This window comes from Methanolobus profundi, assembly GCF_900114835.1.
GTDB lineage: Archaea > Halobacteriota > Methanosarcinia > Methanosarcinales > Methanosarcinaceae > Methanolobus > Methanolobus profundi.
In genome coordinates this window covers 115,344-230,686 of record NZ_FOUJ01000005.1, presented here as the reverse complement: position 1 = coordinate 230,686, position 115,343 = coordinate 115,344, and the positions used below count along the sequence as shown (strand labels likewise).

The 115,343-nt window shown below is 42.6% G+C and carries 98 protein-coding genes and 1 pseudogene (2 of these 99 cut by a window edge); 41 read left to right on the top strand and 58 right to left on the bottom strand.

The features are described from left to right. The 7 genes from BM008_RS12195 to BM008_RS12165 form a co-directional block, all read right to left on the bottom strand. Positions 1-416: the 5' portion of a DUF365 domain-containing protein gene (locus tag BM008_RS12195; protein WP_177188057.1), read on the bottom strand. 10 nt of this gene lie to the left of the window's left edge; the window shows 416 of its 426 coding nt (coding positions 1-416); it begins with the start codon at positions 414-416; the stop codon falls past the left edge of the window. 298 nt (positions 417-714) lie between these two features. Then, positions 715-1,548, bottom strand: coding sequence for a hypothetical protein (locus BM008_RS12190; RefSeq protein WP_091937396.1), 834 nt, complete (start codon positions 1,546-1,548; stop codon positions 715-717). A 418-nt stretch (positions 1,549-1,966) separates the two neighbouring features. Then, positions 1,967-5,035, bottom strand: coding sequence for a type III restriction-modification system endonuclease (locus BM008_RS12185; RefSeq protein ID WP_091937394.1), 3,069 nt, complete (start codon positions 5,033-5,035; stop codon positions 1,967-1,969). A gap of 11 nt (positions 5,036-5,046) precedes the next feature. After that, positions 5,047-6,987 carry a site-specific DNA-methyltransferase gene (locus BM008_RS12180; RefSeq protein ID WP_091937392.1) on the bottom strand — a complete coding sequence of 647 codons (1,941 nt, stop codon included), beginning with the start codon at positions 6,985-6,987 and terminating at the stop codon, positions 5,047-5,049. 29 nt (positions 6,988-7,016) lie between these two features. Then, complete coding sequence (locus BM008_RS12175; RefSeq protein ID WP_091937390.1) at positions 7,017-7,679, bottom strand: DUF4391 domain-containing protein; 663 nt, start codon at positions 7,677-7,679, stop codon at positions 7,017-7,019. Continuing rightward, the gene (locus BM008_RS12170) at positions 7,676-10,948 is read right to left on the bottom strand and encodes a helicase-related protein (protein ID WP_091937388.1); all 3,273 of its coding nucleotides are present in this window, start codon (positions 10,946-10,948) and stop codon (positions 7,676-7,678) included. Before BM008_RS12170 ends, BM008_RS12175 begins: the two co-directional genes overlap by 4 nt. An 81-nt stretch (positions 10,949-11,029) precedes the next feature. Then, positions 11,030-14,098, bottom strand: a complete 3,069-nt coding sequence (locus tag BM008_RS12165) for an ATP-dependent helicase (protein WP_245748031.1) — start codon at positions 14,096-14,098, stop codon at positions 11,030-11,032. Between the two features lie 404 nt (positions 14,099-14,502). Between BM008_RS12165 and BM008_RS12160 the strand changes: the two genes are divergently transcribed. Beyond that, the gene (locus tag BM008_RS12160; RefSeq protein WP_091937384.1) at positions 14,503-16,521 is read left to right on the top strand and encodes an ATP-binding protein; all 2,019 of its coding nucleotides are present in this window, start codon (positions 14,503-14,505) and stop codon (positions 16,519-16,521) included. A 697-nt stretch (positions 16,522-17,218) separates the two neighbouring features. Continuing rightward, entirely contained in the window at positions 17,219-18,832 is a 1,614-nt protein-coding gene (locus BM008_RS12155; protein WP_091937382.1) for a PAS domain-containing sensor histidine kinase, read from the top strand. Here the strand turns inward: BM008_RS12155 and BM008_RS12150 are convergent, their stop codons facing one another. Genes BM008_RS12150 through BM008_RS12140 form a run of 3 tightly spaced genes read right to left on the bottom strand, consistent with a single transcriptional unit; the run spans position 18,833 to position 21,435 of the window. Beyond that, on the bottom strand, positions 18,833-19,147 hold the full coding sequence (locus BM008_RS12150) for a YbjQ family protein (RefSeq protein WP_091937380.1): 315 nt from the start codon (positions 19,145-19,147) through the stop codon (positions 18,833-18,835). It abuts the gene before it with no gap. Next, entirely contained in the window at positions 19,144-20,904 is a 1,761-nt protein-coding gene (locus tag BM008_RS12145) for a sensor histidine kinase (protein WP_091937378.1), read from the bottom strand. The genes BM008_RS12150 and BM008_RS12145 overlap by 4 nt, the downstream gene beginning before the upstream one ends. A gap of 18 nt (positions 20,905-20,922) precedes the next feature. Beyond that, a complete protein-coding gene (locus tag BM008_RS12140) occupies positions 20,923-21,435 on the bottom strand; it encodes a response regulator (RefSeq protein WP_091937376.1) in 513 nt (170 codons plus the stop codon). Between the two features lie 150 nt (positions 21,436-21,585). On the opposite strand from BM008_RS12140, the gene BM008_RS12135 reads away from it, so the two are divergent. Next, a complete protein-coding gene (locus tag BM008_RS12135; RefSeq protein ID WP_091937374.1) occupies positions 21,586-21,867 on the top strand; it encodes a hypothetical protein in 282 nt (93 codons plus the stop codon). A 13-nt stretch (positions 21,868-21,880) separates the two neighbouring features. Here BM008_RS12135 and BM008_RS12130 read toward each other — a convergent pair whose 3' ends face one another. The 9 genes from BM008_RS12130 to BM008_RS12090 all read right to left on the bottom strand — a co-directional run bounded on the left by BM008_RS12130 (position 21,881) and on the right by BM008_RS12090 (position 30,556). Beyond that, on the bottom strand, positions 21,881-22,504 hold the full coding sequence (locus BM008_RS12130; RefSeq protein WP_091937372.1) for a sensor domain-containing protein: 624 nt from the start codon (positions 22,502-22,504) through the stop codon (positions 21,881-21,883). A gap of 99 nt (positions 22,505-22,603) precedes the next feature. Next, complete coding sequence (locus BM008_RS12125) at positions 22,604-22,843, bottom strand: PLDc N-terminal domain-containing protein (protein ID WP_091937370.1); 240 nt, start codon at positions 22,841-22,843, stop codon at positions 22,604-22,606. A gap of 58 nt (positions 22,844-22,901) precedes the next feature. Beyond that, positions 22,902-24,116 (bottom strand): ABC transporter permease, encoded by a 1,215-nt coding sequence (locus tag BM008_RS12120; protein WP_091937368.1) that lies wholly within the window; start codon positions 24,114-24,116, stop codon positions 22,902-22,904. A 14-nt stretch (positions 24,117-24,130) separates the two neighbouring features. Next, positions 24,131-25,363, bottom strand: coding sequence for a COG1361 S-layer family protein (locus tag BM008_RS12115; protein ID WP_245748030.1), 1,233 nt, complete (start codon positions 25,361-25,363; stop codon positions 24,131-24,133). A 15-nt stretch (positions 25,364-25,378) separates the two neighbouring features. After that, complete coding sequence (locus BM008_RS12110) at positions 25,379-26,083, bottom strand: ABC transporter ATP-binding protein (RefSeq protein WP_091937366.1); 705 nt, start codon at positions 26,081-26,083, stop codon at positions 25,379-25,381. 155 nt (positions 26,084-26,238) lie between these two features. Then, complete coding sequence (locus BM008_RS12105) at positions 26,239-27,453, bottom strand: ABC transporter permease (protein ID WP_091937364.1); 1,215 nt, start codon at positions 27,451-27,453, stop codon at positions 26,239-26,241. 2 nt (positions 27,454-27,455) lie between these two features. Next, entirely contained in the window at positions 27,456-28,670 is a 1,215-nt protein-coding gene (locus tag BM008_RS12100) for an ABC transporter permease (RefSeq protein ID WP_091937361.1), read from the bottom strand. 6 nt (positions 28,671-28,676) lie between these two features. Beyond that, positions 28,677-29,918, bottom strand: coding sequence for a COG1361 S-layer family protein (locus tag BM008_RS12095; protein WP_091937359.1), 1,242 nt, complete (start codon positions 29,916-29,918; stop codon positions 28,677-28,679). Positions 29,919-29,935: 17 nt separating this feature from the next. Beyond that, the gene (locus BM008_RS12090; protein WP_091937357.1) at positions 29,936-30,556 is read right to left on the bottom strand and encodes an ABC transporter ATP-binding protein; all 621 of its coding nucleotides are present in this window, start codon (positions 30,554-30,556) and stop codon (positions 29,936-29,938) included. A 333-nt stretch (positions 30,557-30,889) separates the two neighbouring features. Here BM008_RS12090 and BM008_RS12085 point away from each other — a divergent pair, with 333 nt between their 5' ends. The 7 genes from BM008_RS12085 (at position 30,890) to BM008_RS12055 (ending at position 37,742) form a co-directional block, all read left to right on the top strand. Further along, complete coding sequence (locus BM008_RS12085) at positions 30,890-31,546, top strand: YIP1 family protein (protein ID WP_245748029.1); 657 nt, start codon at positions 30,890-30,892, stop codon at positions 31,544-31,546. 28 nt (positions 31,547-31,574) lie between these two features. Continuing rightward, positions 31,575-32,228, top strand: coding sequence for a YIP1 family protein (locus BM008_RS12080; protein ID WP_218146710.1), 654 nt, complete (start codon positions 31,575-31,577; stop codon positions 32,226-32,228). Positions 32,229-32,232: 4 nt separating this feature from the next. Next, positions 32,233-33,495: a COG1361 S-layer family protein gene (locus tag BM008_RS12075; RefSeq protein ID WP_091937353.1), complete on the top strand. Its 1,263-nt coding sequence runs from the start codon at positions 32,233-32,235 to the stop codon at positions 33,493-33,495. Positions 33,496-33,506: 11 nt separating this feature from the next. Beyond that, the gene (locus BM008_RS12070; RefSeq protein WP_091937351.1) at positions 33,507-34,193 is read left to right on the top strand and encodes an ABC transporter ATP-binding protein; all 687 of its coding nucleotides are present in this window, start codon (positions 33,507-33,509) and stop codon (positions 34,191-34,193) included. Next, entirely contained in the window at positions 34,190-35,377 is a 1,188-nt protein-coding gene (locus BM008_RS12065) for an ABC transporter permease (RefSeq protein WP_245748028.1), read from the top strand. The genes BM008_RS12070 and BM008_RS12065 overlap by 4 nt, the downstream gene beginning before the upstream one ends. A gap of 82 nt (positions 35,378-35,459) precedes the next feature. After that, complete coding sequence (locus BM008_RS12060; protein WP_091937349.1) at positions 35,460-36,566, top strand: hypothetical protein; 1,107 nt, start codon at positions 35,460-35,462, stop codon at positions 36,564-36,566. An 18-nt stretch (positions 36,567-36,584) separates the two neighbouring features. Continuing rightward, positions 36,585-37,742: an ABC transporter permease gene (locus BM008_RS12055; protein ID WP_091937346.1), complete on the top strand. Its 1,158-nt coding sequence runs from the start codon at positions 36,585-36,587 to the stop codon at positions 37,740-37,742. A 20-nt stretch (positions 37,743-37,762) separates the two neighbouring features. Here the strand turns inward: BM008_RS12055 and BM008_RS12050 are convergent, their stop codons facing one another. Both BM008_RS12050 and BM008_RS12045 read right to left on the bottom strand, forming a co-directional pair. After that, entirely contained in the window at positions 37,763-38,179 is a 417-nt protein-coding gene (locus BM008_RS12050; RefSeq protein ID WP_091937344.1) for an inorganic diphosphatase, read from the bottom strand. A 227-nt stretch (positions 38,180-38,406) separates the two neighbouring features. Then, positions 38,407-39,576, bottom strand: a complete 1,170-nt coding sequence (locus BM008_RS12045; protein WP_091937341.1) for an ABC transporter permease — start codon at positions 39,574-39,576, stop codon at positions 38,407-38,409. A 230-nt stretch (positions 39,577-39,806) separates the two neighbouring features. Between BM008_RS12045 and BM008_RS12040 the strand changes: the two genes are divergently transcribed. Next, a complete protein-coding gene (locus BM008_RS12040) occupies positions 39,807-40,994 on the top strand; it encodes a WD40 repeat domain-containing protein (protein WP_091937339.1) in 1,188 nt (395 codons plus the stop codon). Positions 40,995-41,034: 40 nt separating this feature from the next. On the opposite strand, the gene BM008_RS12035 is transcribed toward BM008_RS12040, so the two are convergent. Together BM008_RS12035 and BM008_RS12030 are read right to left on the bottom strand one after the other, a co-directional pair. Then, positions 41,035-41,661 carry a LysE family translocator gene (locus BM008_RS12035; RefSeq protein ID WP_091937337.1) on the bottom strand — a complete coding sequence of 209 codons (627 nt, stop codon included), beginning with the start codon at positions 41,659-41,661 and terminating at the stop codon, positions 41,035-41,037. A gap of 74 nt (positions 41,662-41,735) precedes the next feature. Continuing rightward, a complete protein-coding gene (locus BM008_RS12030; RefSeq protein WP_143072349.1) occupies positions 41,736-44,045 on the bottom strand; it encodes a PGF-pre-PGF domain-containing protein in 2,310 nt (769 codons plus the stop codon). A gap of 312 nt (positions 44,046-44,357) precedes the next feature. Between BM008_RS12030 and larA the strand changes: the two genes are divergently transcribed. Next, positions 44,358-45,650, top strand: a complete 1,293-nt coding sequence (gene larA, locus BM008_RS12025; protein WP_342707580.1) for a nickel-dependent lactate racemase family protein — start codon at positions 44,358-44,360, stop codon at positions 45,648-45,650. A gap of 607 nt (positions 45,651-46,257) precedes the next feature. Here larA and eno read toward each other — a convergent pair. Then, complete coding sequence (gene eno, locus BM008_RS12020; RefSeq protein ID WP_091937331.1) at positions 46,258-47,532, bottom strand: phosphopyruvate hydratase; 1,275 nt, start codon at positions 47,530-47,532, stop codon at positions 46,258-46,260. 155 nt (positions 47,533-47,687) lie between these two features. Here eno and BM008_RS12015 point away from each other — a divergent pair, with 155 nt between their 5' ends. Beyond that, positions 47,688-48,071: an MreA family transcriptional regulator gene (locus tag BM008_RS12015; RefSeq protein WP_091937329.1), complete on the top strand. Its 384-nt coding sequence runs from the start codon at positions 47,688-47,690 to the stop codon at positions 48,069-48,071. 7 nt (positions 48,072-48,078) lie between these two features. Here the strand turns inward: BM008_RS12015 and BM008_RS12010 are convergent, their stop codons facing one another. The 5 genes from BM008_RS12010 to nadC all read right to left on the bottom strand — a co-directional run bounded on the left by BM008_RS12010 (position 48,079) and on the right by nadC (position 52,761). Then, entirely contained in the window at positions 48,079-48,516 is a 438-nt protein-coding gene (locus BM008_RS12010; protein WP_091937327.1) for a PPC domain-containing DNA-binding protein, read from the bottom strand. A gap of 13 nt (positions 48,517-48,529) precedes the next feature. Then, the gene (locus tag BM008_RS12005; RefSeq protein ID WP_091937324.1) at positions 48,530-49,234 is read right to left on the bottom strand and encodes an ABC transporter ATP-binding protein; all 705 of its coding nucleotides are present in this window, start codon (positions 49,232-49,234) and stop codon (positions 48,530-48,532) included. A 119-nt stretch (positions 49,235-49,353) separates the two neighbouring features. Then, positions 49,354-50,460, bottom strand: a complete 1,107-nt coding sequence (locus tag BM008_RS12000; protein WP_091937322.1) for an FtsZ/tubulin family protein — start codon at positions 50,458-50,460, stop codon at positions 49,354-49,356. Positions 50,461-50,536: 76 nt separating this feature from the next. After that, positions 50,537-51,799: a BatD family protein gene (locus BM008_RS11995; protein WP_091937320.1), complete on the bottom strand. Its 1,263-nt coding sequence runs from the start codon at positions 51,797-51,799 to the stop codon at positions 50,537-50,539. Between the two features lie 137 nt (positions 51,800-51,936). Beyond that, positions 51,937-52,761 (bottom strand): carboxylating nicotinate-nucleotide diphosphorylase, encoded by an 825-nt coding sequence (gene nadC, locus BM008_RS11990; RefSeq protein ID WP_091937444.1) that lies wholly within the window; start codon positions 52,759-52,761, stop codon positions 51,937-51,939. A 130-nt stretch (positions 52,762-52,891) separates the two neighbouring features. Between nadC and BM008_RS11985 the strand changes: the two genes are divergently transcribed. The 3 genes from BM008_RS11985 (at position 52,892) to BM008_RS11975 (ending at position 55,573) form a co-directional block, all read left to right on the top strand. Continuing rightward, positions 52,892-53,707: an aspartate dehydrogenase gene (locus BM008_RS11985; RefSeq protein ID WP_091937318.1), complete on the top strand. Its 816-nt coding sequence runs from the start codon at positions 52,892-52,894 to the stop codon at positions 53,705-53,707. A 77-nt stretch (positions 53,708-53,784) separates the two neighbouring features. After that, the gene (gene nadA / locus BM008_RS11980; protein ID WP_091937316.1) at positions 53,785-54,702 is read left to right on the top strand and encodes a quinolinate synthase NadA; all 918 of its coding nucleotides are present in this window, start codon (positions 53,785-53,787) and stop codon (positions 54,700-54,702) included. Between the two features lie 7 nt (positions 54,703-54,709). Then, positions 54,710-55,573: a geranylgeranylglycerol-phosphate geranylgeranyltransferase gene (locus BM008_RS11975; RefSeq protein WP_091937314.1), complete on the top strand. Its 864-nt coding sequence runs from the start codon at positions 54,710-54,712 to the stop codon at positions 55,571-55,573. Between the two features lies 1 nt (position 55,574). Here the strand turns inward: BM008_RS11975 and BM008_RS11970 are convergent, their stop codons facing one another. Together BM008_RS11970 and BM008_RS11965 are read right to left on the bottom strand one after the other, a co-directional pair. Further along, positions 55,575-56,789: a methionine adenosyltransferase gene (locus BM008_RS11970; RefSeq protein ID WP_091937312.1), complete on the bottom strand. Its 1,215-nt coding sequence runs from the start codon at positions 56,787-56,789 to the stop codon at positions 55,575-55,577. Between the two features lie 79 nt (positions 56,790-56,868). Next, positions 56,869-57,573 carry an RNA ligase partner protein gene (locus tag BM008_RS11965; protein WP_091937310.1) on the bottom strand — a complete coding sequence of 235 codons (705 nt, stop codon included), beginning with the start codon at positions 57,571-57,573 and terminating at the stop codon, positions 56,869-56,871. A 274-nt stretch (positions 57,574-57,847) separates the two neighbouring features. Between BM008_RS11965 and BM008_RS11960 the strand changes: the two genes are divergently transcribed. Continuing rightward, positions 57,848-60,844 carry a response regulator gene (locus BM008_RS11960; protein ID WP_091937308.1) on the top strand — a complete coding sequence of 999 codons (2,997 nt, stop codon included), beginning with the start codon at positions 57,848-57,850 and terminating at the stop codon, positions 60,842-60,844. Positions 60,845-61,355: 511 nt separating this feature from the next. Then, positions 61,356-63,500, top strand: a complete 2,145-nt coding sequence (locus BM008_RS11955; RefSeq protein ID WP_091937306.1) for a methyl-accepting chemotaxis protein — start codon at positions 61,356-61,358, stop codon at positions 63,498-63,500. Between the two features lie 57 nt (positions 63,501-63,557). On the opposite strand, the gene BM008_RS11950 is transcribed toward BM008_RS11955, so the two are convergent. Then, on the bottom strand, positions 63,558-65,798 hold the full coding sequence (locus BM008_RS11950) for a CDC48 family AAA ATPase (RefSeq protein WP_091937304.1): 2,241 nt from the start codon (positions 65,796-65,798) through the stop codon (positions 63,558-63,560). Positions 65,799-66,078: 280 nt separating this feature from the next. Here BM008_RS11950 and BM008_RS11945 point away from each other — a divergent pair, with 280 nt between their 5' ends. Then, positions 66,079-66,348, top strand: a complete 270-nt coding sequence (locus BM008_RS11945) for a hypothetical protein (protein WP_091937302.1) — start codon at positions 66,079-66,081, stop codon at positions 66,346-66,348. 120 nt (positions 66,349-66,468) lie between these two features. Here the strand turns inward: BM008_RS11945 and BM008_RS11940 are convergent. Next, positions 66,469-66,603, bottom strand: a pseudogene (locus BM008_RS11940) ((5-formylfuran-3-yl)methyl phosphate synthase); the annotation flags it as partial. 256 nt (positions 66,604-66,859) lie between these two features. Between BM008_RS11940 and BM008_RS11935 the strand changes: the two are divergent. Then, on the top strand, positions 66,860-67,342 hold the full coding sequence (locus BM008_RS11935) for a hypothetical protein (protein ID WP_091937299.1): 483 nt from the start codon (positions 66,860-66,862) through the stop codon (positions 67,340-67,342). 250 nt (positions 67,343-67,592) lie between these two features. Here BM008_RS11935 and BM008_RS11930 read toward each other — a convergent pair whose 3' ends face one another. Continuing rightward, the gene (locus BM008_RS11930; protein ID WP_091937298.1) at positions 67,593-68,291 is read right to left on the bottom strand and encodes a (5-formylfuran-3-yl)methyl phosphate synthase; all 699 of its coding nucleotides are present in this window, start codon (positions 68,289-68,291) and stop codon (positions 67,593-67,595) included. Positions 68,292-68,337: 46 nt separating this feature from the next. On the opposite strand from BM008_RS11930, the gene BM008_RS11925 reads away from it, so the two are divergent. Beyond that, a complete protein-coding gene (locus BM008_RS11925; protein WP_177188055.1) occupies positions 68,338-69,048 on the top strand; it encodes a HisA/HisF-related TIM barrel protein in 711 nt (236 codons plus the stop codon). Positions 69,049-69,104: 56 nt separating this feature from the next. After that, positions 69,105-69,341: a hypothetical protein gene (locus BM008_RS11920; protein ID WP_091937294.1), complete on the top strand. Its 237-nt coding sequence runs from the start codon at positions 69,105-69,107 to the stop codon at positions 69,339-69,341. Positions 69,342-69,359: 18 nt separating this feature from the next. Here BM008_RS11920 and BM008_RS11915 read toward each other — a convergent pair whose 3' ends face one another. The 3 genes from BM008_RS11915 to BM008_RS15250 form a co-directional block, all read right to left on the bottom strand. Continuing rightward, positions 69,360-71,240 (bottom strand): PAS domain S-box protein, encoded by a 1,881-nt coding sequence (locus BM008_RS11915; RefSeq protein ID WP_091937292.1) that lies wholly within the window; start codon positions 71,238-71,240, stop codon positions 69,360-69,362. Positions 71,241-71,385: 145 nt separating this feature from the next. Further along, the gene (gene tmk, locus BM008_RS11910) at positions 71,386-71,988 is read right to left on the bottom strand and encodes a dTMP kinase (RefSeq protein WP_091937290.1); all 603 of its coding nucleotides are present in this window, start codon (positions 71,986-71,988) and stop codon (positions 71,386-71,388) included. Positions 71,989-72,056: 68 nt separating this feature from the next. Beyond that, positions 72,057-72,185 (bottom strand): hypothetical protein, encoded by a 129-nt coding sequence (locus BM008_RS15250; RefSeq protein ID WP_281246279.1) that lies wholly within the window; start codon positions 72,183-72,185, stop codon positions 72,057-72,059. A gap of 142 nt (positions 72,186-72,327) precedes the next feature. On the opposite strand from BM008_RS15250, the gene BM008_RS11905 reads away from it, so the two are divergent. Together BM008_RS11905 and polX are read left to right on the top strand one after the other, a co-directional pair. Beyond that, positions 72,328-72,990: a DUF166 domain-containing protein gene (locus BM008_RS11905; protein WP_091937288.1), complete on the top strand. Its 663-nt coding sequence runs from the start codon at positions 72,328-72,330 to the stop codon at positions 72,988-72,990. A 51-nt stretch (positions 72,991-73,041) separates the two neighbouring features. Beyond that, positions 73,042-74,769: a DNA polymerase/3'-5' exonuclease PolX gene (polX, locus tag BM008_RS11900; protein WP_091937285.1), complete on the top strand. Its 1,728-nt coding sequence runs from the start codon at positions 73,042-73,044 to the stop codon at positions 74,767-74,769. Positions 74,770-75,216: 447 nt separating this feature from the next. Here polX and BM008_RS11895 read toward each other — a convergent pair whose 3' ends face one another. Both BM008_RS11895 and trxA read right to left on the bottom strand, forming a co-directional pair. After that, entirely contained in the window at positions 75,217-76,653 is a 1,437-nt protein-coding gene (locus tag BM008_RS11895) for a methanogenesis marker 14 protein (RefSeq protein WP_091937283.1), read from the bottom strand. 9 nt (positions 76,654-76,662) lie between these two features. Beyond that, on the bottom strand, positions 76,663-77,055 hold the full coding sequence (gene trxA, locus BM008_RS11890; RefSeq protein ID WP_091937281.1) for a thioredoxin: 393 nt from the start codon (positions 77,053-77,055) through the stop codon (positions 76,663-76,665). Between the two features lie 196 nt (positions 77,056-77,251). On the opposite strand from trxA, the gene BM008_RS11885 reads away from it, so the two are divergent. The 5 genes from BM008_RS11885 (at position 77,252) to BM008_RS11865 (ending at position 82,170) form a co-directional block, all read left to right on the top strand. Further along, positions 77,252-78,274 carry a restriction endonuclease gene (locus BM008_RS11885; protein ID WP_091937279.1) on the top strand — a complete coding sequence of 341 codons (1,023 nt, stop codon included), beginning with the start codon at positions 77,252-77,254 and terminating at the stop codon, positions 78,272-78,274. A 75-nt stretch (positions 78,275-78,349) separates the two neighbouring features. Beyond that, a complete protein-coding gene (locus tag BM008_RS11880; RefSeq protein ID WP_091937277.1) occupies positions 78,350-78,559 on the top strand; it encodes a heavy-metal-associated domain-containing protein in 210 nt (69 codons plus the stop codon). A 44-nt stretch (positions 78,560-78,603) separates the two neighbouring features. After that, positions 78,604-81,369 (top strand): heavy metal translocating P-type ATPase, encoded by a 2,766-nt coding sequence (locus tag BM008_RS11875; protein ID WP_091937275.1) that lies wholly within the window; start codon positions 78,604-78,606, stop codon positions 81,367-81,369. A gap of 13 nt (positions 81,370-81,382) precedes the next feature. Continuing rightward, on the top strand, positions 81,383-81,613 hold the full coding sequence (locus tag BM008_RS11870) for a hypothetical protein (protein WP_091937272.1): 231 nt from the start codon (positions 81,383-81,385) through the stop codon (positions 81,611-81,613). 17 nt (positions 81,614-81,630) lie between these two features. Then, positions 81,631-82,170 carry a GNAT family N-acetyltransferase gene (locus BM008_RS11865; protein WP_091937270.1) on the top strand — a complete coding sequence of 180 codons (540 nt, stop codon included), beginning with the start codon at positions 81,631-81,633 and terminating at the stop codon, positions 82,168-82,170. Positions 82,171-82,191: 21 nt separating this feature from the next. Here the strand turns inward: BM008_RS11865 and BM008_RS11860 are convergent, their stop codons facing one another. Together BM008_RS11860 and BM008_RS11855 are read right to left on the bottom strand one after the other, a co-directional pair. Then, complete coding sequence (locus BM008_RS11860) at positions 82,192-83,175, bottom strand: radical SAM protein (protein ID WP_091937267.1); 984 nt, start codon at positions 83,173-83,175, stop codon at positions 82,192-82,194. A 67-nt stretch (positions 83,176-83,242) separates the two neighbouring features. Beyond that, complete coding sequence (locus BM008_RS11855) at positions 83,243-84,097, bottom strand: 4Fe-4S binding protein (RefSeq protein ID WP_091937265.1); 855 nt, start codon at positions 84,095-84,097, stop codon at positions 83,243-83,245. A 252-nt stretch (positions 84,098-84,349) separates the two neighbouring features. On the opposite strand from BM008_RS11855, the gene BM008_RS11850 reads away from it, so the two are divergent. The 11 genes from BM008_RS11850 to BM008_RS11800 all read left to right on the top strand — a co-directional run bounded on the left by BM008_RS11850 (position 84,350) and on the right by BM008_RS11800 (position 95,705). After that, on the top strand, positions 84,350-85,510 hold the full coding sequence (locus tag BM008_RS11850; RefSeq protein ID WP_091937263.1) for a Coenzyme F420 hydrogenase/dehydrogenase, beta subunit C-terminal domain: 1,161 nt from the start codon (positions 84,350-84,352) through the stop codon (positions 85,508-85,510). Positions 85,511-85,637: 127 nt separating this feature from the next. Further along, positions 85,638-86,081, top strand: a complete 444-nt coding sequence (locus tag BM008_RS11845; RefSeq protein ID WP_091937261.1) for a MarR family transcriptional regulator — start codon at positions 85,638-85,640, stop codon at positions 86,079-86,081. Positions 86,082-86,114: 33 nt separating this feature from the next. Beyond that, entirely contained in the window at positions 86,115-87,476 is a 1,362-nt protein-coding gene (locus BM008_RS11840) for an MATE family efflux transporter (RefSeq protein ID WP_091937259.1), read from the top strand. A gap of 73 nt (positions 87,477-87,549) precedes the next feature. Beyond that, positions 87,550-87,864 carry a Rieske (2Fe-2S) protein gene (locus BM008_RS11835; RefSeq protein ID WP_091937257.1) on the top strand — a complete coding sequence of 105 codons (315 nt, stop codon included), beginning with the start codon at positions 87,550-87,552 and terminating at the stop codon, positions 87,862-87,864. A gap of 25 nt (positions 87,865-87,889) precedes the next feature. Next, positions 87,890-88,195 (top strand): Rieske (2Fe-2S) protein, encoded by a 306-nt coding sequence (locus BM008_RS11830; protein ID WP_091937255.1) that lies wholly within the window; start codon positions 87,890-87,892, stop codon positions 88,193-88,195. 44 nt (positions 88,196-88,239) lie between these two features. Continuing rightward, on the top strand, positions 88,240-88,545 hold the full coding sequence (locus BM008_RS11825) for a Rieske (2Fe-2S) protein (RefSeq protein ID WP_091937442.1): 306 nt from the start codon (positions 88,240-88,242) through the stop codon (positions 88,543-88,545). Then, complete coding sequence (locus BM008_RS11820; RefSeq protein ID WP_091937253.1) at positions 88,542-88,790, top strand: glutaredoxin family protein; 249 nt, start codon at positions 88,542-88,544, stop codon at positions 88,788-88,790. The genes BM008_RS11825 and BM008_RS11820 overlap by 4 nt, the downstream gene beginning before the upstream one ends. A 6-nt stretch (positions 88,791-88,796) precedes the next feature. Next, complete coding sequence (locus BM008_RS11815) at positions 88,797-89,138, top strand: ferredoxin-thioredoxin reductase catalytic domain-containing protein (RefSeq protein WP_091937251.1); 342 nt, start codon at positions 88,797-88,799, stop codon at positions 89,136-89,138. Positions 89,139-89,149: 11 nt separating this feature from the next. Continuing rightward, positions 89,150-89,731 (top strand): nitroreductase family protein, encoded by a 582-nt coding sequence (locus BM008_RS11810; protein WP_091937249.1) that lies wholly within the window; start codon positions 89,150-89,152, stop codon positions 89,729-89,731. Positions 89,732-89,968: 237 nt separating this feature from the next. Continuing rightward, positions 89,969-94,939: an APC family permease gene (locus BM008_RS11805; RefSeq protein ID WP_091937247.1), complete on the top strand. Its 4,971-nt coding sequence runs from the start codon at positions 89,969-89,971 to the stop codon at positions 94,937-94,939. A 37-nt stretch (positions 94,940-94,976) separates the two neighbouring features. Next, positions 94,977-95,705, top strand: coding sequence for a hypothetical protein (locus tag BM008_RS11800; RefSeq protein WP_091937245.1), 729 nt, complete (start codon positions 94,977-94,979; stop codon positions 95,703-95,705). A gap of 129 nt (positions 95,706-95,834) precedes the next feature. Here the strand turns inward: BM008_RS11800 and BM008_RS11795 are convergent, their stop codons facing one another. From BM008_RS11795 to BM008_RS11735, 12 genes are all read right to left on the bottom strand, one after another. Then, on the bottom strand, positions 95,835-97,250 hold the full coding sequence (locus tag BM008_RS11795) for a nitrogenase component 1 (protein WP_091937243.1): 1,416 nt from the start codon (positions 97,248-97,250) through the stop codon (positions 95,835-95,837). After that, positions 97,247-98,743: a nitrogenase iron-molybdenum cofactor biosynthesis protein NifE gene (gene nifE, locus BM008_RS11790; protein ID WP_091937241.1), complete on the bottom strand. Its 1,497-nt coding sequence runs from the start codon at positions 98,741-98,743 to the stop codon at positions 97,247-97,249. Before nifE ends, BM008_RS11795 begins: the two co-directional genes overlap by 4 nt. A gap of 68 nt (positions 98,744-98,811) precedes the next feature. Beyond that, complete coding sequence (gene nifK, locus BM008_RS11785) at positions 98,812-100,182, bottom strand: nitrogenase molybdenum-iron protein subunit beta (RefSeq protein ID WP_091937239.1); 1,371 nt, start codon at positions 100,180-100,182, stop codon at positions 98,812-98,814. Positions 100,183-100,196: 14 nt separating this feature from the next. Next, positions 100,197-101,780 carry a nitrogenase molybdenum-iron protein alpha chain gene (gene nifD, locus BM008_RS11780; protein ID WP_091937237.1) on the bottom strand — a complete coding sequence of 528 codons (1,584 nt, stop codon included), beginning with the start codon at positions 101,778-101,780 and terminating at the stop codon, positions 100,197-100,199. Next, positions 101,777-102,154 carry a P-II family nitrogen regulator gene (locus BM008_RS11775; RefSeq protein WP_091937235.1) on the bottom strand — a complete coding sequence of 126 codons (378 nt, stop codon included), beginning with the start codon at positions 102,152-102,154 and terminating at the stop codon, positions 101,777-101,779. Before BM008_RS11775 ends, nifD begins: the two co-directional genes overlap by 4 nt. Before the next feature lie 19 nt (positions 102,155-102,173). After that, positions 102,174-102,491, bottom strand: a complete 318-nt coding sequence (locus tag BM008_RS11770; protein ID WP_091937233.1) for a P-II family nitrogen regulator — start codon at positions 102,489-102,491, stop codon at positions 102,174-102,176. Between the two features lie 23 nt (positions 102,492-102,514). Next, complete coding sequence (gene nifH, locus BM008_RS11765; protein ID WP_091937231.1) at positions 102,515-103,336, bottom strand: nitrogenase iron protein; 822 nt, start codon at positions 103,334-103,336, stop codon at positions 102,515-102,517. A gap of 1,041 nt (positions 103,337-104,377) precedes the next feature. Next, a complete protein-coding gene (locus BM008_RS11755; RefSeq protein ID WP_091937226.1) occupies positions 104,378-105,856 on the bottom strand; it encodes a sensor histidine kinase in 1,479 nt (492 codons plus the stop codon). 346 nt (positions 105,857-106,202) lie between these two features. Next, positions 106,203-106,541, bottom strand: a complete 339-nt coding sequence (locus BM008_RS11750; protein ID WP_091937224.1) for a P-II family nitrogen regulator — start codon at positions 106,539-106,541, stop codon at positions 106,203-106,205. A gap of 5 nt (positions 106,542-106,546) precedes the next feature. After that, the gene (locus BM008_RS11745) at positions 106,547-107,959 is read right to left on the bottom strand and encodes an ammonium transporter (protein ID WP_091937440.1); all 1,413 of its coding nucleotides are present in this window, start codon (positions 107,957-107,959) and stop codon (positions 106,547-106,549) included. A gap of 475 nt (positions 107,960-108,434) precedes the next feature. Next, entirely contained in the window at positions 108,435-109,409 is a 975-nt protein-coding gene (locus BM008_RS11740; protein ID WP_091937222.1) for a DUF128 domain-containing protein, read from the bottom strand. 84 nt (positions 109,410-109,493) lie between these two features. After that, the gene (locus BM008_RS11735; RefSeq protein WP_245748026.1) at positions 109,494-111,143 is read right to left on the bottom strand and encodes an ABC1 kinase family protein; all 1,650 of its coding nucleotides are present in this window, start codon (positions 111,141-111,143) and stop codon (positions 109,494-109,496) included. Positions 111,144-111,373: 230 nt separating this feature from the next. On the opposite strand from BM008_RS11735, the gene BM008_RS11730 reads away from it, so the two are divergent. Beyond that, complete coding sequence (locus tag BM008_RS11730; RefSeq protein ID WP_091937218.1) at positions 111,374-111,643, top strand: DUF3303 domain-containing protein; 270 nt, start codon at positions 111,374-111,376, stop codon at positions 111,641-111,643. Between the two features lie 28 nt (positions 111,644-111,671). Here the strand turns inward: BM008_RS11730 and BM008_RS11725 are convergent, their stop codons facing one another. The 5 genes from BM008_RS11725 to BM008_RS11705 all read right to left on the bottom strand — a co-directional run. After that, positions 111,672-112,145, bottom strand: a complete 474-nt coding sequence (locus BM008_RS11725) for a hypothetical protein (RefSeq protein WP_091937216.1) — start codon at positions 112,143-112,145, stop codon at positions 111,672-111,674. A 156-nt stretch (positions 112,146-112,301) separates the two neighbouring features. Further along, on the bottom strand, positions 112,302-112,643 hold the full coding sequence (locus BM008_RS11720; protein ID WP_091937214.1) for a phasin family protein: 342 nt from the start codon (positions 112,641-112,643) through the stop codon (positions 112,302-112,304). Between the two features lie 147 nt (positions 112,644-112,790). Continuing rightward, positions 112,791-114,512, bottom strand: coding sequence for an ABC transporter ATP-binding protein (locus BM008_RS15245; protein ID WP_091937211.1), 1,722 nt, complete (start codon positions 114,510-114,512; stop codon positions 112,791-112,793). Between the two features lie 62 nt (positions 114,513-114,574). After that, entirely contained in the window at positions 114,575-115,318 is a 744-nt protein-coding gene (locus BM008_RS11710) for a phosphoglycerol geranylgeranyltransferase (RefSeq protein ID WP_091937209.1), read from the bottom strand. Positions 115,319-115,326: 8 nt separating this feature from the next. Then, positions 115,327-115,343, bottom strand: the final stretch of a protein-coding gene (locus BM008_RS11705; RefSeq protein ID WP_091937207.1) for a 50S ribosomal protein L40e. The gene runs 130 nt beyond the window's last position; 17 of the gene's 147 nt are visible here — the last part of the coding sequence; its start codon lies off the right edge, out of view — the gene reads right to left on this strand; it ends in the stop codon at positions 115,327-115,329.

Genomic DNA, 115,343 nt, shown 5'->3' with positions numbered 1-115,343 from the left:
AGTTCTTTTTTTCTTTCATCAGTTAAATAGAGACCAGCCATTGTAATTGGTTTTAATAATTTCACTGGAGTTTCATACTTCATTAAATTACTTAACTCCAAAACCAATGCTTTCTTTTCTTCTCTGCCTTCTGCATAGGCTTTTAAGTCTTCTTCAGTAACCATTGTCCTCTCTGGATAGGAATTCAATATAGAATCTAGGTCCAAATACTGACTTTTTTTAATGATGGCTTCTCCAATAATCGACTTTATTCCCCCTGATTCATAGATATATAGCTTCATCCCTTCCTGAATTATAGTATTTGTTTTTTTAGGCTGACGCGAAGTATATTTTACAAAAACATCCTTTTTATTTGAGAACATAAAATCAATCACATTTTTGTGAAGTGGAAAGACAACACCTATTATTGAGTCCATAAATACACCCTTATGAAAGTAATTATTGTTTGAAGCTATACTCAATTCAGCATCATTTAGAGATTTTGCTTCTACAAAATATGACAAATACATACATTCGATGTTATATTATTAGATTGTTGGCTTTGAATCGGTCGATGATTCAAGCATACAATAATTTGAAATGTATTGCACGATAGTGATGATAATTTCCTGCTTCGTCTTATTGATGTTTATTTTGATAGGTATTCTACATAGCAAAAATAATTTTCAGGATTGATTTTGTGATTAATCTCATCGAAGAATTTTCTAGCACATTCTATTTTTGTCTTCTTCTGGTGCTTTCGTAGTCTGTGAATAAACCTTTAGTGACATTAACACCATTCAGAACATCTTCAATTTCACAAATTACAAATTGACCTATTATTTTAGATTTATAAACATTTTTTAAAGAATGCAATGCAACCTTATTAGCATCTTCTTGATAAGCGATGACTTTCATTTCTAAGTTATTTAAAGAACAAATCTTCATAAGTGCTAGGTAATTACTTTTGTCATCTAAATAAGGTTTCCAGGAGTTTATATCTTCCTCTATTCTTTTTAATTCTATTATTAAAGATTTTCGTGGTATGATTATATCAAAATCATTAATTACCAAAAATCTAGAAAGATTATTACGTGTCCATGTCTGAAAGGTGTCATTTACTGATCTATTGACTTTTTTATAAATAGTGCCAACATTTTCAATCAGTTCAGGATGAATGCTTGCAAAGTATTCTTTCAAACCTAAATCATTTACTTTTGTAAATCTAACTAAATCATCAGAGACTGAAAATGATCCTTCATTATTGTTATCATAAAGAAGAACAGCAATTGGATAATTTAGCATGCCTGAAAGCATTCTAATTGTTGTTACCGTTTGTTCAGTTTTAACTATTTCTTTTTCAATATCATTCCACACATCAAGTGATGCTTGGATTGTTAAAAAATATCCATAAATTCGTCTCTGATTAGCTATAAATCTCAGGGATACATCAGCATCTGGTGTGATTTCAAGTGTTTTAGAAAAAGAACTATCACCAGAAATCAATACATCTTCATTAAATGATAAATTATCACGAAGCCAATCTTTTGTATTTGTATGTTCCTTCATAAAAGTACCTTATCCTGAACTTTTTGCTTTTTCTAACCTGTTTTAACTGATTGGCACACAGACTAATATACATTACTAATTTCTTCTATTAAAAGATTAGTTTCATTAAATATTGTATTATTAATTTTTGTTCTATCATGTAAAGAGAAGAATTTTGTTCCTTGATGGTGCATGTAGCAACAAAATCATTACAAAAATATTGGGTTAATATATATTTTTGCAGAATTTAACGATAAATTTACCCAAATGTATCCCTCTTTGATACCATTTTATAAAAAGTAGGGGAAGAGAAAGCATTTTAGCTCATCTCTTTCACATTAGGGTTTTTAAATTTTTAATAGTATTGTCAATATCTTTCTGTTCTTTAATGCGGGTTATGGTAATTTTGCCTGTTGAAAAAACTTCTGATGAAATCTTATTATCTCACAATTTCCATAAGCTTCCCATAACTGTCTACAACATCATATTTCACATTTTCAGGATTGATTTTGTGATTAATCTCATCGAAGAATTTTCTAGCGCATTCTATTTTTATCTTCTCAATTTCCCTTAATTGCATTGAACTCATTGAACCTTTTGTTTCAGCTACAAAATAAATATGCTTCACAGTTCCTTCTTTAAATGCAATTGCCCAATCTGGATTGTAATTGCCAACTGGAGTGGGAATCGAGAATCCTTTCGGAAGCTTTGCATATACAACCACTTCTGAACTGGTATCTAACTCTGTGACAAAGTTACGTTCTGTTTTTGAGTCAGTTATAACATAATCATAGATATGTCGTTTAAGCGGGTCTCCTGCCTTACTGAAATCCTGTTTGCTTTGACTATCTGTAAAGATATCTATGTCATGTGTTTCAGCAATTGTATCGTAACTTAAGTGTTCAATTATAACCGTTGCCTTCTGTTCATTTATCAAACGGATTGCTTGAGAAATGAAACTTTCAGGATTGGTCTTAAACTGTTCAAAAATAGAATCCTCAATACTGCTCAGAATATCGGTTACCGTTCTTCTTGTTAATTGGACACTTTCCGCGATTTTTCCAATCAAATCATATTTTACTGCTGAGTGAATTGATTTCGCACCGTATTCAGCATTAGATGTTTCAAGAATCTCAAAGCCATCTCCTGATTTAATTTTTTCATATTCAATTTCAGCAACCTGGATACCACGCTGCACTGTGTATTCAAGAGGAGTTACATGTAGTTCTTTGTTCAGAGCTTCTACACATTTATCAATCAGTTCTGAACTGTCAAATTTCACACTATAGACTGCTTTCCGATTAATTCTATTCCAGAGTCCCTTGAATTCCTGTTTTTCAAAGTTATCATTTAATGGATTTGTCTTAGCTCCCCGATCATTTTCAATCTCCAATACTTTAACATCACTATAAACACTGTCTATCAATTGAAAAATCTGATTATTGTATGGTTCTAGATCCTCGGGCAGTGGTGCAAGTGTTTCATTTTTGACGGCTTCATGATACTCTTGGGTAATGTGGTCATTATCATCTGAATAGTCATTTTTTAGGAGATATTTGTATATCTGCCGTGCCATTTGTGGAGTAACCTCTACATTTTCACCATCTACCGATAAGACTTTTCCGGTGAAATAAGCTTCATTTGCAATACGAGGTCTTTCCGAAAGGGATTCGCTGATATCACTTTGCAAAGCAGCTACAAAATCCTTATAGCTTTCACTGGCGACAACCGTCAGGACATTTGTTTGGTGAACGGTTGAAGGATTATCCTGTCTTTCACCAAGATGATTAACAGCAATGCGAAGTCCACGTCCAACTTCCTGTCTACGTGAAATAGTATTATCACTATGTTTCAATGTACAGATAACAAAAACATTAGGATTATCCCATCCCTCGCGAAGTGCAGAGTGAGAGAATATAAAGCGTGTGGGTTCTTTTAAAGAAAGTAGACGTTCTTTATCTTTCAGAATAAGATCGTATGCATCGACATCATCTGCTTCGGTTGATGTCTTTTTAGTGACAGGATCGACCATCCTTTTGCTCTTTTTGTCGATGGAAAAATATCCATTATGAGTAAGGGCAACAGAGATACTTTCCAGGTACTTTTTATAATCATCTTTGATAGATGAATCCTTTATTAATTCATTTAAAGCATCCAAATACTCTTCTTCAAAGATCCGGGCATATTCCCCACCTTCTTCTCCTTCATCAGTATAAACACGATATTTAGCAACTTCATCTATGAAAAAGAGGGTCAATACTTTAATTCCCTGGTGGAAAAGAACCTGCTCTTTTTCTAAATGTGCTTTGATGGCTTCTCTTATCTGAATACGTCTCAGGACAATTTCATTTACATCTCCTGTAGCTTCTCCAGCCTGTAGCTGAATACCATTTTTGAATTCAACCGTATCGGTTACAGCGTTGATATCGGAAATTACAAAACCTTTATACTGATCGAGTTCATTGGATTTATCGTAAAGATTATCACCTTTTCCAAGTCTGAGAATTTTCCTTTTTATTCTCTTGTCCTGCTTAATCTCCAGTTCTATTCTGGCAATTGGAGCCTGCCTGGATACTTCAATGGACTCCAGATAAAGATAGGCATTGGTACCTGATAGTCCTTTAACGGAAATACCTCTTACAGCTATTTTTTTGACAAGCTTTTGATTATATGCATCCAGCGCATCCAGTCTGTGAACTTTATTGTGTTGTGTTTTATGTGTTGCTGAATATCTCAGAACAAAAAGAGGATTAAACTCTTTAAGAGAATCAAGCGTCTTTTTACCTTCCATTTTTTGAGGTTCATCAAGAATCAGTATAGGACGATTGGCTTTAATCACATCAATTGGACGGCGACTCTGAAAATCATCAAGTTCTTCATATATACGGCGATTATCTTTTCCCCTAGCATTGAATGCCTGAACATTGATTACCATTACGTTGATACCTGCATCGGATGAAAAGCTCTCCAGATTATGAAGTTGTTTGGAGTTGTATATAAAGAATTTAGCTTTTTTGTTGTATATCTCCTGAAAGTGTTCGGCAGTAATCTCGAATGATTTGTAAACACCTTCGCGGATGGCAATACTGGGAACTACAACTATAAATTTATTCCATCCAAATCGCTTGTTCATATCAAAAATGGTTTTTATATAACAATAAGTTTTGCCGGTTCCGGTTTCCATCTCCACATCCAGATTAAGTGATGAAACATTTGTCTTAACAAGACTACTGGATTGTGGAAGATTCTGAAGGCGCTGAACCTCCTGTATGTTTTCAAGGAGCTGCTGCTCGTTGAGTGAAAGGTCGCTGTTCTTAAAACCCGAAATTTCATCTACCCATCCCTTGTGCAAAAAAGTTTCCTGATAAAGTTTACCATCTTTAGCTTTTTCAACGCCCGGGTCGATACGATAACCGATTCCTGCAGTATTGGGTTGCCCTTTAAAACAATTCACCACCGCATCTACAGCACGTGTTTGATAAGCCTGATTTTTGAACTTTAGTTTCATCTGTACCCTCCTTAGATTGTTTTCACGTCCGTGTGAGGACTCATGAGTTTGAAGATTTGTTCCACATTGATTTTTACACTGTCATCTGTAAATCCTGAGTCACAGAAAACCACGCGCAATGGTTCCCTTTTAGCCAGTTCTTTACATAAATCTTCAGAAATCCCTCCATCTTTGACAAAACAGGCAGCAAGAGCATTTCCATCTACAAAATAAACTTCTTTGTCAAGGATTTTTTCCTTTGAAATTGGAAGTGTAAGGTCTACACCCCAGTCCAGCAATACCTGGAAAAGCAGATCTTCAGAAGTACGGTCCTTTTTGATGTTGTCGGTATTTTTGAAAAGCAAGGTCTGTTTTGTATCATCAGGTGTGTAATAGACATCCTCCATATTGCTACTGTCAACTTTAAGGACGCGGAAACCTATATCTAGATTTACAGTGTTTTCAGGATTCTCTTCTTTGATTTTCTTTCCAGCAAGTCTGATACGTTCCTTACTGATTTCAGCAATGTTTTCATAACCTGCCTTAAATGCTTCTGATTTTTCATCGCACCCTTCAGGCAATTGCACCATAATGAATTTGCGATTTCCTTTATCCTCTGCATTAAGTTGCATTACTGAATGGGCAGTAGTAGAAGAACCAGCAAAGAAATCTAGAATTAAATCATCTTTTTTTGTTGCATGCTCCAAGCAGTATTTGATTAAACCTGTTGGTTTTGGTGTGTCAAAATAACGCTTTCCAAACAGTTCTTTTAGCTCCAAAGACCCTGCTTCATTTGCAAAATCCTTCCCATCCCATACTGTTTTAGGTTTAATTCTTTTTTCACCATTAATACCTTCAGCATAATCTATTTGAAAAACATCATAACGCCCTTCTTTTCCAACCCGATGTGATACAAGTTCATTAATTCGTTCTTGAGATGTTTCCTTTCCCCAGCGCCACCGCCCTTCTTCGCCATCAGAAAGAAATGGAAAAACTTCAATGCTATATTCATTGTTTTTCTGTAATGATACTTCAAGAGTTGCTGGATTTACGTAAAATGGGTAATACATATTTGGCCTATCAATTCTTCTTGCACTATCCCCACGTTTTCTTAAACCCTGTAAGCGATATTTGCGGCCTAAATTATCTACTTCCGGATAATCTTTTAAGTATTTATCAGGTAAAGGTACTCCTAGAGAAGTGAAGTCAAGTTTTTCATATGCAACCAAATAATTATGAGCTGTTGCATAATATTTGTCGTCGCTCCTACCTTTAAGGTTACTAACAACTGTAATGAGCCCAATTTTATTTTCTGCACCAAATATTTCATCGCATATTTTTGTGAGGTTATTTACTTCACCATCATCAATACTAATAAAAAGCACTCCATCGTCTTTAAGCAGGTTTCTTGCTAGTTTGACACGTGAATACATCATACTTAGCCAGTCGGAGTGAAAACGGCCGTTCGAATCTGTGTTAGCGACAAGTCGGTTACCTTCTTCGTCTTTTTGACCCGAATCTAGCAGATACTCTTCGGTGGACTCAGCAAAGTTGTCGGAGTAGATAAAATCCTTGCCTGTGTTATAAGGAGGATCGATATAAATCATCTTCACGTTACCAAGACATGTTTCCTGAAGCAGTTTGAGGACATCTAGATTGTCACCTTCAATAAACAGGTTCTCTGTTGTATCAAAATCCACGCTTTCTTCACGACACGGACGAAGAGTCTTGGAAATTGGAGCATTGGCAGTAAGCAGTGCCTCTCTTTTACCTGGCCAATTAAGTTGATAGCGTTCCTGTGGACCATCCACTATGTGTGTTGAAATTTCCTGTCTTAAAAGGTCAAAATCAATCGATTTTTTCATATCACCATTTTCATCCTTTGATTCGGTAACACAGTTGGGAAACATTGCCTCAAGTTTTGCAACATTTTCTTCAGCAAAGTTGGGGCTGTGCATTTTTAATTCATCCATTATAAGACTCCTTCATCCATCAACATTAATTAACACTTTAAATCTTCAATTTCCTGTTTTAACTCATTAAGAGATCTGTTTAGCTCAACCCTGCGATTGAATTGTTTTTCTTTTTTTATAAGGGAATCTATTCTTGCCGCTTCACGTTCTTTGACATTTAATGTATCCATTCTCTTCACCAGTTCTTCCAGAGTTTCACTTTTCCTGAAAGGAAGAGAGATAATGTCTTTGAGAATAGCCTGGTAGAGTGCACCCATGTTCAAAACAACAGGCAGTGCTGTTTTTTCAGAATTATCGTCCATCCATTCTGTTTCAAAGTAACTACTGACAACCCACTTATTACTATCAGCTTCACTGGGCCGTTTATAACCTGCCATATACTTGCTTTTTTCCCTGTAGTTAAGATGAAAAATAATATGTGAAGGGATAGCTTTGTCAATTGTCCTCAAAACATCTTCAGATATAATTCCTGTTCTGAGAATAATCGTAAAAATCTGTATTTCATTAACTCCGGTGCTGGCTGAAAGATTAATCGTTGAAGGAGACAGTTTATAGGTCCATGTAATCTTTTCCACTTCTTTGACAAACATATCCTTTACTCTGGAAGTCGGACTGGCATGCTCATAGATTTTGCTCTTAGGAAGTACACTTCCAAATTTCGCCTGTTCAGGAAAAGCATAAAGAACGTTCATGCCTGATTCTCCTGTATCACAAGGAAAGAGATCAGCTCAAAATCATCCAGTCCTTTGATATTATCCACCAGAGCTGTAGTATTGATGCTTGAAAAAAGACTGTCTATATCCTTATCCTCTTTAACTTCGATCATCGATCTGATAGCCAGTCCCAACAGATCAGAATAGTGTGACATTTCCCGTCCATCATTGGTATCGGAATTAAAACGTTTACAAACATCATAGACAGGACTATCAAGTCCTTTGCAGTTGCTTCTCACTAGATCGAGAAGTTGTTTAACCTCCGTATGATTGGTAATAACTTCTCCATCATCGCCAATATAGACAAGATAATATGGATGCAGCCTATTATGTTGATTAACATTTACATCCGAATTGTGATTACGAAGGGTGAAAATAGCACCAGGTAAAAGTCCTGCCTCCTTATTGGAGGGTACCACAGCATGCAAACCATTGGGTAAATTCCCTATGTCTCTATTTTCTTTAATATAATTCAGCAGATCCATCCGGAAATCATTCAATCCAAGGTCAGTTATATTGACTCCTGTTTTGAGGTCTTCCATTTCTATAACTTCATCCTGAAGCCTGCGAAGTTGTTCTTTTCTGTATGATACATCATTAGCCCGAGCAGAAAGAACATTATCGTCTCCGGTTCCAGTAAGGTCCACTATATGCATACGATTTTCCACTCGCTCTTTCAGGTTGATATATTCATCCAGTGAAATATCTGGCCAGTAGTTGACAAGCTGAATATGTTCATTAGAAGAACCAATCCTGTCGATACGTCCAAAACGCTGAATAATACGAACAGGGTTCCAGTGTATATCATAATTGATGAGATAATCACAGTCCTGGAGGTTCTGTCCCTCCGATATACAATCCGTTCCAATTAAAACGTCAATTTCATCCGGCTCATTTGGAAGTATAAGTGATTTTTCTTTAGATATTGGAGAAAATATTGTGAGCACCGATTGAAAATCATATCCTTTTTTCAGTGTTGTCTTTGGAGTATCACTTCCGGTTACTTTACCTGTGTGGAAACCCATGTTAAGAAGTTCCTCAGACAGACATGAATAAAGATAATCAGCTGTATCTGCAAACGCAGTAAAAATAAGAACTTTTTTATTTCCCGGATTTACAGGATTCTTTATTTTGTTCAGGATATGGTTTTTGATATGTTGAAGTTTTGAGTCATCCTCTTGAGTGATTTTTCTCATTTCAGCAAGAAGTTGCGATATAATAGTAAGGTCTGCTTTCAGATCGTGTTCCCATGATTGCAAATCCATATCTGCCAGGTTTATCTGAACTTTTCCTTTCGTCATAAATTCATCAAGTCCAGTCAGATCATCGTCTTCGGCTTCAAGTTCTCCCAGACAATCGCTTAAATCACGAATAGAAAGACTAGATCCTACACGTTTGAATTCTACTATTTTAGCAAGCATGTTTCTATTGTTTTCTTCCAAGGATCCTAGTGTCAATCTGAAAGCTTCAACCGAGCTTTCAAGACGTTTAAGAAGATTTGTCGTCATTAAGGACTGAAGGCTTTTTTCACGATCTGCTTGCCTAAGTTTACCTTTACCTCCTTCTACAGAAGTATCATACATCTCTTCATATTTTTTTAACCTGCTTGGAAGAATATAGTTTACAGGAGCATAAACAGATAGCTTAAGTAAGGATAGCTGATCATAAATTTCATTAAAACTCATCACATCGGAACGCTCAGTTAAAGGACTACGGAATGACAAAGGTTTGAGCCTTTGTGGAAACTTTCCAATATCACTAGTGTCATAAAATGTCTCAATATGCTTTCTTGAGCGAGCAATGGTTACACTATCAAGTAATTCAAAAAAATCAAAATCAAGGGAATCCAGTATAGTTTTTGCCGTTCTCTTTTCAGGAGGTAATTTTGACCATTGATTGAAAGCAGTCTGTGCGTTTTTAAATATTTCTTCGATAGTTTTAGTGGATTTAAGTTTTTCACTTAAATTTTCAGATTCACCTTCATAGGCAAGAGCTAATTGGTTACGAAGGTCAGTGAATCTGTTATTTACGGGAGTAGCAGAGAGCATCAAAACTTTTGTTTTAACCCCATCACGAATAACTAAATTCATCAATCTTTGGTATCTGGTCTCTTTATCTTTATAAGCATCATTGTTGCGGAAATTATGGGATTCGTCGATGACTACTAGATCATAGTTCCCCCAGTTGATCTTTTTCAAATCCATTCCAGATGACTCGCCTGATTTACGTGAAAGATCAGTGTGAAATAGCAGATCATAATTCAAGCGATCTTTAATCAGTATATTTGTTTTATAATTGTTTCTATATGTTTGCCAATTATCTTCCAACTTTTTAGGAGAAAGTACCAGTACTGAACGATTACGGAGTTCATAATATTTTATGACTGCTAGTGCAGTAAATGTCTTACCAAGACCAACACTGTCAGCAAGAATACATCCATTAAATTTCTCCAAGCGGTTAATAATTCCTGTGGCTGCATCTTTCTGGAAATTGAAAAGTTTATTCCATACAACACTATTCTTGTATCCAGTTAAATCATTGGGAAGCACGTCTTCGCTTATGTCTTCAAGAAATTCATTAAAAATGTTATAGAGCATTAGGAAATAGATTTTTTCGGGAGAATTTTCTTTGTATACAGATTCAATGTGAGCACATATATTATCTGTAACATTCTGTAACTTTGATTCATCATCCCATATCTGGTTGAAAAGTTCAAGCCATGTTTTAGTAGATGCAGCATCTTCAAATTTATTGATGAAATTTGAAACTGCGTCTCCCTGACTATATCCAAGATCAACAGCAGTAAATCCATGCAAAGGCATGTAGACCATACTTTCATCATCTGTACTCATACAGGCAAATTGTTGCATTGGAGCTTTCGTTGAATTGGAACAAAAAGTTGCTTTTCTACGTATCCAATCTGCACATTCTTTAGCAATAGCCCTTTGAGTAAGTTTATTTTTAAGCTGAATTTCAAACTCACTTCCATACAGATTTCTTTCGCGTTTTTGTTTAGGAATATGAAATTCTCTGCGTTCTTTAGACATTTTGTCTGTAACTTCATTTGCTACAAATGTTGGAGACGTAAAAATAAATTCAAGAGAGTCAATGCTTTCTAATTCTTTTTTCAATGCCTCATAAGCATAGATGGAAAAACAAGACGCTGCAATTTTCAATTTAGTGTTGGATTTAAGTGATTTTTTTAAATCATCTCCCCAGAGATCGGTCACATTATTTAGTATTTGCATCTTTTTAACACCTGTTTCCCAACTTGCAAGAATTCATGAGATTTAATATCTAAAACTACTAATGGAATTCCAATTTTATCATTATTTCCCGTTCACCCACTCACACACTGCCCCAAAATCACAATATCGGCATTCAGGATCCTCAAGCACCTCAAAGTCTTCGCGCAATATCCCTTTCACAACTTCCTTCACCCTTGCGACCACAGCATCGACCTCTTTCACTGCAACATCAACCAACACCATTTTAGCTTTGTCAGGGTGCACATAGAAATGCCCAGCCTGCATAGGCAGCTTCCCATACTTCTCCTTAACAGCCAGACAATAGAGAGCCAGCTGTACATCCTCTTTCATCTTCTTCTTGCTAAGAGTTGTCTTTCCGGTCTTGTAGTCGATGATTATATACTCATCATCAGGAGTTTTGTCTATGCGATCAATGGAACCAACAAAATGATTGCCCTCTAATTCCAGATCGAACCATTGTTCAACATCAATTGTTTCATTTGGATTGGTATTCTCATAATCGAACCAGATGTCTAGCATATTCTCCATCTTGTTCTTTTCCTGCTGTTCACGGGTTGTTGATGTGAAGGCAGAACCATTCCATGTATCGTTGAGCATGGTCTTGGCATCAGCAACGGAAGGGCTTTTACCCTGCATTTTCTGCCTTATCATTTCCTCGTATACAGCATGCACACTGGTACCTACGTTGAAGTATCCTTTCTGTGGAGTAGGTATACGAAGCACAGAATTATATTTGAATCTAAGAGGACAGTCCATATACTCCTTAATCTTCGAAGCCGAGAAACGCATATTCTGATCAACAAGCGGAGGGACCGTTCCATCCACCAGGTCATCCAGTTCAGCAGGCTCCAGAGGGGAAACCTTCAGGAAAGAACCAAGGTCAAAGGCTGAAAGATTGCCATTCATTTCCAGTTCCTTTAACTGTGCCAGCACGACAATAGACTCAAGGGCCTGATCCAGTTGTCCCTGTCTGGCATACATACTCACAAGGTTCTCGTACTCTTCCTTCTTCCTCTGAAGGATTGAAACACTAACAGTTCCATGATGAACTTCTGTTTTAGCTGCTTCAATGAATTCTATCAGCGGATTGTTCTCATAGTCTATCTCATCAAGGAACTGGCTTGGTTTGGAAGGCTTCACATTAGCAGCATATTTCTCAGGAAAGACCAGATACAGTTTTTCCTTTGCACGTGTCATGGCAACATATGCAAGCCTGCGTTCCTCTTCCAGATGTAGCTCTTTCTCATCAGCGTTCCTCTGAACGCCTTTTGCCATATCCGATGGTACTGTAAACGGCTTTCTTCTGTGTTGCAAAGGAAGATGCCGAGCTGCAAGGTCACACACAAAGACAACCTTCGTCTCCTTACCCTTGGACTGGTGGATTGTCATTACTTTTACAGTGTTGTCCTCACTGGCCTCTCCCTCATCAATATCCATGTTGAACACAAGGGCCAGATGTTCCATCACAGCCTCAAATTCTGAGCCTCCATCCACAAGCTCAAGGTCAGCTACCATTTGGACAAGTGAGTTTAGTAACTTGATGTTACGTCTAGAATGTTCATCATTCCTGGCAAGCTGAGAACGATAAAGGTCTGTTTTTTGGGTCAAAAGATACTTTACTGTATCAGAAGGAAGATGATTCTTCTTGTAACTTATGACTTCCTCAATACGAGAAAGGATGGATTTTACAAGCTCTGCCTGCGTTATATCAATATAATCTAAATCGTTTAGTAGAACAGAATATATCCCATCACCTTGAGTGGGATCTGTCTTCTTCACCTGGAGTGCCTGTATGTTTATTTTCTGCAGGTTATGCTCTGTAACACCCTCCCTGAAAAGGACCTTTGCGAAAGAAACACCATTATTGAAAGGATCTGCCAGCAGTTTCATATAAGCCAGAGCATCCTGGATGACCGGAAAATCACTTAACTGCAATGAGCCTACATATTCCACCGGAATCATCAATGCTTTCAAAGCATCGCTGAATTTCTCTCCATCTGCACGCTTCCTGGTGAGTATGTAGATGTCCTGATACTCAAGACCTTCTTCATTAGCAAGTCTCTTAATCTCATTAGCCACCCACTCAGCTTCGCTGTCATCATCTGGTGCCTTCACAACCTTAACAAGTTCTCCATCACTATTATGGGCCTTGAAGTCTTTGACTTCCCTTTCGGGATTGCAAGATACTAGTTGTTTGGATAGCTCGACTATCTGATTGGTAGAGCGGTAATTCACTTCTAGAGCTACTTTCTCAAGATTGGAATAATGATCATTCAATTGCTTGATATTGGAAAGGTATGCACCTCTGAAACGATAGATGCACTGGTCATCATCTGCAACGCATGTCAGGTTTCCACTGTCAGCAAGAAGGTGCACAAGATGCAATTGGGCATAATTTGTATCCTGGAACTCATCTACCAGAATGTAATCGTATCTGCTCTTCACTTCATTCTTGATAACATTGTTCTTCTCAAGAAGAGAGCAGGCCATGGCTATCATGTCATCATAATCCACAAAATTATTGTTCCATTTATACTCTTGATAATGCCTGTAGAATCTTTCAAGGTCAGCCATTTTCAGAAGCGTATCCTTCTCTTCATCATCAATTGAAGGATCTGAAAGTTTCTTATCAATATAGTCTTTAAGCTCATCATGGTCTATTAGATGGTCCTGGAATTGAGATACACCTTCCATCAGACTTGTTATCAGGTCATATGGAACCGGTGGTATGATAAGATTCTCAAATTCAAAGGTATCGATGTTCCTGATACCCCATACATGGGAATGCTCTTTTGAGATAAGCCTGGTTCCGTAGCTGATACCCATATCCAGCGGGAACTGTCGTATGAGTTCATTGCAGAATGAATGGAATGTAGAGACACTAATACCACTGCCAATGCCAATTTGTCTCTCGATCCTCTCTTGCATCTCACCGGCTGCCTTCTCTGAGAATGTCAGTGCCAGTATCCTCTCTGCTGAGATTCCATTGTCAATGAGATCAACTACCTTTTCGGTTATCGTAAGTGTCTTCCCTGAACCGGGACCAGCAAGAATAAGAAGTGGTCCTTCTGTGTAAGTCACTGCTTTTAATTGTCCATCATTAAGAGTGCCTGCGACCATTTTTCTCATCACCACTACACTAGAATTACTAATGTAAACGCGATTATTATATTTATGTACTTCTGTAATTTTTAAAATCAAATCAGAATTATTCTAGTTGATTACTTGTGCAACCGGTTGTTATTTTAAAAATAATAGAGATTACACGATAAATAAAAACAGAGAAGTGTAGCTTGCTGCTATAAGATATTATGTAGAAAATAATATCAATAACTTAACGACAAAATAAAATAACAATGTATTTATGTGAGGAAATATGTATTTTCTACAGTATACATATATTTACTGGGATTGCGAAATACAATAAAAAGAAAGTGTTGAGGGGATATCTAACAGAGGACTACCCACTCAACAAAATAAGCATCGGAAGAGATTAACAGATAATATCTTTCAAAAAACAGGATGATGATCATATGGATGGCGATGTAATCATAACAACTGAGGGTATAATTTCCACCCTCAAAAACAAATATACTGAAAAAACGTTCTATAAGGCCATCGCAGAATATATTTGGAACGGTTTTGATGCAGGTGCCACCAAAGTAGAAGTTTTATATGATATGTCTAACGGCGGTACTTTCAAGCTTCTAAAGATAATCGATAATGGACATGGAATAAATCAATCCCATCTGCCGCATACATTCAAGCCATTTCATGTTTCCGAAAAAAAGAAGGAATCTAATGATGACAGTGACATTATGCTAACAATGCATGGAAAGAATGGAGTAGGAAGGTTTTCCTTCTTCACGTTCGCAAGAGTGGCAACATGGGATACTGTATATCGTGAAGAATCTTCCAAATATAAATATCAAATAGAAATAGTGGATAACAAACTGGAACATTTCTCTGGGCTTGAGGCAATCCCTGAAGAAACAAATGATCCAGAAGGAACAACTGTCGTTTTTTCCCGCTTTAAGAGACCACCAAGAATAAAAAAGTCCAAGAAGGGAGGATCACGAGAAAAACAAATGTTAGACCATCTTAAAAATGAGTTTGGGTGGTTCATGGAATTAAAAAAGCCATTGGGATATAAGCTGCTGATAAATGGCGAAGAGCTTGATTATTCAGACCTCATAGGAGGAAAAGATGCCATTAAGATAGAGCACAACGGCATTGTTTTTGATGTGAGGTACATCCAGTGGGAAAACCAGTTGGATGAATATTCTAAATTCTACTTCCTTGACAATAACTACAAGTTAAGCTATAAAGAAAATACTACCTTTAATAACCAGGGCGATTATTTTTACCATAGCGTATTTATTTCTAGTGATTACTTCGAAGACTTCAGCATAGTAGACACTGGTAATACAACCCTCTCCGGCGGATGTCGTTCAGACGGCACCTTTAAACATCTGAAGGAAGAACTTGAAACATTTCTTCGAATTAAACGAAAGCCATTCTTGAAAGAACATGCTAAAACGGTAATACAGTCATTTGAGGAAGAAGGTATTATAGACCGAAAGAGCAAAAATGAATTCGAGTTAATTCAAATAGATGATCTTGAATGCGTACTTTCTGAGTTGTACACTACGCAACCAAAAGCGTTAAACGGCTTGAAGACAGAGCAAAAGAAAATCCTTGTGGGCTTATTTGCTAAAATATTGATTTCAGATGAGAGAGAGGAGGTTATATCAATAATAGAACAAGTAGTAAACCTAAGCCCTGAAGAAAAAAAGCAATGGGCTGAGATGCTGAAGTTAACAGATATGTCTCGCATAAACAAGATGCTTAATCTGCTGAGAGACCGTTATTATGTTATTAACTTCTTAAAACAGATTGTTTTTAACGAGAATCTTGGTGCAGATGAAATCCACCATCTCCAGAAGATTGTTGAAAATCATCCTTGGATATTTGGAGAAAAATATAGCTTAGTTGCAGCAGCAGAAGATAATTTTGAAAAGGCCCTTCAGAGTCATATTTACATCTTGAGAAAAGATGACAAAAAGGTCACTATAGATCACCCCAATAAACAAAAACAAGTAGATGTATTTTTGTGTAGGCAAACAAAGTATGGTAATGCTATCCACAATTTAATTATTGAGCTCAAACATCCATCAAAAAGAATTGGTATGAATGAACTCAACCAAGTTAAAATTTACATGGAAACAATAAGAGAAATCTCTCAATTCAATGGGGATAGTTATACATGGGATTTCATACTAGCAGGAACCAAGTTTACTACTAATAGATATATAGAAAAAGAAATAGAGAACAGTAGTGTAAAAGGTGAACCTGATCTTGCTTATAGTGTTGATAATTATAAGATATACGTAAAAAAATGGTGTGATATACTCAATGCATGTGAGTTAAGGCACAATTTTTTACAAGAAAAACTAGAGTTTGATAAAAACAAATTGTATCTTGAAGTTAGTTCTGCAGATGAAGCCGTTGAATTATCTAAACAAAATTCTGCTGGCATTTGCAGTTGGTAAAAATATGCCTTGCTTGTAATAATATCTTTGTCTGGTTGAAGCATTTGTATTTTGTGGAAAGAAACAAACAGGTTGCTTAATCCACAACTCATATATAAGTACAAACTCATGTTTAATTGTAGACTTTACTTTGTTTTTATCAAATGATTAGTACTTTGTTGAGGGTAAGAGAAATCCATTCTACCCACAACGCATATATAAACAAAAATCCTGTTTTACTATGTAGGCTTTTAACTATATTGCCGGCCCCCAACCTCGGCGTCAATAAAATATACGGACACAAATATCCACAATGGATAAGATATCTGCATATCTATTCTAACAGCCTTCTAATGGAACTACATCCAATATAAGAAGGAAGAGCATCATTAGTAAAATAATGATACCACCAAACTTATTAATATAAATGAGTACAAAAGGGAAATAGCATCAGCTATCCGGAGGTATATTGTTCCAAAATAATAGTTCAATATTATCAAAATTGGTCTAAAAGCGCAAATAACGTTGGTTGGGGAAGAACGCGGCGCTTGGTATACTATCATTTTCTGTGCAGTCCTTTTAGACAAATGGATGTTATAACCTACTTTAAGCAAAGATGATATCATTTTTTAGTCTTTGTGAGAAAAAAAGTATTAAAAATAAATGACACATCCATTATTGCCCGATAAATTAATATAATAATTAAGTAACGAGTTACATGAAAATGATCACAGAAAATGACAAAACAGTCGCTGAAAATGAGAACAAGGCACGTAATCCTACTAGAAAAGAGCTCAAAGAAAGGATTGCAGAACTGGAGAAACAGCTGGAGGTTTCCCAATCCAGATCAGAAGAGATCGAAGAATTCTATTCTGACAGGCTCAATAATCTCAACGACGTACTTTTTGCTGTTGATACTGGTGGCTATTTCACATACATCAATCCTGCTATCAAGAACATAACAGGTTACGATGTAGAAGAGGTCCTTGGAACACATTTTACCAGACATGTTCACCCGGATGACATACCAGGACTGCTTGAAGATATCGAAAAGACCGTTTCAGGGGAACATAAACCCTACATGTTCAGGATAGTGAAGAAAGATGGCACAATAAGCTACGTTCATACCACATCCCGCCCGATCATCAAGAATGGTGAGTTCAAAGGTATCAATGGACTGATGGTCGATATTGCAAGACTGAAACATGTTGAGTTCAAGCTCAAGGAAGAAAGGGACAGGGCACAGAAATACCTGGATATAGTCGGAGTCATCATCCTTGTTACCGACAGGGAAGGAAAGATCAAACTTATCAATAAGAAAGGATGTGAGCTTTTTGGACAAAAGGAACAGGAACTCATTTCAAAGAACTGGTTCGACATCTCATCCCCTGAAGAAAGCAGAGAAGGGACAAAGAGCGATTATTCAAAACTAATGGGTGGAAAGGTAACACTAAAACCATATTTTGAAGGAAACATTAAGATAAAGGATGAGAGCAGGATATTCGGCTGGCACAATATCCTCCTCAGAGATGAAAATGGAGAAATTACAGGAGTACTGTCATCAGGTAATGACATTACAGAGATGAAAACTGCTGAAAAGGCACTTGTTTTCGCAAAACTCATCACTGAGAATGCCAACCGTACCAAAAGACAGTTCCTATCCAATGTTAGCCATGAGCTAAGGACACCACTTAACCTGATCATCGGATACTCTGATCTGCTCCATGAAGATTACCTTGGTGAGACCAATGATGGACAAAAACAGTACCTGGACGTCATAAAAAGAAGTGGTAACCGCTTACTCCTACTTATCAATTCCATGATAGAGCTTTCCGCAGCAGGCGAGGGAAAGATAGAACTTGACAGAAAGAACTTCTCTGCACCGGTCATAATAGAGGACATAAAGAACTCAACACTACCAATGGCCAAAAAGAAGCACATAGAACTAAGCTTCGAGCTTGAGGACGACATCAGAACCATTTATGCAGATAAGAACAAGATAAAGACCGTCCTCTACAACCTGATAAATAATGCCATCAAATTCACTCCCGATTATGGAGATATCAAGGTCAGTATCCTTAAAGAAGGAGAGGTGCTGAAGATATCCGTAAAGGACACAGGTATTGGTATAGAAAAGGATGATATCAACAGATTATTCCAGCCCTTTACCCAGATAGATTCTGAACTTAACAGAAGGTTCGAAGGTGTTGGCCTTGGACTTATGATAGTGAAAGAGTTCGTGGAAATGCACGGTGGGAAGATACAAATTGAAAGTGAGATCGATAAAGGAAGTGAATTCACCTTCACGATACCCATTTCCAATAAGGAATGATCATACCTTTATTTTCACCGCAGTGCCATAGGCAAGTAATTCTGCAGCACCTGCCATTGTCTGAGAAGTAGTGAACCTGACATTCACTATAGCATCGGCACCTATCTCTTCCGCATTCCCTACCATACGATCATAGGCTTCTTTCCTTGCCTGTGTGAGCATATCTGAATAACCCTTGAGCTCACCGCCCACAATATTCGTCAGGCCGGCAACTATATCGTTTCCAATATGCTTTGCACGAACTGTGTTCCCGAACACAACTCCGAGTATCTCAAGTTCTTTTCCATCTATGCCATCTGTTGTCGTTACTATCATTCACTCACCTCATCCTGTTGTTTATCTAATGTAAAAGTGAACCTGCTACCCTTATCAGGTTCACTGGTGGCAGTTATAGTTCCACCCTGACCTTCGATTATACCCTTAACAATTGAAAGACCAAGACCACTTCCCCCAACTTTACGTGTGGAAGTACTGTCTATCTGGTAGAACTTATCGAATATCCTCTCAAGTTCCTCAGGACCCATACCAATGCCATTATCAATCACACTGATCTCGACATGATCATCTTTTTCCACAACATCAATTGTGATCATATCCCCTTCATTACTGAACTTAACAGCATTGTTGAGAAGATTTACGAACACCTGGACCAGTTTGTCCTTATCCGTATTGACCAGTGGCAGGCCATCCGGCAGGTTCACCTGTACTGTCATATCCTTTTTCTTCAGGGAACTGGCAAGGACCTCAAGTGATACTTTTATCGTATTCTCAATTTCCACAGGCTCCCGATGGAACTTCATACGATCAGATTCTATCCGGGAAATATCAAGAAGATCATCCACCATGCGGGACTGACGGTCTATATTCCTGATAATGATATCAAGCATCTTTTCCTTCAACTGAAGACCACATCCATCATTCTCAAGAAGGAACTCACTTGATGTCTTCATGGCAGTAAGAGGTGTCTTGAGCTCATGAGAAACAATTGAAAGGAATTCGGTCTTCAGCCTATCGAGTTCCTTGAGCTTACGGTTCGCAGCCCTCAGGGATTCATTGGATTCCTTGAGTTCCTGTGTCTTTTCATCAACCTCCTTCTCAAGGCTCTTGCTCCAATTGAAAAGAATAAGCACCAGGAAAGAGCTTACGAAAACGATAAAGAGTACAGACACAACAGCCACGATGAACAGTTTCAGGTAAACAGATACTATAAGCCGGTCAACATCGGAAGACGGACTGGTTATAGCAAGTGACCACTTCTGATTGTACCATTCTATAGGAGAATACGAAACAAGCCTTTCCTCGACCATAGTCCCATTATCAAGAACCAGATACTTGCCGGTCCCATCCCCACCTTTGGACTGTTCTTCTATGATATCACTAAGTCCTGAGGAAGTAGAGGCCGTTACTTCTGCATAGCTGGCACGCCTTGGATAATCCCCCTGGTCAGCATATAGCAACCTCCCCTTATCGTCTATCAGATATGCATAACTTGAAGAGTTAGATTCTGAAACATACCTGCTCTTAAGGTCAGATTCCTGAATGATCGCAATAAAAGCTCCCCTGAACTCATCACCCTCATAGACAGGGATCCATATGAAAGATCCATAATTGCCTTCCATGAGCTTCAATGGATCTGTAACATAGACTTCCCCGGTATCACGCACCATTTCAAAAGCACGGTACTGTTTTGAATCGTAGAGGTTCAGACCGATCGGCACATTATCCTCAGGATAACCAGAGACTATTGTACCTTCCTCTGAGACATATTCAACCACATAGAACATCCCTGCAACATCGTAGACACTCTTAAGATCGGACAGGTAATTATCAGGGGGGACACCCGTATCCTTTTTTGCAATGACCTCCAGCAACAGTACCCTCTCATTCAGGGACCTCTCGATGCTGCTGGCTATCTGACGGGTCAGTAATAATTGTTGATTCTGGTATTGTTCCTCAACAACAGAACGTACCTCCATATTTGTCTTCATCCAGAGGAAGAATATGGAGCTTATCAAAAGCAGAACTACTACGGCAAAGAGAATTAGATTCCATCTGCTTTTCCTGTTCCACATGTATCAAAAGAAAATATATCAATCCTGATTTCGTCTCAGGACCATCTTTATGCGTGCTTTCAGTTCTTTCAGGTTGAATGGCTTGGTAACATAATCATCGGCTCCCAGCTCGATACCCTCTACCTTATCATCCACCTCACCACGTGCAGTGAGCATTATTACGGGAATATGACTGTAGAGCGGATCAGACCTGAGTTGCTTACATACTTCAAACCCATCGATACCAGGGATCATGAGGTCAAGCAATATCACATCCGGCCTTTCTGAGTGCACTTTCTCTATGGCCTCATAGCCATCCTGTGCTTCCACAACATTATATCCTTCCGTTTCCAGAGCAACTTTTAAGGCTATCAGAGCATCCATCTCGTCATCGACAATGAGGACTTTCTGCCTTATATCGGACATACTTTCCAGTGTCTCTTTGACCTGAGATTCAGAAACAGATAATTTCTCAGAGATCTCCTTTGTAGTTATACCGGGGTTTTCCTCCATAAGAGAAAGAACCTTCCCGCTAATGTTTTCTCCATCCATGATAATTCGACCTGAAACAAGCTTATAAAATATAGAAGTACGATATTATTAAAACCTTTCTAAATATCAAAGAGTTTATGCTTTTGTAAACAGATCATCCAATAAAAGAAGATCTTATAAGCCATAACATAATATGTTACTTAGATATAAATGGACGCGCTGGAAGAGATCTTTGGAAAAACGGCCCAGATGACGGTTCTGAAAAACCTTATTGCACACAAGGATGAATCGACATATCTGTCCGGAATTGCAGATGAGACCGGATTATCACACTCCAGTGTTGCAAGAGTTATCACCCCGCTTATAAAAAGTGATATTGTTATCGAGAAACCTCTTGGAAAACAGATAAGAACATTCAGACTCAACCTCGATAACGAAAAGACAAAACTTATACTTGATTTCTACGACAGTATCAACACTATATCTGATTGAACCTTTGTCAATTTTAAAGCTGCTCTGAATATCGTCCGGAATTTCCCAGCATCTTTTTTGCAAATATACCTTCGATATGTGCCAGTATGTTCACTATATGAAGGGATACGAATACCATGAATACGCCGGATACTGAATAAAGTACCGAGCCTATGAAACTATGTGCTGGCCCCTCACCAAACAGATATGCCAACGGCGACATGATCAAAGCGATCGTAAATGCCACAAGGGAGATCATTGCTACAAGTGAGAATATCCCAAAAGGGAATTTAACTAAAAGAAATAGCAGGGCTTTCCATGTCACAGGACTCTTTATCCTGTACATAGCCTTTCCAAGTATACTTTTATCCTTAGAGTACTTCAGGGACATTGGAGGGATCTCGATCCCAAGTAACCATACTGCCATCTGGCGTTCAAATGATGCGATCTCCCACCATGCCAGAAATACAAGGATCAGAACAGGAATACCGATCCATACTATCAGAAGACCAAATCCCAATGAAAGACCGGTGACAAGGAATACAAAATAAGCGGTCCCAAGAGGGAAAGAGAACAAAAGATACAAAATGTTCAGATATGTCTGCTTCATGAAAGCTACCTTAATAAGATCCCACATAGCAGTCCTGATCTCAGCCATTTTATCCTCGTTTTTTAATGATGGCAGATACCTGCCACCTCTGAAGTCCTGATATTATCTAATAGTTACTGTCTACTGTTGTTTATTGATCAGTACCGATCATTTACCATGCATTTCAATACGTTTGGGCCGTCTCACAAGGAAATAGATAAGAGCACCCAACAAATGAGTGAATATTATCACGATGATCCATATCAGTTTGTCATTGCCTTCGGAAGGTTCCTTGGTCGCACAATCAATGAGCATCCATACCCAGAACAAAGTACCGAGTATTCCCACCCCAAAGAAAAGCAGGAATATGATAAATGGAATTATTCCAAACAATATCTCGTCGAACATTATAATTTCTCCGCCAGTCTCCTCTTATTTTTAGTGAATGATGCGATACATATTAAATTTATTCGTGTCTCAGAGCATCTACCGGATTCATCCTTGCAGCCTTATTCGCAGGATAGAGACCGGCAAGCAATCCAACTACGAGCGATACCAGCATACCTATAAGGATCATATCTACAGGGAACACGTAAGGAAGACCCATTGCATTATCTGCAAGATAGGCACCTAAGACACCCAGGATTATTCCCAGTACTCCACCTAAAAGACCTACGACCATAGATTCCACCATGAACAGGGACAGAACCTCATAGTTCTTGTATCCAAGAGATTTCATGATACCGATCTCACCTGTCCTTTCGGTAACTGTGACAAGCATGATGTTCATGATACCGATGGAACCCACGATAAGTGATATCAGAGCAACGGAAGTGAGCAAAGACCCAAGAGCCGCAGATAACTGGTCCACCTCTTCAAGTATCTCACCCTGGTTTACAAGTGAATACGGTTTTGCATCCTCATTATCAAGGTCCCTGAAAGGAACACCAAGATCCCGTGCAAGTCTCTTATCAAGCTCATCCGTCACCTCATCTATGGATTCAAGACTTGAAGCTGCAGCAAAGAAACCCCAGTAATAATCCTCCGCCATGATCTCATTCATGGTTGCAATAGGAATGAATATCCTGTCATCAGGCTCAATTCCACTCTGAACGAACGTGGTCTCGGGACTGTCAACAATGCCCTTTACCTTGAACTGCTTTGTAATGGTCTCGCCATCAGCTCTTGTAAATGTGAGCTCGATGGTGTTCTTGTCGGATATTTTTCGGTCGAACTTATCGTATGCCACATCGTGACCGATAACTGCCATGTACTTGTCCTTGTCATCGATGAAAGTACCGCTTTCCATCTGGATATTACCTACTTCCTCATAGTCCTCCGAGACACCCTGAACAGTGATCTGCCGCGTGGTTGAGATATACTTCACCTGGGCTACTTCCTGACTCAAAGGAGATACTCCCATAATACCAGGAGTGTTCTTGATGATCTCCATCTCATCATCGTGGAAGAGATTCGATGTCTTGCCTTCCACTATTATGAAATTATTACCTACAGAGCCTATCTCTTCGGTAAAGAACTGGTTGAAACTGGCTCCCAGAGATACATTGGCGATCACTGCTGCCACACCGATAACAATACCTAGTGTTGTCAGTGCGGACCTGAGCTTTGAACTGCTGATGCTGCTTACAGCCATCCTGAAGGAATGTTTCAGACTCAGCATTGTGAACACCTACTTCAGTTCTGTTTCCTGCGCTTCACGTAAACGACTGCAGGGATGCCAAGCAATGCGATCAGTATAACAGCTGTGACTGCAAGATTCCCACCGGTGCCCTCATCTTCACTGGTAAGTTCAAGATCACGGATACCTACCTCTGTGCTATGATCATTTATCCCATTCCTGTAATCCACTGTGATCGTAACAGGAACAGACTCAGCTTCAATATCGGCCTTTGCATCGATCTCTATGGTAAAGAGCTCATCTGAGTCCATTGAACCAACAAAGTATTCCTCAGGTGAGAGATCGACACCATCAGCACTAAGCTTTACACTGACAGAGCTAAGGGTATTCGGGTGCATATTTGCAACATCGAACTCAAGGGTTCCTTCACCATTGATCAGTTCCATCGGTTTGGATGGTATTACCTTAATAGAAGCGGAATCCACCTTTACAGGGATCCTCCAGTTGTTATTATAAGCATAGGAATTTCCTACCATTGAAAGGTCAAGGTAGTAGGTGCCATCCTGAGCATTGTCTGCTATTTCAACATTGTAGCTCAAACTTATTGAATCTCCAGGACCTATCACACCAGACCCGACATAGCTCTCACTTGTGACATCGACACCATCCACCCCATTCAGTACTGCAGACTGAACACGTGCATTGGTATCATATACCTCATCATCAAGAGTTACAGAGCTTTCTGTTGCTGTATTAGTAAGAGTGAAACTAACTGTTCCTGTATCCCCTGGCATGAATACCACAGGATCACAGGTGATCTCTGTAAGTTCTATGGTCCCTTTACTGTCAAATGAACTGGAACCGACGTTCAGGTCAAAGGATGACTTATACCATGAACCGTCTTCATGAACCTGATAATATATGTCAACTGTACCTGTTCCTACTTTTGCATTGGGATCAACGTAGAGGCGGAATTCATGAACGGCTGCGTCATCAGGAGAAAGTATGCCGATGAATTCCACCGCGTTGTTCTGTGAATCAAGAGAGAACGGGTATTCAGGATCCATCTTCAGGGATACAGCATCTGCACGACCATAGCCTATGTTCTCGATCTTTACCCGGACATCAACATATTCACCTATCTGTGCCGGGAAGGGATCATAGTCTATTATATCCACCGTCATCGTGGCGGCGGAATCTGCAGAAGCAGGTACCATGAAAGAAGTGCTTAACATCGCTACACAGAGCATTACATAAAATGCTCTTTCAATAATATTGATAATTTTCATTGCAAACCACCCAACTTAATTATTACCAACATAGCCATCCATGATATGAACAACTCTATCCACATACTGCTCCATTTCAGGATCGTGTGTGATCATCACTATGGTACGACCCTTCTTGTGAAGGTCAGAGAATATTCCCATTATCTCCGCACTTGTCTTTGAATCCAGATTCCCTGTAGGTTCATCGGCAAGTATGAGGGAGGGATCATTTATCAGTGACCTTGCTATTGCGACCCTCTGCCTCTGACCACCTGATAGTTCCGGTGGCCTGTGGCCCATGCGGTCATCGAGACCCACTAACTTTAGCAGGTCCCGTGCCCGAGTGGAGGTGTCCATTCCCTTTTTAGCATTGGAATAAGTTGGAAGCATTACGTTCTCATATGCGCTCAGGCGTGGAATGAGGTTGAAGTTCTGGAACACGAAACCGATCTCAAAACCACGAAGCTCAGCAAGCTCATTATCGGATATTACATTCGTGTCCTTTCCCATGAGCAAGACCTTACCATCGGTAGGTCTGTCAAGACAACCTATCATGTTCATCAGAGTGCTCTTTCCCGATCCGGAAGGACCCATGATGGCAACAAATTCACCCTTCTTTATACGCAGGTCTATACCATGCAGGATAGGTACTTCCATATCCCCAAGGAAGTAGCTCTTTTTAAGACCCGATATATCGATGACGTTTGCATCATCAGGGACAAATTCATTATAACCAGCCATTTGCATTCACCTCAACTTATACCAACTTGACTATTTATCGTCAGGTTAGTCAATGTGAAGAAAATACTTAAACGTTTCGATATATCGACTGGTTTGACCACATAGTTTTAGCTAGATTAACCAGAATTAACATAAAAACGTCAGGATATGGGTCATTATTCATGTCTAAGGGCATCCACCGGATCAAGGTTGGCAGCCTTGTTGGCCGGATACACACCTGCCACCAGACCCACAAGAACAGAGATGAAGAAACCAAGGAATATCAGATAGAACGGGAACACAGGAGGAATGTTCAGATAGATCTCTACTACATAGGACCCTACAAGACCCAGAAGTGTACCGAGTATACCACCAATAACTCCCACGATCATAGATTCCAGAATAAAGAGAGTGAGAATACCTCCTCTTGTATAACCAAGGGATTTCAAAAGACCGATCTCACGGGTCCTTTCAGTTACGGTGACAAGCATGATGTTCATGATACCTATAGAACCAACGATCAGAGCCACAACTGCTACAAGCGTTATCAGTATTGTCAATGACTGTGCAAGAGCATCAAGCTGCTCGATGATCTCTGCCTGATTGAAGATACGATAGGGTTTTGCATCATCATTGTCAAGGTCCCTTGAAGATACACCCAATGACCTTGCAAGTCTCTTATCCACCTCATCTGAGACCTCTTGAACCGACTCAGCATCCCCGGTCCTTGCAGAGAAACCGCCATAATCGGTCACATTCAGCATCTCGTTCAAGGTCGCTATTGGGACATAGATGATAGCGTCACGATCCGGACCACCTGTTACAAAGGTATTGTCCTCACTGGAAAGCACACCTTTCACACGGAACTTCTGGGTCACGCTGGTACCATCATCACGTTTGATAGTGATATCCACATAGTTCTTGATGGAAACATCCTTATCGAACTTCTCCTCAGCAACCTCTTTTCCCAGAACTGCCACATACTTATCCTTGTCCGACAGGAAATTACCTTCGTCCACGCCAAGATTCGATATGTACTGGGCATCTTCGCCCACCCCCTGCACATCTATCTGCCGGGTCGCAGAGAGATATGTAACAGCAGCAGTTTGCTGATTGAAAGGAGATACACCATCAATACCTGGTGTGTTCCTTATAAGTTCCAGTTCAGCATCATAGAAGATATTGACATCCTGACTGTATATGATAATAAAATTAGAACCCAGTGAACTTAGCTCATCTGTAAAATACTGATTGAAACTTGCACCCAGTGATACATTCGCTACAACTGCAGCTACGCCTATTATGATGCCAAGGGCAGTAAGTGTAGACCTCATCTTTGCACTGCTTATACTTCCAAGAGCAATAACAAATGAATGTCTCAGGCCTATCATGTTCACTCCTTCCTCAATGCTTCAACCGGGTTCATAAGTGCGGCCTTCCTTGCGGGATAGACACCTGCAACCAGACCCACAAGCAGAGATACAAAGAAACCAAGGAAGATAAGGCTCACTGGGAACACATCCGGAACATCAAGGATCTCATTTGCAACCAGGGCACCACCAATTCCCAGAGCAGTTCCAAGGATACCACCGATCAGACCGACTATTATAGACTCAATTATGAAAAGAGAGAGAATATCTTTCTCACTATAACCCAGTGACTTCAAAAGACCGATCTCACGAGTCCTTTCAGCAACTGTCACAAGCATAATGTTCATGATACCAATGGAACCCACCAGCAATGAGATGAGTGCAACCGAGGTCAGCAAAGAGGTGAGTGCGGCCGATAGCTGGTTGGTCTGTTCCAGTATCTCTATCTGATCGAACACAATATAGGGTTTGGCATCATCGTTCTCAAGGTCCCTGCTGGGAACCCCCAGTGCCCTTGCAAGGCGTTCATCCAGTTCATCCGCGGTCTCACTTACAATTTCAAGGCTCTGTGCCTTTATAAAGAAACCACCATAATCATCCTTGCCCAGTATCTCATTCATGGTGTCGATAGGAATGAAAACACGTATCTCAGGTTCAACACCGGTCTGGGCAAAAGTCGTGTTAGGGTCCTTTATTACACCTTTTACGGTGAAGGTACGGGTGACAACCCCACCGTCCTCCCGCCTGAAGGTAATATCGATAGGATTCTTGACCGATATCTTCTTGTCGAATTTCTCATAGGCAACCTCGGCACCAATTACAGCAACATAACGGTCCTTGTCCGTGAGAAATGTTCCCGAATCCATCTCGAAGTTCGCCACTTCATCATAATCCTCCGTGACCCCCTGGATATCGATCTGCCGCGAAGTGGACATGTAAGTGACCTTTGCCATTTGCTGATTTATAGGAGAAACACCCTCCACACCGGGAGTGTTCTCTATAATTTCCAGTTCCCTGTCAAAGAACACATCGATGTTCTGACTGTAGATCACAATGAAGTTCGACCCCACAGCCCCGATCTCATCATTGAAATACTGGTTGAAACTGGCTCCAAGTGATACGTTAGCTATCACTGCTGCAACACCTATGATGATCCCAAGGGTCGTAAGGGCAGATCTCATTTTGGAACTGCCTATACTACCCAGTGAGATCCGTATAGCCTGAGCCGGACTTAACATCAGAGGTCACTCTTGCTCTTTTTGAGCCCTGCGTTTGTAAAGGATGTAAGCGCCAGCCCCTATGATGATCAGAAGAAGAGCTGCAACATAGACGCCTGCTCCACCTTCATCCTCAACAACATTATGTTTTAGCTGACGGACATCGACCTGCTGGGTATGCTCATTCAATCCATTCCTGTAATTGGCATTGATGACAAGGTCCACAGGGAATGAAATATCCTCCGAGATGGTCTTTGCAGTTATCTCTATTGTGAAAAGCTCATCAGAGTCCATTGAACCGATGAAATATTCCGTTGGAGAGAACTCGATCCCTTCTGCCTCAAGCTGAACACTGACAGAAGAAAGAGCATTCGGATGGATGTTAGCAACATCGAATTCCAGTACAACCTCACCATTCTCAAGGGCAAGCGGCTTTGATGGGATAACCCTGACAGATGAACTGTCGACCTTTACAGGGATCCTCCAGTTATTATTATATGAGTGGGAACTTCCTACGATGGAGAAGTCAAGATAGTAAGTACCATCAGGAGTGTCCTCATCGACCTCAATATTGTATGTAAGGTCCACTGACTCACCCGGACCGATAACCCCATTTCCATAATATGTTTCGGTGGTCACCTTCAGTCCTTCCACCCCTGTAAGGGATGCAGACTGTATCCTGGCATTGGTATCATACTGCTCATCATCTATAGTAATAGTGTACTCAGTGGCACTGTTCCGGAGTGTGAATGAAACTGTACCAGTATCTCCCGGCATGAATACTTCAGGCTCTTTCACAGGCTCACCGGAAAGCTGGATAGTACCTTTACTGTCAAAGGTGTCCGAACCTACCCTTATCTCAAACTCTTTCTTGAACCATGTTCCACTGGAATCTTCCTGATACCATACTTCAATAGTACCGACACCCTGCTTTGCAGCTGCATCCGTATAGAGCCTGAAGTCCTCTACTGCCGCATTATCCGGGGAGAGTATACCTACATTTACCAGTTCGTTCTCACTGCTGTCGATGGAGAACGGATACTCAGGAACCATTTTTATGGAAAGGTCATCTGCCTTTGCATACCCCAGATTCTCCACTTTGACCCAGACCGTCACATACTCACCGATCTCCGCTGGAATGGGTTCATATTTCAACACACTCACTTTGAGATCTGCACCATCCGCAGCAGATGCATTCGATGGCAAGAAAAGTGACAACATCAATACAACCAGTATAACAAAAAAAGCCCTATCTTTCCCCAACATCATTTACCCTCGTGTTCCTTTCAATTACTAACAATTATGCCGTCCCTGATATTCACGACCCTGTCAGCATATTCTGCAAGCTCGGGATCGTGTGTGATCATAACTATTGTCCTTCCCTTTCGATGAAGATCTGAGAATATCTCCATGATGTCATTCCCGGTTACCGAATCAAGATTCCCGGTCGGCTCGTCAGCAAGGATAAGTGAAGGATCATTTATCAGTGCCCTTGCAATGGCAACCCTCTGCTGCTGACCACCTGACATCTCAGATGGCTTATAGTTCATGCGTTCCTCAAGTCCTACCATCTTCACAAGTTCCTTTGCCTTTTTTCTGGCATCGATACCTGCCTTCTTATTGGCATAGGTTGGGAGCTCCACATTCTGAAGAGTGGTCAGACGTGGAACAAGATTGAAGTTCTGAAAAACAAATCCGATCTCCATTCCACGGAGCTTTGCAAGTTCCGGGTCCGAAAGAGTATTGACATCCTTCCCCATCACCAGGACCTGACCACAGTTAGGTCGATCCAGACACCCGATCATATTCATCAACGTGCTTTTGCCGGATCCTGATGGACCCATAATGGCAACGAACTCACCCTGAGCCACCCTCAGGTCCACGCTTTTGAGTATGGGAACATCCATATCCCCAACATGATAGCTCTTACAAAGGTTGACAAGTTCAATTACCGGAACCTTATTATCTGAATCCTGACCTGGATATTTTTTCTCTATTACGATAGCCCCCTGGAAACCTGTTCATTTGTCTTATCGGACATCAAGAATCATGGTTTAAATAACTCTGACATGAACTTATAAAAATGTTATTCGGAGCCGTATACCTCTGCAGACAGACATAGCTCACATTTTGGCTATTTACGTTTAATCCAAATAATAAACTATAAATAACCATGGATCATTGAAGAGTTCGACTATATATCGACAGATTTGAGCATATAGCTTTTGACTTTGTGGTTGATGATCAAACTGGATGTGGAAGTTATGTTGGACGTATTAACTGACCCGAATGGGTTTTTCAAAAAAAGGATGAATGAAGGAACGCAGTGGAAAGATCCACTTATTATCATGATATTGATGGTAATTGTTGGAGCTATCACTACCTATACTACTATGTTGAGTACCCTTCAATCATTTGTGAGTACAGATATCTTTGGAAGCGTAGGTAAAATTATCATGGCGATCATCGTGATATTCGGTTCCATTATAGGAGTCGCCTTTTCATGGTTGCTGTACACAGCTATGTTCTATGTGATCTCAATAGTATTCAATGGAGAAGGAGACTTCAAAAAGCTAATGAACTTTGTAGCTTACGGATTCATACCAAATATCGTAAGCTCGATAATAGTGGCCTATTACACAAGAAGAGTATTTTCAAATATAGACTTTTCATCTATAACAGACCCTCAGGCAGTACAGGACATGATATTTGCAGACCCTTCTATGAAGATCGCGGCCGCGCTGGGAATCATCTTTACCCTATGGAGTGCGAACATCTGGATATTCGGACTGAAATATGCACGCAACCTCAGCCTGAAAAATTCCATAATAACAGTTGGCATACCGATCGGATTGTCCTTGCTTTATACAATACTGACAGTATTCGTGCTCAGATAAAATGAAAGCATAGAACGTGGGTGGAATGATGCTGGAAGTACTGACTGATCCCAATTCTTTTTTTGGAAAGAAGATACACGATAATATCGAGTGGAAAACACCGGTTGCGATCATTGCACTTGTGATCGCAGTAAAAATATTGAGCTCATTTATTGTTGCAGTGGGAGCAATTGGATTATTTGAAGATATGGCTATTGTGGATGGAATTGAGAACTTTGCATCCTTTATGATGATAATGTGGTTTGTTCTTACGGTCTTTACAACCATAGTTGGTACACTGTTATGGTGGCTCTTTTACAGTGCATTGTTCTACATCGTGTCTTCGATATTCAATGTAGAAGGAGAGTTCTCAAGAGTGATGGAATTCGTAGCCTATGGATTCCTGCCAAACATCTTCAGATCTGTCGTGACAGTATTCTACGGGAACGAACTGCTTTCAATGCTTGAGAACAGCATCAATGATCCTACAATTACAACTGGGACAATGTTGTCCGACCCTACAATGAAGATAATTCCACTATTGCTGATCATTTTCACATTATGGAGTGGTTACATATGGATGTACGGACTGAGCCATTCGAGGAATATAAGTGTAAAAAATGCAGCTATCGCAGTTGCAATTCCAGTGATATTCTCAATATTATACACATTGTTCGAATACAAAGATATTATAATGTGGTGAGAATATGATCAAAACATTCGTTCTGGCCATGATACTTCTGGTCACTTTCTCTTTACCCGGAGCTGCAATAACTGAAATAAGACCTACATTTACTGTTGATTACACCATCGAACCAGAGTATTTCATGCCCGGTGACATGGGAACAATAACTGTCACACTGGCCAACATGGCAACAGGTGAAAAATATGTATCAGAAGATGAGGAAACACTGGACATGAATGCGTATGTGGCCAGTGCCAGTCTTGCCGGGAACAGCAACCTTGAGATACTCGACAAGAGCTACACAGATGTCGGACTTCTTGGTCCGGGTGACACCCTCAAACTCACATTCACTGTAAAGGCCATGGAAAATGCTGCAACAGGAGTTCATTTCACAGATCTGACAATAGTAGGTGGTAGTGATATGAATGACTTCAATTATCGCATTCCCGTGAAAGTAGATGACAGGAATGTCAAAGTCATCGTATCGAATCTTCCGACAACCATGATGAACGAGGTATCTACTGTCAGTGTGGATATAGTCAACAGAAGACCGAACGATGTAACAAGCGTCATTGTCACCCCATATGCAGAAGACATGACATTCAGCCCTTCTGACTACTTCATTGGCAGCGTGCCTGAAGGAAACAAGTCAGCAGCTACATTCACACTCAATACCATGTCCTGTGAAGAAGGAAACAGCGACATCTCATTCACAGCCACATACTTCAACGGCGACAACCTTCACAACGCAGAGACTGAGACTAAGAACGTAAGGATCATAAAGCAATCACCCCTCATCTTCACAGGGATAGAGATCGAGAACATGGGAGGCAAGTACACCATATCAGGGGACCTGAACAACTTCGGGATCACAGATGCAAAGAATGTAATGGTCTCTATAGATGATATGGAAGGTGTGGAACCTGTACAGCCCTATGCTAATTATTTCATCGGCACACTGGAAGCAGATGATTTCAGCAGCTTCGATCTCAGTGCAATGGTGACATCAAAGAACGTTACTGCAATACCAGTACTCATCGAGTTCAGGGATCCGGATAATGCATATACCACCATTACCCAGGAGATAGACCTGGGATCAGGAAACACATATTTCAGCGATGATGAAGGTGGAAGTTCATGGGGAACATGGGTTATTGCAGGAATTATCGCAATTGGTGTTCTGGCCCTGATAGGATACTCATGGAAGAAGCGCAGGGATGAAGAAAGGACTGAAGAGATGGAAAATGATGAGCTCGTTCCTGAAGAGGAAGAGTTCATGGAATAAGCGGTGTCCTTATGCAAGACCTGCACCACCCGATAGTAGAACTGCAAGATGTGAAACGCATATACACACTCGGCACTAACAGGATATATGCCCTGAACGGTGTCAGCATTTCTATCGAAAAAGGGGACTTTGTAACCATTATGGGTTCTTCAGGGTCGGGGAAGAGTACTCTTCTGAACATGATAGGTTGTCTTGACCTACCAACATCCGGAAAGGTGAAGGTCAACAACGTGGACCTCTCCAGACTGGATGATGACGGGCTCACAGCCATCCGCAGGAACAATATCGGATTTATCTTCCAGCAGTTCAATCTCATACCGACGCTCACTGCCATTGAGAACGTGGAAATACCCATGATATTCAACGGTGCTTCTCCTGCAAAACGAAGAAAAAAAGCTATTGAGATGTTGAAGAAAGCAGACCTGCCATTGGAATTTGCAGAGCATAAGCCAAATGAGATGTCAGGCGGACAGCAACAGAGGGTCGCCATCGCAAGGGCACTGGCTAACGAGCCTCCCATCCTGCTTGCTGACGAACCTACAGGGAATCTGGATACGAGGACCGGACAGAACATAATGAAATTACTGAAGGAACTCAACTCTTCTGGGACAACTGTCATTGTAGTCACACACGACCCTAAGCTGGAAGAATATTCACACACGACCATTCGAATACAGGACGGGGAGGTCGTTGAGTGAAGCTTACAGAAAAGGTCCCGGCCTTTCTCAGGAACAATATGTACGCTGAACTGGCAAAGAGAAATCTGAAAAGACAGTCTGTTCGTACCATACTTGCAGCGATCGGCATCATTATCGGTGTTATCGCGATCTCCTCAATGGGAATTCTGGGTAACAGCCTGAAACTTTCAGTTACCGACTCTTTTGCAGACATAGGAGATAAGCTCATAGTATCTCCTGCTCCAGGAGAGGACTATGTGACTGACAGGCAGGTGGATCAGATCAATAAGGTAGGGAACATCGAAAGCGTGATACCGGTGATAGCCGACGGAGAGATGATCGAGCACCGGAAGGATGGGATAGATATCCTGTTATATGTTTCAGTTTATGACATCGAAAAAGACGATCTTGAGAAACTTGTGGAACTTGAAGAGGGCAGATATTTCAAACCGGGTTCCACAGACTGTGTAGTGGGTTCAAGTGTAGCTGAGAATCTGGAGATCACTCCCGGACAAAAAATAGAGATAGATGACACTAAACTCAGGGTGGTAGGGATCCTGAAAGAGAGGGGACTTGGGTTCGATATCAATACCGATAGCGGTGTTTTCACATCATCAGAGATGTATGAGAAACTGTACCCTGACGAAGATGAAGGTTATGATCAGGTCATTGTGATCGTTGAGGACATTGAAGAGATAGATAAAGTTGTAGATGAGATAGAGGAACGTATTAACAAGAAGGATGAACTTGTCACCGTATTTGCAACCAACTCGATCACTGAGAGCCTTGATGATGTATTCAGTTCGATCTCACTTTTCCTCATGGGAATCGGCTCTATATCACTGCTGGTTGCAGGTGTCAGTATACTCAACGTCATGCTCATGTCAACAATGGAACGTACAAAAGAGATCGGTATCATGAAAGCAGTTGGAGCTTCAAGAAAGGATATTCTGAAGATGTTCTTGCTGGAAGCATTATTCCTTGGAGTTATCGCCAGTACGGCAGGTGCGATACTCACAATTGGAGGAAGCTATCTTGTTATGGTGCTTGTTGTCAAGAACACCTCGTACCTGCTCACACTGTCCAGCATGTTCTATGTAATGGAAGGCTTCTTCTTTGGCATTGCTACAAGTCTTGTAGGTGGCATGTACCCCGCATGGAAAGCATCGAGGATGAAACCACTCGATGCATTGAGATACGAATGAGGCAGCTATTTTGATAGATAATATATACAGAACCCTATAAATACTATCAAAAATAAGTTTGCTTAGATACAGGAGCCATTATATGAGAACTGCCCTATTGTACCTGACAGCTATCCTGCTTATAGTCTCTATTACAGGAACTTCCTTTGCAGCAGATCGTGGATCAGATAACTATGATGTAAGTGTCGTGGATATCTATTCAGACCTCGATACATGTGATATCACATTACATAGCTCAGAGCAGGTCAGCGGACTTGAACTTGAGATGACAATGGAACATGAAGGCAGCACACTTGATAAGAGGAAATTCTCTATCGATATGATCACACCTGACTCGGACGTGACAAAAGCTTTCGAGTGGGACACTGATGACAAAGGAGATGGAAAATACACTGTCAACACCATGATCTCAAAAGATGGCTGCGTGATCTATGAGAATGCATATAATTTTGTGAACGGCAGGCAGACCATACCAAGAGCCACCGTTGACGACCTTGTCCCTAACTCACAGGGATTCAGTGTTATGATAACACCACAGGAAGCTGTTGTAGTTGATGTTGAATACATGCTGATCGATGGCTCGGATGTAATATATTCCGGAACAGAGAAGAAGATATCAGTACACACACAACCAATGGAAGTTACAAAGGACTGGAACGTACTTCTTGAGAACAACAAGGAATATACAGGAAGGATCAAGGTCAAAATGTACTCTCCTTCTGTGACCTACATTGCTCTTTCAGAGGACTTTGTGGCACAGGATGATGTGTTCATCAGTGATACATACGAAGATGACATTGGGGCCAGTGCAACTGTCGATGGTATTTCCCAGGTTCCTTTTGAAGGATCAGTAAGATTCACAGTCTCAAAACAGGACGATGATGGAGAAAATGTTATCGAGTCCGTAACCCAAAAGTCACCGATACTTCTCAATGAAGATGATGAGACCGTAGAGACAATATGGGAGGAACGTCTCACAACCGGGATCTATTCACTTGTTATAGAAGTAATCGGCAACGATGGAGATATACTGGATGTTGAAGAGAAGATCATCGAATCCGATCATGAGCCATCTACGCAGCAGACTAATAACACAGGCACTGAAGATGCAGAGGAGTCACCGGGATTCATGCTTTCTGGTTCACTGTTCCTGATCGCAATTGTTGCCCTGATGTCCAGAAAGAGATAACACTGAAAGGTGTGCCCGATGCGATATGAACTGTTCATTGCACTTCGTCATATAATAGCAAGGAAAAGACAGACAATTCTCTCAGTTGCAGCCATCGGGATCGCAGTTATGATACTAATGGTATCACAGGCCTTTATGGCAGGGTTCACACAGGAACTTTACAGTAAGACCGTTGATAACTTGCCACATGTTGTTGTTTCACCAGAGGATGGTGAGGATCACATATATCTTTACAAGAACATCGTCGATAAGATCAATAATATTGATGGTGTTGTAGCTTCATCACCTTACCTTACAGGAGAGGCTTCTTTCAAATACAAGGATAATACGAAGAATGCTGTCCTCAAAGGCATATTGCCGGCAGAGGAAGATGCTGTTGCACACACCCGGGACGACATAATACTGGGGGACTATGACGGACTGACGTATTCAGATAAAAGTATCATCATCGGGGACACGTTCGCAGAGGATATGGAACTTGAGCTGGGTGACAATGTGGAGGTATCATTCCCGAATGCAAACCCGGTTTCCCTGAAAGTTGTAGCGATATATGATACCGGGACCGCACTGGATGAAAGTCTCACATATACATCACTGAAGACAGCACAGGACTTCTACGATATCGAGGATGTGATCAACGGCATATCTCTGAGGCTTAACGATTTCAACAGGGACAGGGAAATAGCAGAGATCATCGAGAACAACGGCTACAATGCTGACGGATGGACCGTGAACAACCCGGAGATCCTGAGGACCATTGCTATAGAGACCGTTTCAAATAATATCACACTTGGATTCATTCTTCTTATCGCATCATTTGGTGTTGTGAGCACATTGAACATGGTCGTAATGGGAAAGGTAAAAGAGATCGGCATACTGCTGGCAATGGGTGCCACTAAGTCCAATATCCGTTTCATTTTCCTCATCGAGAGTGGGATACTTGGTCTTTCCGGTGCTGTTCTTGGAACTGCAGCAGGTATTGCTCTGGCATTGTCCATAGGGAGCTATCCACTTCCTGAAGGAGCCTATGGACTTGAGGTCATACCGGTGGTTGTCAGGATAGGTGATGTGCTGAGGATCATCACAATAGTGTTCTTACTGAACCTTATCGCAGGCATCTATCCTGCCCAGAGGGCAGCAAGTCTTGATCCTGTGGAAGCTATATCATCAAGATGAACAAGGGTAAGTGAACTCACTTATTTTTCAGACCCTTTACCATACCACTCGATACCAAGGAACCTGCAATGTGTTATCCTTTTTTTGAAAAGCAGGTAGTACATGACCTTGAAGGCTGCATAAAGGTGGAAGTAGAAATAGAAGAGCGGTTTTGAATAGAAGCCACCTGAACATATTATCTCTTTATTGTCCTCAAGTGAATCGTCAATGAACCTTACGACACCATCTATTTCAGAAACATCAAAAACGTGACCTTGTGGCATAGGTGGACCTATGACAACTACATCTTTTTCCATGCCATCGGCAGCAAGGCTCCCCTCGATAAAACCATAGTTGAAAATAGTAGGTATTGGAGAAAGGAACTCTTTGACAAAGACCTGGCCTTCTTTATGATATTTAAAGAAGCTGTACTTAGGTGTCTCTATCACGATCCTCATACCAGTCTATTGGTACGCCTGGATAATAAGAACATAGGTAAAAAAAATAGAAACATAGGGGGCGAACGGGTAAAGGGGGTTGAATGCACAGGTATGGTGACATTAGAGTGTATTGGAGAGGTACTAAAATCTAACCCGTTCGCAAACATACAAACGACTTATTAGAATATAAGCCTTTCGTACATATGCGAACGAACTCTCTGCTTTAAATAAGAGAGAAGTCGCCATCAATCACTTTCAATAGCTCCCACAGGATCTAATGATGCTGCTTTTCTTGCAGGATACACCCCGGCAACGATATTGATGAAGAAGGAGAAGATCACTGCATATACATAGTTCATTATATCCGCTTTTAGTGGAAGGGTTGTGAGACCGAAATACATCTCACTGGGAAGGTCGATCTGATAGGAGGACAGTGCAGAGGATGCTAAATATCCCAGTATGCACCCGAGCAACACGCCCATTGTTCCCAATATGAGGGATTCCTGCAGGAAGATCATTGTTATGTTCTTCTTAGAAGCACCCATTGCCATTAGCATGCCGATCTCCCTTTTTTTGTCCATGACAACTGTGAAGAGGGTATTAGCAATACCAAACCCTGCTATCATATAGATCAGACCGTAATAGATCCACACGATAAGTGTCTGGGTGTTGAGAAGGTTCAGTATCTCACTATTCGCCTCGATCCAGCTCTGTGCATCAAGACCTGTGTCCGCCTCGATCATGTCAGCCACCACATCTGCCTGGAAAGGATCTGTCACCCTTATGTTGATCCTGCTGGCAACACCATTCTCATCGAAAAAATCGAGAGCTGAGTCGAACCTGACGTATGCAACGGTCTCGTCACTGGATGTCCCGGTGTCAAATATGCCGATCACCTTGAAGGATGATTCTCCAAATCCCGGCATTACGACATCAACATGATCACCCATGACAACTTCCAGGTCCTCTGCAAGCTTGTCACCGATCACAATACCATTATTACTCCTCCCCAATGCGAACAGATCACCTGAGACCATGTCATCGGAGATCCTCATGACAGCATCTTGTGCCACCGGGTCGATACCATTGAGATTCACACCTTCGGCATTGTCCTTATGGCTGATGGCCGCCTGACCCACGAATACAGGAGATACAGCCTCCACACCATCCATTGAAGCTAGCTGCTCCGAATAATAACTATAGAAATGGACGTAATCCTCATCCTGGTCGGATGATGTCACAACGATATGCGGGGAATTCTCCACCGTGGAATCGATCAGCTCCTCTGTGAACCCTGTCATCATGGACATGAGTACTACGATGACAGCTATGGCAAGAGCTACTGCGAAGACTGCAAAGAATGTCAGACGTTTCCGCGCACTTATGTGTCTCAGGGCGATCTTCAGTTCGAACATGGCCAGTTCCCGATAGAATGGAGTTGACTGTTATAATTACTACAATATTACTATTCAATAAAGATACAAAAGAATAACCCGGACAACAAACACACTGGAACATATTATCGATCTAAATAAATAAGGAATGTATTAATAGTATACATTTTATTACATTGTGTCGGACTGTCAAACAATTTCAAGTCAACACTGCAATACCATTCGATCGTCAGGACTACAGAGCTAATAACATGACCCAACTCAACGAACACCAGAAAAAGTTCCTGAATTATATACTTGCAGCGATCGTACTCATTGGTATCCTCATAATAATAGGTCCGGAATATGTTGTGCCACAACCTGAAAAGGTATCATATCCATATGAGCGCAATATCAACTGTATCGAATTTTCGTCAGATAGCAAGCTTATTGCCGTTGGTTATTCTGAATCATACCTCCGTGTATGGGATATTGAGAATGGAGAGGATATCTATGACCCTGAGGGAACTATGGAACATGAAAGGCTCATGAGGGACTTTGGAAGTCATGTGTCAACCCCTGTTATTTCTATAGACTTTTCTCCCAATGATGAATACATAATAAGTGGGGGCAACCTCGATGTATATTTGTGGGATACACATAATGGGTCATTATTACAAAGACCTATAAGTAGTACTCCCGCAAATACTATCACTTTCTCACCTGATGGGAAAGCCTATGCATATCCATCTGAAAAAGACGGAAGAACTGATACCATCTCCATAGATATAAGAGATACAGATTCTGCAAAAGTACTAAATTCCTTAACAAGTTCAGATCATGCTGTAAAATCACTTGTCTTTACTCCTGATAGCAAATACCTGTTAGCAAGATACGATGACGGAAAGATAATACACTGGGACTGGAAGAATTCAACCGCATCCAGTATCATCTATACATCTGACGATCTCAAGAACTTCGATTTTTCCGATGATGCGAGCACCTGTGCAGGTCTGTCAGAAATTGGGTTGGTAACCGTATGGAACACCTCCACAGGAGATGTTGTAGACAGATCTTATTCATACCTGAGTTTGACTTCCCGTTCAAGCTCAATTTCATCGCGTGCAACAGACCTGGACCTATCCTCTGATGGGAAGTATCTTGCCGGATCGATGAATAGTGAATTAACCATATGGGACATCTCTTCCGGAAAAAAGATACTTGATGTAAGCATGTTAAACGAAATTATAAGAATCAACGATATTGAATTCTCGCCCGATACTAGATATCTGGCTGCAAGTGCGAGATTATCTACCAATGAGAAATATTATTTTAGCAGAGAAGAATTCTGGAATGCCATAAATGCTAGTGTTGATAGTGACCTGTTATTACACAGTATCGGAGGAGAGAATGTTGTTTATTTGTGGGATTTCCAGAAACTCAAAGATGGGAACTACTAATGGAAAAGATGAAAATCATATGCCATCGGAAAAACCACACTCACTGATGCGACAATGCAAGCTCTATCCCGATCACAGAATATATACCAGCCTTCGCCCAGTTTATCTTCTTACCCAAACCGGGCCTTTCCATGATACGGTTCCCAATCATACCGGCAAAGAACGAGACAATAAAGAAGACCACTATCGCCTGTAAGAAGAACACGGCACCAAGGAATACCATTTGCATGGGGATATTGCCGGAATCAACACTTACGAACTGTGGCAGGAAGGCAAGGAAGAACAGTGATACCTTGGGATTGAGGATATTCATGAAGATACCTCTCCTGTAGAGCAGAGGAAGTTCTGTTTCCCTTAATGAGCCCAGGGATGCAAGGGTACCCTCTTCACGAATTGCATTGTAGGCAAGATAGAGGAGATAGATAGCTCCTGCATATTTCAGGATGGAGAACGCCACTGCAGAACTGTACAGTATCGCAGAAACACCTAACGCTGCTGCAGTTGTATGGAACAGCAGACCTGTACACAGGCCGAATGCTATCGCCATGCCTGCTTTCTTTCCCTGTGATATGCTCTGGGTGAGCACGAAGAGAATATCTGGACCTGGCAGAAGTGTCAGAGCCACTGAGACTGCAATGAAGTACAGGAGTTGAGTGGTTTCTATCATATTCTAAAAAGAGAGAAGGGATACTGCTATAAGATACTTACCAGCAGTTCCCTTTGAACTAAATATCTGCCCTTTTATTGTTCCTCTTCATCCTTCCTCTTCTTCACAACGAAGAAAAGAGCAAGCATAGCAGCTACAAGTACAAAGACTACAGGAAGGATATTACTGCTGCCGGAGGTCTCTGATATTTCCTCTTCAGAGCTTACTTCGACATCGCTGCCCATATCAACATCACTGCTCATCCCAAGGTCAACTACAATAGCATCGTCATCACCCGTTCCACCAGTCGAACCCGGTGCTCCTACATCGGCCTCCGAACCCTCATCAAGAAGCTCTTGTTTGAGATAGGCAGGAAGATGTCCATCTGTAGATGAGGATGAAGAAGATGAACTATACTGATAGTTACATGTCACTGCAAATGGAGAGAATCCCGATACATCACGTACAATGAAGTATGAGTAAGTATCATCCTTTCCTGTAAGTTCCGGTGTATATGCTTCCCACTCAAGACTGTTCCAGTGTCTCAGGTATACCGTATTGATGATCAGTATGCCCCCATCCTTATTATTGAGGACGCGGAACTCAATATCACGACTGTTACTTCCTTCATTTGCAAGGGTCTCATTGTTAAAGCCAATATCAAGATACTGATATACCGAATCCCGTGGGAAAACTGCAGATGAATCATCCAATGAAGATGGGTCCAGTACCTCCACCTTTATCTGTATCCCATTGGTCTCATTGCTTGTGTTGAAAGAGACCATTTTGATGCTACATGGAACACCATCATCATCTGTCTTTTCATCATCTGTGGTATTGAAACGCAGGGTCTTGTTACCTCCAACTATCGTTATATCAGGAGTCTTATTGATCATGAACTCTATATCTTCACCATCATCGACTGAGGAGTTGGTGACAGTCCATGTCCATGAGAACACATCGGTGTTCCCAAGAGAGGAATTACTGACACTTACCGACACATTATAGATTCCCATGAAGAAATCGGCCTGATCGATATACTGACTGCTATTAATTAGACAATAGGATAGTTTGGATGAATCATCCGTATTATTATACAGTGTTACACCGGTACCATTGACCGGACTACCATCTATAGACCAGTTATAACTTGAAAAGATGCTGCTCTGAATACTGAAATTTACCTCATCACCATATTTAGTAATTTGATTGCTATCATCTGGAGATCGGACATAGGAAGGTGAAAACGCAGCAACGGTCCATTCCACAGTTGCCTGATTGGAAGTTATTGTTTCGCTACTGCTTCCAACAAAGCTTGCTTCTACTGTATCTGTACCGGCAGATGTACCAGTGTACGTGAATGTAGCCTCACCATTAGCATCGGTCGTGTCACTACCTGACGTGCCGGAATGAGGACCCGAAACCACTTCAAAGGTAACTTCCCTTCCTGCCACAGCATTTCCATCGTCGTCCTGTAACTTTGCAGTTAAGGTCTGTTCAGTATTCAGATCACATGAACTGTCGGAAGGGGACAGGATAGCACCTTCTCCAACCACTGCAGTTGTTGCCTGCATGAAGAAATAAGCAAAGAATATGTTATCATCATTAGAAGGATTTTGAGTAAAGACAGTGATGTTGCTATCTCCATTTGAAACAAAAGGAATGATGTCATACAATTCATCATCATATGTTATACTGGTAGCTGCCCCATATGGATCAGCAGGATTGGAATTACTATCATCCAGACCACCAACGGTTATAAGTCCACCGTTGCCGCTATATCCATCATCCTGACCTCCCGCAGATGACGTCAGGCGCTCGTCGTTCACATCCACATAACTTACCTGACTACCTGGCTGATAGCCAAAACTAATAGCAAGACCCATATTTATCAGAAGATTCGGGGTTGTTTTGTCTATAGGTTCTGACAAACCGATCTCGAAAGAATCACCTGTAGTCGCCTGGCCTCCAAAAAGCAATATAGCCGTATTGTCTTGTGTCTGGGAAGGATCATCGAAGATAACGATCAGGACTTCCCCCTCCACTGCAGCAGGACTTAACTCGGTTATCGTGAAATCTATCCTCCCACTAGGAGCACTGTTTATCTTAGACTCTACTATAGAAGTGACATCGGCCCAATTATTCCATCCATTTGAGTTCACTTCCAGTTCCCAGTTAACACCAGTTCCATCAATTGTTATCGAACCGTTTGGGATCTGGGTCCCTCCCCAGTTACTTGCTGCTGTCATGTAAGCACTTCTTACAGTAGCTCCTGCTGGTTTTTCTACCTGGATGATATCGGATCCTGCAGTCCCAAGACCATCCACGGAGATACTTATCTTACCATATTCCGTTACCACAGGAGTAAGAGAGGCAGCAGATGCATTCAGTGTCAATGAGAACACTATCAATACGAATAACAAAGGAAAAATACATTTGTTCAGTTTAAATACAATATTTTGATTCATGTTATCAGATCCCGACTTTATTTTGCTTAATTCAATTGAGCAAACACGGTAACCACATCCGAATAACCCATAAAATATAATAAGTAATATATAAAATCAATGATTTCACCGTCATGTCAGACAGTATTAATTAATGAATAACAGACCCACCCTTTTAAAAGATCGTAATAATAGATCTCCAAGAACAAAAATACTATAATCGAAGTCCCATATTAAAGACTACAAATTACAACATGATATTACCGAACGATCATTTCAGATCAACTTCTCACCCAATTTGGAGGAATTTCTATTAAAATACCGATCCCATATGGAAAAGAATTCGTAGACCTTGATGTGCAGATACCCCATGAGGTCATTGCACCCAATCAGGTCAAGGTTGGAGACGAATCCCAGATCATCACAGACTCATTGAACAACCCGGTTGGTACCGGATCACTTGATGAGTTCATACAGAACAGCGATAAAATATTGATACTTGTGAATGATGCCACCAGACCAACACCAACATCAAAGGTACTTGCTGAGATGGCGGATATCCTGAGAGAACATGAGGATGTCAGGTTCATGGTCGCAACAGGTGCTCACAGAGGACCAACAGAAGATGAATATAGATACATTTTCGGTGAGATCTATGAAGAGTTCAAGGACAGGATATTCGTCCACGATGCACGTAAGGATGAGGACATGGAATATCTCGGAGTGTCCAGCAATGGGACTGAGATGTACCTCAATAAGATGGTGAACGAATGTAAGAACATCATCGTCATAGGAAGTGTGGAACCTCACTATTTCGCAGGCTATACCGGTGGAAGAAAAGCATTCCTGCCAGGTGTTGCATCATATAAGACGATCGAGATGAACCATAAACATGCGCTATCCGATGCTGCGCAGCCCCTTGCGATCAAAGGTAACCCTGTTGCAGAGGACATGGAAGATGCAATGAAAGTACTCAAAGACCTGAACGTGTTCTCGATACAGACGGTGCTCACAGCAGACCACGGACTCTATGCCATGGTATCCGGTGACCTTTTCGAATCCTTCGATATTGCGATAGAGAGAGCTAATGAAGTATTCTGCTCAAAATGTACCCGCAAAGGGAACATCGTGCTAACCGCTGCACCATACCCTATGGACATCGACCTTTACCAGTCCCAGAAAGCTCTTGAGAACGGAAAGCTCGCACTTGAAGATGACGGGATCATCATCCTTGTATCAAAATGCAGGGACGGTGTTGGAGATGATACATTCCTTAACCTGCTCTGTTCTGCAAACACATGTGAAGATGTGATGTGCAAGATAGATGAAGGATACAAACTTGGATATCACAAGGCAGCCAAGATGGCACAGATAGGCGTCTACGCAGAGATGTGGGCAATATCTGACCTGCACCACGACACGATAAGAATGGCAAAGCTGGAACCATGTATGGACATTCAGGAAACCTTTGACAGGGCGATCGCAAAGATAAAAGAGCAAGGTAAGGAACCCTATGCTGTGATATTGCCACAGGGAAGCCTGACCGTCCCGCTGCTCGAGTAAAGAAAAGAAAGAATGGTTATGTGAGATACTGCTAATTGCAACTTTGAACACAGCAATATTCAATCGTCACATTAATTCAATAGTCTTCGAAACGACAGCAAAAGAACATGCTACCTGTGACTACTGGCTGCATTGTTCTTTGCCTGTCAACAATTTTTGCAGATCGAACTTATGAATTACTAAAAACATCCCGGAGGATCCGGCGAAGCCGGCACAATCCGAAAAAGTGGAATATCTGCTAACTTCATTTTTTTCTGGACGCCGGTAATTAAAAAACGTGATGGTGCCTATAAATTAATAGTCTACAATTATGAAAGATCCTTCTGGATCGCATTGGGATTCCTACAAAGCTGCGGATCCCAATATTCTTCAGGATGGTAATGAAGGAACTCGCCGCCTGCGGCGGATGGTCGTGTCGGTGTTTGTATTTCAGTATTTATTCCTGAACTATCGGAAACACTGATCAGGAACAACTATCTTTGCTTATCGCAAGTCACGAATTACTAAAACAACCCAGATGATCAGGCAAACACTGGATACTTCAAAAATATTGATACTAGATTAAAAAAGCAAAAAAGAGTAAAGCAAGTTTGAACTGGTGATCAGTTCAAATTTGCATGTAACGTGCTGCTTCACCAAGTTCCTCTTCAATCCTGAGGAGCTGGTTGTATTTTGCAGTACGGTCACTTCTTGCTGGTGCTCCTGTCTTGATGAGGTCTGCACCGATAGCAACTGAGATATCTGAGATAGTAGTATCCTCGGTCTCAGCGGAACGGTGGCTCACTACAACACTGTATCCGTTGCGGTTTGCCATGTTAGCTGCATCGAATGCCTCTGAAAGGGAACCGATCTGGTTGACCTTCAGCAAAAGTGAGTTTGCAGCGCCCATTTCCACACCCTTTACAAGACGGTCCACATTAGTAACGAAAAGATCGTCACCGACAATGATAGTGTCCCATGCCTCGTTGGTGAGGGTCACGAAGTCATCAAAAGCTTCCTCCTGGAATGGGTCTTCGATAAGGAGGATAGGATAGGTCTCAATAAGCTCAAGGTAGTAGTCCACAAGTTCAGCAGGTTTCAACATTTTTCCGTCAATGGAATAGTTGTTGCCGTCAAAGAACTCTGATGCTGCTGCATCAAGACCAATGCTGATCTCATTTTCAGAATAGCCTGCTTCCTCAATTGCACTTACAAGTGCATCGAGTGCATCTGCGGTCATTTCAAGGGCTGGTGCATATCCACCCTCATAACCTACATTGGTCGCTGCGCCGCCATATTTGGATTCGAGTATCTTACCAAGTGCATGGTATGTCTCTGCACCCATGCGGACTGCCTCTGTATATGAACTGGCACCCTTTGGCTGGATCATGAACTCCTGTATGGAAAGGTCATTCCCTGCATGCTTTCCACCATTAAGGACATTCATTGTAGGAACAGGAAGAGTGTATGCATTGATACCACCAAGATAGCGGTACAATGGAATGTTCAAAGAATCTGCTGCAGCCCTTGCAACAGCCATGGAAACACCAAGGATAGCATTAGCACCCAGTTCCATCTTGTTCTCGGTACCGTCCAGAGCGAGCATAAGACCATCGATCTCACGCTGCTTCCTGACATCCACACCAAGAAGTTCAGCTTCAATAGCTGTATTTACATTGTCCACTGCGTCAAGAACACCTTTTCCTCCGTAACGGTCCTCTTTATCGCGCAACTCAATTGCTTCGTGAGTACCTGTAGATGCACCGGAAGGTACACTTGCCCTGCCAAAGCCGGTAGAAGTATAGACGTCTACCTCAACTGTAGGGTTTCCTCTTGAGTCAAGTATCTCACGTGCGTGGATCTTTTTTATCTTGTAATTATTGTCATCATCAATGTACGGCATCCTATTCCACCTATGGCTTACTTAACACCTACTTTGCAATTACCGTATATATTGTTACCGTTCACTTTGTCATATCTTCTGCGATACCATATAATAGGATCAACTAAATTATAATAACATAAATTATATAAACTTAAAAGTATTATAGTAACCAAATGAAAAGCGGAGATACCGATCTTTTAAGTGGAAAAGGATATGAGATAATCGAACTTTTGCAGGGACTGGACGTACCCAGGACCGAAGCCATATCCATTGCCTGTCTGGTATGCGGAGAGGAGCTTACCTCCCAGAACATAGAGCAGGCATCAGGTCTGAGACAACCAGAGGTCAGCATCGCTATGCGTCCTCTTAGAGAAAGAGGATGGATCGAAGAAAGGAACGAGAAGAAGAACACTGACAAAGGAAGACCTGTAAAATACTACAAGCTCATTGTCCCTTTCGAAGAGATCGTCAAGACCTTCGAATCAAAAGCACTCAAAAAGAATATGGAAATGGTCGAAGCACTTGAACAGCTCAAAGAGCTAAGTGGGAACCATTAAAGAAATATCACTTGAACGTTATCGGAGCAAATCCCCTTGAAGGATCGAATATCCTGTCAGCGGATATACCGGTAATTTCCATGATGAACACTTCTACTACCATGAAAACCTCGCTTTCTCCACGCAAACAACCTGTTTTAACGGAGTCACCTCTTCCGGCAGCTGAATGAAGGTGGATCTTTGGTTTACCTTCCTCCCAAAAGATGTTACCAATACCAATGAGCTCATGTGCATCATTGAACTTTGCCCATTGTGGATCAGGAGGGACGTCATTGGTCTTTGGACCTACAACAAGACTTGCTTCTTTGACTGCTCCAAGCATCATGAACATCGCAGAACCTATATTCTCTGAAACCGCCAGACCTTCAAGTTCTGAAAGAATATCATCACCCTGGTCAAGTCGAACTGTAAATACCCTTCCGATATTACCTGTTGAATATTCCATTAATTCACCTTTTTTAGTTGGTAGTCTGTGAATCCATTGATATGCGACCATCGACTATCCGGATTATACGGTCTGTCTTTTTAGCCATTTCCTCATCATGAGTAACAAGAATAAAGGTCTGTCCCCTGTCACGATTGAGCTTGCGAAGCAGATCATATATCATGTCACTGGCCTTTGTATCAAGATTCCCGGTAGGTTCATCGCCTATGACTATCCCCGGGTCATTGGCAAGTGCCCTGGCAATAGCAACTCTCTGAGCCTGACCACCTGATAACTGATTGGGACGATGGTCCATACGGTCACCAAGCCCTACCTCCTCAAGCAGAACAGCGGCTTTCTTCTTTGCATCCTTGTTCTTCATGCCCCCTACCAGAAGAGGCATCATCACATTTTCAAGAGCATTGAAGTCAGGCATAAGATGATGGTACTGGAATATAAATCCAAGAACCTCATTGCGTACTTTGGACCGCTCCTTGTCAGACATCTCTGTCACAACCTTATCATCTATGGTTATGCTACCGGAAGTAGGAGTATCAAGAATACCTATCATATGAAGAAGAGTGCTTTTCCCGGAACCGGACGGACCGATTATAGAAAGGAACTCACCTCTTTTGATATCAAGGTCCACGTCATCAAGAGCACGTACCTCTACACCATTAGAATATATCTTAGAAAGTCCCCTAGCCTGTATGATATCGGACCCTTTGTCATCAGCCAAAATAAAACCTCTGATAGCTTTATTCGAGCTTAGACTATTTCAATGTATTTGAACTATCAAAGAAAAAAGAGAGAAACGAAATAGTTCAAAGAATAAAAATAAAGAATGAAGAACAGACCTCAATAGGACGGGTCCATTCCATCTATCTGAGAGAATGCGCGGTCAACTTCCTTAACGTTGGAAACACGCTCTTTCTTATCACGTTCGTACTTGATCGCATCGACAGCTATGGCGTAGAGGTTCTCAAGCTCAGAGGCAGATTCCAGTGTAAGTACAGCCAGTACCTGAGGAAGTTCCCCGTCCCTGACTATTATACCTTTGAAAACGTGACCTACTGCACTCGACAATTTCTCCACCTCAGTAGATATCTCATCAATGCTCAGACGTTCCCTGTCACCCCTTATGATGACCATTGCCCTGCTTGCCTCATCATAGACATCGGTCGAGAATAACAGACCGGATGGTGAAAGGGCTTTCTGTATCGCAGTTCTGACAGGCATATCCTCTTTGGCCTCATAGAAACCAATGGTTGCAAGTCCTGCACCACCACTCATAACGGTCTTGAAGTCACCAAGGTCAGTGACCATCATCATTTCACTGTCAAGTGCATCGAGAAGGAACAGTATACGCTTGGCGATCATATCATTGATGCCGTTGTAAGCTGATTCCACATTACCGCCCATCTGCTTGAGGTACTGATTATCAGCAAGGATGATACCATCAGCACCACTCTCACGAATATCCCTCAGACAGAAAGCAGCATTCTGGAGATAGAGTGTCCCCTCTTCCCTGAAAGGCAGGACAACTACAGAATAGACAGGAAAATCATGCTTTTCCTTGAGCTCTTTGACAAGCATCGGTGTGAAAGAAGAACCTGTTCCACCTGATGCGGATGTAATTACAAAACATACATCGAAGTTACCTCTCTCCTCGATCTGCCTCATAATATGGGTCTTATTGTCCTCAAAGACGTGTTTACCTACATTTCGGTTGGCTCCAACGCCATGCAAGTGAGGAATGTGTATCCTGTCCTTGGCCTTTGTGAACTTCATTTCTTTAAGGTCGTTCACTGCAGTATTGATAGCAATAGTTTCCACATTGCTTTTGTATTTTTGTTGGGACAGGTACTTGCCGAAGCGACTCTTTTTACCAAAAGCCTCTCTATTAATGGCATCCAGTATACGATTTCCGCACTGACCATTCCCAACGATGAGTATGTTGAGCAATTAATTCCTCCGGATGATAATATAATTATATTATAATAAATCTTGTGATTAATAAACCTTAGTTCTACATCTCATATCAGAACTTATATTGTTTGTGCCTGTAATAGATCCAACCAGCTATAGCTCCAATTATCACCAAAGGCACCACATAGATGTATATAGGCTGTTCCAGAAGATGATCATATTTCCCTTTGGTAACATAGATGCTGTTGGTAACCTGGTCGGATGTGACCTTTTGCAACTGGGCATCAATACCATTATCATAGAGATAACTGTTCTCAGTGGAAATAGTATAAGTACCTACTTCTGCAGCCTTCAATGTGAAAGTGAATTCCTTTTCCTGCTGGACGCCAAATGACTCAAGGTATATTGTTGGAACACCTGATATTGTCTCGACACCAGAACCACCTGTGAACTCAAGACCTTCAGGAACCTGTATATTTACAGTTACACCTGTAGCTGAAGTATCACCTGTGTTCTTTATCTTTATCGTACCCTGAATATCCTCGTTTCTGCTGACAGTATATTTATCAAGAGTTGTTGTGAATTCTATGTCCGCATTGACAAGATCCTCGCCCTTCTCCACTGTTATCACCGGAGAATTAGAGGATGCCTGCGGGAAATCTGCCCCTGCATTATTAGAGAATGTAGCTGTAGTAGGTGAAAGTGTATAAGTACCTTCTTCAGTTGCCTTTAATTGATACACAAATATGGTCTTGGACTCGCCAACCTCAACAGTGGTCTCACCGGTCTGACTTACAAATGACTCGTACAAGAGGAATTTAGCCTGCTGTGGTTCCTGGAATATTACATCAGTTGCTTTGTCATCACCAACATTCTCCACAGTAACGGTAACACGCACAAGGTCACCTGCACTGATATCGGACTTATCGATGGTCTTGGTTATCTTGAGTTCAGGGGTACCTGAATAGACTGCATACTTGTAGCCACCGTCGACAACACCGCTCTCAAAGACATCATTGAGAAGGTAGTTATTGAGCACAATAGAGACCCTTGCCACTGGAAGCGTACCACTGCTCACAGATAGCAAAGTCACCTCTATCGTTGCATCGTCCTCAAAATCGAACTCATATGAATCATCCTCATTAACAAGGAAATCATCTACTTCATTTCCATTATTGTACACATAGAAAGAAGCAGACTCAGCACTCGGAAAAGCATCTGTGAGTTCGATGACAAAATTATTTACCTGATATCCATCACCTGTGGTGATAGAACCATTATACAATTCAACTGCTGCAGAGGCATTACCAGCCATTGCGATGCAGAAAAATATCATACACAGAGTAAATGTTAACAAACGAGTGGTACGGACCATATTTCCCTCAAGGAATCAAAATTTGATTTTGTTTTTCAGTAAAATACGCAGTTTTTGATATAAATGTTATGATTATGATCATTATTAAAATTTTGTGTTGTGGCAGCTGTATTTCGACATTCATAGCCTGTCAGAAATTATTCTGTTATTTCAAGGCTGATATCTATCCATCTGGAACGATGTATGAGGGAACCCATAGATATCACATCTGCACCGGTCTTTGCATAATCATTAAGGTTCTCCATGTTGATACCACCGGATACCTCAATAATAACGTGCTCCGGGATATTCTCTTCCCTTAAACGGTCTATTGTATCTGTAACCTCTGAAGGCTCCATGTTATCGAGCATGATGATATCTGCACCTGACCTTGCAGCGTGGATGGCATCTGCAGTGGATTCTACCTCTACCTCTATTTTCTGGGTAAAACCTGCTTTCTGCTTTGCAGACATAATAGCACCTTCGACACCCATTAGCTTCACATGATTATCCTTGATCATAATAGTATCTGTGAGGTTGAACCTGTGAGGATCACCACCACCAGCTATTACCGCCATCTTCTCGTATCTGCGAATACCAGGAGTGGTTTTCCTGGTGCATGCTATCCTTACATCCGAATGCTTCCGGGCAATATCCACACACTTTCTTGTGTTCGTTGCAATACCACAGAGATGACCCAGGAAGTTAAGGGTCAGTCGCTCGGCCCGTAGTATCGAGAGAGAGCTGCCACTCAGAGAGAATATGATGCCTCCCTGAGAGAGCATTTCACCATCTTCATGTTCGGTACTATAGTTTATCCCGAAATACTCGAAAATAGCTGCTGCAATGTCCAGACCAGCAAGCGTACAATCCTCTTTAGCGAATATAGTAGCCTCTACATTCCTTTCAGGGACCAGTTTGCAGGAGACATCATTATATCCCAGGTCCTCTTCCAGGAAGCTCTCGATCTCATGTGTGAATATCATAATATCTGGATATTTACGATAAAGACATTTATAAGCTTTCAGCATTATAAGCAAAATCTACTTAACCGATCAATATAAGCAGTAATCAACAAATCTAATCGATCAGCTTACTTTTCAGGGATAGATAATGCTCAAGATAGGAATAATCGGCTGCGGCACCATAGGTACCAGCATATGCCAGGCCATTGATAATGGCACGATCGAAGCAGAGCTTTTTGCCATTTACGACAGGAATCAGGAAGATGTGGACAAGCTCCTTGCAACACTGGAGAATTCCAGACCAGAGTTCATGGAAACTGCCACAATGATAAAAGAGATAGACCTGCTTGTTGAATGCGCTTCACAGAAAGCGGTCTATGAGGTAATACCAGCAGCACTCCACGCACATTGTGATGCAATGATAATGAGTGTCGGCGCCTTTGCAGATGAGAAGTTCCACAAAATGATACGTGGGCTTGCAAAGGACAACAATTGTAAGGTATACCTCCCCTCAGGAGCGATCGTAGGGCTTGACGGACTCAGATCTGCCTCATCCGAAGAGATATATTCCGTAACACTCACAACACAGAAACCACCGAGAGGACTTGCTGGTGCACCTTACATCATAAGGAACAATATAGACCTTGACAAGATCAATGGCAAGACCATCCTTTTCGAAGGACCGGCAAGTGAAGCGGTCAAGGCATTCCCGGCAAATGTCAACGTTGCTGCAACCCTGAGCATCGCAGGCATAGGTTTTGAAAAGACAAAGGTCAAGATTGTGGCAAATCCGGCGCTGACACGTAATATACATGAGATCACAGTTGAAGGTGCATTCGGAGAGTTCACAACCAGGGTCGAGAACGTGCCATCTCCTTCTAATCCAAAGAGCAGCTACCTTGCATCCCTTTCTGCCATAGCGACCCTGAAAAAGATAACTGATCCTTTTCAGGTAGGCACATGAGCGAGTAGCTCCCTGACCCATGCTAAACCCCATTACATGGAATTTCAGGAAAAACATTTCACAAAGGTTATGATCCCATGCAGAATACTCAAGATATAATTGAAAGGATACTGGAGTTGAAAAAAGAACGTAATGCTGTGATCCTTGCACACAACTATGAGCGTGGGGAGATACAGGACATTGCTGATTTCACAGGTGACTCACTGGGCCTGAGCAAACAGGCAATGGAACAGGAAGCCGATGTAATAGTATTTTGCGGAGTACATTTCATGGCAGAGAGTGCAGCCATCCTCAGTCCTGAGAAGACCGTCCTTTTACCGGAGCTATATGCAGGCTGTCCTATGGCTTCCATGGTAACAGCAGATGCATTACGTGCAGAGAAGAAGAAATATCCTGATGCTGCTGTGGTCTGTTATGTTAACTCAACAGCAGATGTGAAAGCAGAATGTGATATATGCTGCACATCAGCAAATGCTGTTGAGGTCGTAAATTCACTCGAAGAGGATGAGATCCTTTTTGTGCCTGACAAGAACCTTGCTGACTATGTCTCAAGATACACAACAAAGAAGATCATCCCATGGGAAGGATACTGTCCTACACATAACCAGATACTTACAACAGATGTCATCAGGGCCAAAGAAGAGCACCCTGATGCAGAGGTACTGGCACATCCCGAATGCCGCAGAGATGTCATCGATCTTGCGGACAAGGTATTCAGCACCACCGGCATGGTCGAGTACGTGAAGACCGCCGGAGATGAGTTCATAATTGCTACTGAGAGAGGTATCCTTCACAAATTAAGAAAGGACAATCCTCAAAAGAGATTCTATGACGTTTCCGAATACACGGTATGTCCTGAAATGAAGGCCATCGACCTTGGATCACTGTTGCTCTCACTTGAGAACATGCAGCATGTGATAACAGTTCCTGAGGAAATAAGGAACAAGGCAAGGGTAGCACTTGACAGGATGCTTGAAGTGAAACGAAGCAGGTAAGCATATCATGCAGACATATCTGAAACTGATGCGTTCAGGCAACTGCCTTATGGCAGGAATTGCCGCTGTCGTGGGAGTGTTCATAGCATACAACATCGTTGCGTCCAATACATCCCTTCTCAGTTCAGACCTTATAGTATTCCCGGCATTAGATGCGTTGAAAGTATTCATGGTAGTGTTCTTTGTGACAGGCGCAGGGAATGCCATAAATGATTATTTCGATATTGATATTGACAGGATAAACAAACCTGAAAGACCTATTCCTTCGGGAAAGATAGGTCTCAGGACAGCATTATATTTCTCACTTGCACTTTTTGGCATCGGCACGATACTTGCAGCATCAATAAACCTGATATGCGGTGCTATTGCTCTTGTGAACTCATTGCTTCTGATATATTATGCAAGTACCCTGAAACGTACAGCACTGCTCGGGAACATTGCAGTTGGATACCTCACTGGCTCTACATTCCTTTTCGGAGGTGCAGTGTTCTTTGATAATGGAGGTATCAACGGAGTGTTCGTACTCTTCCTGCTGGCAACACTTGCAACTATTGCCAGAGAGATAGTCAAGGACATAGAGGACATTGAAGGTGACAGAGAAGATGGAGCTCATACACTGCCAATAATGATAGGAGCTAAGAAAGCAGCATACCTGGCATCGCTCATAGGCCTTATTGCCGTACTCGCAAGCCCGCTTCCATACCTGCAATCGCTCATGAGCGTACGATACCTCATGATCGTTGCCATAGCAGACATACTCTTTGCAGTAGCTGTCTACGAGATACTTGGAAAGGATGATCCTGCAAGATCATCAAAGATGTTCAAGATGGCTATGGCCTTTGCACTCATTTCCTTCATTGCAGGAGCCTGACTTAGCACACAGGGATCATTCCCCTGGCAAGCTGCATACAGAAGTCCTGTATATGCTCAAGCTCGAAGTCGATGACCTCTTCCACCTCTTTTGCCACGGAATCAACTGAGCCTTTTTTCATGACGATCTGAGCTGCTGCAACCTTTGGATGATCAATGGAAACACCAATATCACTAAGAAGCCACACATATGCCTCTTTGACATCGGGTACCTTCTCCACGATCCTGGCAGCTATATGATGCGAAAGCACATTGTATATCTTCCCTACATGGCTCACCGGATTCTTCCCTGCTGCTGCCTCACTGCTCACCGGACGGTTAAGAGGGATTATACCATTCACACGATTGCCTCTTCCCACCTGTCCGCAATCAGCATCTTCAGCCGATGTTCCCGTAACACTGGTATAGATACCTTCCATGCCACGCCCCTGGATGTCAAGATTATTGAATGAGATACAGGCATTCATCTGTACCCCTTTTTCTTCCATGTAATCTGTAAGGAACGCATTCATTTTTATGAAAATACTTTCCTTCATGTTGAAATAATGCTGTTCCGAGTCAACAAAGGAATCGATAAGTGGCATTGCAACTGTTACATCGAACTTATTCCCGCGCCTTATCCCCATGACCTTGACATCCTCGCCGGATTCCGGGTATTCGTCCTTGAAATCAGTTGAGTTGAGATGTCTTTCCATGTCCAGTATCGCCTGCTCTGTGAAAGATAGAGGAGCATAGCCCACTGCAGCCGAAGTGTCATTTGAACCAAGGATGCCTTTCTGTCTCCTGAAGATATCGGTGAGTTCTGCAGAACCGGGCTTTAGTTCGACCTGATATTCCACAAAATCCGGCTTTACAAAACGGAGATTCTCATCGAACCATCTTTTTGCCGTGTCAACTGCTATGTTGGCAACATCAACCTCAATATCATCAGCCTTGTACGTTGCACGGTCACCTATCACAAGAAGCATAGGATCGACCATGACACCCCCACCGAATATCCCTGCGGTCTCACCTGCAACAAGCAGACATTTATCGATATTATGATGCAGGATAGCATCGAACTTTTCAAGATATTCGGTACAAAGGTCCACGGAGATCCTATCCATGATGGCATCACATATGCTGTCAGGATGACCCAGCCCTTTTCTTTCAACGATCTCAAGATGTTGCTCAGGAGCACTTACAGACCTGAATTTCTCTACTGTGATATTTCGCAATTGAACCCCTCCCAAATTAATTACCCACTATTGGAAGTTATGATACGTGATATAAAGTACACCTGTATCGGATTAATAACTATTCATCTGATGACAATAATGAACCGGATGACTCCGCATGCTTCAGGTATTCCTGTAATATCATTGGGAATGTATGCGCAGGAACAAATCTCACACCAAGCTCCTCTGCCCACTTCTGGATCCCGAAATCACTTGCCACCACAGCAGCATCCAGTTCCTTTGCAAGTATGAGCACATCTATATCAGGAGCACTGTCAAGGATGCCGTAACGAAGTGCAGAACGATACTTGTTCCTGAACTTACCGATATGCCCTCCGATAACTCTTTTTTCCAGATCGAAGCTTATATCCTTCTTTGTCTCGGCCTTGGTATTTATGAGAAGGCATTCTGTAGAGGCATCCCATATTGTCTCCTCGGCTATCACCATGCCCTTGTTGATACGTTCCCTCATGTGAGAGACATACTCATGGAATACCTTGGAAGGGATCTGCACATTGTACCGATCAGGAGCTTTCTTAACAAGCCATGTATCGATCTTTGCAATAACATCGCTGTCACAAGTATTGTTCTTGGCGAACTCATGCAACTCTTTATACACAGAAGGAAAGGGAACATAACAACTTATGTCAAGATTCAGTCTGGAACTTGCTATAAGGTCCAGTACCTCTCTCATTCCATCACATATAGTGTCTTTACCAAGTTTCTCCCTGACTTGCAGGTCGGTCAGTGCAGTCGTATCCAGAACAAAACGCTGTCTTAGCATTTGATCACATTCACCCGGGCATCATGAGATATTTACCCTATATATAAAAGAGCAGAGTAGGTTTAAAGTATTTTTGGTAGTCCAGTTGATACATACTACTCTGAGATTCAACAAGATTAAATATAAAATTATATATCCTATGTTATTAAAGCACAATTGAACTGTATATAATAATTGAGGTTTCCTGCTCAAGCCACAACCATGGTCAAGATCTTATATATAGACATCTTCACGGCATTCTTGAAGAAATAAAAAATATTCATTGAGGGGTAGGATGAAAATACGCAGTAAGACACTGGTAATTCTTGGAACCACATTTTTCTGTTTGATATTATTACTGACATTAACTGTCGGACAAATAACAGAAGAGAGTTTCAAAGAGCTTGAAGAAAAAGAAGTATCAAAGAATATAGATCGTGTTAATGCTGCGATCGAATCACGTACCGAGAATCTGGTCATACTCTCTAACGACTGGGGACACTGGGATGATTCCTATTACTATCTACTTGGAGAAGATGAGTTCTACGTAGAGAACAATCTTGATACCTACTCCATGGAGAATCTGCAAATAGACATGATGCTCTTTTATGATGATAACAGGCAGCTTTACAGTGCTATCGGAGCTGATCTTGATTCCCATGTTGAGGAAGAGGTCTCTGAAGAAGTACTTGAAGAGATAGGCTCCAATGATATCCTGTTCTCCAGCTCTTCTGAGCCGTCATACGTGCAGGGTATAATAAACACACCCGAAGGACCGATGCTAGTATCCTCTAACCCCGTTACCAGAAGTACTGAATATGAACCGATCGCAGGTACCTTGATAGTAGGCAAGTATATCGATCAGAGAATTATTGAGGAACTGGAGCATAAAACAAAATTGTATCTGGATATCCAGCCGATCGGGACAGAAGGTCCTGATCACATGACTGATCAAACCCTGATATCACAGAATGGAAATAGCATTGATATCGAATATCTCAATGGCAACACGGTCAGAGGAACAGACATCCTGAATGACATAAATGGCGACCCCATGTTCACTCTTGAGATCGAGATGACCAGGGACATATATCAACAGGGACAGTCTGCCATTGCCTATCTTCTATATGCTATTCTGCTCCTTGGATTCATCTATGGACTGGTGCTTATTATTTCCCTTGAGAAATATGTGCTATCCCGCATATCTCTGATAAGTAAGAACCTCAAAGAGATAACAAAAAGCGGAACCCTGTCCTCACGAGTAGATATAACCGGCAGCGATGAACTATACGACCTCTCTGAGAACATAAATTATATGCTTGAGACCCTGGAAGATAACGAGAAGCAGATCCAAGAGGCTGAGCTCATAAGCAAGAAGAGAATGGAGTCCATTGTAGAGAACATCATTAGTGGAGTAATAGTCATTGATGAACACACACACCTGATCACCGATGTCAACCCTGTTGCAGAAGAGATAATAGGACTTCCTAAAAAGGATATCATTGGAAAGTTATGCCATGAGTTCGTGTGTCCGGCAGAAAAGGGAAAGTGCCCTATTAGTGATCTTGGAGATATAGTGAACCGCTCAGAGCGTATCCTCATCAATGCAAAGGGAGAGAACATACCCATCCTGAAATCGGTCGTAACTGTGACAATTGGAGAAAATAAGTATCTGATCGAGAGCTTTGTAGATATGACAAAGATCAAGGAAGCAGAAAATGACCTTATACAGGCAAAGATAGAAGCAGAATCTGCCAACCGCGCTAAAAGTGATTTCCTTGCCACCATGAGTCACGAGCTCCGTACTCCACTCAATTCCATAATAGGGTTCTCAGACCTGATAATCGAAGGTAATGCAGGAGAAATGACCACTCAGCAGGAAAGGTATCTCAGCAATATATCTGCAAGCGGTAAACATCTGCTATCACTTATCAATAATGTACTTGACCTTTCCAAAATAGAGGCAGGAAAGCTTGACCTCCATATAGAAACATTCCCTGTGGAAGAGGTATTCACTGAGGTCAGCCAGTTGGTAGCACCCCTTGCCAATAAGAAAGGCGTGATCATGTCCTACACTATAGATGAGAGCATAGTCAACATCTATGCTGACAAGATCAGGTTCAAGCAAATACTCTATAATCTTATTAGTAACGCCATCAAGTTCACACCCAAGGGTGGAAAGATCGAGGTAATTATCGAGAGAAGAGATGGAATGGACAGGATATATGTGAAGGATACTGGTATCGGTATCTCAGAGGAGAATATGCAAAAATTGTTCATCCCGTTCACACAACTTGACTCTGCGGCCAATCGCCAGTATGAAGGAACCGGGCTTGGACTTTCTCTTGTTAAGAAGTTCATAGCATTACATAACGGAAGTATCTGGGTTGAAAGTGAAGAAGGCAAAGGAACTACCTTCGTCTTCGAAATACCGGGCTCAGAAGATAACAATACTGTAGAAACACAGCCCTCACAAGTTGAAAATAAGCCTGTTAATGAAATAACAGAAACTTCATACGAGAATACAAAAGAACAAAACCTTGAGGGCGATGATAAGCTCATACTTGTGGTAGAGGATGACGACAATTCCAGGGAATTACTTGAAGCCACTCTGAGTACGGAGGGTTACAAGGTCGTATCCGTCAACAACGGAAAAGAAGCATTGGATATTGCAAGAGAACTAAAACCATTCGTGATCACCCTTGATGTGATGATGCCCGGAATGGATGGATGGGAAGTGTTGAGCCACTTGAAAGCAGACAAGGATACAAAGGACATACCTGTGATCATGATATCAATGATGGATGAGGGACATACAGGTATCGTCTGGGGTGCTGTGGAACATTTCCTGAAACCGGTTCAAAAGGACAAGCTTATCTCGGCTATCGACAGGATAAAGGAAGAAACAAAGAAGCATACCCTGAAGGTCCTTATAGCCGATGATGAAAAGGCTGCTGTGGAAGTCATATCTGAAATGGTATCGGGAATGGACCTTGAGATTATGACAGCCTATGGCGGACAGGAAGCTATTGACATTGCACTCAGGGAAAATCCAGATCTTGTGATACTTGATCTTATGATGCCGGAGGTCAGTGGATTTGATGTGGTCAATGCACTCCGAAGCCAGCCTACAACATCAGATATATCCATAGTGATCTGCACAGCCAAATATCTTGATAAAGAAGATGAAGAGGCACTTGATGGCCGCGTGCTCGGAGTAATGCAAAAGGGAGAGTTCAGTAAAGAGAAACTGGTCTCATACATCAGGGAGCTCTATAATAGAACCCAATAATTTGAAATTACAGGTCCACAGGAACCTGAAGTTAATTTCCTGTCACTTTCTTTTTTGATCTCTATTATCATAGGCAACCTGTGATCATTATAGTATCATGTATCAACGCTGATGCTCATCGGAAGGATCAGCAATAATAACTGTTGCTCTTCTTAGCAGTTGACTTAATAGCATCAACTGAAACAATTCCGGTCATTTTCACTACGCAGGAAGGAAAATACCAAGATCATATCTGAACGGAGAATTTGCTGAATGACCAATAATAAGGCAGACAACCAATAATTTTTAATAGTACTTGTGTCAGCAAATTTGCGCTTTTCCCAAAACAAGTAATATAAATATATTTCTCCTTGAATTCCATTACAATACTCAAAAAAAGCACATCCATCACCAGTAAGAGATTATAAACATACATAATATAGTTTGATTTAAATATTATAAATCAGTATTTATATTTTGTGTGACGGTGTTGCACTTATTCTGAAGTAGATAATAAAAATGGACGAGAAATATGAATTTCAACAAAATGAATATCAACACCAGATTGATCCTATATATCGTCATAAGCGTCACGATCCTTATGACCATAAGCACTTACGTGATCGTTGACAAGGTCACTGAGCAGGAGATAGACATGGCATACTCGGAAGCGGAGAGTGTTTCCAGAGGATATGCTTACCAGTACGACAGTGATATGCAATCCAACCAACTGCTTGCTAAGACCCTTGCGAACACAATGGAAAACTATGATACAGGCAACAGGAACGAGGTCAATGCTATCCTGAAGGAGCTTCTGGAAGATGACCAGGGACTGCTTGGAACATATGTGGCCTATGAAGCAAATGCATTCGATGGGAATGATGCAGAGTTCACAGATGCAGATGGACATGACTCTACAGGAAGGTTCGTCCCATACTGGAGCAGGATCGGTGGTTCTGTTTCACTTGATCCTCTTGCAGGATATGAGACCGATGATTATTACCAGTTGCCAAAAACACTGGAAGAAAGCGTAATTCTTGAACCTTTCATGTATGACGGTGTCATGATGATCAGCTACGTATCCCCAATAATGAAAGATGGGGAATTTGCAGGAATTGCAGGAGCAGATGTCTCACTTGACTATATTGATGACGAGGTATCACAGGTCACGGTCTTTGATACAGGGTATGCTTTCATGGTGAGCAATACAGGCATGTTCATGTCACATCCTGTTGAAAAGGACTGGATAGGAACTAAATACCTTACAGACCTGAACGACCCTGAGATAGATAAGATGGCAGTGGATATCGAGAAGGGAATAGGAGGGCACATCGAGGTTGTCGACCCCACCACCGGAAAAGAAGTTACCATGGTATATTACCCAATGGAAACCACGGATTTCTCATTTGTCCTGACCATCCCTCAGGAAGAGATCCTTGAAGGTGCCATGGAACTCAGGAACCAGCTTATCATCATATCCATCATTGCGATCATTGCCATGGCAGGAATAGCCTACATGATAGCACGTTCCATAACCAAACCCATAGAGGATATCGTGGAGGATTTCAAACACATATCAAGCGATGCCCTTGAAGGTAAACTTGACAGAAGGGCAGAGACAGATATCGGAGTAGATTTCGAGGCAATACCCAGAGGGCTCAATGATATAATGCAGACATTGAACAACATCATTACCGATATCACCAATAACTCCAACGTGATAGCAAGTACATCAGAGCAGATGTCTGCATCCATCGGCGAGATCGCAACCACATCTGAACAGGTCTCAAAGACCATTGGCGATATCGCAAGAGGTGCACATGAACAGTCCTCAAAAGCGGAGGATATCTCCAGAGCAATGAACGATATGTCTGCCAACGTACAGGATATCGCGGTCAATGCCCAGAGATCAGCTGAGATAGCCACGGATTCAAGTGAGAAGACCCGGTCTGTCGGTGACAGGTCAGAGGAACTGATGAGACAGATGGAAGATATCGAGAAGGCATCCATTGAGTCAGTAAACGCGATAAAGGAACTTGAAGCAAAATCCAAGCAGATCGGAGAGATCGTCAGTCTTATCACAAATATTGCAGACCAGACAAACCTCCTTGCACTGAATGCAGCTATTGAGGCAGCCCGTGCAGGAGAACACGGAAAGGGATTTGCTGTTGTTGCGGATGAAGTGAGAAAACTTGCAGAAGAATCTGGCGGAGCTGCTAAAGAGATATCAGATCTGATCAATGAGATCCAGATGGAAACCACTGTTGTTGTAGATTCTGTTGAGAGAGGCAATACGACAGTTTCCAGTGGAGTACAGGCACTTGATGAGACGGTCGCATCCATGCGAGAGATAGTTGAAGGCTCCATGAGAGTTGCTGAAATGGTACAGGATATTGCTGCTGCTGCTGAGGAACAGTCAGCTTCTATCGAGGAGATCACTGCCGCTGTGGAAGAGGTCACTTCAATATCACAGGAAGCAGCCGCAGGAACAGAGGAAACATCAGCATCTGTGGAACAGCAGGATGCATCTATGCATGAACTTGCACAGAGCTCACATGAACTTGCAGGAATGGCTGTTGCAATGCAGGAAATGGTAAGCAAATTCGTGCTAACTAATGAGGATACTGTGATGCATGAGAACGCACCGAAATTAGAGAACAATGGAAAGGGACTTTGATCGTCCCTTTTTCCTTTTTATTTTAGATTAAAATGAGATGAATGGTTACTTGAGATATCACTGATACGCCCTTTCATCATCCTCATCAACTTCCTTCTCTTCCTCGTTGGCTGCATACCTTGCAAAGGATTCAGCAGATTGCTCGTAGAAACTCATAGCACTTCTGGAAGTGGTCGGCCTTACACGCTTTTTGGCTTTAAGGAAGTGTTCGGCTGTGACCTTGATACCAGCAGCTTTCTCCATAGCTTCTTCCGGATCCATGCCAGGAGTTATCACTTCACGCAGTGCAAGCATTGAGGCTTCACGACAGATCGACTCGATGTCAGCACCCACATAGCCTTCGGTGATGTCGGCAAGTTCTTTGATGCTCACATCGTCAGCAAGTGGTTTGTCCTCAAGATGGATCCCAAATATCTTCTCACGGCTCTCCCTGTCAGGTGGACGGACATAGATGAGACGGTCGAACCTTCCCGGACGCAGCAGGGCAGGGTCTACTATATCAGGACGATTGGTGGCAGCGATTATCACTACATCCTTGAGTTCCTCGACACCATCGATCTCAGTGAGGATCTGGCTCACCACACGCTCGGTGGTGTGTGCATCCACACTGGAACCACGTTCTGATGCCATGGAATCGATCTCATCGAAGAATACGATGGTTGGAGCGGCTTGCTTTGCTTTTCTGAATGTCTCACGGACGGCACGTTCGGATTCACCGACGTAGCGACTGAGAAGTTCAGGACCTTTGATACTTATGAAATTAGCCTCGCTTTCCGTAGCAACGGCCTTTGCGAGCATGGTCTTACCGGTCCCCGGCGGACCAAAGAGCATGATACCTCTTGGTGGCTTTGTCTTGACAGCATCGAAAAGACCCGGATATTTCAGAGGCCATTCAACAGCCTCCACAAGCTCCTGCTTGGCGGCTTCAAGACCACCGATATCCTCCCAGCCCACATAGGGAACTTCCACGAAGACCTCCCTCATGGCTGATGGTTCGATGTTCTTCAATGCCTCATCGAAGTCCTTTCTGGTGACCTCAAGCTTTTCCATGAACTCTGCCGGGATCTCATCCTCTACATCATCGATCTTGAGTTCAGGCAGCATACGCCGCAGGGCATGCATTGCAGCTTCTTTACACAGGGAAGACAGGTCAGCACCTACAAAACCGTGAGTAACTGCTGCTATTTCCTTGAGCTCAAGTCCTTCTTCAAGAGGCATGCCCCTTGTGTGTACGTAAAGGACCTGCAATCTGCCATCTGAGTCAGGGATACCAACCTCGATCTCCCTGTCGAACCTGCCACCACGTCGGAGAGCCTCATCGATAGAGTTCGGGCGGTTGGTGGCGGCTATGACTATGACCTTGCCCCTTGATGCCAGACCGTCCATGAGAGAGAGCAACTGGGCAACGACCCTGCGCTCCATTTCCCCTACGACCTCGTCACGTTTTGGAGCTATGGAATCTATCTCATCAACGAAGATGATGGTTGGAGCGTTACGCTGAGCTTCCTCGAAGATCTCACGGAGCTTCTGTTCGCTCTCACCATAGTATTTGGAAACTATCTCCGGTCCGCTAACCGAAACGAAATTTGCATCGGTCTCACTTGCAACGGCTCTTGCGATAAGTGTCTTACCTGTTCCTGGCGGACCGAACAAGAGCACACCCTTGGGAGGGTCGATACCGAGTTTATTGAAGAGTTCGGGATGTTTGAGTGGAAGTTCGATCATCTCACGCACCAGTCCCAGTTCCCTCTGAAGACCTCCTATGTCCTCATAGGTGACCTGTCCGGCTGTGGTCTCGGCAATGGCTGCCTTCTCCCTGAGCTGTATCCTCGTGTTCCTTGTTACGACCACAGGACCTGAAGGTTTGCTGGAAAGTACGACAAAGGAAATAGGATTGTTAACGGTCTCCACACGGATGTTCTGTCCCTTGACAACCGGACGACCCTCCAGAATTCTCAGGATGAAACGTGCTCCGCCTACAAGATGTGTCTCCCTTGTGGGAGCAAGGCTCAGTGATTCAGCCTCTTCCACATGGACCTTTTTCATGGTCACTTTCTCATCGATACCCACTTTGGCGTTGTTCCTGAGGTTACCATCGATCCTTACAAGTTCCTTGCCCGAGTCCTCCACATACCCCGGCCAGACTATGGCGTAGCATTTCTCCTTACCCTTTATCTCAAGGATATCGCCACTAATAGCGCCTATCTGCTGCATGAGGGTCTTATCGAGCCTGGCAATTCCCCTGCCTGCATCACGGGGATACGCCTGACCAACGCTGACTGTGATCTCATCTGTCAAGCTGCATCACCAGAGAACTGTTCTTGAATACGGTATCGATGGTCGTCATTAATAATATATTCAGCAGAGGTTAGATTTAACGTTTCTGGGGTTTGAGTACTTTCGGTATATGTTGAATATTATCCCACTGCTATTGTCTGTGCTGTGCTCCTAATTGCTATGATTATAAAAGAAAAGGTGTAGAAGGGGTCAAAACCAGAACATAAACATCATTATTTGGTTTTGACTTTAACGCCGATAAAAGGAAGACTTAACATTGTAACGTTTCATAGTTGTGATTATGGAAATTGTAATTGATGCAGGTACAGGACTCCTTTTTTTTGGCGGTATTGTTATAGGTACAATTATGGGTATTCTTGGTAGCGAATCGGTGACATTGAAATATATGATTATTGATACCAAGAGATCACATAATGTAGATGATGATCAAGAGTCTTTCATAGAATCTTTGGAGTCGGATTATAAAAACGCCAATCTTCGACTGTATCTTGTACTTGGGATGGCAATTGCACTGTTTATTATAATGATGCTTTTTATTGAATTTGCCTAAGCTCTCAATCAAAGGAAAACTCCTAGCCGCCCATACCACAACAAAAGCAAAGCTAGACCAAAAAGAGACTGTCAAAAACAGAGATCGAAAATAGAGTAAAATATGAGAAGTGAAAGAAATTCACATCTCGTTCTTAAGCTTGTCGACAAGTTCTGCCTTGATACAGGATGTCCTGTCGCCGCCGTAGACCATGCCGCGCACACCGATGATATCTGGCTGAATGCACTTGAGCACTGGGAAATCCTTGACCTTGAGATGTGATATTCAAATTTCTCACTGATCAGTTCCAGCATACATAGAAGAGATTGCCGAGGGATTGAAACAAATCAAATTATCAGAAAATTACTGAAATGTACTGAATCGAAGAAAATCAGTAGTTTACTAAAAACAGGATATATCCCCAACTATAACCCTCAATGATGGAAGTGAGACGAATATAAAATATTTAACTATATAGCACAACTTTATTAAGAAGAGGGTTAATTATAAATTTGGTTTTAAATGTTGTACATTGCAATTCGAAAAAATAATTAGCATCGTTCTGTTGAAAACAATATATGAAAAGATGGGAAACAAAATGGTTGAACGGAAATTTCTTCGAATTATAATGTCATCTATAACATCTGAACAATTGTTTTATTCGCTAGGGTTATCAGTAATACTATTTCTCTTGGTTTTTGTTTCCGAAATTGTCTTTTTTGCATATACTGTGGTGCCCATTATCTATGGCTGGTTTTCAAGGGATAAGATCGGATCCATCATAGTTGGAGTAGTTCCAGTATTAGGGTTTTTATTATCTGGCATCTTGGTTTTGACAGGAACACATGATCAAGATACATCGCGGATCGGAATCGCTATTCTTTATTTTGGAACCCTGGCGATCATTGGCGGAATGGGAGGGTACTTTGGAGCAAAAAGAAAGAAAATGTATCTTATACCTGTCATCATTTTATCGTGCATATGGTTCATGATCTTCATCAGTGGACTTAATTGAAGATGAATGTTAAGAGAAAAATTCAGATATTCATAAACTCCTTAATAAAGTAAGATAATTTTCTATTACATTACTGATCGAAAGGATCTACTCGAGCATTTGTAAAATATCCCTGTTCTGCTTCGGCATAAATTACATTCCTGTAATTGCAACCCAGAAGCCCATACCACAACAAAAGCAAAGCTGGTGCAAAAAAGACTGTCAAAACCAGAGATAAAAAATAGAGTAAAATATGAGAAGTGAAATGAATTCACATCTCGTTCTTCAGCTTGTCGACAAGTTCTGCCTTGATGCAGGATGTCCTGTCGCCGCCGCAGACCATGCCGCGCACGCCGATGATATCTGGCTGGATGCGCTTGAGCACTGGAAGGTCCTCGAACTTGAGGGTTCCGGCAAGTGCGGACTGAAGACCTACAGCACGGATAGCTGATGTGAACTTTGTGAGCTCTTCCTCATCCATGAACTCGAATGTTGAGCGGCCGTCCTTGATACCTGTGTCAACCATAACTACATCCACGCCAGCCTTTGCGCCGATGGCAGGAAGAAGCTGTGGGTTTATGGAGTTGATGCGCTCGTAATCGGAATAACCTGATGCTACAACCTTCTTTGTAGGATCGTAGTTCTTTACTGACTTTGTGATGTTGGTGAGCATCTCAAGAGCCTGTTCTTCGGTCTGGACATCATAGAGACCGACCTTAATGTAATCTGCACCTGCAACTGCTGCGCCAAGTGCCGCAAGTGATGCAGTGCCCGGCTTGAAATTGAAATCACCTATAGTCGCGCTTATTGGTTTTCCAGCATTAATGGATTCCTTCACAGAGCTAATGATCCACGGGAAGTTTGCACCAAGTGAACCTTCTTTAGGATTCTTCACATCAACAATATCAGCACCACCTTCATATGCTGCAATTGCCTCTTCTGGGTTGATAGGACTAATGAGTAATTTCATCTTTTTAACCTCTTTTTTTATAGCATGACAGATGTATCAATTATATATGTTTCGTATCATCTTCGTACTTGATATATTCAACCGGACAGTAGTCCATGCGCAAGGCGGTACTCGCAGTGAATACAAGCCTATACACTTCTCAAGTCATATATGCAATAGCTCCGATGCCGTAAAGATAACAGAAGCCGTAAAACCAGCAGAAGTATACATCGCAGACCTCAACCTTCTCCAGGGTATCGGTAAAAGGGAAAAGAACTTCGATGTTATACAGGCAGTCTCTGAGAAGACAACGGTCATGCTCGACCCAGGGATCACATCCATCTCCGAGACAGAGGACGTCATGGAGATCGTACAGTCCGTAGTACTCGGAACTGAAACAGCATCCCTTGATATAATCAGGAAGGCAAGTGCACTATACCCGGGCAGGGTCAACGTCAGTATTGACAAAAAGAACGGAAAGATCCTCAGTAACGACCCCGAAATGCCCGATGACCCATTCAGGATAGTAGAACTGCTCAACGAGTGTGACCTCAACGACATAATCATACTTGACCTTGACAGAGTAGGCACATCAAGCGGCGTGGATTCACAATTCTTAAGTAAGATCGTTTCTATCTCGAAGCATAATGTGCTCCTCGGTGGCGGAGTCAGTAACGTGGAAGACATTGAGGTATTAAAAGATATAGGGATAAAGGGAGCACTTGTCGCAACAGCATTGCATAACGGCTCGATCCCACTCCAAATGGTTCAGCAATGATCCAGTTTTTATCTTATATGAACTAATAATATATTTGACATTTATTTGGTGTAATCATGGCAGACAATGAAGATAATGTAGAAATTGGCGAGAACTACGGAGAAATAAAGATGGGAGCAGGCTGGTTCCTGACCATCACACTCGCATCAAGTGAAAGATACGAGAACGAATACATCGAGATCGCAAAAGAGAGAGGCGGACAGAAAAAGGCACGCTTCAACCTTAATCCAAAGTACACCCGTACACTTGGAGAAGCTCTCATCAAATTCGCAGATGAGAACAAACTTGAGTAACCGGCAACGGTTACCTCACTACTCTTTTACATCGACCTTATTGAAGGTCACCCAGAAAACACTACCTTTTCCTTCAGGATCGTCAGCTACCCCGTAGTCACCACTATGTAGCTCCATTATTCGTTTTACAATAGCAAGTCCCAGACCTGTGCCCTTGATACCTTTCTTATCAGCACGTCTGAACCGCTCGAACAAAAATGGCTTATCCGTATCATCGATCCCACTTCCCTGGTCAGTGACCGCAACCTTCCAGACAGTCCCTTCATCAATGATATCAGCACTAATAACACCATTCTCTGGCCCGTACTTTATAGCATTGGATAAGAGATTGACAAATACCTCAGTTACAAAAGGATTCACGTATGAGTAACATGGGCCCTCAGAAGAGAGATCCACCGTAACTCCCTTACATTCCATCTCCCTAGAAAGACCAGTGATCGCAATCTTAAAAAGTGAAGCAAGGTCCATTTTCTCAAAATCGACCTCCTCAATAGAATTAAGCTTCTCATATCTGGAAGCACTTTCAAGAAGGCTCATAAGGTCAGCATTGCTCCCGGTGATCTTGTTCAGGAAGTAGAGCTTCCTCTCATCTGTTTCCATCTCCTCAAGAAGCTGTGCATAGGCATCAATAGCACTTGCAGGGTTGAGCAGGTCGTGTCTTATTATATCGGAGAAAAGGTCCTTGAGACTGTTCAACTGCTCGAGTTCCTCAGTACGTTTTTGCAATTCCCGTTCTGTATCTTTCAAATGAGTAATATCAAGTACCGCAAAAGTGACACCCTCTGACAGGGATTCGGAATCTATCGGTGTCGAACTCAGAATAACATCGATAACCTCCCCGCCCTTACAGACCATTCTTGTCTCTACAACCCCGATCCCCGTCTCATTGATCAGAGAATATTTCTCCGCACCTACATATTCATAAGATCGGTCATCGGGATATATCATCCTGGAACTCTGACCGATGAGCTCTCCTCTGGAATAACCAAGCATCTCACAAAGCTTGTCATTTACCTCCACGAATATCCTGTTTGAAGCAACACCGATACCTACAGGCGTTGCCCTGAATATGCTCTCGATATGCGCCTTACTTCGTTCAAGCTCCTTTTCCTTCATTTTCCTGTCAGTGATATCAAAGATTATACCATCATAACGGAAAGGGGCTTCTTCTCCATCCTCTGTGAGCAGGGATATCTCATTCACCCAGATGACATCTCCTTCCTTGCTTACCAGACGATAATCATCGGAAAAATATATCTGGTCCGTTCTTTCGAAAGCATCCACCTCAGACACCAGTTTTCCAACATCATCGGGATGAACTATGTCTATATATCTCAAGTCTCCCGATAAGAAATCATCTTTATTATAGCCAAGCTGGGAGATATTGTCGGAAACATATTGAACAGGCCACCCTTCCTGACCTGACCACCTAAAAGCAATAAAGGGTATATTCCTGTAAATTGATTCAAGATCCCTGAACTTATAGATCTCATCGATCAGGACCTTTTCTTTATAGTAGTGCTCGCTCACTTCTTCGACATAGGCAATTATCCCTTCATGGTCCCCATCCTCACTGAAAATAGGTACCATATGAACAGAAATGAAAATATGTTTACCTGCCGGTGTGGTCACAGACATACGCGACTTAAAAGATGATCTCAGAGATTTTTTAGTATCAACATATAATTGTCCCAGACCCTGATCATCCTCACGCATGAAGGCAGGAATATCACGGAAGGGATCCTTTCCTACCATATCCTTTTCAGCCACACCCAGAATGGCTGCCATGGATCTGTTCAATAGTGTCAGGTTATCGTTCCTGTCAAAAATGCATATACCGATCGGTGCATTCTGAACGACTACCGAATCGAATGTTGCCTGACTGGAAGCTGTTCTCACAGAATGTTGTGAAGGTAGATCCTACATATTCAATATGTATGTCAGCCAGCTATATAAAAATAGAGAGAACATACCCACTTACCGGATATGGCCTGTAAAAATACATATATTTTATGCAAACAAGGTACAAAGGTCAGATAATCATCTATCGCAAAAAAGAGGTGATCATGTCCAGAACATCAGCCTCGATATCATCGATATTCTTGTCAGTATATATCACCGCAAATCTTTCCGGATCTTGTCTGGCAAGACGCAGGTAATTCTCCCTTACTTCCTCAAGGAAGCCTATCTTCTCGAACTTGGTCTTATCTCCACGATTACCGCACCTCTCCACAGCGATCTTAGGATCGATATCAAAAAGTATGGTCAGGTCAGGAACCACTGTCCAGCCCTTGTGGATGTCCTGTATCCATTGCATAGGATCAGGGAACCTGTCCTTCAGAGTAACTGCCTGATATGCAAAACGGCTTCCTGAATAGCGATCGGAGATAACATTCTTCCCGCTCTCAAGCGCAGGAAGTATCAATTTGGAGATATGTTCCGCATGGTCTGCGGTGAAAAGCAACAGCTCTGCAAGTTCATCTGTATCGGAATGTATCGCACGGTTAACTGCCTCACCGATCCAGCCGGTGGTTGGTTCCCTTGTGAAAACAAAGTCGGAGAATTCCGGATTAGAGTTCAGCCGGGCTGTGATAGTCGACTTACCAGAACCGTCTATACCTTCCAGAGTAATGAGCTTACCTTTCATTGACATCAGGAAAGAAAGTAAAGGAATAGTATTTAGTTATTTGTTCCAGTTACAAAATATTTCCTTGCTCATGACCGTGAAACATTCTCACTGCCGCACTGTGGGCACATAACAGGGAAACGTTCCGGGTCTTCCATAAAAAGGAAGTCGCAGGTATTGCATCTGAAATATACTTTATTAGGGTCGTAATCGTCCATTGTCATTCCTCTAAACAATTAAGATGAATACTAATTAATATACTAATCGGTTGATAAATATATTGGAAACCGCCTTAATATCACCTCGATACATCCGGCAAAGCATATATGCAAAGGAAAATAACCCTGAAGGAGATAAAAAATGACAACTATCGGTGTTATCACCAGAGGAAAATACGGAAACCGCCTTATAGAGACCATCATATCCAGGACAGGTCTCAAGGTTGTCCGTACCTCAGTACCTGAACACCTGCCGGACTTCATCGATGAGCCGGAGGAATTCCTGGAAGGGATCGATATTGACAACTCTGTTTTTGATTCGGATATCATCATAACTTACTCGCTTCATCCAGACCTGACCGTAGCAATAGCGCACATGGCAGGGAAAGCCGGTGTTAAGGCACTCATCGTACCAGGCGGACCTTCAAAAGCACCTGTGTTCGAGCTTCAGGGTATTGCAAAGCAATATGACATGCTCATCGAGGTAGAGGACATCTGCTGTACCCTTGAAGCAAAGCCCGAAACTGAAGAACTTTGCTCATACCTCTCAATACCGGTCCTTGATATAGCCACGGACAAAGGAGTGATCGAGTCCGTAGAGGTACTGTGCGGAGCACCATGTGGAAGTACATGGCACATGGCAAGAGAACTCGTAGGAACAAAGGTAGAGGATGCACCTGCAAGAGCCGGACTGCTCATTCAACAATACCCATGCAGAGCCGTCAGGGGAAATGCAGGCGGGATACACGAATCCGGTGATATCCACAAAAAAGCTGTTGAAGAAGCCCTCAAAAAGAAAGAATAAAGCTGACAATTTTAAAGTACATGGTAAGAACATAGGGATGAACGGGGAAACATGGACAATATTCAGATAGCTGAGATGTTCAACCGGATGGCAAAACTTCTGGAGTTCAAAGGGGAGAATCAGTTCAAGACCAGGGCATATACCAATGCTGCAAGAAGTATCAAAGGGCTTGATGAAGAACTGAAAGTGCTGTACAAAGAAGGAGATCTCGACAGCATATCAGGAGTAGGCGAAGCTCTCAAAAGCAAGATCACAGAGATGCTTGAGACCGGTACATTCGATGCCTATGAGAAGACTATGAGCGAAATACCACAGGGCATCATAGATATCATGGATATTCCCGGGATCGGTCCTAAAATGGCAAGACTGTTCTACGAAAAACTTGGAGTGACATCAGTTGACGAACTGAGCAGGGCTGCCAGAGAACACAGGATACGCCGCCTGCCGCGCATGGGAGAGAAGCAGGAGGAGAAGATCCTCAGGTCCATAGTACGACTTCAGGGAGATAAGGACCATGGCAGACATCCAATGGCACTTGCCATGGAGATCGCAAAGGAGATAAGGAATGAACTGTGCTCCTGTCCACATATAGAGAAGGTCACGATCGCCGGAAGCCTGCGCAGGAAAAAGGACACTGTTGGGGATATCGATCTCATAGCTATATCCAGTGAACCTGAGAGAGCGATCGAATTTTTTGTCAATATGGAAAAGGTCGAAGAGATACTGAACTCCGGCACATCCAAAGGTTCAGTGATATATCCCGGAAATTACCATGTGGACCTAAGGGTTGTGGATAAAGAGCACTACGGATCCATGCTCCAGCACTTTACAGGTTCAAAGGAACACAACATCCACCTGAGAAAACTGGCACTTACAAAGGGTTACAGCCTGAACGAATACGGCCTCACCAATGAAAGTGGCAATATTACATCGTGCACCGGAGAGGAAGACATCTATGAGTTCCTTGGACTGGATCACCTGCCACCTGAAATAAGAGAGGACAGGGGAGAGATCGAGGCCAGTCTCACAGGGAATCTTCCCAGACTTATCGAAAGAAAGGATATCAAAGGTGACCTTCATGTCCATTCTAACTGGAGTGACGGTGCTAACACCATGGAAGAACTTGCAGAGGCTGCTATCCAGAGAGGATATGAATATATCGCGATCACGGACCATTCACATTCGACTGGAATAGCTAATGGTCTTTCTGACAGGAGATTGCAGGAACATATTGATGAGATAGACCGCCTCAATGAGAAGTTCGATGAAATAAAGATACTTTCAGGAACCGAGTGTGACATCAGAACAGATGGGAAACTGGATTACAGTAACGACCTGCTTGAGCAACTTGATATTGTGATCGTAGCGGTCCATGCAGGACTTGAACAGGACAGGAACAAGATGACAAAAAGAATAGTTGCTGCCCTTGAGAATGAGCACGTAGATATAATCGCCCACCCTACCGGACGGAAATTAGGTAAACGTCCTGCATATGACGTTGATATGGAGAAGGTCATCACAGTTGCAGCTGAGAACAAAAAAGCCCTGGAGATCAATTCTTCACCCTGGAGACTGGACCTTAACGACATCAACGCAAGGAAAGCAAAGGAGCATGGTGTCATGATAGCTATAAATACCGACACTCATACCCTTGACCATCTTGATAATATCACCTTTGGAATAGATGTTGCAAGAAGAGCATGGCTTGAAGCAGATGATGTGCTCAATACAATGAACCTGAAACAATTGTGTTCAAGACTTGGTATCCCAAAGGACTGACACAATAGCTCAAATCACAAAACCGATGCTATTGGTACAAATATTGCACAAACATATTAATTTAAAAATAAATATTTCCTCATTCTTTTTTCCATGCCGATCAAAAGCAAAAGTTATAAATTCCTGTCCTGCAAATCATTTTTCTGAACAACATAACAGAGGTAGGATCTCTCAAAGATTGAAAGACAATATACTATTTTTAGTTGCTTTATGCTTCGCCGGTAGTTGAACGCATTACTCAACACATTTTGAGGTGCAATTTTGAAAGGTACAAAAACCAACAGGCATGAAAGATCTGTAAAAAAACATGAGATCGAGTTCCAGAAAGAGATGAGAAGGCAGCAAAAAAGAAGAGTTTGATCATAGCCTTTTTCAGACCATAATATTCAAATTATCAAAGTGGCAGGAAAATACCTGCCAGTTCATATTCTTAAATTATTTCTATTATTACTTGTTCTGCAGTTTTACACGCTGACCAAGTATGCAGTTCCCTCCCCTGTGACCACCCAGCGGGTTGAATGTCGTACCAAGGGAATTCATACATCTTGCCATTACAGCAGCACCACGTGCAAGACCATCATCAACGAAAACCACACTCTCATCTACATTTCCATTGATACCTAGCTCATGCAGGTATTTCAGAATGAGCTTTGGCTTGTTTCCGGTAATTCCTGCCCTTCCGGTGATACCTATAGCACTGTCCTCGAAGACAAGACCTTCATCCTTTGCAACTTTTATCAGGCGCTGTACCACACGTGCCATTACCTCATCGATAACAGCGAAGAGTACCTTTACATTCTGTTTCTCATAGATCTCAGCACCAAGCTGTGCAAGTTTATCCATGTCAGAACCATTGTTACCTATATCACATCCGATGAGCACTACATTAATAGCATCAGCAGCCTCGGAATTCACAGGCACACTACCATATCTGCTACGGCCTTTTGGCACCTTTTCAATGATGATGTAGTTCAATATCTTCTCAGCATATTCGTTTATGACCTTGCTCTTGAGCTTCAGGGCAATTCCATCCAGTGACTTACCGTCGAAGATATCAAGTGCTGTACCTTTCTTGGAATCCACAGTACCTGTCCCTTTGATGATCGTATCAGGAATAGCACCGGCATAACCACAGAAGTTACCGATGGTCTTTGCATAAGGAAGGTCAGGACTGATTATCCTTCCATCAAGGGTTGTACCGAAGTCCATTGAGATACATGGGTTACGGAAATCCACATCAACCCATTTTGCACCCTCTTTGATACCGGCTGTTGCAAGTTCTCCTTCCATCTCATTAGCAACGATCTCAACACCGGTTGCACCTACAGGAGGGGTGACACTTGCCACAGCACCATCGAATATGACCTTCTCAAGCTTTGAATATTTCTGGAACCTGTCAGGGATGTTCGAAATGGACATTGGCGGGGTCATTCTGTTCGGTGGCACACCTGCCAGAAGACAGCCATCTGCAAGGGCCTTGATGAACTCACCTACTTCATCAGGGGAGTCAAAACCTGCAACAACACCCGTTGAACGAACTACGAAATGTACATCTGTCTTGATATCGAGGTTTGCCTCTTTTACCACACCAAGAAGAGTGTTCTTAACAAGTTCACCAACAGATTCCCTTGTAAGCTCCACACCGTTCAGTGTTCTTCCAAACACCTCTTCACCCGGTTTTGGAGGGCGTACATCCCTTGTCATACTGACCGTTTTCTTAACGAGCCTGGTCTTACCATCCTCCAGATTGGTTGCAGTAAGGATACATTTAGTAGTGGTATTGCCCACTTCCACAGATGCTACGATAAAATATGATTTTGATTTATCCTTCAGGTCAAGTAAACGTACAGAAGGACTTTCTGCAATTCTTGGTTTATGCGACATTTCTTTCCCTCACATGTAAGATTGAAGTTTCTGGATGATATTCTGTTTCGGGACGGCACCTATCAACTGGTCTACGAATTTCCCGTCCTTGAAGATAAGCATTGCAGGGATACTGGTAATTCCGAATTTGACCGCTGTCATCTTTTCGTCGTCCACGTTCAGCTTGCCAAAGACAACTTTTCCCTGCATCTCTGTTGCCAGTTCATCAAGAATTGGAGAGAGCATACGGCAAGGACCGCACCAGGGTGCCCAGCAGTCCACAAGGACAAGAGGGTATTTTGATACGAACTCATCGAACAAAGCATCGGAGATCGTTACCGTGCTTGATGGATACTGTTTCTGCTCAAGGGAATGCTGAAGTTCCTGCATTCTTTTTTGCCTGATAGACTCTAATTCATCCATAGAATTCACCCTTTTGAATAATATTATGTTTAAAGATATTTAACTGTGAACATTATCTGAGATGTGTATCAGATATTTTCTTACTATCTGGTCCCAACGCATTTAACTGTTTGTACGGTTATGCGCATACTGTGCATTACCACCTACATCTGGGAAAAAATGATAAGCTGACAGATACTAGATAAACAGGGATAAAATGGCAAAATGGACACTTGAAGAACTGCTGATAACCGACCCCCAGGACTTTGAGATACTTCTCTCCGGACTTTTTAAGAGTATGGGATACCGGACAGAACCCACGCAATACTCACGGGACAGAGGAGTTGACATCGTTATCAGCATCGAGAACTTCGGACTCTCACATACATGGCTGGTCCAGGCAAAACGTTACACAGGTTCAGTTGGCGTTAAAGAGGTTAGAGAATACAGCAGCCTGAGATACAGGGACCGTGTGGATGGTGTCATCATTGTCACAACCTCCACCTTCACAAGGGAAGCCATGCAGGAAGCAGCAGAACACAATGTCAAGCTCATAGATGGTAATCTGCTCACTGGAATGCTCAACCACTACCTACCGGATGGACAGACGGAGCTTTCAAAACATGATGGTAAACGAGGAGAACGTTCATCTGAAGAGATAGGGAGCGGAGCTATCCTGAAGAACGGAGAAGAGATCATCACCAGTGAAGTGGTGCTCATTGGGAACGAGAAGTTTGCGATCACGATCACGAACAGGAACATATTCCTGAAAAAGGAAAGTTCCGGCCTCTTCTCAAAGAGCTCACGGATAGAGGAAAGAATAGAGGTCAAAGAGATGATCGGCCTTCATACCGAACCTAACAAAGCGATACTCATCACAGGGAACAAGAAGCTCAAACTTTATCCGCTGAGTTCCAGAAAGCTCCCTGAGCTTATTGGAATATTTGACACCCTACAACCCGAATATCTCAGAGGAGAACACCTGATCCTTTCTTCAAGGAACGGGGACAGACTTACGATACTCACCAGTAAGCGCCTTGTAATCACAGACATCTCTGAAGGGATGCTCATGGAGATCCAAAATAAGAAGATCGTTGGTGCGGAAGTAACCGGTGGTTTCCTCAAAAAGGACCAGTTACATGTTCTGGAAGATTCAGGTGTTGTGACAAAGCACCCCGTGGATGTTGATGACCCTGTAAAATGGAAGGATCTAATCGGAGAATGCGTGAGAAGCTTTTAAACTTGCGACTTAACTTCACAAGCGTGAAGTCTATATAATTAGCATACCTTATGAAATGTAGGAGTTCCAAAAACTATGATCACAGAAATAATCAAAATAGAAGGCATGATGTGCGGACATTGTCAGGCAAACGTGGAGAAGTCCATTGCCGCAATTACAGGTGTCAGTGAAGTAAAGGTTGACCTTGAAGCAAAACAGGCAACTGTCACATTCGACCCTTCCGCTGCAGACCTTGATACGATCAAAGCAGCAGTAACAGAAGCAGGTTACACTGTAGTAGCCTGAAGTATAGTGAACAGAACTACTCTCTTTTTCTTTTTCCCGGCAACATGAAAGCAGATATCAAAGTCTATGGCATGACATGTATGCATTGTCACAAACGTGTCACTGATACCATATCAGCCCTTGAAGGTGTGAGCTCTGTAGAGGTCAGCCTTGAAGATGAGAAAGCATCTGTGGAATTCGATGCTGATATAGTAAGTATAGAGGACATAAAGAGGTCGGTCACCGATGCAGGATACGAAGTTGGTGAGGATATCTGTCCTGTACCAGATGAAGGAAACGCTGCATGTCCTATTGTGATCGATGGCCTGATGCAGGAAGAAGCAAAGCCGGAACCGGGTTCTGTTGCTGAGATAGCGTTCAAGGTATCCGGGATGCATTGTTCTGCATGCTCACAGAATGTCGAACGGACACTGAAGAAACAGGAAGGAGTGATATCCGCTTCTGTAAACCTGCCAACGGAAAGAGCTGCCGTCAGCTATGATCCGGCCCTGATCAAACCTGAGGATATGGAAAAGGCAATTGATGCTATCGGTTATCATGTTGTTAAGGACAGAGTGGTACTCGAAGTAGGCGGAATGAAATGTGCAGCCTGTTCTCAGAACGTTGAAAAGGTGCTCAACAGGATCAATGGAGTTAGCTCTGCGAACGTAAATATCACCACCGGAAGAGCACAGGTGGAGTACAATTCCTCGCAAACCTCAGTGGACGAGATGAGAAAGGCCATCGAAGGCATCGGATATTCTGCATCTCTCCCTGCTGACAGACAGGAAACAGAGGACAGGGAACGAAAGGAAAGAGAACAGGAGATCAGACAGCAGAGAAACAACCTGCTGATATCTGTAGCACTGTTGATCCCGATAATGCTCGGGAATATGAAAGGGATGTTCCCCGGAGTACTCGGTTTTACGCCTGACATCTTCTCGGACAGGAACGTACTGTTCCTCCTCACAACCATAGTGATGCTCTTCCCGGGAAGACAGTTCTTTGTTGGTACATACCGTGGTCTGAAACACGGCGTCACCGATATGAACCTGCTCATTGCCACCGGAACAGGTGCAGCCTATGTCATCAGTATAGCTGCAAGCTATCTTGACCTGGGACCTGGCTACGAGCATCTGTATTATGATACTGCAGTGATGCTTATCACATTCATAACCCTTGGAAGATACCTGGAAGCAAGGGCAAAGGGAAGGACATCTGAATCCATTAAGAAGCTCATCGGACTTCAGGCAAAGACAGCACGTATCATCGTTGGCGGGGAAGAGAAAGAAATTCCCGTTGAAGATGTACAGGTCGACGATATCGTCTTTGTAAGACCAGGAGAAAAGGTTCCTGTTGATGGTGTTGTCATCGAAGGCTCCTCTGCAATGGACGAGTCCATGATAACAGGTGAGAGCATACCTGTTGAAAAGAACGTTGACGATATGGTCATCGGTTCCACGCTCAACAAGAGTGGAGCACTGAAGTTCAGGGCTACCAATGTAGGAGTAGATACAGCCCTTGCAAGGATAATTGAACTTGTGGAGAATGCCCAGAACTCAAAAGCACCCATACAGAGAATAGCTGATGTCGTAGCAGGTCACTTCATCCTTGTAGTACACGTGCTTGCACTTGCTGCTTTCTTCTTCTGGTACTTCATCGGATACGAAAGATTTGACGTTGGGATAAATTCAGGAATAGCAAGCCCATTCCTGTTCTCACTGCTCATATCCATCACAGTGCTTGTGATATCATGCCCATGTGCGGTGGGACTTGCAACCCCTGCCGCTATCATGGTCGGTACAGGCAAAGGTGCTGAGAACGGCATTCTTATCAAAGGCGGTGAGGCCCTTGAGAGGACACTGAAGATAGATACTATCGTGTTCGACAAGACAGGTACTCTCACAAAAGGAAAACCTGAACTTACAGATATCATGATCACTTCCGGACACAGCGAAGATGAAGTGCTGGCCATTGCTGCCAGTGCAGAGAAAGGATCCGAACATCCGCTTGGTGAAGCCATCGTTAAAGCTGCCGAAGAGAAGGAACTTGATATAAAAAGTGTAGAGCATTTCAATTCCATAGCAGGACATGGTGTTGAAGCCACACTTGATGACAACAGGATACTTCTTGGGACCCGTAAGCTAATGGAAGACAATGATGTCGATATATCTTCCATCAATGCTGATATGGAAAGACTTGAGTATGAAGGCAAAACTGCCATGATAGTCACAATGAATGGACAGACCATCGGACTGGTAGCTGTTGCGGACACACTCAAGGAGAACTCCAAAGAAGCTGTGGAGAAGCTTCATAACATGGATATCGAAGTTGTGATGATAACCGGAGACAACCGCAGAACTGCTGATGCTATTGCCTCACAGCTTGGCATCAAAAGAGTGTTGTCACAGGTCCTTCCAGGAGACAAGGCTTCCGAGATAAAGAAGCTTCAGGAAGAAGGAAGGATAGTTGCAATGGTCGGTGATGGTATCAATGATGCTCCCGCACTCACACAATCCGACATTGGAATTGCCATGGGAGCAGGTACGGATGTTGCAATGGAATCCGCACAGATCGTACTGATAAAGAACGACCTCAGGGATGTACTGGCATCCATAAGACTGAGCCGTATGACAATGAACAAGATCAAGCAGAACCTGTTCTGGGCCTTTGGATATAACAGTCTGGGAATCCCACTGGCAGCAGGGATACTTTACCCTTTCATCACAAAGATAGTGATAAGTCCGGAACTGGCGGCAGCTTTCATGGCAATGAGCTCTATATCTGTCACGACGAATTCACTGCTAATGAAAAGAAGCAGGATTAAATAAAGGAGATACTAACATGGACATTACATCAGCAAATAAAGGGAAATATGCACTTGTTGCAAGCGTGCTCTCCTCGCTTGTACTTGTTGTTGTCTTTGCAATACTCTCCTTTGAAGTCAACAGTTCCAGAACGGTGCCATTATACAGCCAGGTCGATATCATTGCAGGAATGGTCTTTGTGTTCATCCTGAGTATGATAGTGGCAGCTTCGGTGTGGCCGGGGATAATTGAGAAGATCATGCACTGACATGAGGGTGTTTACGCATGGAAGATAATGATATTAAGATCGAAACTGATGAGTTCATACTGAGGCCATGGAAAGAAGAAGATGCCAAAAGACTTGCAGTTATTGCTAACAACAGGAAAATAGTAGATAATTTAAGAGACGGTATCCCCCATCCCTATTCTATTGATGATGCAAGACAGTTCATCACCCTTGCAAGCCAGAATTACACCAGTTCAAAAGTATTTGCTATCGAGATCAATGGCGAGGCCAGTGGTAGTATTGGTGCGTTCATAGAGGACAACGTGCATCGTAAAACTGCAGAACTTGGTTATTACCTTGCTGAAGAGTACTGGGGAAAGGGAATAATGACAAAAGTGTTAAGGTCTATGGCTAAATACCTGTTCGAGAATTTTGACCTCATCAGGGTTTATGCACAACCATTTGCCAATAACACAGGATCAAGGAGAGCTCTTGAAAAAGCAGGATTCAGGCTTGAAGGTACCCTGAAGAACAACGTGATCAAAAATGGCGTTGTTCAGGATGACTGCATCTACGCCATTCTCAAAGATGAGTTATGAATTCGGATCCTGTTTTTAGATTCAATCCTCGATATCCAGATGAGGATTGATGTCACAGCCAGTACATGGCAGACACATAGTATCGAACGTATCGGCGCGCAGACCATACTCGTCCAGTTTTTCCTTCAGGAAGAGGTTCAGATGCATCAGCCTTTCAGCAGTTGGCCTTTCCACTGTTACCTCACCCTTACGTAACGGATGCTGTGCAGCTGCCCTGAGGATCGGCACCACACCAATGGATACAAGTTCCTCTATACCTTTCTCTGCGGACTCATCTGTTTCTCCAAGACCGATTATGAAATTAGAGCAGACCTTGTTCTTTCCGAATACCTTTACACCTTCCCTGAGTGCATCAAGAAGGAACTCAAGGTCCTGGTCAGGACACAGTTCAGCATGGAGTTTACGGTCCATGGTCTCAACATTGTATTTTAGCTCGTCAGCACCTGCTGCTTTGAGCCGGAGGGTGGAATCTTCTGTAGGATAGACCGAGACACCTATAGGCACATCATACTTTTCCTTGAGCCTGCGGACAAGTTCCTCAGCCCTCTCAACCTCTTTCTCTGCAGATGTTTCAACACCGGAAGTAATGGAAATGGCTTTCATACTGCCTGTTTCATTGGCATCTGCTATCATCGTCAGCATCTGGTCCATGCTCTTGACCTTACCGCCAAGTTTTGGGACCGGACAGAACTTGCAGTCGAAGACACACTTCTCACACATCGTGATAAAAGCCTGATCAGGACAGTGGATGAGTTCTTCTTCGATGCTTCCTCTTGCTATCTCTACGCCATCTCTTCTGATGACAAGTTCTCCGTCCTCCATCTTAGCTTCCAGAGGGGATTCTTTTTTGACAGCAAGACGCACACGGTGACCACCGGAATTAAAGAAGAAAGCTATATTCCCGGCTCCAGGACCTGCTGTAGGAATAGTTAACCAATGGATAAGAGCAGGATCCATATTCACGGACCCTACTGAGATGAGTTGTGCTTTGGTTTCTGGTTTCATGGATTCTCCAATACCAAAAAGATGGGCATTTTTAGTAATGTATCTATACAGGTTATTTTTGCCGGGATCATTTAACGGTTTCCCCGAAACTATCCAGACCGCAACGGTCTATGACATCACCCAGACGCTCACCTTCAAGGGCATTCTCACGATAATAGTTTATGGTCCTCTCAAGGATATCGAACACCTCATCGCTGTCACATGTCCTGAGCAACATGTTACCCATGCGTGGCCTTTTACCTACCTTGCCACCCACGAATATTGTGAAACCCTTATCCTTTGTCCGCATAGCATCCTTTTTGCAGGCTCCGATGCAGCGGCCGCAGGCCACGCATTTATGCATATCCAGATAGAGACTTCCATCCTCTATTTTGATGGCAGAAACCTCGCAGGCTTTCTCACATTGCCTGCACATGACACAGTTCTCTTCAACGAAGACCGGTTCTTCAAATCCCATGATACCAAAGTCATTCTCCTGAACTTTCAGGCATGATGCGGGACATCCAGTCACTGCGATCTTGAACTTGTAGGGAACCGGAGCAGCAAAGTATAGTTCATCTATCTTCTCGCACATTTCCTGGCAGTCGATGAGACCACGTTTACAGACACGATCCCCCTGGCATGCCACAACTGCCCTTATCTTTTTCCCGGATGCTCCCGGACCGATACCTGCTGACAGCATGGTCTCACTGGCGGCTTCGGTATCATCAAGGTGAACAAAGGGTATCTCCACTCCCTGTCGGGAGGTTATGTGCACATAGCCTTTGCCGTATTTGTCTGCAGCATCAGCCACAGCCCGGAGATAGTCAGATGTTACGTTACCACCTGCTGCATGTAGACGCATAGCGAAATGGTCATCCTGCCTCTGGGAAAGAAAACCTTTCTCCTTGAGCAGGTCTTTATCTGTGTCTTTCTTTGCCATTTTGGTCACTTTCTGTTTCCAGTTGGTAGTTATTTTACTGAAATTACACATCTATAATAATTAAGAACAAGTAAATTTGATATAGGCTATATTGTAAAAACATTATGCCCCACATATTCTCATAATTAATAATTATAACTAATAATCATTATGCAGCGAACCATCACGATTATTAAATTCAAATGTTGTTTTATACTATAAGAACGATATTATCAATCCTGAAAGGACATCCGCGATCCTGGGAGAAATAAAATGTCTAGCGATCTTATCTGTAAAAACAACATGCAGAAAGATACTTCTCGTTCTATGGATAATGCCGGGGAAAAGTATCGATTCTGCTCTTATGAAGGTAATAATAAGTCAGATCCTCTGGAAAAGAGAGTTGTACGCCTTAAGAGGTCCATTGCTGAGCAGGAGAAGATATCTTTTGGAAAGCTCAGGAAGGATATTATCAAGCCTGGAATATGCACCCTTTGCGGAGCATGTACCGCATCATGTGAGTCTATTATTTTCAAAAATGAAGAGCCTACACTTGTAGACAAATGTACTGCATGTGGAGTTTGCTATAACCAGTGCCCAAGGACAATTACAACAGAGGACGGACTGGTAGGAAAACTTCGCAACGCCTATTCTGCAAAGTCAGCTCTACCGGGACTAAAAGGACAGGATGGTGGCGTTGTGACTGCCATGCTCGGCTATGCTCTGGATGCAGGGCTCATTGACTGTGCCATCGTTACGACCAGATCAGATGAAGAGCCATGGAAACCTGTGCCTATTGTTGCAAAGACCTACGAGGATATCCTTGAAGGCTCAGGAAGTATTTACAGCCACAGTATGACCCTCAGGGCTTTGATGGATGCTGTGAAGGAAGGCATGAGGAGTATTGCTTTTGTTGGACCGAGCTGTAATATCGATGCAGTTACGAAGATGCAGAAAAGTCCACAGGGATTCCTGCATTTGTTCATGAGAGCAAATATTCTTAAAATGGGACTGTTCTGTATGGACACTTTCTATTATGAAGGTATCAGAGAATTTGTAGAGAGCAGGGATATGAAACTTGCCGATATCGAGTCCATGAAGATCCGGAAAGGTAAGTTCGAGTTCCAGACACCTGATGAGCTCAGGGTTTTCCCGCTTGATGAATTAGACCAGTATAGAAGCAGTTCATGCAAATACTGTACAGACATGGCAGCTGAGAATGCAGATATTTCGTTTGGTGGCGTAGGCACACCTCAGGGCTGGACCACCGTTCTTGCACGTTCCAGAATTGGTTACGACATCTTCAACGAGGCAGTTGATGCAGGTTATGTTGATGCCCGTCTGCTTGAGCAAAAAGAGATGAAAGGTGCTCTTAATCTTGCCAAGATGAAGAAGATCCAGATGTATTCTCTTAACCGCAGGCAGAAGGTCTGAATTCAAATAACCTTATCTTTTTATTTTTTCTATGTCAGATAGTGACATCCATTTCATTTATATATTAGTTTCACATTAAACTAATTGGTTTCACATGAAACTATCTTGCATATATTAAGGAGTATCCATGAAGCAATCAGAGAGGATCGGCGCAAAAATTGGTTATATATTTTCACATAACCATTTTTACATTGAAAATGCCCTTGAGTCCTATAACCTGAAAGGACCTATGTTCGCGTTCCTGCTGACACTGTCCCACAAGGACGGTTGTTCCCAGGAAGGTCTGGCGCGTTATCTGAACCTGAGCAAAGCTACTGCAACAAGAGCCATTGTTGCCCTTGAAAAAGAAGGTTATGCATATCGGGAAAAGGATGATGATGACAGACGTATATACCGGGTCTTCATCTCTGATAAAGGCAGGGAAGTCATCCCTCTGATCAACAGAACGCTCCATGAGTGGAACCAGATACTCCTCTCTGAGTTCTCGGAAGAAGAAGAAGCCATCTTCAGGAAGCTTCTGGACAAGGCCAAAGATACCCTCATAGAATTCGACAGGGGCTCAGAGAATTAAAAAACGAACTATGTTTGAGATAAGGATAACGTCATGAACAACAAAAGTGAATTCTTGGGTACTGAAAGTATCAACAAGCTATTATGGAAACTGGCCACACCTGCCATAATAGGACTTCTCGTACAGGCATTCTACAATCTGGTGGACACTTTCTTTGTCGGAAGAGCACTGGGTGACCAGAGTGTCCTGGGAATTGCAGGAGTAGCTGTTGCTTTTCCTTTGCAGATGCTTATGATAGCAATATCTATTGGAATAGGTGTCGGAGGTTCGTCGGTAATTTCAAGAATGCTTGGTTCCAAAGATGTAGAAAAAGCAGAGAGGACTCTTGGGAACGTCTTTTCCTATACAATAATAATTAGTATCCTTTTCCAGATACTGTTCTTCTTCAATGTGGACACAATATTGAACCTGTTCGGTGCCACAGTTGATAATCAGATCTACGCAAAAGAATATGCTGTAGTTATATTGCAGGGTACACTTGCTTTCACATTCGGATTCGTATTGAACAATCTCGTCAGGGCCGAAGGCAATTCCAAGATCGCCATGAACAACATGGTGTTCTCAGGAGTTTTGAATATATTCCTTGATGCCATCCTGATGTTCGGATTTGGCATGGGAGTAAAGGGTGCAGCTCTTGCAACCGTACTCGCACAACTGGCAGGTACTATCTATCTGTTATACTATTACATTACAGGAAAAAGTCCTCTCAAACTGAAACTGGCAAATCTCACTCCAAAGTTCGATCTGATCAAAGAAATAACCGTTATTGGCTTTGGTTCCTTTGTAATGGGAGCATCGAACAGTTTCATGATGCTTGTACTGAACAACGTACTTGCCGTCTATGGAGGAGACCTCTCAATAGCTGTATTTGGTGTTTCGATAAAATTGATAATGCTTATACTCATGCCTATAATAGGGATATCACATGGTCTCCAACCCATTGTTGGCTATAACTATGGAGCTGAGAACTATGCAAGAGTGAATGAATCTGTCAGAACATCGCTTATCATCACAACTCTCTTCGGACTTGTTGGCGTGACATTGCTTTCAATATTCCCTGGGACATTCTTCAGCATGTTCAGCACTGATGCAGATCTGATCAGTAACGGAGCATCTGCCCTGAGGATAATGGTCCTGGCAAGTCCATTGATAGGTATGAACGTAATTGGAACGACACTGTTCCAGTCGCTTGGCAAAGCCAGGCCATCCTTCTTCCTGTCAATGTGCCGTCAGATATTGTTCCTGATACCTCTGGTGATCCTGCTCCCATATTACTTCGATCTCTCCGGAGTATGGATGGCATTTCCAATATCAGACCTCATGGCAGCGATCATAAGTATGTTCCTTGTCTGGAGAGAATACAAGTTCTTCCAGCACAGAAGTAGCAATTCATAAGCTTGCTACCATATTTTTATTCCACGACAACTATTTATATTTTTGGATCAGTGATTATTCATGGGAGGTACGAATGTCAGAAAGATCCTGGTTCTACGCATTAAAGGACAGTGACCTGAAAGAAGGAAGTATGGAGTTTGCCAGAGTGAAGGGAACACCTGTGCTTCTGATCAGAAAGAACGGAACTATCTATTCTCTTTTTGGTAAGTGTAAACATATGGGTTGTCGCCTTTCAAAAGGGACATTCAGTGATGAGTTCATACTGAAATGCCCGTGCCACGGATGGGAATATGATATCAGGTCCGGAAAATATCAGGGAGATGAGGATGAGGTCCTTGATATGTACGAGAACAAGGTGGAAGACGGCGAGATACTTGTCCTTTTATGAACAGTGATATTGAAGGGAGATCAAAATGTCCTCGTGGGCTATCGCTGCAGATGACAATGAAGTCAAAGAAGGTAAAATAGTACCTGTGAGTATCGGAGATCAGCAGATGATCCTTCTCCGTATCAACGGGGAGGTATTTGCCCTTGAGAACCGCTGCCCCCATATGAACTGTCAGCTTCAGGGCGGAACTCTGCAGGAATATTCTATCAAATGTCCATGTCATAGCTGGACCTTTGATGTTCGGACCGGGGCGTATATAGCATCCGATAAGATCCGGGTGAACGTATATGAAACACAGGTGAAGGATGGAAAGATCTCCATTCTTACATGATATACAACAGGAATGTGTTTATGGATCAAGAAAGCAAATGGATCATGGCAATTAAGGAAGATGAACTTCCTGAGGGTGAGAAGACAGCATTGTTACTGGAAGGTAACAAGGTTTTGCTCCTTAAGAAGGAAGGTGTCTTTTTTGCGATGTCCAACAAGTGTCCTCATATGGAATGTCCGTTGTCTAAAGGCACCCTGGAACAATACTTGATAGTATGTCCATGCCATGACTGGAAATTTGATATTCGAAATGGCGAGTTCCTTAATGCAAAGGAGATAAAGGTGCCTGTCTACCAGACAAAGGTCGAGGATGGAAATGTGTTTGTAAATATGGGAGGTGCCGGAGAATGAAGAAAGTAGTTATGTATACCCTCAGTACCTGCCCCTGGTGTATGAGGGCTAAGAAGTTCTTCAGGGAACATGATATTCCATTCGAATATATTGATTATGACAAAGCAGACGGAGACACTAAAAAGGCCATTAGGGAAGATTGCCTTGCCCATGGTTCTGAGATGTCGTTCCCGTTCGTGAAGGTCAATGATGATGTGGTTGTTGGGTACAACCCGGACAAGTATGCAAAATTACTAGGACTGTGATATAAAATGGATATGGAAAAGAGAAAGGAGAAGCTCAGGACTATGTTCTCAAAGGTCATCGAGCCTATGGGATACAAGTTCAGCCCTGACACAGAACTGGTTGATTTTCTTCTTGAACAGGAAGTTAACATCGAAAAGGAAAAGGGTAATCCATTCTGTCCATGCCAGGGTCTTACAGGAGAAAGGGAACACGATATGAAACTTGTCTGCCCCTGTATCCCTTTCCACAGAGAGCACTATGATGCCATGAAGCGTTGCTGGTGTGGCATGTATGTGCATAAGGATGTTGATGACCCTGACAGCCTGATGCAGATATCTTTACAAGAGTTCCTCGAATCAAAGAAATAGGGAGTGATTCCATGGGAGTGGAAAAAAATAGTGTAATTGAAAATATAAAGACACGAAGAAGTGTCATGGAATATATTGACAAGGAAGTAAGTGACGAAGACATCAAGACAATTATTGATGCAGGTATCCACGCACCTTCCGGTTTTGACATTCAGCCATGGTTCTTTGTTGTGGTAAAAAATCGTGAAATGATGAAAAGGATGTCAGATCATTGTAAACCACGTCTTCTTACAATGCTTGAGGAGGCCACCAATGATGCAGCGGTCGAATTCAAGAAGAAACTTTCAACTGATGACTTCCATATATTTTACGATGCACCGGTCCTCATAATAGTCCTTGGTAACAATGCAAGCGTAACTGCAGACATTGATTGTTCATTGTGTGCTGAGAATATGATGCTTGCAGCCCATTCCATGGGAATAGGTAGTTGCTGGATCGGTACAGCCTGTTTCATTCAGGATAATCCCGAGTTACTGGAAGAACTTGGAATAACTCCTGATTACAGAGTGGTTGCACCGATCGTTATGGGCTATCCGGTAACGGAACCTGGGGAGACCGATAAAAAGGAACCTGAGGTGGTCTGGGTGTATTAACCACCATTTACCAGGCACTCTTTTTTATTTTAAATTCAAATAAAAACACATATATAGTAGACTTCCTTCTAATATTCAGAAGGTGTCGCAATTAAGAGAAACATATTATTCCAAGTACTTGTAGCTATAGTTCTATTAGGAGCTCAATTCTATCCTGCTGTTGCAGCCAGCAATGAAGATCTGTTCAATAATGAAAATGAGACTTATATTCCTCAGGATACCATCGCAGCGCTTTCAATGGTCTCCCAGATAAAAATGCAAACTCCTGCATCTAATGGCCTGGATGTTCTTGAACTTATAAATGTAACAACCGATCCAACTGATACGGACGGCGATGGATTACCTGATGCCGTTGAATCGATACTTGGAACAAATATTAGTAACACAGATTCTGATCATGACCAGCTCGATGATTATAATGAATCCGTAGTTTACCTTTCTGATCCACTTGAGATGGATTCTAACTATGATGGCCTTTCTGATAATTTTGAAGTTACAGATGTCCTATCTCTTGACATCGACTCAGATGGTATATCTAACATCTGGGATTTTGACAACGATGATGACGGCGTAGAGGACAACGTTGACCCATCACCTTTTGCACGTTCAACCAGTTTAGATCATTTTAATTTTGATATTACTACCAATGGGAACCCTGTTTACATTGATTTCCAGCTTGTTCCACAAGCTTCCAGTCATGTCCGACTTGCCTATCAGGAACTGGACTGGCCTTTTGATAATAAAAGTACCATGCAGGACCTTGATGATTCTACAGAGGACCTGACGATAGTACCTCTTCTTGAACTCACAATGGACCAGATCCCGGACCAGTCAGATGTTGATGATTATGGTCTTGGTGTTTCCGGTGACAGAGTATATGTTCCACTGTTCCAGGTAAACGGCATCGGTGGAGAAACTGCACTTGCAGGAAAGATGTTCTATCCGGAGTCAAGTACTACTGACGTCAATATCAATGCAAGTCTTTTGTGGCTCGTTCAGGCAAAAACAGATAGTCTGGATGAAACTAATAACACAATTAGTACAGAATCCACGACCCTTATAACATACAGGGAAGATTTCACTCTTACAGGTCTAAGTGTAGAAGAGAGCTATGGAACCGATGTTGGGATCTTCTATACAGATAACCTGAATCAGAGCATTGGTACCAATTTCATGATGGCCTACTCATTCTTAAGAGATAACCGGTCAACTGTGCAGGATATGCCACTGGAACTCGCTGACCATAATATTACTATATCCTCTGATATTGATAGTTTTGAACATCAGGACCTCGGATTGCAGGCACTTACTACTGAAATGACACCTGATGCCCTGGATTCACTTCCTGATGACCGCATACTCCCTGTGATATCTGCGATCCAGAATAATTTCACAATATCTGACCTTTCTGATATGGGATCAGGTTCATACATTGTTGGCAATGATATTTTCGTAGATATGAGCAATGAACCCGTTATTTCTTTAAAGACACTGCAGACAAACTGGTACAATACCACGGATAATTCCCGCGTAGGTTCAGAATCTATGTTTGGTGAACTTGAGGACTGGGGTAATGAAGTGAGTATAGATGCAGACTCCCTTCAATCCGTCATGGCTTTGTCACTCGTATGGTCTGTGGGTGAATCAAAGGTCACAAAGATAGGTGGAACGCTTATGTCCTTTGAATATCCAGTGGCAATGGATATTCTCAACGACATCCAGTCATGGGCAGGAAATATCATCTTTGTCAGTTTTGCATTCATGGACCTTGTTGCAAATACAACAGAAATAGCTTATCGGGCCTTCTTTGCCACCAAATATGTACTTGAAACAGTAAAAGGGTTCTTAGGAATACTGCTGACCACCAGCCAGTCACTGAACAAGACCATTGGTGTGATCGGTAGCATTGCCAAAGGACTGAATGGTCTGGGAGAGGTACTTGGGGTGATAGGTATAATCACCATGGTAGCAGGATTTGTCTTTGATGTTGGCTTTGCATTGTGGGGCTTCTTTAATATAGCCATGAGCGAGGGCTGGTCAAATACCGGTACTTTCCAGGGTGCTGTTTATGCTACGATAATGATATTATATGCTTCTGCAATGCTTGCTATAGGTGTGCTTCTCCTGGCATGTGCAGCAATACCGACAGTAGGATGGATAATTGCTCTTGTTGGAGGTGTCATTATGGGACTTATAGGTCTGACCGATTTTATCCTTGGAATCTTCGGAATAGGCTTCTCTGACTTTGTGTCATGGCTTGTTGGTAAGTTCCATCAGACTTATCCGAACACTGAGTGCTCATTAGGCATGATAAATACATCACTTGATCTCAGGGATAACGAAAGTAACGGATTGGACCTGGGAGACCAGATCATTTTCAGGAGTTATATTAACGGAACGATCACGAGGACATCAGATGGTACCTGGCAGAATGTCCAGGATAGCTATATAGTTCCTCACTACAAGAACAGTAACTGGGGGAACGCACAGACACCATTTGCTTACTGGCAGGCAGACAAAGGTGACTACACCAATACTGTATCAGTACAAAATGTATATCCTGACCAGCAGAACACTACCTATGAGACTGTTGCATGGATCGAACCGGATACTGCCTACATTAATTTCCCTCTAAGACTATACTTCACAGCAGAGTATAAAATAATATACACTGACCGTAAGATAGAATGGGACTTCTGGAATGGTTACAAGTATACTACAGTGGAAGAAACAGGATCAACTTACACTGTAATGGACCCTATCTACTTTGATGTACTTCCTAATAGTTTAGATGGCTTTGTAAGATGGAGCGAGCTAGATGCACTGGATCATGACCATGATGGTCTTGCCAACGGTGATGACCCATACCCCTGGTCATGGGATGCAGACGGAGATGGTTTGAGCGATGCTTTTGAGCTGAATTCCATAGACTCTGATCCTGCAAAGTCCGATAAGGATGGAGATGGCCTGAATGACAGGATGGAACTTATCTACGGCACTAACATGTCAGCCTACGATACTGACAACGATAACATGTCAGATTATCTGGAGATCAGTGGATGGCAGATCAGTTTCAACTATGAAGGCAGTACTTTTAATATGACGGTCTACTCTGATCCCCTCTCACCCGATAGCGACAGAGATGGCCTTGGAGATGAGGCGGAATATCTGAACAACCTTAACCCGATGTCACCTACCAACAGTACCGATACTGATGGAGAGGGACTGATGGATGTGATTGAAACTGCCGGATGGGATGTGACCTTTACCAATGAGTCGGGTACTTACACAGTTCGTGTTGATAGTGAACCTCTAAATGAAGACACAGACTATGACGGTTTGAGTGACCTGGCAGAGTACAGTAATTCAACCGATCCAAGGGACACTGATTCAGATGATGACGGTCTGAGCGACCTTGTGGAACTAAGTCTGGGTACAAACCCTCTGAACTATGATAGTGATCGTGACCATTTGAGCGATAGCGCCGAGATCCTCTTTGGTTGTGATCCATGGAATGGTAATACAGATGATGATGGCTTAATGGATTGGGAAGAAATACGTTATGGTACAAATCCACTCAGCGCCGATACCGATGGTGACGGCCTTCCTGATGGTGAGGAATTCGAAAGCTGTACAAGTATGACGGATGCAGATTCTGATGATGACCTAATACCAGATGGTGAGGAATTTAGTTGGGATAATGATCATGCATGCAATCCTGATATTGATGGTGATGGACTGCTTGATGGCTACGAGATCTTCTATAATACCAGCATGTACCTCAACGATACCGACGGAGACGGTATTCTCGATGGTCAGGAAATAGATAACATGACAGATCCAAGGAGTAACGATACTGATGGTGACGGTCTTTCTGATCTGTTCGAGATCATGAACGGTACTGATCCTAATAATGGCGATACGGATGGAAATGGTTTGAATGATTCTGAGGATCCATATACATTTGTATCAAATGTTGAAAGGATATGGGCAAGCTATGATGAAGACGAAGATACCCTTAAGCTTATAGAGGATCTTGAGAAGTACACCAATGTAACCGTCTTCGATCCGGAGAATATCAGTAATTATTCTGATAAAGAGAATATCCTGTTCGTTGGAAGGCCAGGAACGGACAATACAACAGCAGGTAATATCACCATGAACATACTTGCTTCTGTAGCTCCGGATAAGCTTTCAGAAATGCAGAGGTCGGTCTATGACAGATTTGCAGTAGAATATGATGTCTGGTCAGATAACCAGACCGTGGTTATGCTCTCACATCCATATGCAAATGACCATTACAAGGTACTTGAACTGTTCAAGACAGGTTCCGATCTGGAGTACCTGACAACGGTAAGTCAGTTCAAGGCAGATTCTATCAGCGACCTGGGACTTTATGTGATGGTCGAGCTCAAGGAACCGGTCAGACCTTCAATGGAAATTAACCGGTATTATGAGGATGAACTTCCTCATAACCTGAGCTTTGGATTATCCACTGAGGATCTTGGTGTCAAGTATCTCGATATCAATGTCAGTGAGAATGTAATGAACGGAACTGTCAACAATATCCAGCGTGCATTGATCGTTATATATTATACAGGTCGTGATCTTGACAGAACAGGAGACCTTGATGGCAACGATGCTGGTGACGTTGATGAATCCACACTTTCAATGGTCTGGTACAACGAGACCAGCGGCCAGTGGGAAAAGATGAGCACTGACATGGACTGGGTCTATGAACTTGGAATAAACACCGAGAACGATATCATTGATGGCAATGAATACGAAGGTTACATGTGGGCCAACATATCTCACTTCAGTACTTACGGACTTTCCGGAGAAGTAAGAGTTGAGTCCGCTGTATCAGAAGACGGCAGCAACGATGATGACAGCCCGCTTGATTCTGATCGTGATGGCCTGTTCGATTTCGTAGAGAGAAGAATGGGCACTGATCCTTTCAACGCAGACACTGATAATGATGGCATTATTGACTCGAAAGACGATACACCCCTTGGATCAGAAGTATCAAGCGAAGAAGCAGTGGATACTCAGACAGATACGCCGATGTTATCAGATGATGAAGAAAGAAGTGTTCCTGCGGATGAGGGAAGATCAGATACATCAGGTTCATCTGCCTCATTCTGGATACCTACTATTAGTATAGTAGCACTGCTGGCTGGTATTGTAGTTCTGCGGAAAAACAAATAATAGGAATATCTGATCTATGTACACAAAGGTGATCTGATTGTCAGCAGAAGAAAAAGGAAGTAGTAACAAGCAGCTTTATGCTGGTCTTGTTATTATTTCTATTTTGATATTGTCCAGTGTTCATTATTATGCAGAGTACCGGGAGATAAATGATCCATATGATCTTGCAGGAAGAATTACACATGTATCAGAGGATATCGGATCATATAAGTTCAACATAAGCAATGAGATCACAATTCTCGGGGAAACAATTTCTCCTTTGAACGGAAGTGGTTACGTTGGTTATGCTGACAAAGAGATGGACATCAGTTTTTTCTCACCTGAAAAATCCATCAATATGATAGTAGTTGATGAGAAAGCATACATGAGAGAGGACAATGGTACATGGGAATCCAGAAAACTGGATGATGATACCTGGGAAAGCAATGACCAGTTATCCCGGAATGACTTCCTTATTGAAGATTCCACCAACCTCAGTATGGAAAGGACCGACAGAGGCATAGTGCTCACAGCAATTCCCGATAAAACAGCACTGATGCAGGAAGCTGACAAGGTAGGTCTTGATCTTCAGGGAACGGAGCAACTGCGTGATTATTACGTGAGATATCTCATTGATGAAGATACTTATTATATAGTCTCCATTGAAACTTACATCGATATACAGATGAAAGTTCAGGGGATGAACTCACCTGTCATAATACACAACACTGTCAATATTTACGACTATGACCAGGAGATCGATGTTGAATCTCCTCTTCAGGCATAATCATTGATCAGAGAAGATACTTACCAGTAAGGGATCAAGAATAGAAATAAAAAATGATGAAATCAAAGCAGGATATGGTATTCGTTTTTCTATCCTGCTTCAATGACTTAGATATTTTTTGCGTCGTCCTCACGCTTCTGCGGAGTGAAAGCTATTCTCGCCGAGCGGAACATAGCTTTCCGGTTCAGACCATTTCGCAGCTAATTCAGTATCCTCAACTTCCAAGATAGTGTTGGTTATCCTGTCAAGCATGCGCATTGCTCCCTTGTAACCAATTGTCAGAAGCCTCTGGGCACCTACACGATCGTGTATCGGGAACCCGAATCTGATCAATGGTATATTCATTTCCTTTGCGATGTACTTTCCATTGGAGTTTCCAATGAGCATCTGAGGCTTTGCCTTCTGGACAGCATCGTTGAATGTGTCAAAGTCAACATCCTCAAGGATGGTCACATCACAGTCAGGCTTGACCTGCTTGACCCTCTCCATGGCGTGCTCTGCAAATCTTGGTGACTTGCTTGAAGCAACCACAAGTATAGGATGCATGCCGTTCTCAAGTACCAGTGAAAGCATTCCAAGTACATTGTTGGGATCACCATAGATAGCGACCTTTGTTCCATACACATACTTGTGAGAGTCCACCATGGCATCGATAAGCCTTCCTCTTTCCTTCTGGAATTCATCCGGGATCTCTACTCCGGATATATTGGATAATGCGGCCAGTACCTTGTCAGTGTATTCAAGTCCGATCGGGAGGGGCAGGTTTTGTGAAGGGATATCAAACGTCTGCTCAAGATAGTTGACCGCTTTGTTGTCATTGGTAATACCTAATCCAATAGATGCAGCACTGTTCTTCATGTCTGCAATATCAGCGTGTGTAGTCCCCCCAGGTGGTATCTTGTGGAGGTCACCTGTCATAGGTGCATCAAAGGTCTCAGATATATCAGGCAGCAGTATGGAAGAATTGTGTCCTACAATACTGTTGAATATATGCTTGAGCTCCCTTGTGTCCTCAGGTGAGATGTTCTCTGAAAGAATGACATTCAACTTATTGTTGAATATATCCTTCTTTGAATTATCCAATGTAAAGGTCTTAACGATAGCCTCAACAGCCTTTATATATCCACTGTTGTGACTTTCCTCATAACTTGGAGTTGGTACAGGAATGATTATTCTCTCGTCACCAACACCTTCTTCGTCTCTGAACTCAGAAATGATACGATTGATGTCGTCTCCAATGGTCTCTGCGAGACATGTTGTTGCAACACCGATGACCTTTGGATCATAACGTGATATTAGATTCTTGAGTGCCTTCTTGAGGTTCTCGCTTCCACCGTAAACTGCTCCCTTCTCACTGAGTGAGCTTGAGCCGATATCCACAGGTTCTCTGAAATGATGTGCAAGGTGCAGTCTCATGTAGGTACTGCAGCCCTGAGAACCATGTAAAAGGACCATTGAATCTTCTATTCCCTTGAAAGCCATTACACTGCCAATTGGCTGGCACATTATACAGGGGTTGACAGTAGTATAATTGCGTTCGCTCATGCTACTGACTCCTCTTGTAATGTAATGGGATCGATATTTTGCATATTCCTTTCCCCTGTTATCCTGTTGGACATCTTTTGACTTTCCTCAGTTCCACAGCCCTTGTTTGCCCCGCTGCTTCCTGGATATGAGTCCTCTATCTTACTACCAACATACTTCCATACAGGACTGTTGACCGAAGTATCAAGTTCCCTTGCAAAGTTCAGGAAACCATCGTAACCTTCGAATTCAATTGTTCTGTCATGGTTAAAATCACAGAATGAAACACCAAGCTTGTAAGCCAGGAACCTTTCCTTGACACCTGCCACCATGAGATCTGCCTTCTGATTTCTAAGAAGGTCGGCAAGTTCCAGAGGATTTGCGTCATCAACAATGACCGTTCCGTCCTTTACCTGATAACTTATCTGCTTGTAGTCATCACGCTTTCCTGTTTGTGTTCCAATTATAACAACTTCCATACCGAGTTCTCGGAAGCCCTTTATCAATGTAAGTGCCTTGGCTGCCCCGCCCATGTAAATTGCTGCCGTCTTTCCTTCAAGCCTGCTTCTTATTGCCTTTATCTCAGGCATGATCCTGTTAGTTTCCTGCTCGATTATTTCTTCTGCAATGTTCATCATTTCTTCTGAACCGAAGAATTCAGCAGTTGTTCTCAATGCAATTGAAAGATCTTCTATTCCAAAGTAGCTGACCTTTGTGAAAGGAATTCCAAACTCCTTCTTCATCCACTTTGCGAGATATGTCATGGAACCTGAACATTGTACAAGGTTCAATTGTGCTCCATGTGACTTTGAGATACTGTCGACAGTTGAATCTCCTGTCATTGAAGTAATTACCTGTATTCCCATCTTCTCAAAGAGGGGCTTTACCAGCCAGACATCTCCAGCCACATTGTAGTCACCGAGTATATTTATCCTGTATTCAGATGTGAACTCCGGTTCCTTTGTTCCGACAAGTTCCATAAGCGCATTACATGCTGCCTTATATCCATCGGACTTTGTTCCCTTGAATCCTTCTGACTTTACAGGTAATACGGGTATTCCTACCCTTTCGGTCGCTTCCTTACAAATGGCTTCGAGATCATCGCCGATTATTCCGACAATACAGGTTGAATAGACAAAGATGGCAGGTGGGTTATACAACTCGACCAGTTCGTCAATGCTCTTTGAGAGTTTTTTCTCGCCACCGAATACAACATCTAGTTCCTTCATATCAGTTGAAAAACTGGTACGGAACGTCTCCTTATCACTTGATAGGCTACCTCTGATATCCCATGTGTAACTTGCACATCCAATGGGACCGTGTACGAGGTGAATTGCATCGGTTACGGGATTAAGTGCCACACGTGCTCCTGAATATACACAGGCCCTCTGGCTCATGGAACCGGCAATTGATGTATTATCGCATGCAAGTTCTCCTGACTTGTTTGCCTGCTTCAGTTCTATGTATGGCTTTCTTTCATCCAGCGTATCTACCACGCTTGTAATGTCTGGCATGTTCTCACTCCAAAAAATATATGTGAGGTCGTTACTGAACGACCTCGAGTTCTTATATATTGAGATCTTTACTGGACGATCTCTATTTCTTCTTCAGGAACGGTCTTGTCCTTGATGTCCAAGAACGTGTTTCCTATCCACTCGATCATGCGAGCTGCTCCTGCGTATCCCATGACAGGGAAGTGGTGCAGGTTCGCCCTGTCCATGATAGGGAACCCTACCCTGATCAGTGGGATATCCTCGGCAAGAGCGATGTGCTTACCATAGGTGTTACCGATCAGCATGTCTACTGGCTCGTTCTTTATGATCTGGTGGAGTGTGAAAAGGTCAGCTTCTGCAAGGATCTGTGCGTTAGGGTACAGTGGGTGTACCATTTCAGATACTCTTTCTACGAAAGCCTTGCTAACTGAACCTGAGAGAACCACAACAGGCTCCATTCCCATTTCAAGCACAAGGCTTGTGAGACCTTCTATTATGTCAGGGTCACCGAATATGGCTACCTTCTTACCATAGAAGTGTTGGTGAGCATCTGTCATCATGTCAACGACCCTTGCTCTTTCCTGTTCAAGTTCTGGTGGAATTGCAACATTTGCAAGTTCAGCTGCCTTCATGACAAACCTGTCTGTAAAGCGTACGCCTATTGGTGCAGGTCCTATCTGTACTGGCATCTTGAACTTGTTCTTGAATACATTTGCTGCTGCGCCTCCTGCCATTCCACAGAGTGCGATGGTACCCATGGAGTTTGCACTGTCCTCTACGTCACCGATAGGTGTTCCGCCATTTGCGAACAGTTCTCTTTCCATTCCGATTCCGGTATCCAGTACATCTGTCTGGTCAGGGAAGACGATCGTAGGGATATTCATGATGGAGAGCAATCTCTTGATCTCACGAATGTCTCCTGGGTCTACGAAACCAGGAATTATATTCAACTTTCCGTTTGGCTTTGTCTTCTGTGCAAAGGTTGTGACAAATGACTTTACCATGTTGTCGTAACCTGTCACGTGGGAACCCACATAACTTGGGGTTGATGCTGCACAAAGCTTGATGGATGGGTCGATGAGTTCTTCTTCCTTTACATCCTCGATCATTGAGCCTACATCGTCACCAATAGTCTCGGAAAGACATGTTGTGTGTATTGCAATGACCTCTGGGGTGTATACAGCTTCAATGTTCTCAAGTGACTTCTTGAGGTTTGATGCACCACCGAATACAGCAGTACCTTCATAGAAACTGCTGGTTGTACCGATGGTTGGTTCTCTGAAGTGCCTTGTAAGAGCCATTCTCAGGTATGAAAGACATCCCTGTGAACCATGGCTGTGTGGCATACAGTTGCGTATACCCAGTGCAGCATATGTTGCACCGATCGGCTGGCAGATCTTTGCAGGGTTTACGACCAGTGCATCTCTCTGCACTTCTTCCTTTGGTGTATAATCTAACATTTTTCAGGCCTCCTTTATTCTCCCTTCCATGGGGTCTTCTGGAGCTTCCAGCTTGGGTTGTTCACTGTCATGTCTACATCTCTTGCAAAGTTCAGTACACCACTGAATCCGGTGTAACGACCACTGTAGTCATATGAGTGTATCTGTCTGGATGGGACACCCATCTTCTGTGCCCAGTACTTGTCCTTGATACCTGAACAGAACAGGTCTGGCTTGAGTTCATTAATGAGGAATTCTGTCTCGTAGTGGTTAAGGTCGTCCACCATGATAGCACCATCATGCATTTCAGGAAGCATTCCTTCATAGCTCATGAGACCAACCTTATCCTTGAGCTCTGCCATACGTTCTGGACTGATGGCTGGTGTGAAGTCAGGATCTCTTTCGTAGTGGAGATCTTCAAGGATTCCACTTGATGCCTTTTCCTTCAGACCATCGAGGATCTGTCTACCTTCGTAGTCATCACGGTGAGCGAACTGGTATCCTGCAACAAGTACCTTCATTCCGAGATCCTCAAAGAGGTTCTGGTAGTGGTGTGACCTGGAGCCGCCAGCATAGATAAATGCTGTCTTGCCCTGGAGCTTGTTCCTGTACTTCTCAAGTTCAGGCTGGATCTTTGCTACTTCTTCTTCAATTATTTCCTCGGTCTTCTTTGTGAGTTCTTCATTATCGAAGTATTCAGCCATCTTCCTGAGTGACTTCTTTGTTCCTTCGATACCCACGTAATTGACCTTTAACCATGGAACTCCGTACTTCTCTTCCATCATACGGTTAGTGTAGTTAACTGACCTGTGACAGAGGAGGATACTGAGCTTTGCACGGTGTGCCTTTGAAAGATTGTGATAGGACCCGTCTCCTGTGAAGCTGGAAACGATACGGTATCCGATCTTCTCAAAGAGTGGCTTGATCTCCCAGAGGTCACCACCAATGTTGTATTCACCAAAGATGTTGATGTCAAATGGTGTTGGGTTCTCAAGTTCTTCAGTACCGATCAGCTGTTCCATGATCACGTTACTTGCAACGTGGTGTCCTGCTGACTGACTTACTCCTCTGTATCCTTCACAGCGAAGAGCCAGTACCTTTAAACCAGGATAATCCTTTTCTGCATTACGTGCTACAGATTCAATATCGTCACCGATAAGTCCTACTGGACATGTTGCATTGATGGAGATAGCTCCTGGCTTGAAGATCCTCATTGCATCGTCAATTGCTTCCTTGAGCTTCTTTTCACCACCGAATACAATGTCTGTTTCTTTCATGTCTGTTGAGAAACAGTATTGCAGGTAGTTGTCGCCGCCATCTTCTGCCTTTGCCATGTTTCTCCTGGTTCCCCAGGTGTAGTATCCACAGCCAATTGGTCCGTGTGTGATGTGAACCATATCCTTGATAGGTCCCATAACCACACCCTTTCCACCGGCATATGCACAACCACGGTTTGTCATTATACCAGGGACTGTCTTAGCGTTGGCTTCGATGTGCTGCTCGGTTTCGCAGGAGTCCTTTACGGTAAAGTGCTTCCTTCTATCCTTTTCAGTCTTTTTTGGATAGATCTTCATCATCTCATCGATGACTTGCTGTGACTTTTCGACTTCAGAACTCATTCTACATTCCTCCCTACAGTCTCTTCTCCAGATTCTCCGGTCCTTACTCTGTATACTTCTGGTATATCTGTGACAAAGATCTTTCCATCTCCAGCATGACCAGTTTGGTTGATGTCGATTATCTTCTTTATGACCTTGTCAGCTGCCTTGTCGTTCACAACGATCGTGAACATACGCTTTGGGACAAAAGGTACATGAGTAAACTCTGGCTCAGGCTGTTCAGGAAGTGGAGGATTGAACTCAAAGCACAATCCCTTTTGCTTACCTCGACCCATCACCTTCTCTACGGTGAATGAGGGGTAACCGCATCCATCAAGGGCATCGAGTGTCTTCTGCACCTTGTTCATGCGGATAATCGCAGTTATTTCCTTCATTTGGCATCCCTCTACGGATTTAAAGTCCGCTTGCGCCTGTACGGATCGTGTATGCGCTTTCGACCGGGTTTACGAAAACCTTACCGTCTCCGTACTTTCCTGTGTGAGCTGAAGACTTGATGATCTCAAGGACCTTGTCCTTGTCAGCATCCTCAACTACTAACATAAGCATTGTTTTTGGAAGTTCGTTGAACTGTAGATCTGCTGTGTGGATACCTCTCTGCTTTCCTCTACCGAATACATCGGTCTTGGTGAGGGATACAAAGTCTTCCTTTTCGAGTGCATCTACAACATCAACTACCTTCTCAGGTCTGATTATCGCACGAATCATCTGCATTGTTTTTTCACCTCTTATCCAATTTAAAGTTCTACAATTCCGAATTCTACCATCATTGCTTCGAGGTCATCCATGTCAAGTGGTGTTGGAACCACGAACAGGTCATTTTCCTCGATGTTCTTAGCAAGTGTCATGTATTCCTTTGCCTGGTCACATTCTGGGTCGAATTCGATTACAACCTTTCTGTTGATCTCAGCACGCTGGACAATGTTGTCTCTTGGTACGAAGTGGATCAACTTACTTCCAAGTCTTTCTGCAAATGCTTCAAGAAGTTCGCGTTCTCCATCTACATTTCTACTGTTACAAATGATTCCGCCAAGACGTGCCCCGCCCTTTGCGTACTTCTGGATACCCTTGCAGATGTTGTTTGCTGCATAGATAGCCATAAGTTCTCCACTAGCTACAATGTAGATCTCCTGTGCCTTTCCTTCTCTGATAGGCATTGCGAAACCTCCACATACTACGTCACCGAGTACGTCATAGAATACGTAGTCGAGATCATCTTCGTATGCACCAAGGTTCTCAAGGAGACCGATGGAAGTGATAATTCCTCTGCCTGCACAACCGACACCAGGTTCTGGTCCACCTGATTCTACACACTTGATCCCGCCAAATCCTGGCTGGAGAAGCTTGTCGAGTTCAATAGATTCGTCGCCTTCTGATCTAAGGGTGTCGAGTACTGTCTTCTGGTTAAGACCTCCGAGAAGCATTCTTGTAGAGTCTGCCTTTGGGTCACATCCTACTAACAGTATCTTTTTGCCCATGGTGGCGAGTGCTCCGGTCAAATTCTGAGTTGTAGTTGACTTTCCGATTCCGCCCTTTCCGTATATTGCTACTTGTCGCATGGTCTTTTCCTTCTGTGCTTAATTGATGTGTTTTTTTTATTGTATTCGTTGTACGATCGTGTGTTATTGGAGCTGCATTAAATTGCATCGTACAACGGAATCCTATGTACTATGTTCCCATATATAAGACTATTCCTTGTGACTTATTGAATAATATAAGGATTATAGAAGTAAACAAAATCAAGAGCCATTATACAGAAAGTTACTAAAAAAAGGCGAAATGTAGATGACATCCATCCCATTTTGCCTAAAATTGGCAATTTCTGCATTATTCAGATAAACCTTTATATACCTGAACGATCTGAACTCTTAATATCTTACTTCACTTTTCAGTTAAGGCAATAAATCCTATTTTTATACAATTTTTCAGATGAAATATAGATCAGGTTTCGTCAAGGACTCTTCCCGAAATATTTAGCTCACATCTGATTTTTTTCACAGTTCATAGATCATATCGACCATGAGAAGATAGTCCATGTATGTGTACCTATACCCATGTGGGATGTCGGCATCCTTTGTACCACTTAATATTATTTAAATAATTCGGTTAATGAAAAATAAAAACACAATAAATAAGAATAACAGGCATCAGTTGCACCTATACTATATGAGAACGGCCAATTGCTATCTAAAAAAAGAGAGTAGTTCGATGAATATCGTTTCTGGGATATTTAGTTCTAAAAAACGATACTTTAAAATAGAGTGATACCGGAAAAATAGCTTCATTTTTCATAGAAAAGGACATTATGGAAAAAAGAACTGTTAACCTATTAGAAATATCCAAATTATCAGCCATTTATCCAAATTACAGGCATATCACTTGACAAAGAAGAACATAGCTAGGACAGAGATCCCTTTAGAGGCCATTTACCTTAGAAGACAAGACCATAAGGAACTACAGAAATATTCAATATCCATTCGAACAGATCACATACAGCACCTGCAAGACATAGCCGGCAAAGAATACAAAAAAGTGATGTCAATGATGCACCACACAATGCACCATCTTTGATTGGACCTTATCTTTAGAAGCTCAAAGGTTCACAGAGCTTTTTTTACCGTGAACCAGAATATACTTCCTTTTCCTTCAGGATTATCATTAATTCCAATTCTTTCTTCATGCAATTCTATGATCCTTTTGACGATCGCAAGCCCTATCCCATTACCCTTGATGTTTTCCTTATGGAGCCTGTTAAAACGGTCAAATACGGCTTCTTTATCCTTGTCAGGTATGCCATCCCCCTGGTCTGTGACAGTTACCTTCCATTTGGTGCCCTGATCCTCCACACCTATAGTGATCCTGGTATCCTCAGGGCTGTATTTTATGGCATTGGAAATAAGATTTGAGAAAACTGCCTCGATCATAGGATTGGCAAGAGAGGGATAAGAACTGGTAGTATCCATGACAAGTTCAATGTTCTTTCCAGCCATGACAGGGGAGAAATTCTCACGCATACTCCGCAACAAATGCCCGATATCAGTCCTTACTATGACCATTTCCTCCATGGATTCAAGTTTAGCAAGTTGAGCAGCATCTTCAATGAGTTCGATAAGTTTTGAATTCGACCTTTTGATATTACCAATGATATGCGCCTGCTTGTCAGATATCTCCGTATCTTCAAGGAGCTCGGTGAACGATTTGATAAGTCCAGCAGGATTGAGCAGATCATGACGCAGAACATCTGTGAACAGATCTTTCAGTTCATTAGAATGCTGCAACTGTTTTGAGTATTCAATGAGCTTTATCTCATCTTTCCTTTTATCAGTTATATCTTCCCCGGATATCAGGATGCACTTTGCACCACAATTACCATCCTTGAGCAGGGAATCATACCATCTGAAAAGTCGTTCTTTCCGGGTAATGGTCATGACAGGATATTCATGGTAGTCCGATGCACCTGTACCATCCTTCAATAGCTTTTCATATCTGTTCTTTACATGATCAGCATAACTATCTGCAACGAACAGGTCCAGCCAGTCGCGATGGAGAATATTCTTCCTTGTATAGCCAAGCATATCAGATCCTTTCTTATTGATATGTATGAGCTTATACTCATGATCAAGAACAGCTACCAGATTACCTACATAATCAAGATATTCATATGCCTTGTTACGGTCCATTAAAAGTGAATCGTGCTGTTCTTTGATCCTGAGAAGAGCTGTTATCTTCTTCTCAAGTTCGAACTTGTCAGCAGGCTTTTTAAGAAAATCATCCGCACCAACCTCAATACCTTTCTGATGATCATCTTTGGACGTAAGTGCAGTGAGCATTATTATTGGTATGAAATCAAGTTTGTATTCATGCTTTATTACCCGGCAGACATCAAACCCATCCATCCCAGGCATAACTACATCCAGTAGTATGAGATCTGGCTCCTCCTCTTTTACGATCGGAAGCGCACGTTCACCATTCGATGCCGTAATGACATCATAATTTTCTGAAAGATAAGAAGTTAGAAGTGCTACATTGATCTTCTCATCATCAACTATCAATATCTTGTGTCTACCATCACCAGTCATTTGTTAAATATAAATCACAATAGTATATTATTGTTGCTATTTTTACAGACCTGTATATACAGCCAGCGTATGTGTATTTACTTAGCTATTATAACAGAAGCATCATCAAAAAACAAATAACATTTGAGAAAATAGCACATATAAAAAGCATTGATACTGAAATAACATTCCCACCGTGGCAGATGAGAGATGAGAACAGTAAGTAGTTAGGGAAGAGCCCCGGAAAACTATGGAAGTGCTATATTGTGACAACTGGACTGCAGAATCCTATTGTAATAGGTATGTTGAATTCCCGGGGCTCACTGTGAATATACAATTAAGTTCTAAAAAGAAGAAAGGAGAGCACTTAGAGTGCTTCTCCGTCTGTTTCTCCTGTACGGATCCTGATGATCTTGCTTACAGGGTATATGAAGATCTTACCATCACCAATGGAACCGGTTTCTGCGGTCTTAACAATGATGTCGACAACACTGTCAACATCCTCATCTTTGACTACCATTTCCATCTTTATCTTAGGCAACAGGTCAACGCAGTACTTACGTCCTCTCCACTGCTGCATAACGCCCTTTTGCTTACCTCTGCCTTTTACATCGGTTACGGTGACACTTTCAAATCCTGCTTCATCAAGTGCATCCTTGACTTCGTGGATCTTTGTTGGCCTTATGATTGCTTCTATCTTCATCATTTAAATCACTCCTCCTGGATCATGAATTCTGGATATGCGCTGATTCCATGTTCTACAATGTCCAGTCCTGCAATTTCATGTTCTTCAGAGACACGGAGTCCGATCACTACATCGAGGATCTTGAAGATCACGAATGAGATACCAAATGCCCATACGATACTGAGTATTACAGCTACGATCTGGATCATAAGGAGACCTACTCCTCCACCGTAGAAGAGACCTGCTGTCTCTGCAGTGTATGCTGCACCTTCAAGTATTGTACCATCTGTACCGAGTGCGAAGAGACCGACTGCGATAAGTCCCCAGCTACCTGTGTATCCGTGTACTGCAATTGCACCTACCGGATCATCGAGCTTAAGTACGTTCTCATTGAACATTACACCTGCGTATACCACTATACCACCGATGATACCGATGATAAGTGCACCAGTGTTGCTGACTGAGCCACAAGGTGCTGTGATAGCTACAAGACCTGCGAGAAGTCCGTTTGCTGTAAGGGATGGGTCTGGCTTTCCTGTCTTCATCCAGGTGATGAGCATGACAATGATACCACCAGATGCACCAGCTATGAATGTGTTTGCGATCACAAGGTTGACGAATGGGTCCATTGCATCAAGGGTACTACCACCGTTGAATCCTACCCAGCCGAATGCCAGTATAAGTGTACCGAGGAATGCGAGTGGAAGACTGTGACCTGGAATTGCCATTGGCTTTCCGTTCTTGAACTTACCGATCCTTGGACCTACAAGAAGAACACCAGCAAGAGCTGAGTATCCACCAATTGAGTGTACTACACCGGAACCTGCAAAGTCGTGGTGTCCGACACCAATTGCGTCAACAAGGAAACCGCTTGTAAGAATTCCTGCACCACTCCATACCCAGTGACCATATACTGGATAGATGAGTGCTACCATAAGTACTGTATAAATAAGATATGCCTTGAAGTCAGTCCTCTCAGCCATTGCACCGGAAACGATAGTTGCACCAGTTGCTGCGAAGACCATCTGGAACCACCAACTGTTCCATAATGCATTGTCAGCTCCTACAAGGAAGAACTGGTCAATACCAATAAGTCCTGCAAAGTCAGCACCATACATGATCCCCCAGCCGACTGCCCAGTATACAACTACACCAAGACAGATGGTCATGAAGTTCTTCATGAGGATGTTGGCTGTGTTCTTGGTCCTTGTCAGGCCGATCTCAACAAGTGAGAAACCTGCATGCATCAGGAACACTATTGCACCAGCGATGATCAGCCACATAAATGTGAGTGCTGTCTCGAGGTTTGCTATTGATTCGCTGTTCTCTTCAACTGTTCCAGCGGATGCCGGAACTATAAATAACATAAATATGACGCTCATTAGCAGTAAAGCCTGCCAGATCATCTTTGAATTGAGTTTCTGTGATATTCCATACATGAGTAACACCTTTGTTTCATCTTCATTAGGAAGACGGATGCTATGTGTAGACTTCATTCTATTTAAATATTCTGGTTTCTTCATCATACTTCATATATTAAGTGATAGAAAATGTTAATTTCCTATAAAAGTAACAGGCATTTAGAGCCCGAACTGGATCAAATATCAACAAATTCCACACATTATATATTTTTATATCTAAGTAATATAAAAAGAGTTGCATCATTTGCACACATCTTAGCCTTATTCACGAGTTGTGCGGGGGTAAAAGATTAATACAACTAAAAAAGCAGTTCTTTAGACTTATCGAATATCTTTATACATCATGTGGGCCCACGCACATAAGAATATAGGACCATATTACCCCAAATGATCACAGAAATGAATCAAAAGCAAAGCTAAGGATAAAATCAACCATCATTCAAGATCAACAGATATATTAAAAGAAATAAGTTTCAGAACCAAAAACGGTTCTTCAAAGCTTTTTCATCTTGCTGTATTCCATCACGGCTGAGACCGGATTGGTCTCTACATTAATACCTGCCTCTTCAACAGCAGCAACTGAATTAATTCCAACCATCACAGGAATACCGACCTTTCCACGCTCTATCGGAGCAAAAAGGACGTCATCTCCCGGATCCCCGATCGCCAGATGTCCGCTGATGTCATGTTTGCTTGCGATCTCCAGTAACTCCTCTGCTCTTTTAGTAGCAGATGCTGGTATCTGGCGGACATTTGCAAGCATTTTACCATTACCGGTCTCGATAGCTTCGAGTATAGAAGTTGCCTTACGCCTGAGGAAGATCTTGATGGGGTCAATGGATGTTCCATTATAGGAGATAAGGTCCAGGAAACCAGCAGGAGAATAATCCTGCATTTCCATTAATCCACCATATACCGGGACAACCGGTATACCATTATTCAAAAGAAGCCCGTCGAAAGTTATACTACATACAGTTGCAACAGCCACTTTACCTTCCGGGACATAGATGTCAAGATCAGTATCTTCTTCAATGACACCAACCCGGGGACTGATGGTCGCACCATGGTCCATTGCATACTTAATTATCTCAGTGGCATTGTCATAATCATCCTTGTCGATGTTGGTCACATTGACAATAACGTTGCCTTTGCCTGTTTCTATATTATAGTCAGCTTTATAGATGAGCTCTTCGATCTTTGTAATGACGAATCCGAACCTGTCACTTATAAGTGCATCATTGAGTTCCTTCTTACCACGCTCGGTGATAGTGCGCCCAATGTAACCATGCTTTTTAGTGAAGCCTCTCTCATCAAGTATCCGCAAATGATACCTTACGGCTCGCTCCCCTATCGCATAACCACGGTTATGAAGCTCATCAGCTATAAGGCGCGCACCTAGGGGCTTGTCGCTCTCACTGATAATTCGCATGATCTCAACAAGCTTTCTCTCAACATTTGGATCTGTCATTTTTTCACCCGAAGATGTTTGTCCGTGGACATCTCACCGGCCTGTAAGTTACATTCTATGTCTATTTAAGGTATACTGTTCGCATCAGATCCTTCCTGTGCGGAGTATATATATTACCAGCCACATACCAAAGAATCCTGCCACCAGGAATCCTATTACGCCAAGTAAAGGCACTCCCCATATATGTGGCTCCATCCCTGTCTGGATGATAAGCGACGAACCCACGATAATGGCAGAGATAATAAGACTGAACGAAAGACGGTTACTTGCTGCATCCAGCTCCGCAACGATCCGGTCAAAGCCATGCGAATCGAAACGTAATTTCAAATAGCCCCTCTCAGCGATCTCAAGAATATGGGATATCTGCATTGGTGCCTTGTGAAGGACGCGGGTCCAGTTATTATAATCCCGATACACACTGCTTGCGATATTTGTCAGACGCAGACGGTCCTTTATAGCCTGCTTTGCAAATGGTTCCGCAATAACTGTAAGATTTACATCAGGGTCCATTATGCTGCCAAAGCTCTCTGCGGTCATAGCACCTTTTGAGAGCAAAGCCACATTTGCGGGAACCCTTACCTTGTATTTTCTCAGAAGGTTTATCATTTCTTCAAGGATCAGAGCAGTGTTAAGTTGCCTTATTGGCCTTCCGTAATACTTGTACAAAAGATGGTCAATATCGACCTTCAATGAAGAAAGGTCCACATCATCACCGATAGAACCAAGGTCTCTAAGAAGCTCGATGTAGAGCACCGTGTCCCCCTTTGTTATTGCAATGAGGTCATCGATCAGAAGATTGCGCATATCCCTTGAAAGGAAGCCAGCCATTCCAAAATCAAGGAGAGCTATCATGCCATCTTTCATTATGAACACATTACCGGGGTGCAGGTCTGCATGGAAGAAACCATCATCATAGATCTGCTTCATGAAAGACTTCAGGACCTCAGTGGCCACTTCTGTCCTGTCAACTCCCATCCGTTCAAGTTCCCCAAAGGAATTGCTCTTTACCCCATCGATATATTCCAGTGTCAGCACTTTCATACTGGAATGGTCCCAGTAGACCTTTGGGATGTATATCCGTGGGTGATCACGGAAATTACGGGCAAAATGATCAGCGTTCCTGCCTTCCTGCGTGTAGTCCATCTCAGCCTTGATAGACCGTTCGAACTCCTCCACGATCTCGACAGGGCGATATAACTTTGCTTCAGGAAGATGCTCCTCTGCAAATGCCGCTATACTGTACATTATATCCAGATCGGCCTCTATTATCTTTTTGATACCGGGCCTCTGGACCTTGACAACAACATCCTCACCGGTCTTTAACTTCGCACGATGGACCTGACCAATAGAAGCAGCAGCAATAGGAGTGTTCTCGAAGCATTCAAAAATATCAGTGATATGCGAACCCAGTTCTTCCATTATGAGCCTTTCAACTTCCTCCATACCAAAAGGCTGCACTTCATCCTGGAGTTTTGAGAACTCATCGGCATACTCAGGAGGGATCAGGTCCTGACGCATACTAAGTATCTGACCGAGCTTTATGTAAGTAGGACCAAGTTCCTCAAGCATCAATCGTGCTTTCTTCGGGCCAGAATCCGTATCCTTATGCACCTTCTCCGGTTTCTTTATCCGTGACCGAAGAGGCCGGATACCTCCAATACCCATCCTGTCAGCTATATAGCCGAACTCATACTTGACAAGAGCATCAACGATCTTCCCATATCTTTTGATCATCGAATATCGGTGTATTTTCCGGGGTCTCATTGTGGTCCCTTTTATTTTGATTTTTTTTAGATGTATTGATCTATGACTGGATTTATTATTAATTTATCGTTGATATTCAATTCATACAATAAATATCAAAAGTTAGAGTAACAGTTAAATAAGTTCATGATCCAAATTATTGATAGCCATTTTTATGTGGCGCAGAGTTGGAGAATAGATAAGATAAGGAGTGAGAAAAGATGTTATTTTTTGATATAAGTTCATGGGAGCCAAGGGATACTGAGAAAGTAATTGAGCATTTCAAGAAATTGAAACCACCTGCCGGAATAAATGTGGTCAATCAGTGGGTAGACCTCAATGGAGGACGATATTTCATCCTTTATGAAGCAGACAGCGCAGAAGCATATGCTGAGTTCAACCTCCCATGGTCGGACATATGCATAATTGACAGTGTTCCTGTTATGGAATCGACAGATTTCATAAAGCTCATGGTTTCAAAGGGACTATAAAGCCCTTTTATTGAACCATTTCTCTTTTTTAATTCCCGGAAACTGAAGGCATCAGCTCGATGACCTTTTCAATGTCACCTATCTTTACAGTGAAATTACCCTCTGGAAGCGAGCTTGTATCATATTCATGATGGAAGTTGCCTTCTTCATCTGCCCTTATGGTCTGACTTGCAACAAAGTCCATTCTGACAGTTTTCTCCCCATCCTGAGCATTTCCCTCTACAACGATCTCATAGTTACCTGCAGGAACATTCTTTTCAAAAAATTCGGCAACTCCTTCCTCAGCATCAAAGCTTCGTTTAAAGTCTACGAACATACGAACTACAAAATTAAGGTCATCAACCTTCTGAGACCTTACCTGAAAACTATTGCTGCCACCTGGTATGTTGATATCCTGGAAGACATACCTGTATTCATTATCTATTACAGGGACATTCACTGTGAATGAAACGGTCATCCCGATCATCTCCCCGGGATCGGTCTGTCCATTTATATCCAGCACATCCCCTACAACAGGATTTTCAGGAAGGATGCTCCACTGGTCAAGCTGAACATCAGGATTGCTTTCTGCCTGATCAAAGATAAATGAGTAGAATATTTTAGAAAAAGTCAGAAAGAGGCTAGTGCTTTTACTAAAGATAACCCCCTCCTCATGAGTTTACATGTCTTTTTCTTCAGAACTGGTAAGCTTATCGATCTTCTCTTCGAGGCTCTTGATGATATCCTTGAGCTCACTGACCTCATCCTTTGTTGCTATATCAGCCTTGTTAATGGTCTCCTGAACCTTGGATGAGATCTTCTTCTCCATATCTTCCTTCTGCTTCTTCTGTTCCTCAACAACTTCGCGAACGAACTTCTTACCCTCTTCCTTTTTCATCTCCCCATTCTCGATAAGGTCATCTGCAATGTCCTGGACCTTTTCTTCAGTAAGTGCCCATAGACCAATTCCAAAAAGACCTACCTTTTTCATGATCTCTGCGATATCATTAGCATCTTTCATTATAAACCTCCAATGATTAATTATCATGTGTTACAATAAATATCTTATTCTGAACCAGTTCAAAGATGTGGTGATCTAAAGCTAGTACCGAAAAGAAATGAATGCCAGAATAAAGAACAGCTGGTAAAAAAGAAAAGGATATGATATTCAGTTCTCAATGAGGTCACTGATATCATGTTCGAGATAATCTGCATGAGACATCTCAATTAGCTTGTCACATACCTCATCAGGCTTACCGTCCATGATGATCTTTGCAGAATCAATAAGGATCGCCCTGTGAGCAGCCTCTTTCACAAAATCGGTGTGATGGCTGACAAAAACTATTGTGGTGCCGAACTTCCTGTTTATGTTCTTCAGGGAATTGGTTACATCCCTGAGAGTTACCGGATCGAGGTCACCGAACGGCTCATCCAGCATCAGTATCTCCGGGCGAGAGACCAGTGCCAGTGCAATGTATGCCCTTACGTGCTCGCCACCGCTTATCTGGTATGGTGTTTTATCCAGCACGGACATTGGAAGGTCCAGAGCTTCGAAAACCTCAGCAGCATGCTCATCAACTGTGTCTTTTGTTACGACAGGGAAGAGCTTTGAATAGATATCAAGAGAGAGGTTCATTTCCCTAAGGGACTTGTCCTTCTCCTCTTCAGTAACTTCTGTAAGTTTGTAAAGTGTATCGAGATACTCATCAGAGATACCAATCTCAGCAGCTTTTTCTCTTGCATATTCAAGTGAGCCTTCGCCCTTGAGACGGAGTTTGAACGCAAGCTGGTCCCTGATAGTAGAATGCGGAGAAAGCGTGAACTCCTGCTGCATCGTGCTCATCTTCCTGCGAAGGTCAAGACGCTGTAAGGTGAACTCAATGATATTCAGCCACTCGCCATTGTGCAGATATGTAATATCCCCTTCCTTTGGATACCTCAGACCCTCTATCATCTTAAGAAGAGTTGTCTTCCCGGAACCGGACGGTCCGATAAGTGCTGTGATCTCACCTTTATTGATATCAAGTGACAGATCTTCGAACTTCAGTACCTCTCCAACCCTCAGAAGTGAGAAACGATTGGAAAGACCCCTTACTTTTATGATAGGCTCCTTCCCTGACATCTCGGGAAGAGGTGCTTTTTCCACTATATCTTTAAGGAAATGTTTGAGTACCTGTTCGGCCTCGCCTGTCTCTACGACCTTTCCATCTTCAAGATAGACCACCCTGTCTGCAAGATACATGTGGATCTCAGGCAGGTGTGATACTACAATAATAGGAATGTTAAGCTCTTTTTTGATGTTCTTTATGACATCAAGCATCTCCTGTTTTGTACCGGGATCTGTCATGGTTACCGGTTCGTCAAGGAGAAGAAGTCTTGGTTTTGCTGCAAGCTGACGTGCAAGTATAAGCCTTTGTTTCTCGCCACCACTTAACAGGTTAGATGAATGCTGTGCTTTGTGTTCGAGCTTGACAAGACGCATATAGTACATTGCTTCTTCATGCAAGTCGTCATAATGGAAAGCTTCAGGTTCGGGTAATCCCTCGTGTCCTTCTGCCAGGAAATTAAGCCTGCGGACAATATTCTCCACAGCAGGGCCGTTCCAGAGTCCGAAGTTACGCTGAAGATGTATTGCGCTGTTGCGTACAAGGAATTTGAGCTTTTCCCTGTCTGCATCAGGTCCTATTCTCTCGCCATCCAGCTCGAAGTAGCCTGAATCAAGTTCCTCTATTCCTCTGAGGAGCTTGAGTATAGTGGTCTTTCCACTACCGCTTTTTCCAGTGATACCAAGTATTTCCCCGTCTGCGACAGTGAAATTTATGTTATCAAGGATCGTTCTTCTTTCGCCATTTAATTCGTACGTTTTTACGACATTGCATACTTCAAGCATGATCGAACCTCCATGGATGGCTACAGTTCAAAGGGATGTAAAGAAAAAAAAGGGAGTTCTTATTACTTCTTGATCGCAGAAACAAGTTCTTCTATCTTTGCAGTGACATTGGAACTTTCCTCAAGGATGGTCCCTGTGACTATCATGTCAGCACCTGCAAGAGCACAAAGCTTTGCAGTCTCACCATCACGTATTCCGCCACCAACGATAAGTTTGTTGTCCCCAAGGACATGTTTTACCGCACCTATCATCTCAGGGGTCACTGGTGCATCGGCACCGGAACCTGCCTCGAGGTAGGTGTAGTGCATACCAAGATATTTTCCTGCAAGTGCATATGCGACCGCAAGTTCAGGTTTGTGTTTTGGTATGAGCTTTGCATCACCGACCCATCCAACAGTTCCTCCAGGCTCTACTATAAGATATGCCATGGAGATGGGCTCTATACCGCTCTTGTAAACTACAGGAGCACCCATTGCCTGATTGGTGGTGATGAAATTTATGTCACGGGAATTGAGCAGGCTCATAAAGAAGATAGCATCTGCATATCTGCTGACACCTGATGCGTTGCCCGGGAACAATATTGTAGGTTTGTCTGTCTTCTCTTTGATCTTAAGGAGTGTCTGATCCAGTATCACTCCTCCGGCTCCGGTGGAACCCCCGACCATTATGGCATCCGTACCTCCGAGTGCAGCAGCATGAGCTATCTCTGCCGCCTCATCCGGGGTCTGGGATGCCGGGTCGATAAGTGTCAAGTGAACTGTACCCTCGCTTTCTGCGATCTTGTTAAGGTACTCTTCCACTTGCATGAGAACGATCAGCCTCTTGTTTCCT

Coding starts and splice junctions, on each gene's coding strand:
- eno (WP_091937331.1), bottom strand. CDS start 47,532: ATGCCGTACATTGATGATGACAATAATTACAAGATAAAAAAGATCCAC.
- BM008_RS11775 (WP_091937235.1), bottom strand. CDS start 102,154: ATGAAGGAAATAACTGCGATTATCCGCATGAACAAGGTGCAGAAGACA.
- BM008_RS11820 (WP_091937253.1), top strand. CDS start 88,542: ATGAAGAAAGTAGTTATGTATACCCTCAGTACCTGCCCCTGGTGTATG.
- BM008_RS15245 (WP_091937211.1), bottom strand. CDS start 114,512: ATGCTTGAAGTATGCAATGTCGTAAAAACGTACGAATTAAATGGCGAA.
- BM008_RS11745 (WP_091937440.1), bottom strand. CDS start 107,959: ATGTATGGAATATCACAGAAACTCAATTCAAAGATGATCTGGCAGGCT.
- BM008_RS11995 (WP_091937320.1), bottom strand. CDS start 51,799: ATGGTCCGTACCACTCGTTTGTTAACATTTACTCTGTGTATGATATTT.
- BM008_RS12120 (WP_091937368.1), bottom strand. CDS start 24,116: ATGCTGAGTCTGAAACATTCCTTCAGGATGGCTGTAAGCAGCATCAGC.
- BM008_RS12185 (WP_091937394.1), bottom strand. CDS start 5,035: ATGAAACTAAAGTTCAAAAATCAGGCTTATCAAACACGTGCTGTAGAT.
- BM008_RS12170 (WP_091937388.1), bottom strand. CDS start 10,948: ATGCAAATACTAAATAATGTGACCGATCTCTGGGGAGATGATTTAAAA.
- BM008_RS12095 (WP_091937359.1), bottom strand. CDS start 29,918: ATGATGTTGGGGAAAGATAGGGCTTTTTTTGTTATACTGGTTGTATTG.
- polX (WP_091937285.1), top strand. CDS start 73,042: ATGGACAATATTCAGATAGCTGAGATGTTCAACCGGATGGCAAAACTT.
- BM008_RS11840 (WP_091937259.1), top strand. CDS start 86,115: ATGAACAACAAAAGTGAATTCTTGGGTACTGAAAGTATCAACAAGCTA.
- BM008_RS11735 (WP_245748026.1), bottom strand. CDS start 111,143: ATGATCAAAAGATATGGGAAGATCGTTGATGCTCTTGTCAAGTATGAG.
- BM008_RS12125 (WP_091937370.1), bottom strand. CDS start 22,843: ATGTTCGACGAGATATTGTTTGGAATAATTCCATTTATCATATTCCTG.
- BM008_RS11860 (WP_091937267.1), bottom strand. CDS start 83,175: ATGAAACCAGAAACCAAAGCACAACTCATCTCAGTAGGGTCCGTGAAT.
- trxA (WP_091937281.1), bottom strand. CDS start 77,055: ATGGATGAATTAGAGTCTATCAGGCAAAAAAGAATGCAGGAACTTCAG.
- BM008_RS11795 (WP_091937243.1), bottom strand. CDS start 97,250: ATGAGCGAACGCAATTATACTACTGTCAACCCCTGTATAATGTGCCAG.
- BM008_RS12045 (WP_091937341.1), bottom strand. CDS start 39,576: ATGTTCGAACTGAAGATCGCCCTGAGACACATAAGTGCGCGGAAACGT.
- nadA (WP_091937316.1), top strand. CDS start 53,785: ATGCAGAATACTCAAGATATAATTGAAAGGATACTGGAGTTGAAAAAA.
- BM008_RS11880 (WP_091937277.1), top strand. CDS start 78,350: ATGATCACAGAAATAATCAAAATAGAAGGCATGATGTGCGGACATTGT.
- BM008_RS11975 (WP_091937314.1), top strand. CDS start 54,710: ATGCAGACATATCTGAAACTGATGCGTTCAGGCAACTGCCTTATGGCA.
- BM008_RS12140 (WP_091937376.1), bottom strand. CDS start 21,435: ATGGATGGAGAAAACATTAGCGGGAAGGTTCTTTCTCTTATGGAGGAA.
- BM008_RS12160 (WP_091937384.1), top strand. CDS start 14,503: ATGGATGGCGATGTAATCATAACAACTGAGGGTATAATTTCCACCCTC.
- BM008_RS12180 (WP_091937392.1), bottom strand. CDS start 6,987: ATGGATGAATTAAAAATGCACAGCCCCAACTTTGCTGAAGAAAATGTT.
- BM008_RS12015 (WP_091937329.1), top strand. CDS start 47,688: ATGAAAAGCGGAGATACCGATCTTTTAAGTGGAAAAGGATATGAGATA.
- BM008_RS12190 (WP_091937396.1), bottom strand. CDS start 1,548: ATGAAGGAACATACAAATACAAAAGATTGGCTTCGTGATAATTTATCA.
- nifE (WP_091937241.1), bottom strand. CDS start 98,743: ATGCCAGACATTACAAGCGTGGTAGATACGCTGGATGAAAGAAAGCCA.
- nifH (WP_091937231.1), bottom strand. CDS start 103,336: ATGCGACAAGTAGCAATATACGGAAAGGGCGGAATCGGAAAGTCAACT.
- nifD (WP_091937237.1), bottom strand. CDS start 101,780: ATGAGTTCTGAAGTCGAAAAGTCACAGCAAGTCATCGATGAGATGATG.
- BM008_RS12115 (WP_245748030.1), bottom strand. CDS start 25,363: ATGAAAATTATCAATATTATTGAAAGAGCATTTTATGTAATGCTCTGT.
- BM008_RS11730 (WP_091937218.1), top strand. CDS start 111,374: ATGTTATTTTTTGATATAAGTTCATGGGAGCCAAGGGATACTGAGAAA.
- BM008_RS11885 (WP_091937279.1), top strand. CDS start 77,252: ATGGCAAAATGGACACTTGAAGAACTGCTGATAACCGACCCCCAGGAC.
- BM008_RS12010 (WP_091937327.1), bottom strand. CDS start 48,516: ATGGAATATTCAACAGGTAATATCGGAAGGGTATTTACAGTTCGACTT.
- BM008_RS11830 (WP_091937255.1), top strand. CDS start 87,890: ATGTCCTCGTGGGCTATCGCTGCAGATGACAATGAAGTCAAAGAAGGT.
- BM008_RS12090 (WP_091937357.1), bottom strand. CDS start 30,556: ATGGATGTTCCCATACTCAAAAGCGTGGACCTGAGGGTGGCTCAGGGT.
- BM008_RS12055 (WP_091937346.1), top strand. CDS start 36,585: ATGCGATATGAACTGTTCATTGCACTTCGTCATATAATAGCAAGGAAA.
- BM008_RS12105 (WP_091937364.1), bottom strand. CDS start 27,453: ATGATAGGCCTGAGACATTCATTTGTTATTGCTCTTGGAAGTATAAGC.
- BM008_RS15250 (WP_281246279.1), bottom strand. CDS start 72,185: ATGGACGATTACGACCCTAATAAAGTATATTTCAGATGCAATACCTGC.
- BM008_RS11750 (WP_091937224.1), bottom strand. CDS start 106,541: ATGATGAAGATAGAAGCAATCATAAGGCCAACAAAGATCCACGAAGTC.
- BM008_RS12155 (WP_091937382.1), top strand. CDS start 17,219: ATGAAAATGATCACAGAAAATGACAAAACAGTCGCTGAAAATGAGAAC.
- BM008_RS11815 (WP_091937251.1), top strand. CDS start 88,797: ATGGATATGGAAAAGAGAAAGGAGAAGCTCAGGACTATGTTCTCAAAG.
- BM008_RS12080 (WP_218146710.1), top strand. CDS start 31,575: ATGCTGGAAGTACTGACTGATCCCAATTCTTTTTTTGGAAAGAAGATA.
- BM008_RS12075 (WP_091937353.1), top strand. CDS start 32,233: ATGATCAAAACATTCGTTCTGGCCATGATACTTCTGGTCACTTTCTCT.
- BM008_RS11855 (WP_091937265.1), bottom strand. CDS start 84,097: ATGGCAAAGAAAGACACAGATAAAGACCTGCTCAAGGAGAAAGGTTTT.
- BM008_RS12035 (WP_091937337.1), bottom strand. CDS start 41,661: ATGATAGAAACCACTCAACTCCTGTACTTCATTGCAGTCTCAGTGGCT.
- BM008_RS12060 (WP_091937349.1), top strand. CDS start 35,460: ATGAGAACTGCCCTATTGTACCTGACAGCTATCCTGCTTATAGTCTCT.
- BM008_RS12175 (WP_091937390.1), bottom strand. CDS start 7,679: ATGAACGTTCTTTATGCTTTTCCTGAACAGGCGAAATTTGGAAGTGTA.
- BM008_RS11835 (WP_091937257.1), top strand. CDS start 87,550: ATGTCAGAAAGATCCTGGTTCTACGCATTAAAGGACAGTGACCTGAAA.
- BM008_RS12040 (WP_091937339.1), top strand. CDS start 39,807: ATGACCCAACTCAACGAACACCAGAAAAAGTTCCTGAATTATATACTT.
- BM008_RS11905 (WP_091937288.1), top strand. CDS start 72,328: ATGACAACTATCGGTGTTATCACCAGAGGAAAATACGGAAACCGCCTT.
- BM008_RS11720 (WP_091937214.1), bottom strand. CDS start 112,643: ATGAAAGATGCTAATGATATCGCAGAGATCATGAAAAAGGTAGGTCTT.
- BM008_RS12070 (WP_091937351.1), top strand. CDS start 33,507: ATGCAAGACCTGCACCACCCGATAGTAGAACTGCAAGATGTGAAACGC.
- BM008_RS12165 (WP_245748031.1), bottom strand. CDS start 14,098: ATGAGAAAAATGGTCGCAGGCACTCTTAATGATGGACAATTAAAAGCA.
- BM008_RS11875 (WP_091937275.1), top strand. CDS start 78,604: ATGAAAGCAGATATCAAAGTCTATGGCATGACATGTATGCATTGTCAC.
- BM008_RS11870 (WP_091937272.1), top strand. CDS start 81,383: ATGGACATTACATCAGCAAATAAAGGGAAATATGCACTTGTTGCAAGC.
- BM008_RS11825 (WP_091937442.1), top strand. CDS start 88,240: ATGGCAATTAAGGAAGATGAACTTCCTGAGGGTGAGAAGACAGCATTG.
- BM008_RS12130 (WP_091937372.1), bottom strand. CDS start 22,504: ATGGCTGAGATCAGGACTGCTATGTGGGATCTTATTAAGGTAGCTTTC.
- BM008_RS11965 (WP_091937310.1), bottom strand. CDS start 57,573: ATGCTAAGACAGCGTTTTGTTCTGGATACGACTGCACTGACCGACCTG.
- BM008_RS11845 (WP_091937261.1), top strand. CDS start 85,638: ATGAAGCAATCAGAGAGGATCGGCGCAAAAATTGGTTATATATTTTCA.
- BM008_RS11755 (WP_091937226.1), bottom strand. CDS start 105,856: ATGACTGGTGATGGTAGACACAAGATATTGATAGTTGATGATGAGAAG.
- BM008_RS11865 (WP_091937270.1), top strand. CDS start 81,631: ATGGAAGATAATGATATTAAGATCGAAACTGATGAGTTCATACTGAGG.
- BM008_RS12100 (WP_091937361.1), bottom strand. CDS start 28,670: ATGTTAAGTCCGGCTCAGGCTATACGGATCTCACTGGGTAGTATAGGC.
- BM008_RS11740 (WP_091937222.1), bottom strand. CDS start 109,409: ATGACAGATCCAAATGTTGAGAGAAAGCTTGTTGAGATCATGCGAATT.
- BM008_RS12110 (WP_091937366.1), bottom strand. CDS start 26,083: ATGGCTGGTTATAATGAATTTGTCCCTGATGATGCAAACGTCATCGAT.
- BM008_RS12150 (WP_091937380.1), bottom strand. CDS start 19,147: ATGATAGTAACGACAACAGATGGCATAGATGGAAAAGAACTTGAGATA.
- BM008_RS11920 (WP_091937294.1), top strand. CDS start 69,105: ATGGCAGACAATGAAGATAATGTAGAAATTGGCGAGAACTACGGAGAA.
- BM008_RS11985 (WP_091937318.1), top strand. CDS start 52,892: ATGCTCAAGATAGGAATAATCGGCTGCGGCACCATAGGTACCAGCATA.
- BM008_RS11945 (WP_091937302.1), top strand. CDS start 66,079: ATGGAAATTGTAATTGATGCAGGTACAGGACTCCTTTTTTTTGGCGGT.
- BM008_RS12050 (WP_091937344.1), bottom strand. CDS start 38,179: ATGAGGATCGTGATAGAGACACCTAAGTACAGCTTCTTTAAATATCAT.
- BM008_RS11925 (WP_177188055.1), top strand. CDS start 68,338: ATGTTTCGTATCATCTTCGTACTTGATATATTCAACCGGACAGTAGTC.
- BM008_RS12085 (WP_245748029.1), top strand. CDS start 30,890: ATGATCAAACTGGATGTGGAAGTTATGTTGGACGTATTAACTGACCCG.
- BM008_RS11850 (WP_091937263.1), top strand. CDS start 84,350: ATGTCTAGCGATCTTATCTGTAAAAACAACATGCAGAAAGATACTTCT.
- BM008_RS11770 (WP_091937233.1), bottom strand. CDS start 102,491: ATGCAGATGATTCGTGCGATAATCAGACCTGAGAAGGTAGTTGATGTT.
- BM008_RS11955 (WP_091937306.1), top strand. CDS start 61,356: ATGAATTTCAACAAAATGAATATCAACACCAGATTGATCCTATATATC.
- BM008_RS11710 (WP_091937209.1), bottom strand. CDS start 115,318: ATGCAAGTGGAAGAGTACCTTAACAAGATCGCAGAAAGCGAGGGTACA.
- BM008_RS12135 (WP_091937374.1), top strand. CDS start 21,586: ATGGACGCGCTGGAAGAGATCTTTGGAAAAACGGCCCAGATGACGGTT.
- BM008_RS11930 (WP_091937298.1), bottom strand. CDS start 68,291: ATGAAATTACTCATTAGTCCTATCAACCCAGAAGAGGCAATTGCAGCA.
- BM008_RS11960 (WP_091937308.1), top strand. CDS start 57,848: ATGAAAATACGCAGTAAGACACTGGTAATTCTTGGAACCACATTTTTC.
- BM008_RS12145 (WP_091937378.1), bottom strand. CDS start 20,904: ATGTGGAACAGGAAAAGCAGATGGAATCTAATTCTCTTTGCCGTAGTA.
- BM008_RS11810 (WP_091937249.1), top strand. CDS start 89,150: ATGGGAGTGGAAAAAAATAGTGTAATTGAAAATATAAAGACACGAAGA.
- nifK (WP_091937239.1), bottom strand. CDS start 100,182: ATGTTAGATTATACACCAAAGGAAGAAGTGCAGAGAGATGCACTGGTC.
- BM008_RS11805 (WP_091937247.1), top strand. CDS start 89,969: ATGGTCTCCCAGATAAAAATGCAAACTCCTGCATCTAATGGCCTGGAT.
- BM008_RS11895 (WP_091937283.1), bottom strand. CDS start 76,653: ATGTCGCATAAACCAAGAATTGCAGAAAGTCCTTCTGTACGTTTACTT.
- tmk (WP_091937290.1), bottom strand. CDS start 71,988: ATGAAAGGTAAGCTCATTACTCTGGAAGGTATAGACGGTTCTGGTAAG.